At 71.1% G+C, this 115343-nt stretch carries 98 protein-coding genes and 3 tRNA genes (1 of these 101 running past the window's edge); 56 read left to right on the top strand and 45 right to left on the bottom strand.

The genetic code is table 11. The annotated features are described in order from the left end of the window. The first annotated feature begins 210 nt into the window (after positions 1-210). Entirely contained in the window at positions 211-936 is a 726-nt protein-coding gene (gene bcsS / locus BKE41_RS29805) for a cellulose biosynthesis protein BcsS (RefSeq protein ID WP_052516991.1), read from the top strand. Here bcsS and BKE41_RS29800 read toward each other — a convergent pair. After that, positions 903-2507, bottom strand: a complete 1605-nt coding sequence (locus BKE41_RS29800) for a cryptochrome/photolyase family protein (RefSeq protein ID WP_012322513.1) — start codon at positions 2505-2507, stop codon at positions 903-905. The two genes, bcsS and BKE41_RS29800, sit on opposite strands and share 34 nt — an antisense overlap. Positions 2508-2725: 218 nt before the next feature. On the opposite strand from BKE41_RS29800, the gene BKE41_RS29790 reads away from it, so the two are divergent. After that, positions 2726-3589: a formyltransferase family protein gene (locus BKE41_RS29790; protein WP_043075114.1), complete on the top strand. Its 864-nt coding sequence runs from the start codon at positions 2726-2728 to the stop codon at positions 3587-3589. Positions 3590-3672: 83 nt separating this feature from the next. Further along, a complete protein-coding gene (locus BKE41_RS29785) occupies positions 3673-4014 on the top strand; it encodes a hypothetical protein (RefSeq protein WP_024827988.1) in 342 nt (113 codons plus the stop codon). A 15-nt stretch (positions 4015-4029) separates the two neighbouring features. On the opposite strand, the gene BKE41_RS29780 is transcribed toward BKE41_RS29785, so the two are convergent. After that, complete coding sequence (locus tag BKE41_RS29780; protein WP_029360115.1) at positions 4030-5073, bottom strand: hypothetical protein; 1044 nt, start codon at positions 5071-5073, stop codon at positions 4030-4032. Positions 5074-5489: 416 nt separating this feature from the next. On the opposite strand from BKE41_RS29780, the gene BKE41_RS29775 reads away from it, so the two are divergent. Beyond that, the gene (locus tag BKE41_RS29775) at positions 5490-5780 is read left to right on the top strand and encodes a PilZ domain-containing protein (RefSeq protein ID WP_012322508.1); all 291 of its coding nucleotides are present in this window, start codon (positions 5490-5492) and stop codon (positions 5778-5780) included. Positions 5781-5798: 18 nt separating this feature from the next. On the opposite strand, the gene BKE41_RS29770 is transcribed toward BKE41_RS29775, so the two are convergent. Continuing rightward, positions 5799-5978: a hypothetical protein gene (locus BKE41_RS29770; RefSeq protein WP_024827990.1), complete on the bottom strand. Its 180-nt coding sequence runs from the start codon at positions 5976-5978 to the stop codon at positions 5799-5801. Positions 5979-6229: 251 nt separating this feature from the next. Here BKE41_RS29770 and BKE41_RS29765 point away from each other — a divergent pair, with 251 nt between their 5' ends. Beyond that, positions 6230-7168, top strand: coding sequence for a hypothetical protein (locus tag BKE41_RS29765; RefSeq protein ID WP_244413164.1), 939 nt, complete (start codon positions 6230-6232; stop codon positions 7166-7168). Between the two features lie 72 nt (positions 7169-7240). Here the strand turns inward: BKE41_RS29765 and BKE41_RS29760 are convergent, their stop codons facing one another. The 4 genes from BKE41_RS29760 to aroA all read right to left on the bottom strand — a co-directional run bounded on the left by BKE41_RS29760 (position 7241) and on the right by aroA (position 11045). Further along, positions 7241-7522, bottom strand: a complete 282-nt coding sequence (locus tag BKE41_RS29760; protein ID WP_071000606.1) for a hypothetical protein — start codon at positions 7520-7522, stop codon at positions 7241-7243. A 1361-nt stretch (positions 7523-8883) separates the two neighbouring features. After that, positions 8884-8959 (bottom strand) — tRNA-Lys (locus BKE41_RS29755). Between the two features lie 92 nt (positions 8960-9051). After that, on the bottom strand, positions 9052-9690 hold the full coding sequence (gene cmk / locus BKE41_RS29750) for a (d)CMP kinase (RefSeq protein WP_012322504.1): 639 nt from the start codon (positions 9688-9690) through the stop codon (positions 9052-9054). A 5-nt stretch (positions 9691-9695) separates the two neighbouring features. Then, positions 9696-11045 carry a 3-phosphoshikimate 1-carboxyvinyltransferase gene (aroA, locus tag BKE41_RS29745; RefSeq protein ID WP_053621804.1) on the bottom strand — a complete coding sequence of 450 codons (1350 nt, stop codon included), beginning with the start codon at positions 11043-11045 and terminating at the stop codon, positions 9696-9698. A gap of 268 nt (positions 11046-11313) precedes the next feature. On the opposite strand from aroA, the gene BKE41_RS29740 reads away from it, so the two are divergent. The 3 genes from BKE41_RS29740 to BKE41_RS29730 all read left to right on the top strand — a co-directional run bounded on the left by BKE41_RS29740 (position 11314) and on the right by BKE41_RS29730 (position 12069). Then, positions 11314-11700, top strand: a complete 387-nt coding sequence (locus tag BKE41_RS29740) for a TIGR02300 family protein (RefSeq protein ID WP_012322502.1) — start codon at positions 11314-11316, stop codon at positions 11698-11700. A gap of 162 nt (positions 11701-11862) precedes the next feature. Beyond that, positions 11863-11938: transfer RNA gene (locus BKE41_RS29735), tRNA-Ala, on the top strand. 55 nt (positions 11939-11993) lie between these two features. Further along, positions 11994-12069: transfer RNA gene (locus BKE41_RS29730), tRNA-Ala, on the top strand. Between the two features lie 98 nt (positions 12070-12167). Here BKE41_RS29730 and BKE41_RS29725 read toward each other — a convergent pair. Then, entirely contained in the window at positions 12168-12656 is a 489-nt protein-coding gene (locus tag BKE41_RS29725; protein WP_012322501.1) for an Lrp/AsnC family transcriptional regulator, read from the bottom strand. A gap of 198 nt (positions 12657-12854) precedes the next feature. Here BKE41_RS29725 and mdeB point away from each other — a divergent pair, with 198 nt between their 5' ends. From mdeB to BKE41_RS29695, 6 genes are all read left to right on the top strand, one after another. Next, positions 12855-15530 carry an alpha-ketoglutarate dehydrogenase gene (mdeB, locus tag BKE41_RS29720; protein ID WP_012322500.1) on the top strand — a complete coding sequence of 892 codons (2676 nt, stop codon included), beginning with the start codon at positions 12855-12857 and terminating at the stop codon, positions 15528-15530. Positions 15531-15605: 75 nt separating this feature from the next. Continuing rightward, positions 15606-16967 (top strand): 2-oxo acid dehydrogenase subunit E2, encoded by a 1362-nt coding sequence (locus tag BKE41_RS29715; RefSeq protein ID WP_071000605.1) that lies wholly within the window; start codon positions 15606-15608, stop codon positions 16965-16967. Between the two features lie 11 nt (positions 16968-16978). Further along, the gene (gene lpdA / locus BKE41_RS29710; RefSeq protein ID WP_071000800.1) at positions 16979-18700 is read left to right on the top strand and encodes a dihydrolipoyl dehydrogenase; all 1722 of its coding nucleotides are present in this window, start codon (positions 16979-16981) and stop codon (positions 18698-18700) included. Between the two features lie 190 nt (positions 18701-18890). Further along, entirely contained in the window at positions 18891-19637 is a 747-nt protein-coding gene (locus tag BKE41_RS29705) for a hypothetical protein (protein ID WP_059409162.1), read from the top strand. A gap of 35 nt (positions 19638-19672) precedes the next feature. Next, positions 19673-20083: a DUF2147 domain-containing protein gene (locus tag BKE41_RS29700; RefSeq protein WP_071000604.1), complete on the top strand. Its 411-nt coding sequence runs from the start codon at positions 19673-19675 to the stop codon at positions 20081-20083. Positions 20084-20187: 104 nt separating this feature from the next. Next, on the top strand, positions 20188-20457 hold the full coding sequence (locus BKE41_RS29695; RefSeq protein WP_012322495.1) for a hypothetical protein: 270 nt from the start codon (positions 20188-20190) through the stop codon (positions 20455-20457). Positions 20458-20627: 170 nt separating this feature from the next. Here BKE41_RS29695 and alaS read toward each other — a convergent pair whose 3' ends face one another. Beyond that, entirely contained in the window at positions 20628-23306 is a 2679-nt protein-coding gene (alaS, locus tag BKE41_RS29690; RefSeq protein WP_029359418.1) for an alanine--tRNA ligase, read from the bottom strand. 229 nt (positions 23307-23535) lie between these two features. Here alaS and BKE41_RS29685 point away from each other — a divergent pair, with 229 nt between their 5' ends. From BKE41_RS29685 to BKE41_RS29665, 5 genes are all read left to right on the top strand, one after another. Next, positions 23536-24702 carry a transglycosylase SLT domain-containing protein gene (locus tag BKE41_RS29685; RefSeq protein ID WP_012322493.1) on the top strand — a complete coding sequence of 389 codons (1167 nt, stop codon included), beginning with the start codon at positions 23536-23538 and terminating at the stop codon, positions 24700-24702. Between the two features lie 120 nt (positions 24703-24822). Then, positions 24823-25419, top strand: coding sequence for a response regulator (locus BKE41_RS29680; RefSeq protein ID WP_012322492.1), 597 nt, complete (start codon positions 24823-24825; stop codon positions 25417-25419). A 73-nt stretch (positions 25420-25492) separates the two neighbouring features. After that, complete coding sequence (locus BKE41_RS29675) at positions 25493-26422, top strand: transglutaminase family protein (RefSeq protein ID WP_071000603.1); 930 nt, start codon at positions 25493-25495, stop codon at positions 26420-26422. Between the two features lie 77 nt (positions 26423-26499). Next, positions 26500-27318, top strand: coding sequence for a transglutaminase family protein (locus BKE41_RS29670; protein WP_071000799.1), 819 nt, complete (start codon positions 26500-26502; stop codon positions 27316-27318). Between the two features lie 147 nt (positions 27319-27465). After that, on the top strand, positions 27466-28113 hold the full coding sequence (locus BKE41_RS29665; protein ID WP_012322489.1) for a L,D-transpeptidase: 648 nt from the start codon (positions 27466-27468) through the stop codon (positions 28111-28113). A 101-nt stretch (positions 28114-28214) separates the two neighbouring features. Here BKE41_RS29665 and BKE41_RS29660 read toward each other — a convergent pair whose 3' ends face one another. Both BKE41_RS29660 and BKE41_RS29655 read right to left on the bottom strand, forming a co-directional pair. After that, positions 28215-28550 carry a hypothetical protein gene (locus BKE41_RS29660; protein WP_012322488.1) on the bottom strand — a complete coding sequence of 112 codons (336 nt, stop codon included), beginning with the start codon at positions 28548-28550 and terminating at the stop codon, positions 28215-28217. A 130-nt stretch (positions 28551-28680) separates the two neighbouring features. After that, positions 28681-29169 (bottom strand): phasin, encoded by a 489-nt coding sequence (locus BKE41_RS29655; RefSeq protein ID WP_012322487.1) that lies wholly within the window; start codon positions 29167-29169, stop codon positions 28681-28683. Between the two features lie 259 nt (positions 29170-29428). Here BKE41_RS29655 and BKE41_RS29650 point away from each other — a divergent pair, with 259 nt between their 5' ends. The 5 genes from BKE41_RS29650 to BKE41_RS29630 all read left to right on the top strand — a co-directional run bounded on the left by BKE41_RS29650 (position 29429) and on the right by BKE41_RS29630 (position 38303). Further along, positions 29429-31969: a PAS domain-containing protein gene (locus BKE41_RS29650; RefSeq protein WP_083374473.1), complete on the top strand. Its 2541-nt coding sequence runs from the start codon at positions 29429-29431 to the stop codon at positions 31967-31969. Positions 31970-32240: 271 nt separating this feature from the next. Beyond that, a complete protein-coding gene (gene acs, locus BKE41_RS29645) occupies positions 32241-34187 on the top strand; it encodes an acetate--CoA ligase (RefSeq protein ID WP_024828003.1) in 1947 nt (648 codons plus the stop codon). Between the two features lie 136 nt (positions 34188-34323). Next, the gene (locus BKE41_RS29640) at positions 34324-34695 is read left to right on the top strand and encodes a DUF485 domain-containing protein (protein WP_024828004.1); all 372 of its coding nucleotides are present in this window, start codon (positions 34324-34326) and stop codon (positions 34693-34695) included. After that, on the top strand, positions 34692-36374 hold the full coding sequence (locus tag BKE41_RS29635) for a cation acetate symporter (protein WP_012322483.1): 1683 nt from the start codon (positions 34692-34694) through the stop codon (positions 36372-36374). The genes BKE41_RS29640 and BKE41_RS29635 overlap by 4 nt, the downstream gene beginning before the upstream one ends. Before the next feature lie 294 nt (positions 36375-36668). Then, the gene (locus tag BKE41_RS29630; RefSeq protein WP_024828005.1) at positions 36669-38303 is read left to right on the top strand and encodes an MFS transporter; all 1635 of its coding nucleotides are present in this window, start codon (positions 36669-36671) and stop codon (positions 38301-38303) included. Between the two features lie 603 nt (positions 38304-38906). Here BKE41_RS29630 and BKE41_RS29625 read toward each other — a convergent pair. From BKE41_RS29625 to BKE41_RS29610, 4 genes are all read right to left on the bottom strand, one after another. Then, entirely contained in the window at positions 38907-39146 is a 240-nt protein-coding gene (locus tag BKE41_RS29625; protein ID WP_071000601.1) for a hypothetical protein, read from the bottom strand. Between the two features lie 390 nt (positions 39147-39536). Further along, on the bottom strand, positions 39537-41135 hold the full coding sequence (gene purH, locus BKE41_RS29620; RefSeq protein WP_071000600.1) for a bifunctional phosphoribosylaminoimidazolecarboxamide formyltransferase/IMP cyclohydrolase: 1599 nt from the start codon (positions 41133-41135) through the stop codon (positions 39537-39539). Positions 41136-41218: 83 nt separating this feature from the next. Continuing rightward, positions 41219-42967: a heparinase II/III family protein gene (locus BKE41_RS29615; RefSeq protein ID WP_043075107.1), complete on the bottom strand. Its 1749-nt coding sequence runs from the start codon at positions 42965-42967 to the stop codon at positions 41219-41221. Positions 42968-43143: 176 nt separating this feature from the next. Further along, positions 43144-44082 (bottom strand): metal ABC transporter substrate-binding protein, encoded by a 939-nt coding sequence (locus tag BKE41_RS29610; protein ID WP_043075106.1) that lies wholly within the window; start codon positions 44080-44082, stop codon positions 43144-43146. Between the two features lie 156 nt (positions 44083-44238). Here BKE41_RS29610 and BKE41_RS29605 point away from each other — a divergent pair, with 156 nt between their 5' ends. The 7 genes from BKE41_RS29605 (at position 44239) to BKE41_RS29575 (ending at position 54006) form a co-directional block, all read left to right on the top strand. After that, complete coding sequence (locus tag BKE41_RS29605) at positions 44239-44772, top strand: Spy/CpxP family protein refolding chaperone (protein ID WP_012322477.1); 534 nt, start codon at positions 44239-44241, stop codon at positions 44770-44772. Positions 44773-44864: 92 nt separating this feature from the next. Further along, complete coding sequence (locus BKE41_RS29600) at positions 44865-46625, top strand: ABC transporter ATP-binding protein (protein WP_071000599.1); 1761 nt, start codon at positions 44865-44867, stop codon at positions 46623-46625. Positions 46626-46728: 103 nt separating this feature from the next. Then, positions 46729-47817: a branched-chain amino acid aminotransferase gene (locus tag BKE41_RS29595; RefSeq protein ID WP_071000598.1), complete on the top strand. Its 1089-nt coding sequence runs from the start codon at positions 46729-46731 to the stop codon at positions 47815-47817. Positions 47818-48000: 183 nt separating this feature from the next. Further along, positions 48001-49803: a hypothetical protein gene (locus tag BKE41_RS29590; protein WP_024828012.1), complete on the top strand. Its 1803-nt coding sequence runs from the start codon at positions 48001-48003 to the stop codon at positions 49801-49803. Between the two features lie 134 nt (positions 49804-49937). Next, complete coding sequence (oxlT, locus tag BKE41_RS29585) at positions 49938-51224, top strand: oxalate/formate MFS antiporter (protein WP_024828013.1); 1287 nt, start codon at positions 49938-49940, stop codon at positions 51222-51224. Positions 51225-51369: 145 nt separating this feature from the next. After that, positions 51370-53115 carry an oxalyl-CoA decarboxylase gene (gene oxc / locus BKE41_RS29580; RefSeq protein ID WP_012322472.1) on the top strand — a complete coding sequence of 582 codons (1746 nt, stop codon included), beginning with the start codon at positions 51370-51372 and terminating at the stop codon, positions 53113-53115. A gap of 195 nt (positions 53116-53310) precedes the next feature. Next, on the top strand, positions 53311-54006 hold the full coding sequence (locus BKE41_RS29575; protein ID WP_024828014.1) for an esterase: 696 nt from the start codon (positions 53311-53313) through the stop codon (positions 54004-54006). Between the two features lie 3 nt (positions 54007-54009). Here BKE41_RS29575 and BKE41_RS29570 read toward each other — a convergent pair whose 3' ends face one another. From BKE41_RS29570 to BKE41_RS29560, 3 genes are all read right to left on the bottom strand, one after another. After that, positions 54010-55188, bottom strand: coding sequence for an HPP family protein (locus tag BKE41_RS29570; protein WP_024828015.1), 1179 nt, complete (start codon positions 55186-55188; stop codon positions 54010-54012). An 83-nt stretch (positions 55189-55271) separates the two neighbouring features. Beyond that, on the bottom strand, positions 55272-56522 hold the full coding sequence (gene frc / locus BKE41_RS29565) for a formyl-CoA transferase (protein WP_012322469.1): 1251 nt from the start codon (positions 56520-56522) through the stop codon (positions 55272-55274). A 55-nt stretch (positions 56523-56577) separates the two neighbouring features. Next, positions 56578-57051 carry a PAS domain S-box protein gene (locus BKE41_RS29560; RefSeq protein ID WP_012322468.1) on the bottom strand — a complete coding sequence of 158 codons (474 nt, stop codon included), beginning with the start codon at positions 57049-57051 and terminating at the stop codon, positions 56578-56580. 395 nt (positions 57052-57446) lie between these two features. Between BKE41_RS29560 and BKE41_RS29555 the strand changes: the two genes are divergently transcribed. Both BKE41_RS29555 and BKE41_RS29550 read left to right on the top strand, forming a co-directional pair. After that, positions 57447-58100 (top strand): ABC transporter ATP-binding protein, encoded by a 654-nt coding sequence (locus tag BKE41_RS29555; protein WP_012322467.1) that lies wholly within the window; start codon positions 57447-57449, stop codon positions 58098-58100. A gap of 136 nt (positions 58101-58236) precedes the next feature. Next, positions 58237-59478: a capsule polysaccharide transporter gene (locus BKE41_RS29550; RefSeq protein WP_012322466.1), complete on the top strand. Its 1242-nt coding sequence runs from the start codon at positions 58237-58239 to the stop codon at positions 59476-59478. Between the two features lie 40 nt (positions 59479-59518). Here BKE41_RS29550 and BKE41_RS29545 read toward each other — a convergent pair whose 3' ends face one another. Continuing rightward, positions 59519-60115 (bottom strand): hypothetical protein, encoded by a 597-nt coding sequence (locus BKE41_RS29545; RefSeq protein ID WP_024828016.1) that lies wholly within the window; start codon positions 60113-60115, stop codon positions 59519-59521. Between the two features lie 237 nt (positions 60116-60352). On the opposite strand from BKE41_RS29545, the gene flhA reads away from it, so the two are divergent. Continuing rightward, positions 60353-62500: a flagellar biosynthesis protein FlhA gene (flhA, locus tag BKE41_RS29540; protein WP_012322464.1), complete on the top strand. Its 2148-nt coding sequence runs from the start codon at positions 60353-60355 to the stop codon at positions 62498-62500. A gap of 182 nt (positions 62501-62682) precedes the next feature. On the opposite strand, the gene BKE41_RS29535 is transcribed toward flhA, so the two are convergent. The 3 genes from BKE41_RS29535 to fliI all read right to left on the bottom strand — a co-directional run bounded on the left by BKE41_RS29535 (position 62683) and on the right by fliI (position 65802). Further along, on the bottom strand, positions 62683-63750 hold the full coding sequence (locus tag BKE41_RS29535) for a lysylphosphatidylglycerol synthase domain-containing protein (protein WP_053621323.1): 1068 nt from the start codon (positions 63748-63750) through the stop codon (positions 62683-62685). Positions 63751-63892: 142 nt separating this feature from the next. Further along, positions 63893-64300 (bottom strand): flagellar export protein FliJ, encoded by a 408-nt coding sequence (gene fliJ, locus BKE41_RS29530; protein ID WP_012322462.1) that lies wholly within the window; start codon positions 64298-64300, stop codon positions 63893-63895. Positions 64301-64449: 149 nt separating this feature from the next. Beyond that, on the bottom strand, positions 64450-65802 hold the full coding sequence (gene fliI, locus BKE41_RS29525) for a flagellar protein export ATPase FliI (RefSeq protein ID WP_012322461.1): 1353 nt from the start codon (positions 65800-65802) through the stop codon (positions 64450-64452). Between the two features lie 419 nt (positions 65803-66221). Here fliI and BKE41_RS29520 point away from each other — a divergent pair, with 419 nt between their 5' ends. Beyond that, positions 66222-66923, top strand: a complete 702-nt coding sequence (locus BKE41_RS29520) for a response regulator transcription factor CtrA (protein ID WP_010683835.1) — start codon at positions 66222-66224, stop codon at positions 66921-66923. Positions 66924-67005: 82 nt separating this feature from the next. Here BKE41_RS29520 and BKE41_RS29515 read toward each other — a convergent pair whose 3' ends face one another. Both BKE41_RS29515 and cysS read right to left on the bottom strand, forming a co-directional pair. Next, on the bottom strand, positions 67006-67785 hold the full coding sequence (locus BKE41_RS29515) for a trypsin-like serine protease (RefSeq protein WP_071000597.1): 780 nt from the start codon (positions 67783-67785) through the stop codon (positions 67006-67008). 119 nt (positions 67786-67904) lie between these two features. Continuing rightward, positions 67905-69302 (bottom strand): cysteine--tRNA ligase, encoded by a 1398-nt coding sequence (gene cysS, locus BKE41_RS29510; RefSeq protein WP_071000798.1) that lies wholly within the window; start codon positions 69300-69302, stop codon positions 67905-67907. Between the two features lie 310 nt (positions 69303-69612). On the opposite strand from cysS, the gene BKE41_RS29505 reads away from it, so the two are divergent. Beyond that, positions 69613-69960 carry a hypothetical protein gene (locus BKE41_RS29505; RefSeq protein WP_012322458.1) on the top strand — a complete coding sequence of 116 codons (348 nt, stop codon included), beginning with the start codon at positions 69613-69615 and terminating at the stop codon, positions 69958-69960. Positions 69961-70011: 51 nt separating this feature from the next. Here BKE41_RS29505 and BKE41_RS29500 read toward each other — a convergent pair whose 3' ends face one another. Continuing rightward, positions 70012-70524, bottom strand: coding sequence for a CreA family protein (locus BKE41_RS29500; RefSeq protein ID WP_012322457.1), 513 nt, complete (start codon positions 70522-70524; stop codon positions 70012-70014). A gap of 159 nt (positions 70525-70683) precedes the next feature. Between BKE41_RS29500 and BKE41_RS29495 the strand changes: the two genes are divergently transcribed. After that, complete coding sequence (locus tag BKE41_RS29495; RefSeq protein WP_024828019.1) at positions 70684-71757, top strand: DUF2865 domain-containing protein; 1074 nt, start codon at positions 70684-70686, stop codon at positions 71755-71757. Here the strand turns inward: BKE41_RS29495 and BKE41_RS32370 are convergent. After that, complete coding sequence (locus BKE41_RS32370; RefSeq protein WP_159392830.1) at positions 71747-71983, bottom strand: hypothetical protein; 237 nt, start codon at positions 71981-71983, stop codon at positions 71747-71749. The genes BKE41_RS29495 and BKE41_RS32370 overlap by 11 nt on opposite strands. A 919-nt stretch (positions 71984-72902) precedes the next feature. Between BKE41_RS32370 and BKE41_RS32365 the strand changes: the two genes are divergently transcribed. The 3 genes from BKE41_RS32365 (at position 72903) to BKE41_RS29480 (ending at position 76042) form a co-directional block, all read left to right on the top strand. Next, entirely contained in the window at positions 72903-73949 is a 1047-nt protein-coding gene (locus BKE41_RS32365) for an OmpA family protein (RefSeq protein WP_159392831.1), read from the top strand. A gap of 91 nt (positions 73950-74040) precedes the next feature. Next, positions 74041-75249, top strand: coding sequence for an MFS transporter (locus BKE41_RS29485; RefSeq protein WP_029359735.1), 1209 nt, complete (start codon positions 74041-74043; stop codon positions 75247-75249). A gap of 16 nt (positions 75250-75265) precedes the next feature. Then, complete coding sequence (locus BKE41_RS29480) at positions 75266-76042, top strand: methyltransferase domain-containing protein (RefSeq protein ID WP_024828022.1); 777 nt, start codon at positions 75266-75268, stop codon at positions 76040-76042. 58 nt (positions 76043-76100) lie between these two features. On the opposite strand, the gene BKE41_RS29475 is transcribed toward BKE41_RS29480, so the two are convergent. Beyond that, the gene (locus BKE41_RS29475; RefSeq protein ID WP_071000596.1) at positions 76101-77441 is read right to left on the bottom strand and encodes a glutamate--tRNA ligase; all 1341 of its coding nucleotides are present in this window, start codon (positions 77439-77441) and stop codon (positions 76101-76103) included. Positions 77442-77588: 147 nt separating this feature from the next. On the opposite strand from BKE41_RS29475, the gene BKE41_RS29470 reads away from it, so the two are divergent. Further along, entirely contained in the window at positions 77589-78866 is a 1278-nt protein-coding gene (locus BKE41_RS29470; RefSeq protein ID WP_071000595.1) for an FAD-binding oxidoreductase, read from the top strand. A gap of 12 nt (positions 78867-78878) precedes the next feature. On the opposite strand, the gene BKE41_RS29465 is transcribed toward BKE41_RS29470, so the two are convergent. Together BKE41_RS29465 and BKE41_RS32525 are read right to left on the bottom strand one after the other, a co-directional pair. Further along, on the bottom strand, positions 78879-79349 hold the full coding sequence (locus tag BKE41_RS29465; RefSeq protein ID WP_012322449.1) for a hypothetical protein: 471 nt from the start codon (positions 79347-79349) through the stop codon (positions 78879-78881). Then, on the bottom strand, positions 79346-79756 hold the full coding sequence (locus BKE41_RS32525) for a hypothetical protein (protein WP_071000594.1): 411 nt from the start codon (positions 79754-79756) through the stop codon (positions 79346-79348). Before BKE41_RS32525 ends, BKE41_RS29465 begins: the two co-directional genes overlap by 4 nt. Positions 79757-80050: 294 nt before the next feature. On the opposite strand from BKE41_RS32525, the gene BKE41_RS29455 reads away from it, so the two are divergent. The 3 genes from BKE41_RS29455 to BKE41_RS29445 are packed head-to-tail and all read left to right on the top strand — an operon-like array spanning position 80051 to position 82927. Next, on the top strand, positions 80051-80605 hold the full coding sequence (locus BKE41_RS29455; RefSeq protein ID WP_024828026.1) for a TadE family protein: 555 nt from the start codon (positions 80051-80053) through the stop codon (positions 80603-80605). Further along, positions 80584-81243, top strand: coding sequence for a TadE/TadG family type IV pilus assembly protein (locus tag BKE41_RS29450; protein WP_024828027.1), 660 nt, complete (start codon positions 80584-80586; stop codon positions 81241-81243). Before BKE41_RS29455 ends, BKE41_RS29450 begins: the two co-directional genes overlap by 22 nt. Continuing rightward, a complete protein-coding gene (locus tag BKE41_RS29445) occupies positions 81221-82927 on the top strand; it encodes a TadE/TadG family type IV pilus assembly protein (RefSeq protein WP_012322445.1) in 1707 nt (568 codons plus the stop codon). Before BKE41_RS29450 ends, BKE41_RS29445 begins: the two co-directional genes overlap by 23 nt. Positions 82928-82972: 45 nt before the next feature. Here BKE41_RS29445 and dksA read toward each other — a convergent pair whose 3' ends face one another. The 4 genes from dksA to BKE41_RS29425 all read right to left on the bottom strand — a co-directional run bounded on the left by dksA (position 82973) and on the right by BKE41_RS29425 (position 87394). Continuing rightward, a complete protein-coding gene (gene dksA, locus BKE41_RS29440) occupies positions 82973-83392 on the bottom strand; it encodes an RNA polymerase-binding protein DksA (protein ID WP_012322444.1) in 420 nt (139 codons plus the stop codon). A 182-nt stretch (positions 83393-83574) separates the two neighbouring features. After that, positions 83575-84582, bottom strand: coding sequence for a hypothetical protein (locus tag BKE41_RS29435; protein ID WP_058607457.1), 1008 nt, complete (start codon positions 84580-84582; stop codon positions 83575-83577). A 2-nt stretch (positions 84583-84584) separates the two neighbouring features. Then, a complete protein-coding gene (locus tag BKE41_RS29430; RefSeq protein ID WP_071000593.1) occupies positions 84585-85958 on the bottom strand; it encodes an MBOAT family O-acyltransferase in 1374 nt (457 codons plus the stop codon). A 188-nt stretch (positions 85959-86146) separates the two neighbouring features. Continuing rightward, the gene (locus BKE41_RS29425) at positions 86147-87394 is read right to left on the bottom strand and encodes an Hsp70 family protein (RefSeq protein WP_012322441.1); all 1248 of its coding nucleotides are present in this window, start codon (positions 87392-87394) and stop codon (positions 86147-86149) included. A gap of 245 nt (positions 87395-87639) precedes the next feature. Here BKE41_RS29425 and BKE41_RS29420 point away from each other — a divergent pair, with 245 nt between their 5' ends. Continuing rightward, entirely contained in the window at positions 87640-89136 is a 1497-nt protein-coding gene (locus tag BKE41_RS29420) for an ATP-binding protein (protein ID WP_012322440.1), read from the top strand. A gap of 62 nt (positions 89137-89198) precedes the next feature. Here the strand turns inward: BKE41_RS29420 and BKE41_RS29415 are convergent, their stop codons facing one another. Then, entirely contained in the window at positions 89199-89627 is a 429-nt protein-coding gene (locus BKE41_RS29415; protein WP_012322439.1) for a flagellar assembly protein FliX, read from the bottom strand. 241 nt (positions 89628-89868) lie between these two features. Here BKE41_RS29415 and BKE41_RS29410 point away from each other — a divergent pair, with 241 nt between their 5' ends. The 3 genes from BKE41_RS29410 to BKE41_RS29400 are packed head-to-tail and all read left to right on the top strand — an operon-like array spanning position 89869 to position 91850. Beyond that, complete coding sequence (locus tag BKE41_RS29410; protein ID WP_012322438.1) at positions 89869-91005, top strand: flagellar basal body P-ring protein FlgI; 1137 nt, start codon at positions 89869-89871, stop codon at positions 91003-91005. 25 nt (positions 91006-91030) lie between these two features. Continuing rightward, positions 91031-91390: a rod-binding protein gene (locus BKE41_RS29405; protein ID WP_012322437.1), complete on the top strand. Its 360-nt coding sequence runs from the start codon at positions 91031-91033 to the stop codon at positions 91388-91390. After that, positions 91377-91850 carry a hypothetical protein gene (locus BKE41_RS29400; RefSeq protein ID WP_024828031.1) on the top strand — a complete coding sequence of 158 codons (474 nt, stop codon included), beginning with the start codon at positions 91377-91379 and terminating at the stop codon, positions 91848-91850. Before BKE41_RS29405 ends, BKE41_RS29400 begins: the two co-directional genes overlap by 14 nt. On the opposite strand, the gene BKE41_RS29395 is transcribed toward BKE41_RS29400, so the two are convergent. The 5 genes from BKE41_RS29395 to BKE41_RS29375 all read right to left on the bottom strand — a co-directional run bounded on the left by BKE41_RS29395 (position 91847) and on the right by BKE41_RS29375 (position 97496). Beyond that, positions 91847-92182 (bottom strand): porin, encoded by a 336-nt coding sequence (locus BKE41_RS29395; RefSeq protein WP_043075088.1) that lies wholly within the window; start codon positions 92180-92182, stop codon positions 91847-91849. The two genes, BKE41_RS29400 and BKE41_RS29395, sit on opposite strands and share 4 nt — an antisense overlap. Before the next feature lies 1 nt (position 92183). Beyond that, positions 92184-92444, bottom strand: a complete 261-nt coding sequence (locus tag BKE41_RS29390; RefSeq protein WP_012322434.1) for a hypothetical protein — start codon at positions 92442-92444, stop codon at positions 92184-92186. 147 nt (positions 92445-92591) lie between these two features. After that, complete coding sequence (locus tag BKE41_RS29385) at positions 92592-94190, bottom strand: hypothetical protein (protein WP_029359726.1); 1599 nt, start codon at positions 94188-94190, stop codon at positions 92592-92594. A gap of 2 nt (positions 94191-94192) precedes the next feature. Next, positions 94193-96076, bottom strand: coding sequence for a flagellar hook-associated protein FlgK (gene flgK / locus BKE41_RS29380; RefSeq protein ID WP_071000592.1), 1884 nt, complete (start codon positions 96074-96076; stop codon positions 94193-94195). A gap of 34 nt (positions 96077-96110) precedes the next feature. Further along, the gene (locus tag BKE41_RS29375; protein WP_024828033.1) at positions 96111-97496 is read right to left on the bottom strand and encodes a flagellar hook-basal body complex protein; all 1386 of its coding nucleotides are present in this window, start codon (positions 97494-97496) and stop codon (positions 96111-96113) included. Between the two features lie 310 nt (positions 97497-97806). Between BKE41_RS29375 and BKE41_RS29370 the strand changes: the two genes are divergently transcribed. After that, positions 97807-98274, top strand: a complete 468-nt coding sequence (locus BKE41_RS29370) for a BLUF domain-containing protein (RefSeq protein ID WP_012322430.1) — start codon at positions 97807-97809, stop codon at positions 98272-98274. 7 nt (positions 98275-98281) lie between these two features. Beyond that, positions 98282-98740 carry a response regulator gene (locus BKE41_RS29365; protein WP_012322429.1) on the top strand — a complete coding sequence of 153 codons (459 nt, stop codon included), beginning with the start codon at positions 98282-98284 and terminating at the stop codon, positions 98738-98740. A gap of 118 nt (positions 98741-98858) precedes the next feature. Here the strand turns inward: BKE41_RS29365 and BKE41_RS29360 are convergent, their stop codons facing one another. Then, on the bottom strand, positions 98859-100472 hold the full coding sequence (locus BKE41_RS29360; protein WP_071000591.1) for a peptide chain release factor 3: 1614 nt from the start codon (positions 100470-100472) through the stop codon (positions 98859-98861). Between the two features lie 185 nt (positions 100473-100657). On the opposite strand from BKE41_RS29360, the gene BKE41_RS29355 reads away from it, so the two are divergent. After that, a complete protein-coding gene (locus BKE41_RS29355; protein ID WP_071000590.1) occupies positions 100658-102184 on the top strand; it encodes a DUF1800 domain-containing protein in 1527 nt (508 codons plus the stop codon). Next, positions 102181-103368, top strand: a complete 1188-nt coding sequence (locus BKE41_RS29350) for a DUF1501 domain-containing protein (RefSeq protein WP_029359720.1) — start codon at positions 102181-102183, stop codon at positions 103366-103368. Before BKE41_RS29355 ends, BKE41_RS29350 begins: the two co-directional genes overlap by 4 nt. A gap of 167 nt (positions 103369-103535) precedes the next feature. Here BKE41_RS29350 and BKE41_RS29345 read toward each other — a convergent pair whose 3' ends face one another. Beyond that, positions 103536-104582: a low specificity L-threonine aldolase gene (locus BKE41_RS29345; protein ID WP_012322425.1), complete on the bottom strand. Its 1047-nt coding sequence runs from the start codon at positions 104580-104582 to the stop codon at positions 103536-103538. Positions 104583-104804: 222 nt separating this feature from the next. Here BKE41_RS29345 and rpsU point away from each other — a divergent pair, with 222 nt between their 5' ends. After that, on the top strand, positions 104805-105140 hold the full coding sequence (gene rpsU / locus BKE41_RS29340; RefSeq protein WP_012322424.1) for a 30S ribosomal protein S21: 336 nt from the start codon (positions 104805-104807) through the stop codon (positions 105138-105140). A 322-nt stretch (positions 105141-105462) separates the two neighbouring features. Here the strand turns inward: rpsU and BKE41_RS29335 are convergent, their stop codons facing one another. Further along, a complete protein-coding gene (locus BKE41_RS29335; RefSeq protein WP_012322423.1) occupies positions 105463-105855 on the bottom strand; it encodes a response regulator in 393 nt (130 codons plus the stop codon). A gap of 321 nt (positions 105856-106176) precedes the next feature. Here BKE41_RS29335 and BKE41_RS29330 point away from each other — a divergent pair, with 321 nt between their 5' ends. Together BKE41_RS29330 and BKE41_RS29325 are read left to right on the top strand one after the other, a co-directional pair. Further along, a complete protein-coding gene (locus BKE41_RS29330; RefSeq protein WP_012322422.1) occupies positions 106177-106962 on the top strand; it encodes a class II glutamine amidotransferase in 786 nt (261 codons plus the stop codon). A 101-nt stretch (positions 106963-107063) separates the two neighbouring features. Then, on the top strand, positions 107064-108497 hold the full coding sequence (locus BKE41_RS29325) for an NAD-dependent succinate-semialdehyde dehydrogenase (RefSeq protein WP_071000589.1): 1434 nt from the start codon (positions 107064-107066) through the stop codon (positions 108495-108497). Between the two features lie 39 nt (positions 108498-108536). On the opposite strand, the gene BKE41_RS29320 is transcribed toward BKE41_RS29325, so the two are convergent. Continuing rightward, positions 108537-108743: a SlyX family protein gene (locus BKE41_RS29320; RefSeq protein ID WP_012322420.1), complete on the bottom strand. Its 207-nt coding sequence runs from the start codon at positions 108741-108743 to the stop codon at positions 108537-108539. Between the two features lie 367 nt (positions 108744-109110). Here BKE41_RS29320 and BKE41_RS29315 point away from each other — a divergent pair, with 367 nt between their 5' ends. Further along, positions 109111-110586, top strand: coding sequence for a PAS domain-containing methyl-accepting chemotaxis protein (locus tag BKE41_RS29315; protein ID WP_071000588.1), 1476 nt, complete (start codon positions 109111-109113; stop codon positions 110584-110586). Between the two features lie 16 nt (positions 110587-110602). Here BKE41_RS29315 and BKE41_RS29310 read toward each other — a convergent pair whose 3' ends face one another. Next, a complete protein-coding gene (locus tag BKE41_RS29310; protein ID WP_024828037.1) occupies positions 110603-111757 on the bottom strand; it encodes a GGDEF domain-containing protein in 1155 nt (384 codons plus the stop codon). Between the two features lie 367 nt (positions 111758-112124). Further along, a protein-coding gene (locus tag BKE41_RS29305; RefSeq protein ID WP_071000587.1) for a Pls/PosA family non-ribosomal peptide synthetase crosses the window boundary here: on the bottom strand, positions 112125-115343 show its 3' portion. Its footprint extends 852 nt past the window's final position; 3219 of the gene's 4071 nt are visible here — the last part of the coding sequence; its start codon lies off the right edge, out of view — the gene reads right to left on this strand; it ends in the stop codon at positions 112125-112127.

Genomic DNA, 115343 nt, shown 5'->3' with positions numbered 1-115343 from the left:
ATGGCGCCCGCCGGGCGGGCTAGCAGCCGCGTGCCCGCGAGGATCCGGCAAGCATCGCGCGACGCTTCGCGCGTTCTCTGACAGCATCGCTCAAGGTGACCGGCAGTCGATCGTGATCAGACAGGACAAAACCGGGGACAACGACGCGACGCCAGGTGCAACACAGTTAATTTTATCTTACCGCTATCCTTCGATGCCGGAGGATCGACTGTGTCGAGCCAGCGCCCCGCCCCGAAGCTTGCTCTTTGCGGCCCCGTCCTCGCGACGCTGCTCTCGGGCCTGGTCGGATCTACGAGCCCGGTCGGCGCCGGCGAGATCGACACGCTGCTGTTCGGGAGTCTCGACGCGGGCAGCGACACATTCCTCACCGTCGGCGCGAAAGCCGGCCTCACGTCCCTCGAACAGGACGGGTTCGCCGCGCTGGCGAGCGTCGGCGGCGGACGGCGCACCGAGCGCGGTCCGGACGGCCCGCGCGCGCGCTACACCGTCGCCGCCGCCGCCCTCGCCGGATACCAGTGGTTCTTCGACTGGGGCGCGGTCGCGGCCTTCGCCGGGCCCGAGACCGCGCGGGAGATGCTGATCGCGGGGCCGCAGTTCGATGCCTTGCCGACGCGCTACGGCCTCCGACTTCACGGCGAGGTCTGGGCACGCCCGACCGAGGCGACGCTGCTGCAGGCGAGTGCCGTCGCGGGATCGGCCCGCGACAGCCTGTGGGCGCGCCTCGCTTGGGGCTACCGGCTGTGGGAGACCTATCTGGGACCCGAGGCCGCGCTCTACGCGGACGGGAGCGGCTACGCGAAGTGGAGCCTCGGCCTGCACGGCACCGACTTCGCTCTCGGCCGGTACAACTTCCGGGCGTCGGCGGGCCTCCAGTCCGAGAGGGGCCGGGGCCGGGCCTGCCCCTACCTGACCCTGTCGGTCTGGTCGCCGCTCTGATCGGGTCCGGGGCGGGCCTGAAGTGAGTCGAGGAATGCGGCTGCGTCGCGGCGGATCTCGGCGCGGCGCCTGTCGCTCAGGCCGCGGAGCGTGCGGTACGGCATGGCCATGCGCTGATTGCCCGCCAGCCGTTCCTCGTTCTCGATGAGGAAGTTCCAGTAGAGATAATTGAACGGACAGGCCTCAGGCCCGGCTTTGACCTTCACGTCGTACGCGCACGACGCGCAGTAGTCGGACATCCGGTCGATGTAGGCGCCCGAGGCCGCGTAGGGCTTGGAGCCCATCACGCCGCCGTCGGCCCACAGCACCATACCGTGGACGTTGGGCAGCTCGACCCATTCGTAGGCGTCCGCGAACACGATCAGGTACCATTCCTCCACCTGCGCCGGATCGAGGCCGGCGATGAGGGCGAAGTTGCCGGTCACCATGAGGCGCTGGATATGGTGGGCGTAGGCGTGGGCGCGCGTCTCGCCGACGACCTGCGCGACGCAGTTCAGCGCCGTCTCGCCTGACCAGTAGAACCACGGCAGGTCGCGGCCCGCGCCGAGGGCGTTGCTGTCCCGGTACCCGGGCATCCGCGCCCAGTAGAGCCCGCGCACGTATTCCCGCCAGCCGAGGATCTGCCGGATGAAGCCCTCGACGCAGTGGAGCGGCGCCACACCGTCGCGGTAGGCGCGCTCGGCGGCCCAGCACACCTCCTCGGCGGTGAGCAGCCCGGCGTTGAGGGCGGGCGACAGGAGCGCGTGGTACAGGAACGGCGCGCCGGTCTTCATCGCGTCCTGATAGTCGCCGAAGGTCGGCAGGGCGTCGGCCAGGAAGTGCCGGAGCGCCGCGAGGGCATCGGCCCGGGTCACCGGCCAGGAGAAGCCGGTGAGATCTCCGAAATGGTCGCCGAACTCCGCCTCAACGAGGGCGATGACTTGGCGCGTCACGGCATCGGGCTGGAAGCCGATCCGGTCCGGCGGTTGCTGGCCCTTGGGCAGGCGCTTGCGGTTCTCGGGATCGTAGTTCCAGCGCCCCCCCGCGGGCTCGTCGTCGTCCATCAGGAGGCCGGTCCTGCGCCGCATGCCCCGGTAGAAGGTCTCCATCCGCAGATGATGCCGGCCCTCCGCCCAGCGAGAGAAATCCTCCCGCGGGCACAGGAAGCGGTTGTCGGCGCGGATCTCGACCGGGATTGCCAGGGTCTCGCGCCAGTCCTGCATCATCTCCCAGACCCGCCACTCGCCCGGCTCGGTGACCACGACTCGATCCGGCCGGTGGCGCGCCACGGCGCGCTCCAGCTCGCCGGTGAAGCTGCCGGTGTTGCCCGCGTCGGTCAGGCGGACGTAGTCGACCGCGAGGCCCTCCGCCTCGAGCTCGGCCGCGAAGTGGCGCATAGCGGCGAACAGGAAGGCGATCTTCTGCTTGTGATGGCGGACATAGGTCGCCTCGTCCCGGACCTCGACGATCAGGACCACGTCGCGCTCGGGATCGAGGTCGACGAGGCTCGACACCCGGCGGGTCAGCTGATCGCCGAGGACGAAGCGCAGCGTTCCGGCCGTTGCGGCACTGCCGCGGCGTTTCCCGGCCATGCTTCAGCCCGCGCCGTGAAGGGCGGAGCGGCAGCCATTCGCGGCGCGGGCGCGGGTCGCGGCGCGGCCGATCTCTCCGGTCGAGCCGTCGATGCTCACCCGAACCACGCTGTCCCCCCTTGCCACCGTCATCGGCCCAATCAAGGTAAGGCCGGGGACGCCGCCGGGCAGGCGGCGGATCCGCGCCCTCCACGTGCACAAGGTCGCAGGCGGCAAGCATGAAGTTCGCGTTCGCCGGCATCGACTTCCTCGGCGGGGTCTTCGAGGGGCTGCTCGACGCCGGCTGGACGCCGGTGAAGCTGTTCACGCGCCCCTGCGACGGGGTCTACGACCACAACGAGGTCATCGTCGCCCGCGCCCGGTCCCTGAAGCTGCCGATCCAGCTGTCGCGGATCCGCGAGCGGGACATCGAGGCGCTGCAGGCCGAGCACGGCCGGGACTGGGCGCTCGTGGTCGCGGGCTATCCCTGGCTCATCAAGGGCTGGAAGGGCCGCGCCGCCTACGGCCTCAACTTCCACCCCTCTCCCCTGCCCACGGGCCGGGGCCCCTACCCGCTGTTCCGGGCCGTGCTCGACCGCTACGAGACCTGGGGCGTCACCGCCCACGTGCTGGCCGACGGCTTCGACACCGGCGATATCCTGGCACAGGAGATCTTCGCCCTGAGCTCGCGCGAGAGCCACGAGACGCTGCTCGCAAAGTGCCAGATGGCGGCGCGCCGCCTCGCGGCCGGTCCCCTCGGCCGGGAGCTGCCCAACCGCTGGCGTCGCTCCGAGCCGCAGGGGGACGGCTCCTACTGGCCGCGCGCCACCGATACCGACCGGACGCTCGATTTCCGGCAGGACGTCGAGACGGTCCTGCGCCGGGTGCGGGCCTTCGGCACGGTCGAGACGATCGCGCGGCTCGGGGACGCCCGGGTCTTCGTGGCGGAGGCGCACGGGTGGCAGGAGCGCCACGCGCACACGCCAGGCGCGGTGGTGCACCGCCACCGCCGCCACGTCGTGGTGGCGGCCCTCGACGGGTACGTTCAGCTGACCCGCTGGTCGCCGGTCCCCCTCGCGGAGGCCGGGCAGATCGGCCGCTGACCGGCCGGGGCGGGAACCGAAGCGCGGACGCTGATGTTTCCGGCGGCCCGGCGATTCGCGCCCGGGCATCACGGGAGTCCGCCATGTCGACCCGCGCCAGCCTCGCCGCAGCCCTCGGGTTTGCCGCGCTGTTCACCGGCTCCGCCTTCGCGCAGGCGGTGATCGTCACACCCGACGAGTTCGGCCCCGACGACGACGTCGTGGTGCGCGACTACATCGTCCGCCGGCCAGTCGGGCCCGGACCGATCGTCGGATCGATCCCACTGCGGCCGGGCAGCATCGTGCCGCCCGACGTGCGGCTCGCGCCCTTCACGGACGCCCCGAATCCGCGCCTGCGCCGCTTCGGCTACTTCGTCGCGCCCGGCGACAAGATCGTGGTCGTCGACCCCGACACCCGCGCGGTGGTGCGCATCCTCGACCGCTGACGACGGGCGGGGTGCTCACCAGTCGCTGAGCGTCGCACGCTTCCAGCGGTCGGGCGCGACGCACCGGTACTCGTAGGCCTCGTCCCAGGCATGGTCTCCGGGGGTACAGGGCGCGCGGCTGCTCGCGGGCGGCAGCGGCAGGCTCTCGCGGAGGGAGGCGGCCTCGATCCGACCGCTATCGGTCACGCGCACGACCGGCCCCGCCCCCGTGCCGTAAACCAGATCGCGCCCGTCGAAGCCGAGGCTGCGGGAGAAGCCGCCCTCGCGATTGCCGTCGAGCCCGATCGCCTGTCCGGCCGCGAGCAGCATCGGGACACCGGTGAAGCGCGCGGCGGCGGCGTCGATCCCGATGCCGTAGGTGCCCTCTCCCTGGAACGAGATCGCCCGGTCGGTGATCGAGCCGGTGAGGTTGCCCATCAGGATCCCGTAGCCGGTATGGGCGCCGGGCACCCCGCCGGTGGAGATCTGCAGACCGACCCGCTGCCGATTGCGGTCCGTGGTCGGCGACTGCGCCGAGACGTCGATCTCGGCGCCGATGCAGGAGGCCACCGGATCGGCCTCGTCGGTCATGTCGACACAGTTGAAGTTTCCGGCCCACGACGGCCCGACCGGCCCCAGACCGTTGGGTTCCTTGAAGATCGTGCCGTTGACGGCGACGTTCTGCGCCCCGGTGCTGGCGAGGGCGCGGTTGTGCAGTTCGCCCGTGATCGTCCACTCGTAGCCGGCATTGTGCGGGCCGGTAGAGCCGAGCGCCCAGAGCGCCTTGTAGGTGTGGGTCGCCTCGCCCGACCCTTCCGGCACGTGCCGGTCGACCCGCAGGGTCGAGACCGGATCGAAGCCCTGCGGCCTGTTCCAGAGGAAGACGTGGCCGCCGTCCAGGCCGGGCACCCCGGTCCCTTGCACGCTGCGGGAGAAGTTCGGCGGCCAAGGCTGCGTCGCGGAAGCCGGATCGGTCGCGGGTGCGGCGCGGGGCGGTGGAACCGGCGCCTCCGCAGCGGCGAGCGTCGGCAGGCCGATCGCGACGGACGCCAGCAGGGCCGTGCCGGGGCGGTTGCGCATGATCGTCTCCGATGTCCTCTCAACGCGGCCCCGCCCGGGAACCCACTGGCAGAGGCCGCCCGCGGGACCAGATAGGTTTCAGGATCGCATCGGCGACGCCGGCCCCGGATGGTCGCGCACGGCCGCGGATGCGACACTCGCAACGCTGCCGGAGGGAGCCGATGACCACCCTGCGATTCCTGCGCACATGGTTCCTGGTGTCGATCCCGCTCGGCCTCCTGATCGGCCGGTTCATCAAGGCGGGCGAAGGGCCGCCGAGAGAAGACCGGCGGTGATTACCTGAGATCGATCTTATAAACCGGACGCGACTTGCCATCTCTCGGCGCTGCGACCGATTATCAATAACATGTTAGCGAATCCGGTGCATTTTTACTGATATCGCGCCATACCGGCCGACCTGGGCAGGAACCTCGGCCGTGTCCCGCAACGCCAGCCCCGCTGCCGCCTTCGTGGAACGCCGGGCTTCCGACCGGAAGCCCACCGCCCTGCTGGCCTTCGCGCAGAACCGGGACGGCGCGCGTTTTCCCTGCCAGGTCAAGAACATCTCCGATCGCGGCGCGATGCTCGAATTCCTCGGTTCCCAGGCGGTGCTGCTGGAGGACGTGTTCGACCTTGTGCTGGCGAGCGCGGAGATGCGCTACGCGGTCCAGCTCGTCTGGCGCAAGGAGCGGACGGTCGGCGTCCTGTTCTGCGGCGACGCGGTGTGAGACGGGAGTCCCGTGCGCTCAGACCGCGAGCGTCGCCATCAGCGTGAGCCCGACGGCCGGCAGTGCCAGGGCCAGAACCGCGAGGGTGTCGAGCGGCGCGGGCCGGCTCGCCGCGAGCCAGCGATGCTCGGCGAACTTCTCGGCTGCGAACCCCGCGAGAACGAGGCCGCAGCCGATGAACGTGACAAGCGCGGACATGGACCGGCCCTTTTTCGCGACGCCGCGCGGAGTGGTGCGCATGACGGAAGTACCCGCGGCGCGGCCATAAAGTTTCACCGGGAGGTCGGTCCGCGGGTGAAAAAGGCCGTGCGCCGCGGCGTGTCCGCCCCTCCCGCGGCGAAGGGGTTGCAATCCCGCGCGGATCCGTCGAGGCGGGACGTCCAGCGTCATCGACGGGGATTGTCGCGGGCAGTGGGAGGCCTGGAGCTTTGAGGACGAGCGGCAACGGCGTGGCCGTGGGACACGATGGCTGGCTCTACTGGGTCGGACGCGCCCGCGAGGTCGAAGCTTTCTACGGCGAGACTGCGAGGTCACGACGGATCCTGAAGCGCTGGACGCGGCTCATCGGGCGGCGGGCGCGCCGCCTGGACGCCCTCGGGATCCGGCACGTCCACACCGTCGTCCCCGACAAGCTCGCGATCTATCCGGACCTCCTCGGCCGCCCCTTCCCGGGGCTCGACGATCCGCCCGGGGTCCGGCTCGCCCGGCTGGTTGCCGGCGACAGCGGGGCACCGATGGTCGACCTGCAGACGCCGCTCCTGAAAACGCGGGGCGAGGAGCCGGTCTACTTGCGTACGGACACGCACTGGACCTACCGGGGCTACCTGACGGCGTACCGCGCGCTCTGCGAGGCGCTGGACGCGCCGGCGGCCGCGCACGTCTTCGCCGGAACCAGCGTGACCGAGCGCTTCACCTTCGACCTCGGCGAGAAGCTCGTTCCCCCGGTCGATGAGGCGTACGTCGCCTACGATTTCCCGCGCCGCGCGGCGCGGATCGAGGCGAACGCGCTTGTGGCGGTACGGGAATCGGGACGGGCCGCGCGTCCGCGCGGGCTGTTCGTCGGATCCCGCGTCGTCCTTCAGAACAAGGAAGCGCCGGATCCGCGGCGCGTGGTGCTGTTCGGCGATTCCTACATCTACAGCCCGGGGGCCCGCCTCACCGCGATGCTGGCCGAGACCTTCGGGGAAATCCACGCGATCTGGTCGGCGAACATCGATTGGGCCTACGTCGAGGAGGTCCGGCCGGACATCGTGATCTTCGAGATCGCTGAGCGGTTCCTGCGGCAGGTTCCGAATGACCGGATCCGGATCGATCGCTTCGCCGCGGCGCGGGCGCGGCGGGCGGTCCGCCCGACACTGCGGGAGCGGATCCGGCGCTGGCTGCGCTGAGCCAGGCTGCCCTCATAAAGGAGAGTCCCGCCGCGGTGGCGGCGGAACTCTGCTCCGTCAGACCGCGACGGCTCAGTAGCCGCGGCCGTAGTAGCCCGGGCCCCGATCGAAGGCGCCCGCCGCGGCAGCGCCGGCGGCCGCGCCCGCGATACCGAGGCCGATCGCGGCCCCGGTCGACAGGCCGCGGTGCCGGCGATAGCCGAAATCGCGCCGGTGGCCGTAACCGCGATCGTAGCCGCGGCCGTAGCCGTAGCCGTGATGGCCGCCGTAGCCATAGCCCTGCGCCTGGGCGCCGGTGGCGCCGAGCGCGCCGAGGGACAGGGTGACGGCTGAGATGAGAGCGAGCTTCCGCATCGGTGACTCCTTCGCAGTTGCGTTGGGAGCCCAACCCAAAGCGCAACCAGGGGTTCCGATCTTCGTGCGGGCGGAGGGGTGACCGCGCCGGCTGTCGGGAACGACGGTCGAGGATTTAGTGAGCGCGCCGGGACTGATACACGAGAGCTCGATATTAGCCGTCCGTGCGCCGTGACACTGCGGCACCCTTGTGCATCGGGCATGTCTGGACCGCCGCGTCGACGCGGACGCACGGGAAGCAGCACCGATGCACGCATTCATCCTCGCCACCTTCGCCCTCGTCGGGGCCCTGGCTGTCGCATCAACCCTCCTCACGCTCGTCCAAGCGATGGCATAGGTTTCGACCGCGAAGCGGCAGACTTCAGGCGGGCCTCGGCGAACTCCCGTGCGGCGCGCCAGGACGGCCTGCGCGCTGTCATCCTGCACAGTGCCGGGGCCGACTTCGATGACGGCGTGCGCCGCGCGATTGCCGACAGGCGTCGCGTGATCGAGCTGCGGTCGCGGGATCGCACGTCGCTGTGGCGTCAGCCAGCCGCTCGCAAGTCGCATCCGTGCGGGGCGGCAGGGTCTCCTCGGTGGACAGCGGTCACATCGGCCGGCAGCAGCCGGAGCCCGAGCCGGCGGTCCGAGTCCGCGGATCAGGGCGGCGGTCCGGGCAGAGACGCCATCTGCCCGCGCCCGCTGACGATCCCGGCAACGTGGTGGCGCTGAGGTCCTGCCCCACCATCATGCCTTCGTTCGAGCCCAGTCGAACTTCGCGACACCTCGGCCGTTCCAGTGCCGCAGCAGCAGCATGGACAATCGCATGAACCGCACCACGATGGCGCTCGCCGGCGCTCTCAGTCTCGTCCTGGCGGGCCCCGCCGCAGCCCAGGTAGTCACGGGAGGTGCCGGCAACACCGGGGTGAGACCCCCGACCAGCACTGGTGGGGCGCCTCCTGGCGCTCGAGATCTTGGCCCGAGACCGTTCACTCGCGGCAACGAGGCCAACTCTAGCAACACCCCCGTGCCCGGCACCACGCCGGGCGTGAACATCGGCGGCACGCCCACAAGCGGGCCGCCTGGGACTGGCGGCACCTCCGGTGGTCCGTCGCTCGGCAGGTGAAGCGCTCCGCCCCGGTCAGATCTCCTCACAAGCGGGCGAACCTGTTCTCACCCGCGCGAGACCCGAGCCGATACGCGACGCCGCCCATGAGTATGGTGGCGGGCTCTGTCAGGGGGCGATCATCGATGGCAGGCCGGCGCTGTCGCGGGCCAGGGCTGTCCTGTGCCGATCAGTGCTACCCGCGTGCACCCCAGGCTTCGCGCTGGGCAGCAGCGAATTGTCGGGCCACTCTGAGAAACAGATCGTGCTGGCAGAATGGTGAGCGCGCTGGGACTCGAACCCAGGACCTACAGATTAAAAGTCCGTTGCTCTACCAGCTGAGCTACGCGCTCGCGTCCCGGGCCGCGCGGCGGCCCGTCGGGGACGGCGCGTCCGCAATAGGTGAGCGGGCCCGGGGGGTCAACACGACGGAGGTGGACAACCCTCAGGCCGCGTCGCCGCGGGTCCGCTCGACGATGTCGCGGGCCTCGTTGAAAGCCGCGTCCGCGTCGAGCTCCGTGGTGTCGAGCCGGACCGCGTCGTCGGCCATGCGCAGGGGCGCGGCGCTGCGCGACGCGTCCCGAGCGTCGCGGGCCTCGATATCGGCCAGGATCGCCGCGAAGGTCGCGGCCTCGCCGCGGCCAGCCAGTTCCCGGTGGCGGCGGCGGGCGCGCTCCTCGGATGAGGCGGTGATGAACAGCTTCACCGAGGCCTCGGGGCAGACCACCGTGCCGATGTCGCGCCCATCGAGCACCGCCCCCTGCGGGTCGGCGGCGAAGCGGCGCTGCCACGCGAGCAGACCGGCGCGGACCTCGGGCACCGACGAGACGCGGGAGGCCGCCTCGCCCATCGCCCGCTCGCGCAGTCGCGGGTCTTCGAGCCGGCCGGCGTCGAGGGCCTGGGCAGCCCGCGCCGCGGCCGCGGCATCGTCCAGCGACAGGCCCGCATCGATGACCGCCAGCGCAACCGCCCGATAGAGGAGTCCGGTGTCGAGATGCGGCAGGCCGTAATGATCGGCCAGGCGCTTGGCGAGGGTGCCCTTGCCGGACGCGGCCGGTCCGTCGATAGCGATGACGAGCGGCATGGCGGTCACGCCCCGATCCGGCCGCCGAGGGCCTGCATGGTCGGAAGGAAGCTCGGGAAGCTCGTGGCGATCATCGCGCCGTCATCGACCGTGACCGGGTTCCGCGCCGCGAGTCCCATCACCAGGAACGCCATGGCGATGCGGTGATCGAGATGGGTCTCGACCGTCCCGCCGCCCGGCGCCGCGGCGCCGTCGCCCTCGACCACGAGGTCGTCGCCCTCGACCGTGTGGCGGACACCGTTGGCCGCCAGCCCGGCCGCCACGGCGGCGAGGCGGTCCGATTCCTTCACCCGCAGCTCGTGCAGGCCGCTCATCCGGGTCCGGCCCTCCGCGAAGCTCGCCGCCACCGCCAGCACCGGGTACTCGTCGATCATCGCGGGCGCCCGCTCGGCCGGCACGTCGACGCCGTTCAGGCGGCTCGCGCGCACGCGCAGGTCGGCCACGGTCTCGCCGCCCTCCTCCCGCTCGGCCACGCGCTCGATCTGCGCGCCCATCTCGAGGAGCGTCGTGATCAGCCCGATGCGCAGCGGGTTCATCATCACGCCCTCGATCACCACGTCGGAGCCGGGCGCGATCAGCGCCGCCACCAGCGGGAACGCCGCCGAGGACGGGTCGGCCGGCACCACCACGTCGGTGCCGCGCAGGGTCGGCTGACCGGTCAGCGCGACCTTGCGGCCGTGGCCGCCCGGACCGTGCGGCTCGACGCTGACCGCGGCGCCGAACAGGCGCAGCATCCGCTCGGTGTGGTCCCGGGTCGCGGCCGCCTCGATCACGGTGGTGACGCCGGGCGCGTTGAGCCCGGCGAGCAGCACCGCCGACTTGATCTGCGCCGAGGCCGCCGGGGTCTCGTAGGTGATCGGGATCGCCTCCCTGGGGCCCCGCAGGGTCAGGGGAACCCGGCCGCCCTCGGCCTCGGACAGGACCTGCGTGCCCATCCGGGTGAGGGGGTCGAGGATGCGGCGCATCGGCCGCGAGCGGAGGGAGGCGTCGCCGTCGAAGGTCGCGGTTACCGGCTGTCCGCCGACCACGCCCATCATCAGCCGGGAACCCGTGCCGGCATTGCCGAAATCGAGCACGTCGGCCGGATCGCCGAGGCCGCCGATACCGACGCCCTGGACCCGCCAGCGGCCCGGACCGAGGCGCTCGACACCCGCCCCGAGCGCCTTCGCGGCGGCGGCGGTGCGCAGGACGTCGTCGCCCTCCAGCAGACCTTCGACCCGCGTCTCGCCCTGGCTGAGCAGGCCGAGGATCATGGACCGGTGCGAGATCGACTTGTCGCCGGGCGGGCGCAGGCGTCCGCGCAGCGGAGCGCCCGGCGCGGCGGTGAGGGGCTGGGGACTCGAATCGTGCGACACGGGACGTCCGTTCGGGCTCTGAGACGTGGGCCTGGATCCGGCGCGTCGCGCGGGCGTGCCGCGGCGCTGCAATCGGACGGTGAAATCGCCGCGCGGTTAACACGGGCACCGCCCGCCGTCATCCACCCGTCGCCCGCGCCGATCCCAGGCCGCGGAGCGCCGGCGCGCGCCGCTCCGAGCGCCCTGCGCGGGGTCGATTGACAGGGGCCGCCACCGCGACTAACGGGGCCCCTCCCCCGAGACAGTACTGACGACGAGGTGTCCGCCCGTGGCCCGACCGGAACTTGGCTTGAAGCGCCAGTGCATGAGCTGCGGCGCGAAGTTCTACGACCTCGCCCGCGATCCCGCCGTCTGCCCGAAATGCGGCGCGGTCTACCAAGCGGTCGCCACGTCCAGCCGTGCGGCGCCCCCGGCACTGTCGCGGGGGCCGGCCAACAACGACGATGAGGACGAGACGGACGAGAAGGGGCCGGAGATGGTCTCCCTCGACGAAGTCGAAGCCGCAGAGGACGACGCGGATCCGACGCCCGAGGACGACTCGGTCGAGGACGGGGACTCTTCGGACGACGACACCTTCTTGGAGGAAGAGGACGCCGGCGACGACGACGTCTCCGACCTGATCGACGGCGATATCGAGAACGACGAGGAGGGTTGAGGCGGCCTCCATACCCCCGACCCAGCCCCCCGCAGAAACCTCGGGCGGCAGCGAAAAAGGGGGTTGAGTCCGCGAGGCGAGCCGCCTATAGAACCGGCCTCGCCGGCCGCGACCCGGAACGGCGAGACCCCGCGGGACCCAAACCGCGGCGGGTGTTAAAGTGGGGCCTTAGCTCAGCTGGGAGAGCGCTTCCATGGCATGGAAGAGGTCATCGGTTCGATCCCGTTAGGCTCCACCATTCCACCCTTGCGTGACGCAGCCCTGTCGGGGATGCGGACCGCTGTTGAAAATATGGGGCCTTAGCTCAGCTGGGAGAGCGCTTCCATGGCATGGAAGAGGTCATCGGTTCGATCCCGTTAGGCTCCACCATTCCTCTCGCGCGCGACGCGGCCCTCTCGGGCCTCCGCCCCCGAGATCCTTCGGTCCTCTAGATTCGACACCGGGAGCCCAGGCGGTCGCCGCGCTCGTCAGCGGGTCAGGTGCCCGAGCGGCAGGGCGGTCGTGTACTTCACCTGCCCGAGCGCGAAGCTCGAGCGGATGTTGGCCACGCCGGGGATCCGCGTGAGGTGATCGAGGACGAGCTTCTGGTACTGGCCGAGATCCTCGACCACGACCCGGAGCATGTAGTCGGCCTCGCCGCTCATCAGGTAGCACTCCATCACCTCCGGTCGGCCGCGCACCGCCTCGTCGAACGCCTGGAGCGCGGCCTGGGTCTGCTTCTCCAGCGACACGTGGACGAACACGTTGACCGCGAGCCCGAGACTGAGCGGGTCGACCACCGCCACGCAGCCGCGGATCACGCCCGCCTCCTTCAGGTCGTTGACGCGGCGCCAGCACGGCGACGTCGACAGACCCACCCGTTCGGCGAGGTCCGCGACGCTGATCTCGCTGTCCTGCTGCAAGCATTCGAGGATGCGCAAGCTCGCGGCGTCGAGGGCGGCCGGACGTGCGGGCATGGGTTCGATCTCCGGTCTCCGGCCGCTGTGCGCAGCCACGGGCGCCGGATCGGGAGCAATGACCGGCGCGGCATGATTTGCCGCCTATAACCGGCATCGCGAAATATCAATCCGCGCAACGCGGAAACACAGCAAATAATCGGCATGTCCCGCCGCGGCGATCCCCGTATGATCGCGCTGAACAGGGAGGCCGCGCCGATGAACGCCATACCGCCGAAAGCCACGATCGCGCGGTCCGCCGAGGTGGATCACGACCCGGCCGAGACCCAGGACTGGCTCGCCGCGCTGGAATCCGTCTTCCGCACCGAGGGCGCGGCCCGGGCCCGGTTCATCCTCGACCGCCTGGAGCGGCGCTCGAAGGAGATCGGCATCCTCGACGAGGCCCTGCCCTACTCGCCCTACCGGAACACGATCGCGCTGGAGAAGCAGCCGCGCTACCCCGGCGACCTCGACATCGAGGAGCGCCTGACCTCGATCATGCGCTGGAACGCCCTCGCCATGGTGGTGCGCGCCAATATGGCCTACGGCGAGCTCGGCGGCCACGTGGCGAGCTACGCCTCGGCGGCGGAGCTGTTCGAGGTCGGGTTCAACCACTTCTTCAAGGGCGGCACGGACGGCGACCTCGTCTATTTCCAGCCGCACTCGGCGCCGGGCGTCTACGCCCGGGCCTTCCTCGAGGGCCGGCTCTCCGAGGAGCAGCTGAAGCACTACCGCCAGGAGATCGCCGGCGACGGGCTGTGCTCCTACCCGCATCCCTGGCTGATGCCGGATTTCTGGCAGGTCCCCACCGGCTCGATGGGCATCGGGCCGATCCACGCGGTCTACCAGGCGCGATTCATGCGCTACCTCGGCGACCGGGGCCTCGCCGACACCGCCGGCCGCCACGTCTGGGGCGTGTTCGGCGACGGCGAGATGGACGAGCCCGAGTCGATCGGCGGCCTCGCGTTGGCGGCACGCGAGAATCTCGACAACCTGACCTTCGTCATCAACTGCAACCTGCAGCGGCTCGACGGGCCGGTGCGCGGCAACGGCCAGATCATCCAGGAGCTGGAGAGCCTGTTCCGCGGCGCCGGCTGGAACGTCATCAAGGTGCTGTGGGGCTCGGAGTGGGACGGGATCTTCGCCCGCGACACCAACCACGCCCTGCTGCGCCGCTTCGCCGAGACGGTGGACGGCAAGTACCAGACGCTCGGCGCCAAGGACGGCGCCTACAACCTCGCGCACTTCTTCGGCGAGGACCCGGAGGTGCGCGAGCTCGTCGCCCACATGTCGGACGCCGACGTCGACCGGCTGAAGCGCGGCGGCCACGACTTCCGCAAGCTCTACGCGGCCTTCGCGGCCGCCAAGGCCACCAAGGGCCGGCCGACGGTGATCCTGGCCAAGACCAAGAAGGGCTACGGCATGGGCGGCGCGGGCGAGTCGCGCATGACCGCCCACCAGGCCAAGAAGCTCGACGTCGACGCGCTGCGGGCGTTCCGCGACCGGTTCGCCCTGCCGCTGTCGGATGCCCAGGTGGAGGGTCTCGCCTTCTACAAGCCGGCCGAGGACGGCGCCGAGATGCGCTACCTGCGCGAGCGCCGGGAGACACTCGGCGGCGTCCTGCCGGCTCGCCGCCGCACCGCGCCGACCGTCGCGGTTCCGGCGCTCTCCACTTACGCGGGCTTCGCCCTGGAGGCCGGCGGCAAGGAGATGTCGACGACCACGGCGGTGGTGCGCCTGTTCGGCAACCTCCTGAAGCACAAGGATCTCGGGCCGCGCATCGTGCCGATCGTCGCCGACGAGGCGCGGACCTTCGGCATGGCCAACCTGTTCCGGCAGGTCGGGATCTACGCGCCGCAGGGGCAGCTCTACGAGCCGGAGGATGCCGGCTCCATGCTCTACTACCGCGAGGCCCGGGACGGGCAGCTATTGGAGGAGGGCATCACCGAGGCCGGGGCGATCTCGTCCTGGACCGCGGCGGCCACGTCCTACAGCGTCCACGGCCTGTCGATGCTGCCGTTCTACATCTACTACTCGATGTTCGGCTTCCAGCGAGTCGGCGACCTGATCTGGGCGGCGGCCGACCAGCGGGCCCGCGGCTTCCTGATCGGCGCCACGGCGGGCCGCACGACGCTCGGCGGCGAGGGCCTGCAGCATCAGGACGGATCGAGCCACATGCAGGCCGCCGCGATCCCGAACTGCCGGGCCTACGATCCGGCCTTCGCGTACGAGATGGCGGTGATCGTCGACCGGGGGGCCCGGGCGATGATGGAGGAGGGCGAGGACGCCTTCTACTACCTCACCGCGATGAACGAGAACTACGCCCAGCCCTCCATGCCGCAGGGAGCGGAGGCCGGGATCCTGAAGGGCATGTACCGCCTGTCGGGGCCTGAGGCGGGAAGCGCCGCCGTGCGCCTCCTCGGCTCCGGAGCGATCCTGCCGGAGGTGATCGCGGCGGCGGCGCTGCTCGCGCAGGATTTCGGCGTCGCGGCCGAGGTGTTCAGCGTGACGAGCTTCAGCGAGCTGGCCCGCGATGCCCGCGAGGCCGAGCGGCAGGCGATGCTCAACCCGGAGGCCGAGGCGCCGGTCAGCCACGTGGCGGCGCTGCTGCCGGGCCCGGCGCCCGTCGTCGCGGCGAGCGACTACGTCCGGGCCTACCCGCAGCTGATCGCCTCCTATGTCGGCGCGCGATTCGTCGCCCTCGGCACCGACGGGTTCGGGCGGAGCGACACCCGCAACGCGCTCCGCCGCTTCTTCGAGGTCGACCGGCAGCACGTCGTCGTCGCCGCCCTGCACGCCCTCGCCGAGGCCGGCACGGTGCCGCGTGCGACGGTGGCGGACGCGATCCGCCGCTACAGCATCGCGGCGGACGCGCCCGCGCCCTGGACGATCTGAGGCCGGGCGCCCCGCCGAGGGGCGCCGCCCGTCCCACCCCTTCTCCGAACGCCCGACCTACGGACATCCGACCGCATGAGCGCCGCGCTGCAGATCGCCCTTCCGGATATCGGCGACTACCGGGACGTGCCGGTCATCGAGCTTCTGGTGAAGCCCGGCGACCGTCTCGCGGTGGACGACCTGATCCTGAGCATCGAGTCCGACAAGGCCACCATGGAGGTCCCCTCCCCGGTCGCCGGCATCGTGCGCGAGTTGCTGGTCGCGGTGGGGTCGAAGGTGTCGGAGGGAACGCCGATCCTGACGGTGGAGCCCGCGGAGGGCGGCGGGGCCGCACCGGTGCCTGACACATCGCCCGCTGTCGCGGCCTCGGCGCCCCCCGACCGGAGCGCGGCGCCCCTCTCCCGTGCGGGAGAGGGACAGGGTGAGAGATCAGGGCATTCCGGAGACGGCGCCCCCCTCACCCCGCCCCTCTCCCGGACGGCAGACGGAGTCGGTCGCGCCTCGTCGGAGCCGATTCAGGCGACCCGCGGCGACGTGCATGCCAGCCCGTCCGTCCGCCAGCTCGCCCGCGAGCTCGGCGTGGGTCTCGACCGCGTCGCCGCCACCGGGCCGAAGGGGCGGATCCTGCGCGAGGACGTGCACGCCTTCGTCAAGGCGGCCCTCGGTGCGCCGGCCCAGGCGCCCGTCGCCGCGTCCGGGATCGGCGCCGGCCTACCGCCCTGGCCGGAGGTGGACTTCGCCAAGTACGGGCCGGTCCGGCGCGAACCGTTGTCGCGCATCCAGAGCCTCTCGGGGGCGAATCTCAGCCGCAACTGGCTGACGATCCCGCACGTGACCAATTTCGACCGTGCCGACGTCACCGAGATCGAGTCGTTCCGGCTCGGCCTGAACAAGGAGACGCGCACGCCGCCTGCCCGGGTCACCATGGTCGCCTTCCTGATCAAGGCGGCGGCCTCGGCGCTGCGCGCCTACCCGCGATTCAACGCCTCGCTCGAGGGCGGCGACCTCGTCCTGAAGGGCTACGTCCATGTCGGCTTCGCGGTGGATACGCCGAAGGGCCTGATGGTGCCGGTGGTGCGCGACTGCGACCGCAAGGGCCTCATCGAGATCGCCACCGAGATGGCCGCGATGGCCGAGAAGGCCCGGTCCGGAACCCTTCCGGGCTCCGACATGCAGGGCGGCTGCTTCTCGGTCTCGTCGCTCGGCGGCATCGGCGGCGACGGCTTCACCCCGATCATCAACGCCCCCGAGGTCGCCATCCTGGGCGCGGCGCGCTCCCGCACCGAGGCGGTGTGGGACGGCAAAGCCTTCCAGCCGCGCCTGATCCTGCCGCTCAGCCTCTCTTGGGACCATCGCGTCGTGGACGGCGTCGCCGCCGCCCGCTTCCTCGGCCACGTGGCGTCGGTCCTGTCGGACCTGCGCCGCGCCCTCCTGTGACGGCCGCCGCCATGCCCGAGACCTTCGACATCCGCGTCCCCGATCTCGGGGACTACGCCGACGTGCCCGTCATCGAGATCCCGGTGGCGCCCGGCCAGCCGGTCGACAAGGACCAGACCCTGCTGGTGGTCGAGTCCGACAAGGCGACGCTGGACATCCCTTCCCCAGCGGCTGGCCGCCTCGTGGAGATGCTGGTCGGCCTCGGCGACACGGTCTCGGCCGGCACCCTCGTCGCCCGCCTCGCGGTCGAGGCGCCCGGCGCGCGCGCCGAGCCGCTCACCGCTCCGGTCCCCGCGCCGCGCCCCGCCGCGCCGCCGCCGGAGCCCCGGGCGGAGGCGGGCTGCGACCTCCTGGTGATCGGCGGCGGACCGGGCGGCTACTCGGCCGCCTTCCGGGCCGCCGATCTCGGGCAGCGGGTGGTCCTGGTCGAGCGCCACGCGACCCTCGGCGGCGTCTGCCTCAACGTGGGCTGCATCCCGTCGAAAGCGCTGCTGCACGTGGCCGCGGTCACCGAGGAGGCCGTCCGGCTGGCCGCGCACGGGATCAGCTTCGGCGCGCCGACGGTCGATCTGGAGAAGCTGCGGACCTTCAAGGCCGGCACTGTCCGCCGCCTCACCGACGGGCTCGCCCAGATGGCGCGCCAGCGCAAGGTCGAGGTGGTCCGCGGGACCGCCCGCTTCACCGGGCCCGACACGGTCTCGGTGACGCTGCACGACGGCGGCACGCGCGACATCACCTTCACGGGCGCCGTCGTGGCGGCGGGCTCGGCGCCGGTGGCCCTGCCGATGCTCCCGGACGACCCGCGGATCGTGAATTCCACCGGGGCGCTGGAACTGCCCGCGGTGCCGCGCCGGCTTCTGGTGATCGGCGGCGGCATCATCGGCCTGGAGATGGCGACCGTCTACAGCGCGCTCGGCGCGCGGGTCGACGTGGTGGAGCGCCTGCCCAGCCTGCTCGAGGGCGTCGACCGGGATCTCGTGAGCGTCTGGACGAAGCGCAACGCGCACCGTTTCGACCGCGTCCTGACGGGGGTCGAGGTCGTCTCCGCCGAGGCGAGACCGGACGGGATCGCCGTGACCTTCTCGGGTGAGGCCGAGCCCGGAACCTACGACCTCGTGCTCCAGGCCGCAGGCCGCCGGCCCAACGGGGCGACGCTCGGTCTCGACGCGGCCGGCGTGGCGCTGGACGGCGGCTTCGTGCCGGTGGACGCCCAGATGCGCACGAACGTGCCGCACATCTTCGCCATCGGCGATTGCGTCGGCCAGCCGATGCTCGCCCACAAGGCGGTGCATCAGGGCCACGTCGCCGCCGAGGCGGCCGCCGGCCACAAGGCCGGGTTCGACGCGGCCGTCATCCCCTCGGTCGCCTACACCGACCCGGAGATCGCCTGGGCCGGACTCACCGAGACGGCCGCGAAGGCGGCCGGGCGGGCCGTCGAGGTGGCGCGCTTCCCCTGGGCCGCTTCGGGCCGGGCCATCGCCAACGGCGCCGATTACGGCCTGACCAAGCTGCTGTTCGACGCGCAGACCAGGCGCGTCGTTGGCGGCGCCATCGTCGGCCCAAGCGCCGGCGACATGATCGGCGAGGTCGCGCTGGCGATCGAGATGGGCGCCGACGCCACCGATATCGGCCGGACGATCCACCCCCACCCGACACTCGGCGAGACCATCGGACTCGCGGCGGAAGCCGGCCTCGGCCTCTGCACCGACCTGCCCCCGTTGGCCCGTCGGTAGGCGCGTCGACGGGCCCAAACTCGGCCGTCCCGACGCGCGGCCGGCTCGACGGATCGCCGCGTGTTGTCTAGATCTCGCCCTCCGTCGCCGGCTCGGCCGGGAAGCGGCCCGGCCGGCGCGTTCTGCCGGGCCTCGGCGCTGCGGCAGCTGGCGAAGATCTGGTGGTTCAGCTGCGAGGATATAGCCCGAGATGCTGTGGCACACCGGAAAGTCTTCCCGCCATGCCGTCCGCATTGTGCCGTCACGGGTGCGGGATCGATCGGCGTGCAGGGACCGTCGGCGCACCGGGCCCGCACCCGGCCTCCGGGTGCCGCCCCTCGCCCTCGCGGTGCTGCTGGGATCGGTCGCGGTGACCGTGTCACCGGGCTGGGCACGCGATGCCGCCGTCGCGCCGAAGCCGGCCGACGCGCCGTCACCGGCCGAGGGACCGCAGGCGCTCATCGCCTCGCTACGCAGCCGCATCCTGGCGGCGCACAGCGCGACCTTCGCCCTTGAGAGCTGGTGTGCCGACTACAAGCTCGCCGGAGACCCGCACCTCGTGGCGGAACGCGTGCCCGTGGCCGACAAGCCCCTGACGGCCGCGCAGCGCGCCCGTCTCGGGATCGGCCCGGACGAGCCGGTGCGCTACCGCCGCGTCCGCCTCGCCTGCGGCGACCGCGTGCTGTCCGAGGCGGATAACTGGTACGTGCCGGCCCGGCTCACGCCGGAGATGAACGCGACGCTGGACACCACCCGCACCCCCTTCGGCCGGGTCGTGCGCCCCCTCGCCCCGGTGCGCAGCACCGTCGAGGTACGCGCGCCGGTGCGGAGCGCCGCGCCCGGACCGGACGATCCGCTCTTCGAGATCGACGCCGTGCTGTCGACCGGGGCCGGGCAGCCGTTCTGCGAGGTCGTCGAGACGTATCTGGGCGGTGCGCTACCGCAGGCATCGCGGTAAGAACCCGACCGCGTTCTCGGTTGGGAGGAACAGGAATGGGTTCGAGGCTTCGTCGCACGATACTGGCTCTGCTCGCGACGGGAGCGGCGTGCGGACCGGCGCTGGCTGTCGACCCGGCCGGCGTCTGGCTGACGGAGACCGGCAGCTCGAAAGTCCGCATCGCGCCCTGCGGCGGCGGCTATTGCGGCACGATCCTCAGCGCGCCCGGGAAGGGGCTCGACGCGAAGAACCCGGATCCGGCCCTGCGCGGCCGCAGCGTCGTCGGCGTCCAGATCCTCGACGCGCGACAGCCCGAAGGCGGCGGCTTCTCGGGGTCTCTCTACAACCCGAATGACGGCAAGACCTATTCCGGTTCGCTGAAGCTCACGGGACCCGACTCGCTCGAGGTCTCCGGCTGCGTCATGAGCGTGTTCTGCAAGCGGCAGACCTGGACGCGCGTGAAGTGAGCGCGCGCGGCCGGTGCCGAAGCGAGACGGTGCCGCGTCGCAACATCGCGGGATCGATCGCGCGCGACCGAGGTTGCCAGGGTCTGGAATCAGCAAGGATTCTCATGACCCGGACATGTCTCGCCGCCCTTCTCGCCCTCGCCACCGTCGCTCCGGCCAGCGCCCAGGTCGAGGCCCGGCCCGTCGCGCCCGCTCCCGGCGCGCCGGGCGTGGTGAGCCAGCAGATCGACGCCACCGGGAACGAAGCCGCCGTGAGCTACTCGCCCACCGGCCGGCCGGCGGACACGATCTCCAACAACTCGGCGGCGGCGGGCAATGCCAACCAGCCGTCGCGGGTCGCGCCGCAGGGCGGTGGTGGCGGCGGCAGCCGGTGATGGCGCCTGCCCCCCGGTGACCCGCGCGGTGCAGGACCCGCGAGGGGGGCCGCGGTGTTCGCCCGGGGCCGGAGCGGGCGCGGGGCCCTCTCGGGGCGACCGCGCCGGTCTCGCGGAGGACGATCGGGCCGCGCCGGTGACGCTGCGGCCGTTCCGCGGGCCGTCGCGCCTCAGGCGGCCTCGGTGAGGGCCTGCGCGACGGCGTCGAGGGCGGCCTCGGCCCCGGCCCCGTTCGGGCCGCCGGCCTGCGCCATGTCGCGGCGGCCGCCGCCGCCCTTCCCGCCGAGCGCCCCGGCGCCGGCCCGGACCAGCCCGACCGCGTCGTAGCGCGCGGTCAGGTCGTCGGTGACGCCGACCACCAGCCCGGCCTTGCCGTCCGGTCCGATGCCGACCACCGCCACGATGCCGGAGCCCAGGCGCTTCTTCTCCTCGTCGACGATCGGCTTGAGGTCGCGCATGTCGAGCCCCTCGATGACGGAGCGGCGGAAGGCGACGCCGCCGATCTCGGTCTGCTGCGCGCCCGTGCCCGGGCCGCCCTCGCCGCCCATGGCGAGCTTGCGGCGGGTCTCGGCCAGCTCGCGCTCCAGGCGCCGCCGATCCTCCATCAGCGCGGTCAGGCGGTCGGGCGCCTCCGCGACCGGCGCCCTGAGGATGCCGGCGAGCGCCGCGAGCGTCCGGGCCTCCTCGGCCCGATGGCGGCGCGCCGCGTCGGCCGTCAGCGCCTCGATCCGGCGCACGCCCGCGCCCACCGCGCTCTCCGCCACGATGGTGATCGCCCCGATGTCGCCGGTGCGCGCGGCGTGGGTGCCGCCGCAGAGCTCCACGGAGAAGTTCCTGGCGCGCGGTTGCGCGGCCTCGCCGTCGACCGGCAGCCCCATCGAGACCACCCGCACCTCGTCGCCGTACTTCTCGCCGAACAGCGCGCGGGCGCCCGACGCGATCGCGTCGTCGACCGCCATCAGCTTCGTGACGACGGGCGCGTTCTGCAGCAGCACCGCGTTGGCGATGTCCTCGACCCGGGCGAGTTCGTCGGCCTCGATCGGCTTCGGGTGGCTGATGTCGAAGCGCAGGCGCTCGGGGCTGACCAGGGAGCCCTTCTGAGCGACGTGGTCGCCCAGAACCTGCCGCAGGGCCTCGTGCAGCAGGTGGGTGGCCGAGTGGTTGGCCCGGATCGCCTTCCGGCGGACGTTGTCGACCTTGAGCTCGACCGGCTGGTCGAGGCTCAGAGCCCCCTCCTCGACAGTGACGTGGTGGACGAACACGTCGCCGAGCTTCTTCTGTGTGTCGGTGACCCGCGCCCGCACGCCCGGAGCCAGGATCAGCCCGGTATCGCCGACCTGGCCGCCCGATTCTCCGTAGAACGGCGTCTGGTTGACGAGCACGAGGCCGGTCTGGCCCGCCGCGAGGGTGGTCACCTCGGCGCCGTCGCGCAGGAGCGCCGTGACGATGCCCTCGGCGTTCTCTGTCTCGTAGCCCAGGAACTCCGTGGCGCCGACGCGCTCGCGCAGGCCGAACCACACCGTCTCGGTGGCCGCTTCGCCGGAGCCCTTCCAGGCCTCGCGGGCCGCCTGCTTCTGGCGCTGCATCGCCGCCGCGAAGGCGTCGGTGTCCACGCCGATGCCGCGGGCCTTGAGGGCGTCCTGCGTCAGGTCGAGGGGGAAACCGTAGGTGTCGTAGAGGGTGAAGGCGGTCTCGCCGGAGAGCTTGTCGCCCTCCCGGAGGTCGCGGCTCTCGGCGTCGAGGATCGACAGGCCCCGCTCCAGAGTGCGGCGGAAGCGGGTCTCCTCGAGCTTCAGGGTCTCGGCGATCAGGCTCTCGGCCCGCATCAGCTCCGGGTAGGCCTGGCCCATCTCGCGCACGAGGGTCGGCACGAGGCGGAACATGGTGGGCTCGCGAGCGCCGAGGATCTCGGCGTGACGCATGGCCCGGCGCATGATCCGGCGCAGCACGTAGCCGCGGCCCTCGTTGCCCGGCAGCACGCCGTCGGCCACCAGGAAGGAGGACGCCCGCAGGTGGTCGGCGATCACCCGGTAGGACGCCATCGTGGCCGGCTCCGGCGCCCGCGAGACCGCGTGAGCGACGGCGTCGATCAGGGCGCGGAACAGGTCGGTGTCGTAGTTCGAGTGGACGCCCTGGAGGATCGCCGCCATGCGCTCCAGGCCCATGCCGGTGTCGATCGACGGCCGCGGCAGCGGGTTCCGGACGCCCGGCTCCAGCTGCTCGTACTGCATGAACACGAGGTTCCAGAACTCGAGGAAGCGGTCGCCGTCCTCGTCCGGCGAGCCGGGCGGGCCGCCCTGCAGCGCCGGGCCCTGGTCGATGAAGATCTCCGAGCAGGGGCCGCACGGGCCGGTATCGCCCATCTGCCAGAAATTGTCGGAGGTCCCGATCCGGATGATCTTGTCGTCGGAGAAGCCGGCGATCTTCTTCCACAGGCCTGCGGCCTCGTCGTCGTCGGCGTAGACGGTGACGAGGAGCTTGTCGGGCTTGAGGCCGAACTCCTTGGTGATCAGCGTCCAGGCCAGCTCGATCGCGCGGTCCTTGAAGTAGTCGCCGAATGAGAAGTTGCCGAGCATCTCGAAGAACGTGTGATGGCGCGCGGTGTACCCGACATTGTCGAGGTCGTTGTGCTTGCCGCCGGCCCGCACGCATTTCTGCGCCGTCGTCGCCCGGTCGTAGGCGCGCTTCTCCATCCCGGTGAAGACGTTCTTGAACTGCACCATGCCGGCATTCGTGAACATCAGCGTCGGGTCGTTCTTCGGCACGAGGCTCGAGGACGGCACGACCTCGTGGCCCGCCTTGGCGAAGTAGTCGAGGAAGGTCGACCGGATCTCGTTGACGCCGCTCATCGGGGCTGACTCTGGCAGGACGGACGGGAAAGGGCGGCCGCGCGTCATCCGCCCGGCGCCCGCATGGCGCCCTCTTAAGGAGGGATGCCGCGCGAGTCACGGGCGGCCTGCCCCGAAATCTCCTCGGGACGCCGCAACTCGGCCACAAGCACGGCCGTGTTGTCGCCACATCTGTCAAGCGATGGTGAGTCCGTCGCGCCACGACGGCGTGTGGAGAGTCGGGATAACGATGCAGGGCCGCACGGTCGGATCGCCGAGGACCATCGCCGGTAAGCAGGGCCATTTCGGCTCGGGCCGCGCCGACGTGATCGCCGCACAGCCCATGCTGGGCCGCGCCCATGGCAGCCGCCCCGCGCTATTCCGCTCGCTGCTCACCGTCTCGATGATCGCGGGCGGCCTCAGCGCCGCGCTGATCGGATCGGGCGTGGACCTCGCCAAAGTCGGCCTGTCGCCCGCCGTGTCGGTGGCGGAGGCCGCTACCGAGATCCCGATGCCGCGCCCGCGCATCCACACCGTCGCCCTCAGCACCCCGCTCGAGCAGACGCCGCTGCGCGCAGCCGCCAGCTTCGCCCCGGTTCACGACCTCGACACCGAGCTCGGCTCCAACACGGTCGACCGGGTGTCGTACGACTTCCTGCTCTCGGAGAGCGCCGTCGGCGACCCGAACGACATCCTCGAGTTCGGCCCGATGAAGATCCGGCGCCACCTCGTGCAGACGATCGTCCGGGCGGCCCAGGCGGTCCAGACCGATCCGGTGCTGCTGATGGCGGTGGCCGACAAGGAATCGAGTTTCGTCACGGCGGTCCAGGCCAAGACCTCCTCGGCGACGGGCCTCTACCAGTTCATCGAGCGGACCTGGCTCGGCGTGGTGCGCGACTTCGGCGCCAAGTACGGGCTGGAGAAGGAGGCCGCGCTGATCACATCCGACGCCAACGACCGGCCGGTGATCACCGATCCGGCGGAGCGCGCCCGGGTGCTGGAACTGCGCCGCGACCCGTACCTGTCGGCCCTCATGGCCGGCGAGATGCTGAAGCGCGACGCCGCCCGCATCGCCCTGCGCATCGGCCGCGAGCTGACCCTCGGCGAGGTCTACCTCGCTCACTTCCTCGGGCCGGACGATGCCGAGGAGTTCCTCGCCAACGTCGTGAACAAGCCGGCCGCCGCCGCGGCGGCGCTGCTCCCGGGTCCCGCCCGCGCCAACCGCTCGATCTTCTTCGCAGCCGGGCGCTTCGTCGGGCGCGGCCGCCACCGCAAGCCCCTGAGCCTGTCGGTCGCGCAGGTGCACGAGAAGTTCGAGGCGATGATGAGCACCCGCGGGACGCGCTATCAGAACGTCCGCCAGGTCTCCGGAATCATGGCGTATGCCGACGCCGACGCCGGCCTCGTCACGCAGTAACGGCCCTGTGACGCCGGGCGGGATTCCGAACCCCCGGCGCAACCAGCGGCGGATTGCCGACTTTCCTCCTGTGAGCGCCGAGTCCTCGAGCGGCGCGGAAGTCGACTTCGGGGGGAGTCCTTGAAAAAGCACCAGACGAGCGCACCCCTGCCGCTCACCGATACGCTGTCACCGGGTATTCCGCTCGACCAGATCGGTCAGACACTGGCGTCGTTCTACGATAAGCTCGTCACCGAGGGCGTGCCGGAGCACCTCGCCGCCCTGGTCCGCCGCGTCCGGCAGAGCGAGGACGACGAGACCGCCCGGAGCGGGCCAGACGTCGCGGTGCCCGAGGCCGATCCGCCGCGCCTCGCCCTCGTCGTCGAGGACGATCCTGAGATCCGCGCCCTGGCCGAAACCCTCCTGGAAGAGACCGAGCTCGACGTGGTCGGCTGCGACAGCGCCGAGGCCGCCCTGTCGGTCCTCCAGGCGCGCGGCGGCGACGTCGCGCTGGTCTTCGCCGATGTCCGGCTGGCCGGACAGATGGACGGCCTTCAGCTGGCGCGCGCCGTGGCGACGCTGTGGCCGCGGGCCCGGCTGGTGATCACCTCCGGCCATGGCCTGCCGCGCCCCGAGCTGCCGGCCGAGGCGGTCTTCATCGCGAAGCCCTGGCGCCCCCTCGACGTGCTCGTCGAGGCGGAGCGCGCCGCGGCCGATCCGGCTCCCCCGGTGGTCTGAGGCGCTCCGCGCGGACGGGCCCGGCCCTTGCATCGCCGGTGAGCGTGTCGGCGCGAGCCCGGAGCCTGCGACCTTGCCGATCCTCTCCGTCCGCCACCGCACGGTCTACCGGTACCGGCGTCCGGTCGCCTTCGGCGAGCACCGGATCATGTTCCGGCCGCGCGACAGCTACGACCAGCGGCTGATCGCGGCGACCCTCGACATCACCCCGGAGCCGGCCTCGCTGCGCTGGCTGTTCGACGTGTTCGGCAACTGCGTGGCGGTCGCGACCTTCGACACCCGGGCCGAGACCCTGACGTTCAACTGCGGCATCACCCTCGACCACGCACCGGAGCACGCGCCGGTCTTCCCGCTGGCGCCGCACGCGACCCACTACCCGTTCGGCTACGGGGCCGAGGACATGCCGGACCTCGCCCGATCCATCGAGCGGCAGTGGCCGGACCCGCGGCACGAGGTCGATGCCTGGGCGCGGAGCTTCCTGCCGCCCGAGGGCCGGATCCCGACGCAGGAGCTGCTCGCCGCGATGACGCGCAGCGTGCGGGCGAACTTCACCTACCTCGCCCGCTCCGAGAAAGGCGTGCAGGACCCGCTGACGACCCTGCGCACCAAGCTCGGCTCGTGCCGGGACTTCGCGGTGCTGATGATGGAGGGCGTCCGGGCACTCGGCATGGCCGCCCGCTTCGTCTCCGGATACCTCTACAACCCGCGCAACGACCGTGCGCGCCACGTCGGCGGCGGCTCCACCCACGCGTGGCTGCAGGTCTACCTGCCGGGCGCCGGCTGGGTCGAGTTCGACCCGACCAACGGCATCGTGGGCAATCGCGACCTGATCCGCGTGGCCGTGACCCGCGACCCCGCGCAGGCGGTGCCGCTGCACGGCTCCTTCTTCGGCCTCGCCAGCGACGATCTCGGCATGCGCGTCGACGTCGACGTGGTGGAGCTGCCCGCCGACGGGCCGGCGGCCCGAACCGTGCAGGGGCCGCACACGTCCCTGGCGCGTTGAGTCCCCTCGAGCACCGGGACCCGGAACGAGCGTGCGTGGCGACCCCGCGCGGAAGGCGACAGAGCAAGGTGGCCGCGATGAAGATCAGGACCGGTTTCGATATTGCCTTCACGCTGTCGCAGCCGACGCCGATGATCCTGATGCTGAGCGTCCATCCCGCGCGGACCGGGGACGTGCTGACCCCGCAGGCGATCCGGTTCGACCCGCCGGTCGAGGCGCGCGAGTACCGGGACGTCTTCGACAACATCTGCCACCGCATCGTCGCGCCGCCGGGCCAGCTGACGATCGCGGCCGATTTCACGGTTCAGGATTCGGGTCAGCCGGACCCGGTCGTGCCTGAGGCCCGGCAGATCCCCGTCCAAGACCTTCCTGACGACGTCCTGATCTTCCTCCTGGGCTCGCGCTACTGCGACACCGACAAGCTCTCGCAGACCGCGTGGTCCCTGTTCGGCGGCACCCCGGAGGGCTGGGCACGGGTCCAGGCGATCGTCGACTACACGCACGAGCGGATCCGCTTCGACTATCAGCGCGCCGACGCCACCCGGAGCGCGCACGATGCCTTCATGCAGCGCGAGGGCGTGTGCCGGGACTTCGCGCATCTGGCGATCACCCTGTGCCGGTGCATGAACATCCCGGCGCGCTACGCCACCGGCTACCTCGGCGATATCTGCGTCCCGAAGGACCCGGCGCCGATGGACTTCTCGGCGTGGTTCGAGGTCTTCCTCGAGGGGCCCGAGGGACCGCGCTGGTACACGTTCGACGCCCGCCACAACCGGCCCCGCATCGGCCGCATCGTCATGGCCCGCGGGCGCGACGCCACCGACTGCGCCATCTCGACGAACTTCGGTTACGCCCACCTCGCGCGCTTCGACGTCCACACGGACGAGATCCCCTGAGCCGAACACGCCTTCGTGATGAGGCGCACCGCACGGCCAAGCTGGCCTGCGTATTCCGCCGGAGAGCGAATTCTTGGCGGGTGTATGGAACTGCCTGCCTATGCTCACGCTTGTAATGGCAAAGGTTATTGCACAGGTAGGCCACTCATGAAGACCACGGTCACCGCACTCGCCGCGCTCCTCGGCGTGTCTGTTCTTGCCGCCACGCCCGTTCTCGCCGCCTCGTCGTACGATCCCTTCGGCACGGACAATGCCGATGAGTACTACTCCGATCAGGGACAGTACGGTTACCAGGGCACTTACGCCCCGGGCTACGGCCAGGGCGTGCAGGCCGCGCCGCAGGCGCAGGTCCAGCCGATCCCCCGTGAGATCGTGGCGTTCAACGGACCCTACGCGCCCGGCACGATCGTGGTCTCCACCGCCGAGCGGCGCCTGTACTACGTGCTCGGCAACGGCGAGGCGATCCGCTACGGCGTCGGCGTCGGCCGTCCGGGCTTCAGCTGGAGCGGCACCAACAAGATCACCGCCAAGCGCGAGTGGCCGTCGTGGACGCCCCCGAAGGCCATGATTGCCCGTCGTCCCGACCTGCCGCGCTACATGGCGGGCGGCATCGAGAACCCCCTCGGCGCCCGGGCCATGTATATCGGCAGCACTGAGTACCGCATTCACGGCTCCAACGAGCCGGACACGATCGGTCAGGCGGTGTCGTCGGGCTGCATCCGGATGACGAACGAGGACGTCACCGACCTGTACGACCGCGTGAAGGTCGGCGCCAAGGTCGTCGTCCTGAACTGAGGACGCGGCGCGGAAATACTCGCGCCCAGGTCCGCCTGCGCCGCACGGGCCGCGTCATCCGAAAGGGGGGCGCGGCCCGTCGCCGTCGAGACCGCGTGCAATCAGGGAACGACGTGGCCGACGGCCGTCTGCGGCGGGCTGAACGAGGCGATCGGCAGGTCGCAGAAGCAGCGCACGCCGAGGGGACGCGGCCCCGGCAGCGGGCACGAGAACGGCTTCGGGCCCGTGATCCCCTGCTGGACCGCGTCGCAATTGTAGCCGACGGGGGCGCGCTGCGCCCGGCGCGGGACCGGGCGGTATCCGCCGTCGTAGCCCGGATCGTCGTAGTACTGGGCCCAGGCCGCGCCGCTCGGAACGACGGCGGCGAGCGCCAGGGCGGCGACCGCCAGGCGGAGAGGTCCACGCAGGCCGGATCGGCCGGAAACAGTGAGGCGCATCCCTGAACCCTTCAGTCGGCGCGGACCCAACGCGTCCGCCCGGCGGCTCTCGGCGGCAATACCGGCGAAAACGAGACGGCCCGCCCCCCTGGACGGGAGCGGGCCGCGGCTCGTTTCGTCGATGTCTGCCTCAGTGCGAGGCGCGCTCGGCGGCGTCCTGGGCGTTCTGAGCCGTCTGCTTGGCGGCGTCCTGGCCCTGCTCCATAGCCTTGCGGGCCTCGTCGGCGCCCTGCTGCATCGCCGACTTGGCGCGTTCGGCGCCCTGCTGCATCGCGCTCTGCGCGAGGCCGCTGAACTCTTTCGCCTGCGCCTGGATGGCGGCGAACTGGCTGCGGACGAACTCGGCCTGATGCTGCATCGCCTCCTGCATGTCCCTGGAGCGGACCAGCTTCTGGGCGAGGTCGAAAGCCGCGTTCACGTTCTGCTCGGCATATTCGAAGCCGCGGGAGGAGGCGTCCAGCGCGTTCGAGCGGGCCAGTTCGGCCGAACCCTGCACCGTGTCGGCGGTGCGGCGGGCGGCGCCGATGAAGCTGTCGAACGCCTTGCGGGCCTGCTCGACGCTCTTCTCGGCGAAGTCGCGCATCTCGGCCGGAACTTCGTAGTTCGGGGGGTTGCTCATACGTCGTCTCCTCTCTTCGTTGGCCTGTGGATGGCGCTTTGTGCGGTGCACAATAACTGATTCGCCGCCATATGCCACCCGCGCTCACGGCGTTAAGGTTGACATAACGTAAACGTGTGACGGTTGCGCCGAGAGTCCAGCGTCGCGGCGCGAGGGAGTTTACAATAGGGCTACGGTCGCGGGCGTTTCTCGGGCAAAGCGGGACCGCGGAGCGTCTGGATCGCGTTGGGGTTCGAGGTCGCGGGCTTTGGAGACGACAGTGACACCGACGGCCACTGCAGTCCCGGCCGGGCTGGCGAATGCCTTCGCGACCTGGGAGCGGCTGCCCGCCCTGGCGGCCGCGCTGGCCGCGCGCGACGCCGTGCATCTCGTGATCGATTCGACGGACGCGCGGATCCTGTCCGCGTCCGAAGCGGCGGCCGGTCTCGCCGAGTCGCTGGCCGGCCCCGCCCTCGCCGGTCTGAACCGGCAGATCGCGGCGGCGGTGGCGGGCGACGCCGCGCCCCGCCTCGCGCGCCTGCGCCTCGATGCCCGCCGGATCGCGCCGCCTGTTCTGTGCTGGCTGGCGCGGGGCGCGCAGGCCGACGGCCGGCCCGCGATCCTCGTCGTCCCGACCGCGCCGGTGTCGGCGGGCCGCGCCCGTCCCGCCCGCCCGGTCGAGGCTCCGGTCGAACCGCGCGCCGCGCCTTCTGGGGCGGAGGGCGCGCCACCCCTTCAGCCGCAATCGCCCTCAACGGTGCCGCTGCGGCGCGACGACCGCTTCCTGTGGCGCCTCGATGCCGCGGGTGTCTTGACCACGCTCACCGGCCCGGAGGCCCTGTCCGGGCTGGTCGGGCAGCGCTGGCAGGATCTGGCCGCGAGCGGGCGACTCTCCGGCGCCGACGCCGTGCTGGCGGCCCTGCGCGACCGGCGCACCTTCCGCGGCGAACCGGCGGTACTCGATGCCGGCACCGGAGCGTTCCGGGTCGATCTGTCGGGCGCCCCGCTGGGGCGGGGCGACGCGGCCTTCTCGGGCTTCGGCGGCTTCGGTCTGATCCGGAGCGTCCCGGCCGCGCCTCCGGAGCCGACCCCCGAGGCAGTACGGGAGCCGACGCCGATTGCGACACCGGAGCCCGCAGCCTGTGAGGATGCGGGGGCCGCGATAGTCCCGGCCGAGCCCGGCGAGGTCGCTATCCCTGTCGGGGTGGACGCGGACCCCGTCGCCGCGCCGCTGTCGAACGACGAGCACGCCGCGTTCCGCGAGATCGCCCGGGCGCTGGGGGCCCGCTACGCCGGCGACGAGGCCGAATCCGGTTCGCCCAGGACCGAGAGCGGTTCGGTGATGCCGTTCCCCGCTCCACAGGCCGGTCCGGCGGAGACCCGCGCCGTCTCGGACGATGTCGGCGCGGACCCGGACACGGCGGAGATCGCACCGGTCGACGACGCGGCACCGGCGCCCGCGACCGATCTCCTCGGCGGATTGCCGCTGCCGATGCTGGTCCATCGAAACGGCACGATCGTCGCGGCGAACGGCGCCTTCCTGGACCTGACCGGCTATCCTGATCTGCCGAGCCTCGCGCGCGTCGGGTTCTCGGGATTGCTGCCCGGTCTTCCCGCGGCGGAAGCACCCGAGCCGTCCGCACGCCGCACGACCGTCACGACGGCCGACGGCGGCGCCCGCCCCGTGGAACTGCTGGGGGGTGCCCTGCCCTGGGCGGGCGCGACCGCCACGTGCCTGGTCGCGCGCCCCGTCGAGGAGGCCGACGTCGCGGACGCGCTCAGGGCCGAGCGCCTCGCCCGCGCCGCCCAGACCGAGCGGACGGCCAGCGCCGAGGCGACCCTCGACGCGCTGGAAACGGGCGTCGTCACGGTCGACGCGGCCGGGCGCATCGTCGCGCTGAACCGCGCCGCGACCGACCTGTTCGGCTGCGACCCGCGCGAGATCGTCGGCAGCACTTTTGTCACGCTGTTCGACGGGGACAGCGTCCTGACGGTCGCCGATGCCCTTCGCGGCGCGGCGCCCGGGCGGCGCGTCGTGCGCCTCGCCGGGGCGCCCGTGTCGCTGACCGTAGCGGCGGCGCAGGGCCGACGGGTGGTCCAGATCGGGCGGGCCGAGAGCGAGGCGGCGGAGCGGGCCGCCGAGGGCCGCCCGGATCCCGCGCCGGCTCGCGCCGACGCCCTCGGCCGGCTCGAGGGCGCCGTCCGCCAACCGCTGACCGGGATCATCGACCTCGCCGCCGCGATGCTGAAGGAGCCGTTCGGCCCCCTCGGGGACGCGCGCTACAGGGGCTGCCTCGCCGAGATCAAGGCCTCGGGCGAGGCGATGCGGGAGCGCGTCGGGAAGCTCCTGGACCTCGCCGCCGTCGAGGCCGGGTCGCTCCACCTGGAACCGCGCGCCCTCGATCTCAACGACGTGGTGGCGAGCTGCGTCGCCCGGCTCCAGGGCGAGGCGGCCCGGGGCCGCATCGTCATGCGGACGAGCTTCTCCACCGATATCGGCGACCTGGAGGCCGACGAGCGTTCGGTCAGCCGCGCGGCCAGCTTGGTGATCGAGAACGCGATCCGGCGGTCGACCGCCGGCAGCCAGATCATCGTGTCCACCGGTTCGACGGAGCGGGCGGGTATCGCCGTGCGGGTGCGCGACACCGGTGCCGGCCACGCCCCGCGGCCGGAGGCTCCGCAGGACGATGTCGAGGACGGGCTGGCGCTGCCGCGGGCGCTGGTGGAGGCCAATGGCGGGCGGCTGGAGCTCTCCGCCCGGCCGGAAGACGGCACGCTCGTGGAGATCATCATGCCCACGCGCCGGGCGGCCAACGGCTAGGGTCGATCGCGACCACGGGCGGTCTCCGGCGGCGGAAACAGAGGGCTGCCGGTGACAGCCGCCTCGTGCGGGCGCGCTTGACAGCGCAGCATCGAAGCCTCAAGCAGCTCTTACATTGTGCCCAATCTATTCACGGGGATTGTGCTGCGCAGGTGCGCGCCAAACTGCGATGATATCGCCATCGTAGATTGTCGGCTACGTTACTTTGGAAGTCCTGGCTGCGCGGCGGCGACCGCGATACGATCGGGCACCAAAACAGGGATGGGACGCCATGGAAGGCAAGGTGATCGAGGTCCAATCCGCGTGGCGCGAGGGTGCGCACGTGGACGATGCCAAGTACCGGGAGATGTACGCGGCTTCCGTCGCCGATCCCGACGCGTTCTGGGCCGAGCACGGCAAGCGCATCGACTGGATGAAGCCGTTCTCGACCGTGAAGAACACCAGCTTCGAGCCCGGCAAGGTCTCGATCAAGTGGTTCGAGGACGGCACGACCAACGTCGCCCACAACTGCATCGATCGCCATCTCGAGACCCGGGGCGACCAGACCGCGATCATCTGGGAGGGCGACAACCCCGACGAGGCCAAGCACATCAGCTACCGCGAGCTGCACGCGCAGGTCTGCCGGATGGCCAACGTGCTGCGCAACCGCGGCGTCGGTAAGGGCGACCGCGTCACACTCTACATGCCGATGATTCCGGAGGCCGCCTACGCGATGCTCGCCTGCGCGCGGCTCGGCGCGATCCACGCCATCGTGTTCGGCGGCTTCTCGCCGGACTCCCTCGCCTCGCGCATCCAGGGCTGCGGCTCGAAGGTGGTGATCACCGCCGACGAGGGCCTGCGCGGCGGCCGCAAGGTGCCGCTGAAGGCCAATGTCGACGAGGCGATCAAGCGCCTCGACGCGGACTTGGTCGACCACGTGATCGTCGTGCGCCGCACCGGCGGCAGCGTCGCCATGGAGGCGGGCCGCGACGTCTACTACGACGAGGCCGCCGAGCAGGTGACGGACGAGTGCCCCGCCGTGGCGGTGGAGGCCGAGCACCCGCTCTTCATCCTCTACACCTCGGGCTCGACCGGTCAGCCAAAGGGCGTGGTGCACACCACAGGCGGATACCTCGTCTACGCGTCGATGACGCACGAATACGTCTTCGATTACCGCGAGGGCGACGTTTACTGGTGCACGGCCGATGTCGGCTGGGTCACCGGCCACAGCTACATCGTCTACGGGCCGCTCGCGAACGGCGCCACGACGCTGATGTTCGAGGGCATCCCGACCTACCCGTCGACCTCCCGGTTCTGGGAAGTGGTCGACAAGCACAAGGTCAACATCTTCTACACGGCACCGACCGCGATCCGCTCGCTGATGGGCGGCGGCGAGGGCCCGGTCAAGAAGACCTCGCGGCAGTCGCTGCGGGTTCTGGGCTCCGTCGGCGAGCCGATCAACCCGGAAGCCTGGGAATGGTACTACAACGTCGTCGGCGACAGGCGCTGCTCGATCGTCGACACGTGGTGGCAGACCGAGACCGGCGGCATCCTGATCACGCCGCTGCCGGGCGCCACCGCGCTCAAGCCGGGCTCGGCCACACGCCCGTTCTTCGGCGTGAAGCCCCAGATGGTCGACGCCGAGGGCAAGGTGCTGGAAGGGCCGTGCGAGGGCAATCTCTGCATCGCCGATTCCTGGCCGGGCCAGATGCGCACGGTCTACGGCGACCACGAGCGCTTCGAGCAGACCTACTTCTCGACCTATCCGGGCAAGTACTTCACCGGCGACGGCGCCCGGCGGGACGCCGACGGCTACTACTGGATCACCGGCCGAGTGGACGACGTCATCAACGTCTCGGGTCACCGCATGGGCACCGCCGAGGTCGAGTCGTCGCTGGTCGCCCACCCGAAGGTCGCCGAGGCGGCGGTGGTGGGATACCCGCACAACGTGAAGGGCCAGGGCATCTACGCCTACGTGACCCTCAACGACGGCGAGGAGGGCGACGACGCCCTGCGCAAGGAACTCGTGACCTGGGTCCGCAAGGACATCGGGCCGATCGCCTCGCCGGACCTGATCCAGTTCGCCCCCGGCCTGCCCAAGACCCGTTCGGGCAAGATCATGCGCCGGATCCTGCGCAAGATCGCCGAGGACGATTTCAGCTCGCTCGGCGATACCTCGACGCTGGCCGAGCCGGCCGTCGTCGACGACCTGATCGAGAACCGGCAGAACCGGGGCTGATCGCATCCGCGCCGCCCCGGCGGCGCGGGTCCGGACCGGGGCGGGTGCCGGGGCGGCGCCCGCCTCCAACAAGAACCACGAATCCCAACGCGCAGAACCGGGGGGCCGCGAGCGTGCCCTCGCGGGAGGAACACCCATGAGCGGCACGACACTGAACACCCGAGGGCGCACGGCGCCCCCGGGAACACGCCCACGCGAGATCGCCGCCGATCCGCAGGTCGAGCGGATCGCCCGAACCCCCGAGTTCCAGCAACTCGTTCACGAGCGCACCCGCTTCGCCTGGATCCTGACGATCCTGATGCTGGTCGTCTATTTCGGCTTCATCGGCTTGATCGCCTTCGACAAGTCGCTCCTCGCCGTGAAGGTCGGCGGCACCGCCTCCCTCGGCCTGTTCGCGGGCGTGTTCGTGATCCTGTTCGCCTTCGCGCTCACGGGGGTCTACGTCGCCCGGGCCAACACGCGCTTCGACGCGCTGAGCGAAGCCCTGAAGCGGAGCGTGGCCCGATGAACCGCCTCCTTCTCGGCCTGACGCTCGCCACGATCGTCGCGAGCGCCGCCTACGCGGCCGGCCCGGATCTCGGCGCCGTCGCGCAATCGGCCACGAACTGGCCGGCCATCCTGATGTTCCTGTTCTTCGTGCTGCTGACGCTCGGCATCACCTACCGGGCCGCCAAGGGCACCAAGTCGGCCGCCGACTTCTACGCGGCGGGCGGCGGCATCTCGGCAGGGACGAACTCCCTGGCGATCGCCGGCGACTACATGTCGGCGGCCTCGTTCCTCGGCATCTCCGGCCTCGTCTACACCTCGGGCTTCGACGGGCTGATCTACTCGACGGGCTTCCTGGTCGGCTGGCCCATCGTGCTGTTCCTGATCGCGGAGCGCCTGCGCAACCTCGGCAAGTTCACCTTCGCCGACGTGGCGAGCTTCCGCCTCGACCAGACCGCGATCCGCATCATCTCGGCGGTGGGCACCCTGGTGGTGGTGGCCTTCTACCTGATCGCCCAGATGGTCGGCGCGGGGAAGTTGATCCAGCTCCTGTTCGGCCTGCCCTACCTCTACGCGGTGATCATCGTCGGCGTCCTGATGATCGTCTACGTCGCCTTCGGCGGCATGAAGGCGACCACCTGGGTGCAGGTGATCAAGGCCTGCCTGCTGCTCGGCGGCGCGACCTTCATGGCCGGCGCGGTGCTGCTGAAGTACGGCTTCAACCCGGAAATGCTGTTCGCCAGCGCCGTTCAGGTCCACCCGAAGGGCGACGCCATCATGGCGCCGGGCGGCCTCGTGTCGAACCCGGTCGAGGCGATCTCGCTCGGCGTCGGCCTGATGTTCGGCACCGCCGGCCTGCCGCACATCCTGATGCGGTTCTTCACGGTCTCGGACGCCCAGGCCGCCCGCAAGTCGGTGTTCTACGCCACCGGCCTGATCGGCTACTTCTACATCCTGACCTTCATCATCGGCTTCGGCGGCATCGCGCTGCTGATGTCGGACCCGGTCTACTTCAAGCTCGGTCCGGCCGGCGCGTTCGACAAGCTGAAGGACATGATCGGCGGCACCAACATGGTGGCGGTGAACCTCGCCAACGCGGTGGGCGGCCCGTACTTCCTGGGCTTCATCTCCGCCGTGGCCTTCGCCACGATCCTCGCGGTCGTCGCCGGCCTGACGCTCGCCGGCGCTTCGGCGATCAGTCACGACCTCTACGCCCAGGTGATCGCCCGCGGGCGGACCACCGAGAAGCACGAGGTCAACCTGTCAAAGATCTCGGCCGTGGTGATCGGCATCGTGGCGATCTACCTCGGCTACGTGTTCGAGAACCAGAACGTCGCCTTCATGGTCGGCCTCGCCTTCGCGGTGGCGGCGAGCTGCAATTTCCCGGTGCTCGCCATGTCGATCCTGTGGCGGGGCACCACCACCTGGGGCGCGCTCGCCGGCGGCCTCGTCGGCCTGCTCGCGGCGGTCATCATGGTGGTGCTGTCGAAGGCCGTGTGGGTGACGACGCTGGGCAACCCCGCCCCGCTCTTCCCCTACGACAACCCGGCGCTGTTCTCGATGCCGCTGGCCTTCGCGACGATCTGGGTCGTGTCCCTCTTGGACAAGACCCGGCGCGCGCAGCGCGAGCGGGCCGCCTTCGAGGCCCAGTACGTGCGTTCCGAGACGGGCATCGGGGCCGCCGGCGCGCACGCGCACTGACGGCGATCCGACGGGTCTGACAGGCGGAGGGCGCGGCGCGAGCCGCGCCCTTCGTCGTTCCGGTGACAACTCGGTACGCGCCCATGTTGATGAGGGTCTTCACAATCGCTTTACCGGTTGACCGCCCCACCACGTGCGATAACGCATAGGTGATCTGCGCCTCGCGCAGAACCGCCCGGGAAACGGGCCGGTGAGCGGGCGATCCGTGTCTCGGGCCGCCCATGTGCGTCTGGGAGGACCTGTTTCATGCCTGTGGCAACCGCGATCCCGCGAGCGGGAGACGCTGCGAGGCCGATGACGTCGGCCGAGAAGCGGGTGATCTTCGCATCCTCGCTCGGCACCGTGTTCGAGTGGTACGATTTCTATCTCTACGGGTCGCTGGCGGCGATCATCGGCGCGCAATTCTTCTCGGCCTACCCGCCGGCCACGCGCGACATCTTCGCTCTGCTGGCCTTCGCGGCCGGCTTCATCGTCCGGCCGTTCGGCGCGCTGGTGTTCGGCCGTGTCGGCGATCTCGTCGGTCGCAAGTACACCTTCCTGGTCACGATCCTGATCATGGGTCTGTCGACCTTCATCGTCGGCATCCTGCCCAACGCGGCGACCATCGGCATCGCGGCGCCGATCATCCTGATCGTCCTGCGCCTCGCCCAGGGCCTCGCGCTGGGCGGCGAGTACGGCGGCGCGGCGACCTATGTGGCGGAGCACGCCCCCAATGGCCGGCGCGGCTTCTACACGAGCTGGATCCAGACGACCGCGACGCTGGGCCTGTTCCTGTCGCTCCTGGTGATCCTGGCGACCCGGACCATCACGGGCGAGGCCGCCTTCGCCGAGTGGGGCTGGCGCATCCCGTTCCTGGTCTCGGTGCTGCTCCTCGGCATCTCGGTCTGGATCCGTCTCCAGCTCTCCGAATCCCCGGCCTTCAAGAAGATGAAGGAGGAGGGCAAGACCTCGAAGGCGCCGCTCACGGAGGCCTTCGGCGAGTGGCGGAACGCGAAGTTCGCGATCATCGCCCTGTTCGGACTCGTCGCCGGCCAGGGCGTGGTCTGGTACACGGGCCAGTTCTACGCGCTGTTCTTCCTGCAATCGATCCTGAAGGTCGACGGCTACACGGCCAACCTGCTGATTGCGTGGTCGCTGCTCCTCGGGACCGGCTTCTTCGTCGTGTTCGGCTGGCTGTCCGATAAGATCGGCCGCAAGGTCATCATCCTGGCGGGCTGCGCGATCGCTGCGGCGACGTTCTTCCCGATCTTCAAGGGGATCACCTCCACGGCGAACCCGAAGCTCGAGGCGGCGATCGAGAACGTGAAGGTGACGGTGACGGCCGATCCGGCCGCCTGCGGTACCCTGTTCAACCCGGTCGGAACGCGGGTCTTCACCCAGCCCTGCGACCTCGCCCGCGACTTCCTGTCGAAGTCGTCGGTCCGCTACACGACGGTGCCCGGCGCGGCCGGCCAGCCCACGGCGATCCGCGTCAACGACACCGAGATCCCGTACCCGCAGGGCGGCAACGTCGAGGCCAACAAGGCCACGACCGCCGCGCTGCAGGCCGCGGGCTATCCGAAGGCCGGCGATCCCGAGATCGTCAAGATGTCGAACCCGTTCGACATCTTCCGGGCTCAGCCCGCGCAGGTGATCGGCCTGCTGTTCATCCTCGTGCTCTTCGTCACGATGGTCTACGGCCCGATCGCCGCCATGCTGGTGGAGCTGTTCCCGACCCGGATCCGCTACACCTCGATGTCGCTGCCCTACCACATCGGCAACGGTTGGTTCGGCGGCCTCCTGCCGGCGACCGCCTTCGCCATGGTGGCACAGACCGGCGACATCTATTTCGGCCTCTGGTACCCGATCGTCATCGCGGTCGCGACGGTGATCATCGGCGTGTTCTTCGTGCCGGAAACCAAGGATCGCGACATCTTCGCCGACACCTGACCGGCGCGAGCCGACCGGACCCCGGTCAGACCCGCGGCAACGGCGCCCAGGCAGCACACGCTGCCTGGGCGTTCTCGTTCGGGACAGCGCCCCGCGTCAGTCGCGCTTGTGTCGACCCAGCAACGCCGCGGCGAAATTGCGATCCGTGCGGTTCGACACGGATTGCGTTTTGTCGGATCCTATACGGAGGTGACAAGTATCGAGGCCCGGCTGAAACGTCGCCCCATCGGACGATGGCCGTAACTCCGACTGTTTTCGAAAAGATTATTGACGTTGTAAGAGGATGTTTATTGCAACTGAAAGTAAATTATCGGGCAGCCCCGGACTTCCCTGGAGGCGCGCCGACCACATGAATCTGTACGAATTTTAATTCGCCGACAATCGGCCCGGCGGAACCCTATGCGGTACAAGTCCGTATGAGGTTTCCCTCCGCTCCAGGCCCTTGGGATCTCGAACGTGAACACCGTCCTGGCACATCTGCGCCGTCAACCCGGGTCGAAGCCGCCGCTTCTCCTTGTGATTACCTGGTCCCTCATCGCTGCGGGGTTGTGGATCCTGATCAACAGTCTCGCCGGACGCGTCGTCTGGTGGTGGTGATTTACCTCAACGCCCCCCGCTGTTCTCGGGGCAGCCGCTGAGATAGGCGCCGAGGAGATATCCCGCCTGGTGCGCGGTCAGATATCCGATCACGATCAGCACGCGCAGCAGGTCGATCCCGTAGACGGACATGAAGATCGTCATGGCCGCGAACAGGATAACCGACGAGGTCATGGCGACGACGACCACCGAGTAGGATCGGCCGATCAGCCATCCCACGAGGAACAACAGCGCTGCGACCACCATCTCGTCACCCGACCCGGACCTGTTCCAGGAAGTTCTTCACACGAGCTTCCGGCGCATATCCGTGTGATGATGGCGCGCGACCGAGAAAATTTCAACCCAGGCAGCAGACGCCGAACATATTCGCGAAGACCGAGATATTACACCGGTAATAATGCCCGAAAAATAGCATTTCTGGATGCCAGACATCCATTGCCGAGCTTCGAACCGACCCGCACCTGTTCACGGCAATGCTGGCCGGAATCGCGCGCCCGGCTCAAAATCGGTCCGGCCGATATGATCGCGGCAAATCGTTAACGGCGCGCAACAGGGAGACCTCCGCGGTAGCCGGACAGTTCCGGACACCGCGGAGGTCGCGCGCCTTCTCGGAGAACCGGGGAACGGCCTGCCGGCTCAGTGCCGGAAGTGGCGGTGCCCCGTCAGGACCATGGCGAGCCCGGCCTCATCGGCCGCCGCGATGACGTCCGCATCGCGCATCGAGCCGCCGGGCTGGATCACCGCGGTGGCGCCCGCCTCGGCGGCGGCCATCAGCCCGTCCGCGAACGGGAAGAACGCATCCGATGCCACGACCGAACCGACCGCGAGGCTCTCCGCGACCCCGAGACGCTTCGCCCCCTCGGCGGCCTTCCAGGCGGCGATGCGCGAGGAATCGACCCGCGACATCTGACCCGCGCCGATGCCGACCGTGGCGCCGGCCTTCGCGTACACGATGGCGTTCGACTTCACGTGCTTGGCCACCCGGTAGGCGAACCGGAGATCGGCCAGCTCGGCCTCGCTCGGCGCGCGCTTGGTCACGACCGTGAGCGGCATGTCGTCGACGACCGCCGCGTCCCGGGTCTGGACCAGCAGGCCGCCCGCGAGGGTCCGCACGGTCTCGCCGCCGGCCCGCGGATCGGGCACGCCACCGGCCAGCAGCAGGCGCAGGTTCTTCTTGCCGGCCACGATCGCCGCCGCCTCGGGCGTGGCGTCGGGGGCGATGATCACCTCGGTGAAGATCTCGACGATCCGGCGGGCCGCCTCGGCGTCGAGCGTCCGGTTCAGGGCGACGATGCCGCCGAAGGCCGAGGTCGGGTCGCAGCTCAGCGCCCGCTCATAGGCCTCGAGGAGGCTGGCCCCCTCGGCGACGCCGCAGGGGTTGGCGTGCTTGATGATCGCCACGGCGGCGGTCCGGGCCGGATCGAACTCGGCCACGCACTCGTAGGCGGCGTCCGTGTCGTTGAAGTTGTTGTAGGACAGCTCCTTGCCCTGGAGCTGGCGGGCGGTGGCCACGCCCGCACGGACCTGGCCGGGCGCGCGGTAGAAGGCCGCCGACTGGTGGGGGTTCTCGCCGTAGCGCAGCTCCTGGCCCAGAGCACCCCCGAAGGCGCGGAACCGGGCCGGCGCGTCGGCGCCGAAGCGGCCCGCCATCCAGTTGGCGATGGCGGCATCGTAGGACGCGGTGCGGGCGAACGCCTTCTGCGCCAGGCTCCGGCGCAGATCCGCGCCGAGCGACCCGTCCTGCGCCTCGAGGGCGGCGAGCACGCCGGCGTAGTCCGACACGTCGGTGACGACGGCGACGTCCGCGTGGTTCTTGGCCGCCGCGCGGATCATCGCCGGGCCGCCGATATCGATGTTCTCGATGCAGTCGGCGTCCGACCGGTCGGCCGCGATGGTGGCCTCGAACGGGTAGAGGTTGACCACGAGAAGATCGATGGCGCCGATCCCGTGGGCGGCGAGCGCGGCCTGATGCTCCGGGTTGTCGCGGATGGCGAGCAGGCCGCCGTGGACCGCAGGGTGCAGCGTCTTGACCCGACCGTCCATCATCTCCGGGAAGCCCGTCAGGTCGGCGACCTCGGTGACCGGCAGGCCGGCCTCCACCAGGGCGCGGTGGGTGCCCCCGGTCGAGACCAGCACGATGCCGCGGGCGTGGAGCGCCCGGGCGAAGTCGACGAGTCCGGTCTTGTCCGAGACCGAGAGGAGCGCGCGGGAGACCCGCACCTGATCGTGCGCCATAGCTTCGTGCCGAAAGTTCGAGATTTTCCGGCGCGGTAGCATGGAAACGGTGACCCCGGCCAGCCGCCCCCGTCGCGAACCTGTCAGGGCGCCACGCCGCGCAGGGGCGCGGAGGCCTGGCGCTCGAAGGTCCACCGGACCTCGACGTCGTCGGCGACCCGCAGGTGAAGGACGATCTGGTCGGTCCGGCGCGGCCCGGTCAGCCCCGAGAAGTAGACGCTCTCCTCGATGGCGATCGCGGCGTTCTCGGCGCGGAACGTCCAGATCTCCCCGAGCGCCGAGGCGAGTTCCAGCCCCTCGGGGATGCTGCGCACCGCGATCCCGGGATGGAGGTGGAAGCGGATCGCCACGTCCTGCGGGCGCAGCCGCCGCCCGCGGCTGAGCCCCTTGCCCTGGCGCAGGAAGGCGTCGCGGCCCTCCAGGCGGGCCGTCGCGTGGAAGAGCTGCCAGCGGCGCTCGTGCACGATGCCGAACTCGGGGCCGTAGCCGTTGTGCCGGGCCGCGAGGACGACGCTGTCGGTCTCCTCGGCGCGCTCGGCGGCCACCGCGGACGGACCGCTCAGCACCACCGGGCCGCGCCGGCGGATCAGCCAGTCGGCCAGGAGCCGCTCGCCCCACCAGCCGGTGCGGGTGAGGAACCGGCAGGACGAGGCGTGGGCCACCGCGGCCGTGGAATGGGCCGGCGTCGAGCGAGCCAGGAGGCGCAGATCCGCGCCGCTGGCCGGCAGACCGCAATTGACCACGATGCGCTGCGGTCCGCTCGACATCTCGAAGGCGAGGCAGCCGGCACCGGAATTGACCGAGTAGGGCAGCGGCGGGCTGGCGCCGACATCGGCCACGATCACGACCCGGCCGCCCTCAAGGCGCTCGTAGCCGGAATTCGGCGCGTGCATCAGCGGGCGGGCGAGCGCGCCGTCGTAGACCAGCAGGGTCGCGAGATGGTCCGCGTCCGTGGCGCCCATGCCGTTGAAGTGGCTCAGCGAGGCGTCCGGGTGCCGCAGGAGACGCAGCAGCGGCAGCATCCGGTCGATTGCGCGCAGGAGCGAGAGCGGCGGCTCGACGCTGCGGCTCAGATAACTCTGGCGCAGGGGCAGCAGGTCGAGGAGCAGCTCCATGGCGAAGCGCGGGTCGCGGGAGCGGTGGCCGCCATCGGTCAGGATCTGCCGGTCGAGTTCCCGCGTCAGGATCCGGGTCGCCCGTCGCAGGATCGGCTGGATGCCGTCGCAGCACAGGCCGGCGTAGCAGAGCGCCACCGCGGCGTTCAGGCGCCATTGCGGCGGCACGCCCCGCCGGAGGTCACGCTCGAGCTGCTGCGCGTTGCGCCCGATCGCCTTCAGGAAGTTCTGGTAGAAGCCGTGGTCGGCGCCCTCCAGCACGAGGGGCGACTGGCACAGGAACGAGATCAGCCGGCGCGCCGCCACCGGCGTCTGCCGGGCGAGCACCGCGTCGCCGCGGCCGGCGATGAAATCGGCCACGAAGGCGCGGGCATTGGCCCGGGCGAGCGCGGTGTCGGCGGCGCGCAGGTGACGCAGCCAGCCGAAGCCGTAGAGCTCGTCGGCCCATTCCGGTGACGGCGCCGCGTAATCGAAGGGCGAGCCGCCGCTCGCCGCGAGCGACCGGCCGGCGAAGACGAACAATCCGGCATAGATGTCGTCCGCGAAGGTCGCGTCGGAGGTGCGCAGGTCCTGCGGCGCGATCACGAGCCCGGCCACCCGCATCCGGGCGAGGATGTCGGGCGAGGCGGTGACGCTGGCGCCGGCGGCGCGCACCGCGCGCGCGGCCTCGCGCGCGACGAGCCGATAGAAGCGCCAGCGGTCAGGCCCCCAAGCCACGCGATCTCCGAGCTACGCGTTCTGACAAGGCCCCAAGGCCTTGAGCCCTCGCGTACGAGGATCGGCTGGCACCCGTTTCGTAAGGCTAGTGGGGGCCTCTTAACCGGCGGTTTACGCTATGTCATGTCCGACGCCGCCAAGGCGAACGGCGGCGGCGGGCCTTCTCCGCGGCGGGGCTAGCCCGGCATCAGCGCCGCGTCGAACGCCTTGAGGTTCGACCGCATCAGATCGAGATAGGTCGCGGCCGGACCGCCCGGCGCCGAGAGCGCGTCGGAATAGACCTTGCCGCCGACGCGGGCGCCGCTCTCGCGGGCGATCTGCTGCATCTGGCGCGGATCGCTGATGTTCTCGAGGAACACCGCCGGCACGCGCTCCTTCCGGATCTGGCGGATGATCGCCGCCACGTCCCGCGGGCTCGCCTCGCTGTCCGTCGACACGCCCTGCGGCGCGATGAAGCGCAGACCGTAGGCCGCCGCGAAGTAGCCGAAGGCGTCGTGGGTCGTGATGATCCGCCGCCGCTCCGGCGGAATGCGGGCGATCGCCGCCCGCACGTCCCGCTCCAGCGCGTCGAGCTCGGCGAGATAGGCGGTGGCCGCCGCCCGATAGGCGTCGGCATGGGCCGGATCGACCTTTGCGAGGCCGTCCCGGATGTTCGCCACGTAGATCCGCACGTTGGCGACATCCTGCCAGGCATGCGGGTCCACGGCGTGGTCGCCGTGCCCGTGGTCGCCGTCGCCGTGGGCGTGCTCGTCCTGCGCGGGGATCGGCTTCACGCCCGCGGAGGCCACCACGACGGGGGCGCGCGTTCCGGAAGCTCGGATCAGCCGGTCGAACCAGCCCTCCAGCCCGAGGCCGTTGACGAACACGATGTCGGCTTCGGCGAGCTTGCGCGCGTCGGCCGGGGACGGGCTCAGGCCGTGGGCATCGGAGTCCGGCCCGACCAGCGTCGCCACCGTCACGTGCGATCCACCGACCTGCCGGACGAGGTCGCCGAGGATCGAGAACGTCGCCACCGCCCGGACCGGCCCGTCCTGCCCGGCAGCCGAGGCCGGCCCCGCCGACCCGAACCACAGGGACAGGATCGCGAGCGCCGTGATCCGGAATGTTCTCGCCACGCGCCGCACCGCTCCACCTGCCCGATTCCCCGTCGCGCCTGCCACTAATGTAACATTGTTACATACACAAGCGGGATACACGGTCGGTGCCTCATGCGCGGCGTTGGGCGCCGCCGCGGGCCGCGACGACGTCCCGAGCGTAAGACGGAGATGTTCATGTCCCGACGTATGAGAGCGGCCATTCTCATCAGCGGCGCCCTCGGCCTGGGGCTCGCCGGCGCGGCCTTCGCGCACGATCACGGGCCCGGCGGATTCCGCGGGCACGGGCGCTGGAGCGCGCTGACGCCCGAGGACCGCGCGGCCTTCACGGATGCCCGCATCGCCGCCCTGCATGCGGGCCTGAAGCTGACGCCCGACCAGGAGAAGCTCTGGCCGCCGGTCGAGGCGGCGATCCGCGACATGGCCAAGCTGCGCCAGCAGCGCCGCGCGGCGATGCGCGACCGGCCGAAATTCAGCGACGACGCCCCGGCGGCGCTGCGGGCGATGGCGGACGCGGCGAGCGCGCGGGGCGACGCCCTGCGCAAGCTCGCCGACGCGTCGCAGCCGCTCTACGCCAGCCTCGACCCCGATCAGAAGCGGCGCGCCCTGATCCTCGCCCGGCCGATGGGCCCGATGGGCGGCCACGGCATGCGGGGCGGCTGGCAGCGCGAGCACGACGACGATCGCGGGCCGCGCGGCGAAGACCGCTGAGCAAAAGCCTTGATCCGCGGCGGCGGCGGCGGCAAACCGCTGCCGCCGCGCATCCTGACCGGGGGCGGCACTGATCCGACCCGGTAGGTCTCATGGCGCGCCTTCCCGGCGACACGGCTCCCCTCCTCGCCCGGCTCTGGCGCACCTGGCTGTACCCGCACCGGGCCACCCTGGCGGTGGTGCTGGTGCTCATCGCGCTGGTGGGCGCCTCGACGGGGCTCTACCCCGCGCTGATCAAGGCCGCCTTCGACGCCTTCGACCGCAAGGACGCCGCCGCCATCGCGTACGGACCGCTGGTGGTGATCGTGGTCACGGCCACGCGCGGCTTCGCCCTCTACGGCCAGACGATTCTGACCAACCGCGTGGTGACCCGGGTCGAGGCCGATATGCAGTCCGCGCTCTACGGCCACCTGATCGACTCGGACCTCGCCCAGCTCGGCCGCGAGAGCCCGGCGGCGCTGACACAGCGCTTCACCACCGACTTCGCCTTCATCAAGGAGGCGCTGACCCGCATCTCGACGGTCCTTCTCCGCGACATCGCGATGCTGATCGGGCTCGTGGCCGCGCTGATCTGGATGGATCCTGTGCTGACCCTGGTGGCCGGTGTCACGGTCCCGTTCGTCGCCGGGCCGATCGGGCGGATCGGCCGGAAGCTGCGGCGGGTCTCGACCTCGACCCAGGAGCAGATGGGCGCCACCGCCAGCCTGATCTCCGAGAGCCTGCAGGGGGCCCGGGTCGCCAAGACTTTCGCCATGGAGAGCTACCTTAAGGGCCGCGCCGCCGCCGCCCTCGACGAGGTGCGCCGCCTCAAGATGAAGGCCGCCAACGCCCGCGGCCGCCTCGACCCGCTGCTGGAGATCGGCGGCGGCATCGCGGTGGCGGGCGTGCTGGTGCTGGTCGGGCAGCGCGTGCTGGCCGGGGAGAAGACGGTCGGCGACTTCACCGGCTACGTGGCGGCGCTGCTGCTCGCGGCGCAGCCGGCCCGGGCGCTTGGCAACCTCAACGCCATCCTGCAGGAGGCCGCGGCCGCGCTGCGGCGCTACTTCGACGTGATGGACGAGGTTCCCACGATCCGCGAGGCGCCGGACGCCCGGCCGCTGGCGATCGCGGGCGGCGGCATCCGGTTCGCGGACGTGCATTTCCGCTACCGGCCGGACGCGCCGGCGCTGGAGGGCATCGACCTCGCGGTTCCCGCCGGCTCCGTGACGGCGCTGGTCGGGCGCTCGGGCTCCGGGAAGTCCTCGCTGCTCAACCTCGTTCCGCGCCTCTACGACGTCACCGGCGGCGCGGTGACCATCGACGGCCAGGACGTGCGGACCGTCACGCTGGCCTCGCTGCGCGCCGCGGTCGCGGTGGTGTCGCAGGAGGTCGTGCTCTTCGACGACACGATCGCCGCCAATATCGGCTTCGGCCGGCCCGGAGCGACGCGCGCGGAGATCGAGGCGGCGGCCGCGGCCGCCGCGGCCCACACCTTCGTCACGGCCCTGCCGGAGGGTTACGGCTTCCGGGTCGGATCGGGCGGCGGCCGGCTCTCCGGCGGCGAGCGGCAGCGTGTGGCCCTCGCCCGCGCCTTCCTCAAGGACGCGCCGATCCTGCTCCTCGACGAGGCGACCTCGGCCCTCGATTCCGAATCGGAGCGCCTCGTCCAGGAGGCGCTGACCCGGCTGATGCGCGGCCGGACCACCCTGGTGATCGCCCACCGGCTCTCGACGGTGCGCGAGGCCGATCAGATCGCCGTGATGGACGCCGGCCGCGTGATCGAGATCGGGCGGCATGACGACCTGCTCGCGGCCGGCGGCCCCTACGCGCGCCTCCACCGGTTGCAGCTGTCGGAACCGGCGACAGCGGAGTGACACGCAGGGTGACTCGCATGTGCGGCGACGCCGTCATGCGCCGGCTCCGTAGATTCGCGCGCCGGAGCGCGCCATAAGGGCCTCAGTCGATGAGGACCACACCGTGAGCGACCTGACGTTCGAGATCCAAAGTCATCCCACGCCGCGGACCGCCGAGGAGCGGGCCGCACTGATGGCGAATCCAGGCTTCGGCAAGGTGTTCACAGACCACATGGTGGTGGCGCGGTACACGGCCGGCCGCGGCTGGCACGACGCGCGGATCCAGGCCCGCGAGGCCATCCCGCTCGACCCCGCCGCCGCGGTGCTGCACTACGCGCAGGAGATCTTCGAAGGCCTCAAGGCCTACCGCACCGCTGACGGCGGCGCGGCCCTGTTTCGACCCGAGGCGAACGCCCTGCGGTTCCGCCGCTCGGCCGAGCGCATGGCGATGGCGCCGTTCCCCGAGGACGCCTTCGTGGAGGCGATGCGCAAGCTCGTCGAGATCGACCGCGCCTGGATCCCCGACACGGCGGACGGCAGCCTCTACCTGCGCCCGTTCATGATCGCCAGCGAGGCTTTTCTCGGGGTCAAGCCGGCCTCGGAATACCTGTTCGTGACGATCGCCTCGGCGGTGGGCTCCTACTTCAAGGATCCGACCGGGACGGTCACGGTGTGGATCTCGGAGCACTTCACCCGCGCGGCCCCGGGGGGAACGGGCGCGGCCAAGTGCGGCGGCAACTACGCCGCGAGCCTCGCGGCGCAGTCGGAAGCGGCGTCCCAGGGCTGCGAGCAGGTGGTGTTCCTAGACGCGGCCGAGCGCCGGTTCGTCGAGGAACTCGGCGGCATGAACGTGTTCTTCGTCTTCGAGGACGGCACGCTGGTGACGCCGCCGCTCTCGGACAGCATCCTGCCTGGCATCACCCGCGACTCGGTGATCACCCTGGCCCGGGAGGCCGGCCTGACGGTCAAGGAGGAGCCCTACACGATCGACGCGTGGCGCGCCGACGTGCGGGAGGGACGCCTCACCGAGGCCTTCGCCTGCGGCACCGCCGCGGTGATCACACCGATCGGCACCGTGAAGGGCCGGGAGGAGAGCTTCACGATCGGGAACGGCAAGGCCGGCCCGGTGGCCCAGCGGCTGCGGAGTCTGCTGGTGGACATCCAGCGGGGCAATTCCAATGACGCCCATGGCTGGTTCCAGAAGATCTTCTAGGAGCCGTCTCCCGTCCGCGGCGGTGCATTCATCGTCGGGACGGCCGGGTTCACCGCTCGGACCCGGAGGGCGCCTGTCCAGCTCCTATCCTGAGGTCCCGGACGCCTCCGGGGCCGCCGTGCGGCCCCGCGGCCCGCGGCCGGCCGACCGGAGCGTCCGCCTCAGGATACGGCGGCCGCGCGCGTGACAGACGCGGCGGTCCGCTCCCCCGAGGCAGCGATCGGCCCCTGGAATCCGGGCGTCCGGTCCGATCTGCCGTCCGCGTTCGTGCCGCTGGTCACCGTCTACCGGCCAGAGCACGTCGAGACGCCGCTCCGCGACGCCCTGGATCTGAGCGACCTCTGCGGGCTGCCCGCCCGCCAGCTCACCCGGTTCCGGGCCGGCCGCCTCGTCGTCCACGAAGTCCTGATCCGGGTCATGTCGGACCTGTCCGTGCCGGTCGGCGCGGTCTACGCCGATCTCGGCGTGAACTTCCGCGCCATCGTCGCCACGATCCTGCGCGAGGGGATCGAGCCGCGCCTCGGCGAGATCGAGACCGCCCTCGCGGGGATCCGCGCCGAGGCCGACGCGGTGCTCGCCCGCGAGGTCGCCGCCATCCTGGACGACCGGCCTCCCCCGCCGCCGGAGCCGCGCTGGCTCGACCGCCTCCTCGGACGCCGCCCTCCGGCGCTCGAGGCCCCGCGCGAGGATCTCGCGACCCGCGCCCTGCGCCATCTGGAGACCTGGCAGCGGCGCGCCGCCGAAGCCGGCGACGCCCTGGAGATCGCCGCCTGCGAGGCTCTGCGTGCCGTCGTGGCCGGCCTGATCGCCCGGCAGAACACGGTCATCCGCGACGCGGCCCTGCTGCGGACCATCGCGGGGACGCTGGTCTCGAACGGCTACGGCAGCCGGCGCATCGGCGAGCAGATCGAGCCCTGGATCGACGCGGTCGTGGAGGCGCAGCGCTACCGGCGGCTGGCGCCCCAGGATCATCCGGTGGTGATGAACGTGAAGGGTGCCTCGGCGTCCGGGAAGAGCACGATCCGCCCCTACCAGCTCGGCCTCGCCAGGCGCCTGGGCATGGCGTGGTCGGATTTCGCGGTGATCACCCCCGATGTCTGGCGCAAGTACCTCCTCGACTACGACAGCCTGGGCAAAGCCTCCCGCTACGCCGGGACGCTGACCGGCTACGAGGTCGAGATCATCGATATGAAGCTCGACCGCTACGTCACCCGCAAGGCGGCGGAGCGGCGGATCTCGAACCTGCTGATCGACCGGTTCCGGTTCGACAGCTTCCAGGCCGAGGCCGGCTCGGACGGTGGCGGCCAGCTGCTCACTCGGTTCGGCGATCGGGTCTACATGCAGTTCATGGTCACGCCCCCGGCCGATACCGTGGAGCGCGCCTGGAAGCGCGGCGAGCTGTTCGGCCGCTACAAGGCCGTGGAGGACCTGCTGGCCCACAACGTCGAGGCCTATACCGGGATGCCGCGCCTGTTCTTCAACTGGGCGCTCGCACGCGACAAGCAGGTGGTCTGCGAGTTCCTCGACAACAGCGTGCCGCTGGGCGAGCGCCCGCGCACCATCGCGTTCTGGGCGGACGGGATCCTCAACATCCTCGACGTGAAGGGGTTGATCGACATCGACCGCTTCCGGAAGGTCGACATCTTCGCCCGCGGCCCCGAGGCGGTGTTCAAGGGCGCCGACCTCTCTGCAGCCGCCAACACCACCTTCCTACGGGAATGCCTGCGCCGGATGGCCACCGTCCGATTCGTTCAGGCCGAGACCGGGCGGGCGATCCTGCGCCTCGACCGAGGTCGGATCACCGCGCTGGATCGGGACACCCTGGCGGCGGTGAAGGCGGGCCCGGACTGGGAGGCCGCCTGTGCGGCCATCGGCTTTCCGGCCGATCCGAGTTCCATCCCTACCCTGGAGGAGACGCTGCACCCGGCTGACGCGCCGACGCTCGGCGCGTGGGGCCCGATTCCTGCAGCGGGGCAAACGGAATAATATCGCCGCCCTGACAGTTCATCCGGTCCGTCTCACGCTGGTATATTGCATACCTAGAACGGATGTGCATGATCGTCGGTGCACCAGAGACGCCGCCACAGCAAGGCCGCGCCGCCCAAGAGAGAGGCTCAGGGATGGAACGCCAGGATTCGCCGTCGGCGAAATGGTGGCAGCTCGCCTTCGGCGTGATCTGCATGGCCATGATCGCCAACCTCCAATACGGTTGGACACTGTTCGTGGACCCGATCGATCAGCGTTACCACTGGGGCCGCGCGGCGATCCAGCTCGCATTCACGCTGTTCGTCGCCACCGAGACCTGGCTGGTTCCGGTCGAGGCTTGGTTCGTCGACCGCTACGGTCCGAAGATCGTGGTCGCCTTCGGCGGCGTGATGATCGCCCTCGCCTGGACCATCAACGCGTACGCCGACAGCCTGGCGATGCTCTATCTCGGCGCCGTCATCGCCGGCATCGGAGCGGGCTCGGTCTACGGCACCTGTGTGGGCAACGCGCTCAAGTGGTTCCCGGATCGCCGCGGCCTCGCCGCCGGTGCCACCGCGGCCGGCTTCGGCGCGGGTGCCGCCATCACGGTGGTGCCGATCGCCCGCATGATCGCGTCCAGCGGCTACCAGGACGCATTCCTGTATTTCGGCATCGGCCAGGGCGCCGTGGTCCTCGCCCTCGCCTTCCTGCTGCGCAAGCCGTCGACCAACACGCCGGTCCAGCGCAAGAAGACGCGCCTGCCGCAGACCAAGGTCGACCGCAGCCCGCGCGAGGCGGTGCGCACCCCGGTCTTCTGGGTGATGTACGTGATGTTCGTGATGGTCGCCTCCGGTGGCCTGATGGCGGCGGCGCAGATCGCCCCGATCGCCCACGACTTCCAGGTGGCCGGCGTCCCGGTGAGCCTGTTCGGCCTGCAGATGGCGGCGCTGACGCTGGCGATCTCGCTCGACCGGGTCTTCGACGGGTTCGGCCGGCCGTTCTTCGGCTACGTCTCCGACAACATCGGCCGCGAGAACACGATGTTCATCGCCTTCTCGACGGCGGCGCTCGCGGTGATCGTGCTGCTGACCTACGGGCACATCCCGATGGTCTTCGTCCTGGCCACCGCGGTCTATTTCGGGGTGTTCGGCGAGATTTACTCGCTGTTCCCGGCGACCTGCGGCGACACGTTCGGCTCCAAGTACGCCGCCAGCAACGCCGGCCTGCTCTACACCGCCAAGGGTACCGCGGCCTTCCTCGTCCCCTTCGCCAGCATCCTGTCGGCGGCCTACGGCTGGTCGGCGGTGTTCACGCTGATCATCGTCCTCAACGTGACGGCGGCGGCGCTGGCGATGTTCGTCCTGCGCCCGATGCGGGCCCGCTACCTCGCCTCGGAAGACCAGCCCGCGGCGCTCGGCGCCCAGCCGATCCGGGCGGCCTGACCGGCCTCCCACCCCACGGCGTCGCGGAAGCGACGCCCAACCTTCCCGGATCTCCCGCCCGCCCCGTCTTCGGGAGCGCGGGGGATCCCCAGCCAGCCGGCGCCGAGCGCCGCCCGTCCAAACCGATCTTCCGGGAGAAACCGTGATGACCGCAGTCGCCAAGATCGTCCACACCGCCCCCGAGGTCGAGGCCGAGCCCGATCTGACCGACGGCTTCCACCTCGTCATCGACGCGCTCAAGCTCAACGGCATCGACACCATCTACGGTGTCCCGGGCATCCCGATCACCGATCTCGGCCGCATGGCCCAGGCCGAGGGGATGCGGGTCATCTCGTTCCGCCACGAGCAGCACGCCGGTAACGCCGCGGCGATCGCGGGCTTCCTCACCCAGAAGCCGGGCATCTGCCTCACCGTCTCGGCGCCGGGCTTCCTGAACGGCCTGACCGCGCTCGCCAACGCCACGACCAACTGCTTCCCGATGATCCTGATCTCGGGCTCCTCCGAGCGCGAGATCGTCGACCTGCAGCAGGGCGACTACGAGGAGATGGATCAGCTCGCCATCGCCAAGCCCCTGTGCAAGGCGGCCTTCCGCGTCCTGCACGCCGCCGATATCGGCATCGGCGTCGCCCGCGCGATCCGCGCGGCCTGCTCGGGCCGGCCGGGCGGCGTCTACCTCGACCTGCCCGCCAAGCTGTTCTCCCAGGTGATGGACGCCGAGGCCGGCCAGAAGTCGCTGGTCAAGGTGATCGACCCGGCCCCGGCCCAGCACCCCGCTCCCGAGGCGATCGCCCGGGCGCTCGAGGTCCTGAAATCCGCCAAGCGGCCGCTGATCGTGCTCGGCAAGGGCGCCGCCTACGCCCAGGCCGACGAGGCGATCCGCGCCCTCGTGGAGACGAGCGGCATCCCCTACGTTCCGATGAGCATGGCCAAGGGCCTCCTGCCCGACACCCACCCGCTCTCGGCCGGCGCGGCGCGCTCGACGGCGCTGAAGGACTCGGACGTGGTGCTGCTGATCGGCGCCCGGCTGAACTGGCTGCTGTCGCACGGCAAGGGCAAGAGCTGGGGCGAGCCGGGCTCGACCAAGTTCATCCAGATCGACATCGAGCCCCGCGAGATGGACTCGAACGTCGAGATCGTCGCTCCGGTGGTCGGCGACATCGCCTCCTGCGTCCAGGCACTGCTCGACGGCATGGGCCAGGGCTGGCAGCAGCCCCCGTCCGACTGGATCGAGACGCTCAAGACCAAGCGCGAGGCGAACATCGCCAAGATGGCGCCGAAGCTCATGAGCAACGCCTCGCCCATGAATTTCCACGCCGCGCTCGGGGCGCTCCGCACCATCATCAAGGAGCGGCCGGACGCGATCCTGGTCAACGAGGGCGCCAACACCCTCGACCTCGCCCGCGGCATCATCGACATGTACCAGCCGCGCAAGCGCCTGGACGTCGGCACCTGGGGCATCATGGGCATCGGCATGGGCTTCGCCGTCGCGGCCGCGGTCGAGACCGGCAAGCCGGTCCTCTGCGTGGAAGGTGACAGCGCCTTCGGCTTCTCCGGCATGGAGGTCGAGACGATCTGCCGGTACGGCCTGCCGGTCTGCATCGTGGTGTTCAACAACAACGGCATCTATCGCGGCACCGACACCGACCCGACCGGTCGCGATCCGGCCACCACGGTGTTCGTGCCGGATTCCCGCTACGACCGGATGATCGAGGCCTTCGGCGGCGTCGGCTACCACGTCACCACGCCGGACGAGCTGACCCGCGCGGTCAACGAGGCGATGAACTCGGGCCGCCCAGCCCTGGTCAACGCCGTCATCGACCCGGCCGCCGGCAGCGAGAGCGGCAACATCGGCAGCCTCAACCCCCAGAGCGGGATCAAGAAGAAGAAGTGAGGGCCGCGGGCGTCCTCAGCCCGGTCCCCTGACATCGACAGACCGGCCGGATCGCTCAGCGGTCCGGCCGTTCGTGAATGAGCGGCATCCTCTCAGGCCGATCCGCAGGTCCCCTCGCCCCTGTGGGAGGGGCAGGCCTTCGCGGCGGCAAGCTACGTCGCGCGATCCCAGACACCGATCCGACGAGTCCCCGCGATGATCGATCCCGACCTCGCCGGCCGCCTGCACTTCCGACACCGTCTCCCGACTGAGGAGCCCCTTCCCCCAGGCCGGCACGATCTCGGCCTCTTCGCCGAGCGCGACGCGGTGCTGGTGGTTCCCGAGGGTCTCGATCCGCGCCGCCCCTGCCCGCTCGTGGTGCTGTTCCACGGCGGCGGCGGCAGCGCCGAGCGGATCCTGCCGATGCTGGAGGCGCATGCCCGGACCGAGCGCTTCCTGCTCCTCGTGCCGCAATCCCTGTTTCCGACGTGGGACCTCGTCATCGCCGGTCACGGGCCGGACCGGGAGCGGGTCGCGGCGGCGCTGGATCACGTCGCTGACCGGTTCCTGCTCGATCCGCAGCGGCTCTGCTTCGCGGGCCACTCGGACGGCGGCAGCTACACGCTCTCCCTTGGGCTCGCCAACGGCGACGTGGCGCGCCACCTGATCGTCTCGTCGGCCGGGTTCCTGTCGGTTCACCTGCAGGTCGGGGCGCCGCGCATCTTCCTGTCTCACGGGACGCAGGACGAGCAGATCCCGATCGACCGGAGCGCCCGGGTCCACGTGCCGGCCCTGCGCGAGGCCGGCTATCCGGTGACCTTCGTCGAGTATGACGGCCCGCACGCCCACCAGCCGGCCGTGGTGGCGCAGGCCGTCGCGTTCTTCCTGGCGGACCCGGCCGAACGCCCCTGAGGCTCAGGCCAGGGCGGCCCGCGCCGGCGCGCGGGCGCGGACCGGTGCCTCGCGCGCGTCGGTCTCGGACAGGAGCGCCGGGATCAGGTCCGTCTGCGAGACGATCCCGACCAGGCGGCCGTCGGTGTCGACCACCGGCAGGTGGTGAAGCCCCGCCTCCGACATCCGCGGCACCAGCGCGGCCACGGGCGTGTCGGGACCGACCGGCTCGACGGCGCTCATGATGTCGGCCGCGCAGCCGTGAGGGGCGCGGCCGCGCTCGGCGGTGAGGCGCAGGCGGCGGCCGAGGCCGAGACGCGGCCCGTTCCGGTCCCAGGCGGCCTTGTCGAGCAGATCGGTCTGCGTGACGATGCCGAGGACGCGCGCGCCCTCGTCGGTGACCGGGAGCGCCTTGATCCGGTGACGGCGCAGCAGCCGCATGGCCTCGGACAGCGGCGCGTCCGGCGCCACCGCGATCACGTCGCGCGACATGATCGCCGCGCAGGTGATCGGCCCCGAGCGGCGGCCGTAGACCCGCATCTGCACGCGCCGCAGGATCTGCTCCAGGTCGCTCCGGTCGACGTCGAGAAGCTGGTCGAAATCCTCCAGCGCGGCATCGAGGTCCGAGGCCCGGAAGCCCACGCGGGCGCCGGAGGGCGGATCGGCCGTTCGCGGCCCGGCGGGTCGCAGGTGCGGGTAGGCGCGCCCGGTCAGGTTGTTGAACAGCAGGGCGGTTGTCAGCAGGAGCAGCGAGTTGGCCGCCACCGGCCACAGCACGAAGCCGTAGCCCAGCTCCCGGATCGCCGGGCCGCCGAGGACCGCCGTCAGCGCCACGGCCCCGCTCGGCGGGTGCAGGCAGCGCAGGGCCATCATCAGCGCGATCGCCACGCCGATGGCGCAGGACGCGGCCACGAACGGGTCGCCGATCCAGGCCGCCGCCGTGACGCCCACGAGCGCCGCCACGGTGTTGCCGCCGAGGATCGACCAGGGCTGCGCCAGGGGGCTCGCTGGCACGGCGAAGAGCAGCACCGCCGAGGCCCCCATCGGGGCGATCAGCACCGGCAGCGCCTCGGCCGGGACGGAGACCCGACAGACGAAACCGGTCGTCAGGATGCCCACGAGGGCACCGGCCGCGGAGCGCAGGCGCTCGCGCTTGCTGACCGGGGTCAGCTCCGGCAGGAAACGGCTGAGGAATGCGCGCATCGGATCCGGGGCTCGCACATGAAAAGGACGGCGCCGGGGGAGCGCCGTCCTGTCTCAGGAACGCTGAGGTCGGGCGGTCTCTATCAGACCGCGCGGGCCTCGTGCATCGCCCGGATCTGCTCCGGCGTGTAACCCAGGTCTGCGAGCACCTCATCGGTGTGCTCGCCCAGCAGTGGCGACGCCTTCACCTCGACTTTCATGTCGGAGAACTTGATCGGGCTTCCGACGGTCAGGTACTTGCCGAGCTTCGGGTGCGCCACCTCGACGACGGTGCCGCTCTCGCGCAGGGACTTGTCCTCGGCGATCTCCTTCATCGACAGCACCGGCGCGCAGGGGATGTCGTAGGTGCGCAGGATGTCGACCGCCTCGAACTTGGTCTTGTCGGCGAGCCACTCCTCGATCGTCTTGAAAATGTCGAAGATCTTGTCCTGGCGGGCCCGCGGCGTGTTGTAGCCCGGGTCGGTGATCCACTCCTCCTTGCCGAGCGCCTTGCAGATCGGCGCCCAGGCGTGGCCCTGGATGGTGAAGTAGATGTAGGCGTTCGGGTCGGTCTCCCAGCCTTTGCACTTCAGCACCCAGCCCGGCTGGCCGCCGCCGCCCGCGTTGCCGCCGCGCGGCACCACGTCGGAGAACTCGCCGTGGGGGTACTGCGGGTACTCCTCGAGGTAGCCGAGGGCGTCGAGGCGCTGCTGGTCGCGCAGCTTCACGCGGCAGAGGTTGATCACCGAGTCCTGCATCGACACGGCGACCTTCTGGCCCTTGCCGGTCTTGTTCTTCTGGTGGAGCGCCGTGAGGATGCCGATGGCAAGGTGCATGCCGGTGTTGGAGTCGCCGAGCGCGGCGGCGCTGACGGTGGGCGGCCCGTCCCAGAAGCCCGTGGTCGAGGCGGCACCGCCCGCGCACTGGGCGACGTTCTCGTAGACCTTCAGGTCCTCGTAGTGGTGACCGTCCGAGAAGCCCTTCACCGAGGCGAGGATCATGCCCGGGTTCAGCTCCTGGATGCGGGCCCAGGAGAAGCCCATCCGGTCGAGGGCGCCGGGGCCGAAATTCTCGACCATGACGTCGGAGTCCTGGATGAGCTTCTCGAGGACTTCCTTGCCGGCCTGGGTCTTGGTGTCGAGGGTGAGCGAGCGCTTGTTGGAGTTCAGCATCGTGAAGTAGAGCGCGTCCGCGTCCTCGACGTGGCGCAGCTGGGTGCGGGTCACGTCGCCGGCGCCGGGACGCTCGACCTTGATCACGTCGGCGCCGAACCAAGCGAGCAGCTGCGTGCAGGCCGGGCCGGCCTGGACGTGCGTGAAGTCGATGATCTTGATGCCTTCCAGCGGCTTGCTCATTGGGCGTTCTCCCTGTGCGGTTTGGTGATCGGGACCTTCGGCACGTCCGGCGGGATCAAGGTGCCCGGCGGTTCGCATCCGAGGAAGCTTCGAGTTCGGCCACGCGCTGGCGCAGGCGCTTCTCCTCGGCCCAGCGATCGGTCTCGTCGCGGATCACGGCGACGATCCCGGTCACGTGGTCGGAGGCGTCCCGCACCATCCCCACCGTGAAGGCGATGGAGAGCTGGTGGCCGTCCTTGTGGAGCGCCGGCACCCTCAGGGTCTCTGCCCCGTACCGGGTGACGCCGGTGCGCATGGTCTTGGCGTAGCCGTCCCAGTGGCGGCGACGGTGCCGCTCGGGCGTGATGAGGTCGAGGCTCTGCCCCAGCGCCTCGGCGGCGGTGAAGCCGAAGATGCGCTCGGCGGCCGGGTTCCAGACGGTGATGGCGCCGTCCGGATCGGACACAACCACGGCGTCGCCGATGGCCTCGACCAGACCGTCAAGTTCGGAGGGACCGGGCGCGGCCAGGGTCGGCCCGGTCGTCCTCATGGACGCCACCCGGTCGGCGGCGCGGATGAGAGGTGAATCGCGGCAGTCCGGCGCCTTGTCATGGGGCGGCCCTTCCTGAACGTCACGCGCGAGAACGGCGGTAAATTTCCGGTCCCGCATCCCTGAAGGGCCGTCACCCGCCCTCGTCGGTTGGTATTTGGTATGCCAAATGGGAAATGGCGTCAACCGAGGGAGTGACAGGTGGAACTTTTCTTCAAGCGGCCGAATGAGATCTCCGGCGAGGCCGAGGAGCGGTCGCACCCTGCCCGACCGAGTCGGCGTGTCTCGGCAAGGCGCTCATGTTGTTCTCAGATTCGCCGCTTTCGGCGAGCAGGAGATCGTGCGTCAGGCCGCTCGTACCGGCGGTTCGGCGAGCCGCCCGGGAGACCATTTCGGTGATCCGTTTCGAGAAAGTCAGCAAGGTCTACCGCACGGAGGGCCACCGGCGGACCATCTTGGAGCAGGTGTCGTTCACCCTGAAGCCGGGCGTCTCCTACGGCATCCTCGGCATCAACGGCGCCGGAAAATCGACCACGATGCGGCTGATCGCCGGCACCGAGGACGCGACGCGGGGCCGGATCCACCGCGGCCTCAGAGTGTCGTGGCCCCTCGGCTTCGCCGGCGGTTTCCATCCCAAGATGACCGGGCGCGACAACGTCACGTTCGTGGCGCGCATCTACGGCGAGGACCCGCGCAAGGTCCTCGATTTCGTCGAGGACTTCTCTGAGCTCGGAAGCTACCTCGACGTTCCGATCTACACGTACTCATCCGGCATGGGCGCGCGGCTCGCCTTCGGTATGAGCATGGCGATCCCGTTCGACTGCTATCTGATCGACGAGATCACCTCGGTCGGCGACGCGCGGTTCTCGAAGCGCTGCGACGAGGTCTTCTCGCAGCGTCGGAAGAACGCCGACATCATCATGGTCTCGCACTCGATGGAGACGATCCGCCAGTGGTGCACGCAGGGGCTCGTCCTGCTCAACGGCCGCGCGATCATCTACGAGGACGTGAACGACGCCATCGAGGTGTACCGGCGCCTCAACGCCTGACCGCGCCGGCGGCCGGCCGTGACGACATGCTTTTGCCGCCTCGCCGTGCGAGAGACGATCGCGGCGCCGCGTGCGGCGCGGTCGGGATCCCGGTGACGGATCGACCTTCGAGGCCGGGGAGGCCGGGAATCAGACCATGAACATGGAGATCCGGAAGGCCGAGGGGCAGCCGGTCACGCCCGCGGACCGCCAGCAGGCTGTCAGCGAGTCGCTGCGGCAGATCGCGCGCATGTCGCGCTTCGCCGACCGCAAGAAGGGAATCCGATCTTACCAGGCCGATGCCAAGAATGATCCCTGGATCCCGATCCTGTTCGTCGTCTGCTTCCTGCTGCCGACCCTCGCCGGCGCGGTCTATTACGGCCTGATCGCCTCGGATCGCTACGTCACCGAGGCGCGGTTCGCGATCCGGCCGGCCCTCGGCTCCGCCGAGAAGACGTCCTCGGAGACCGGGGGCACGAATTCCGGCATGGCGAACCAGATGGTGGCGCAGGACACGCTGATCACGCGCGAGTTCATCCTGAGCCGGCCGATGCTGGAGCTCCTCGAGGCGCAGCTGCCGCTGCGCCAGTGGTACAGCAACGATTCGATCGACTACTTCTCGCGGTTCGATCCGGAGAAGCCGATCGAGAAGTTCCTCCGCTACTGGAAGCGGCGCGTCGGCGTCGAGGTCGAGTCCGGATCCGGCATCCTGTCGGTGGAGGTCGAGGCCTTCGATCCCGAGGAATCCCTCGCCATCGCCAAGGCCGTCATGAAGGAGGCCGAGCGCAAGGTGAACGACCTCACCGTCAAGTCGCGCGAGGATGCGGTCGCCGAGAGCACGCGCGAGCTGCGGCTCGCCGAGGAGCGGATGACCAAGATCCGCCTCGCGACCCGCGACCTGCGCAATCGCGAGGGCGTGCTCGACGCTCAGAAGACGAACGACATCAACGTCAAGATGATCGCCGAACTGCGGGCCTCCCGAATCAACCTCGCATTGCAGCTCGCCATCGGACAGCGCGACCTCGGGCCCGACGCGCGCCGGATCATCGACATCAAGCAGCAGATCAAGGACATCGACGAGAACATCGCCCGGATCGAGCGGCAATCCGCCAGCCAGGATCCGGAGCAGAAGCGCCTGCTCTCGGACGCGTTGACCAAGTTCGAGGTCCTGGAGAACGACCGCAAGAACGCCGAGAAATACTATCAGCAGGTGCTGACCGCGCACGAGCGCGCGCGCATCATCGCGGCCCGGCAGATCGAGTTCTTCAGCCCGATCGTCGAGCCGGTGAAGGCGGAATCCTCCACCGAGCCGCGGCGGCTCCTGATGATCGGGCTGATCACCGCGGGCGCGGGCGTCCTGTTCGGCGCCGCGATGTTCGCCCGGAAGATGATGACCTGACCACCGCCCGGCCGGGCTTCCCGGGGACGGTCCGAGATCATCAGCGGCCGGACCCGGTGCCCCGGTCGTCGGCCGCCGGGCCGATCGTGCCGCCGGTCCAGCCCTGCGCCCGCCAGCCCTCGGCACGCTCGTCGAGATCGATCGACCCCGCATGGTCGAGAATGGACAGGACGCGCTCGGCCCGGGACTCGTCGGCGCGCACCGTCACCAGGGTGCCGCCCCGGCGCACGCCCTCGGCGTAGGTCTCGGCCTCGTCCGCGCTGAGACCCGCCGCCGTCAGGCCGCCGATCAGGCCGCCGGCCGCGGCCCCCACGCCCGCCCCCGTCACGGTGGCGACGAGCCAGCCCGCCGCCACCACCGGGCCGAGTCCCGGTATCGCCAGCAGCCCCAGGCCCGCGAGCAGCCCGGCGCCGCCGCCCAGCACCGTGCCGACCGTAGCGCCGGTGCCGGCGGAGTCGGCCGCATCCACCGGTCGGGGAACGGCGGCCCCCGGCGCCCGCGGCGGGGCCGCGGGCTCGTCGCGGTTCGCGATGATGCTGATGTCCGCGTGGGGAATGCCGGCGGCCTCCAGCCGGTCCACCGCACCTGCGGCGGCGTCGTAATCGTCGAACAGGGCGGTCAGGGCGCGCAGGGCCATCGAACTCTCCCGGGATTCGCGGGCCTGGGCCCGGAGACGTGGCGGCGGCGCGGGCGGCCCGGACGCGGGCTCGGTCGGATGCCGGATCGACGCTCTCGCCGTCCGATCAAGCGATCGCGGCGGCCCCGGTTCCCGTCACCGTCGGCCGTATCTTAACGCCGCGCTAACCATCCGGTCGGCAGATCTTGCCGGGTACGTCCCGGTCGCGTCCCGGGTGAGCGGCAGCGGGTGGCATCGATGGCAGAGACGGCGAGCGCGCCGGCACAGACAGGGGCGGCGGCCGTCCTCGGCCAGCTGACGCTGCCGACGCGCGGCGACCTCCAGGCACTGTCGAAGCGGTCGGACCTCCTCTTTGCCACCGGCGTGCTGGGGATCCTGGCGGTCCTCATCTTCCCGCTGCCGGCGATCCTGCTCGACCTGCTGCTGGCCGTGTCGATCATCATGTCGGTCCTGATCATGATGACCGGCCTGTCGATCGATAATCCGCTGGAATTCACCGTCTTCCCGACGCTGCTGCTCATCGCCACGATGCTGCGGCTCGCCCTGAACCTCGCCTCGACGCGCCTCATCCTCGGCCACGGCCACGAGGGCACGGCGGCGGCCGGCCACGTCATCGAGGCCTTCGGCCACTTCGTGATGGGGGGCAACTTCGTCATCGGGATCATCGTGTTCGCGATCCTGATCATCGTGAACTTCGTGGTCATCACGAAGGGCTCGGGCCGGATCGCCGAGGTCGCGGCCCGCTTCACCCTCGACGCGATGCCCGGCAAGCAGATGGCGATCGACGCCGACCTGTCGGCCGGCCTGATCGACGAGAAGGCCGCGAAGGCTCGGCGCGCGGCCCTGGAGGAGGAGTCCTCCTTCTTCGGCGCCATGGACGGTGCCTCGAAATTCGTGCGCGGCGACGCGGTGGCGGCCCTGCTGATCACCTTCATCAACGTGGTCGGCGGCATCATCATCGGCGTGGCGCAGCAGGGCCTGAGCTTCGGCGAGGCCGCCAAGAGCTACACCCTGCTGACCATCGGCGACGGCCTGGCGAGCCAGGTCCCCGCGCTGATCGTGTCGACGGCGGCGGGCCTGCTGGTCTCGAAGGCCGGCGTGCGCGGGGCCGCCGACAAGGCGCTCGGCAAGCAGCTCGCGCATTATCCCAAGGCGCTGGGCATGTCGGCGGCGGTGATGCTGCTGATCGCCCTCCTGCCCGGCATGCCGATGCTGCCCTTCGTCCTGCTGGGCGGCGGGGCCGGCTACGCGGCGTGGCGCATCAACAAGACCGCCAAGCTGGCGCCGCCCCTGGACGCTCAGGGCGTCCCGATGGATGCGGCCGCGGTCGCGGCGGCCAGCGCCGCCAAGGAGGAGACGGTCACCGACCTGCTGAAGCTCGACGACCTCAAGCTCGAGATGGGCTACGCGCTCCTCGCCCTGGTCAACGGCGAGGGCCAGGACCGGCTCACCGACCAGATCAAGGCCCTGCGCCGCCAGCTCGCCGCGGAACTGGGCTTCGTGATGCCGTCGGTGCGCATCCTCGACAACGTCCAGCTCGACGCCAACGCCTACGTGGTCCGGGTCAAGGAGATCGAGGCGGGCACCGGCCGGATCTTCCCGGGCCAGTTCATGGCGATGGACCCGATGGGCGGTCAGGTTCAGCTGCCCGGGCAGCACATGCTGGAGCCGACCTTCGGCCTGCCGGCGACCTGGATCGACGCGGCCCTGCGCGACCAGGCCCAGCTCAAGGGCTACACCGTGGTCGATGCCGCCACCGTCGTGTCGACGCATCTCACCGAAGTCATCAAGGCTCACGTCTCCGAGCTCCTCAACCACGTCGAGGTCTCGAAGCTGCTCCGCGAGCTGCCCAAGGAGCACGCCGAGCTGCTCAAGGAGATCGTGCCGTCGCAGATCTCCACCACCGGCATCCAGCGCGTGCTGCAGTTCCTGCTCGCCGAGCGGGTCTCGATCCGCGATCTCGGGGCGATCGTGGAGGCGGTCGCCGAGGTGGCGGGCGCCGTGAAGAACCCCCGCGACGTCGTCGAGCACGTCCGGGCACGCCTGGGCCGGCAGATCTGCGCGCAGTACCAGGATCCGAACGGCATGCTGCCGATCATCACCCTGTCGCCGGCCTGGGAGCAGGCGTTCATGGAATCGATCGTGGGCGAGCGCGAGGAGCGCTACCTCGCGATGCAGCCTTCGAAGCTCAGCGAGTTCGTCAACACCGTGCGCGACCGCTTCGAGACGGCGGCGCGCCAGGGCGAGATGCCGGTGCTGGTCACCTCGGCCCAGACGCGCCCCTTCGTGCGCTCGATCATCGAGCGCTTCCGCCGCGAGACGCCGGTGATGAGCCAGGCGGAGATCCACCCGCGGGCGCGGCTGCGGACGGTGAACTCGATTTGAGGATCGACCGGCCGCGGCGCCGGCGCTCTGCCGGGGCCGCCGCAGCCGCCACGTGGGCCCTCAGAGGCATCGGCGCGAACCGCGCACGCACGCGGCAAGACGATCCGGAGTGGTGTGCGGTGTGACGCTTGAGGGCCGACGTGACGGCGTGATGGCGCTCGTGGAGACGGCGTCCAGTCCTGTCAGATCGCCTTCTGCTTGAGCTCCCGCTCCATCTCGTGCGCGTCGAGGCCGGGAACGACGACGGGCGGCTCCGGCACGGCGGCCGCCTTGGGCCCGTGCGCGGCCGAGCCGATCGCCGCGGCCAGCCGCGAGCGCTCGAAGGCGATCACCACGATCACCGAGACCAGCGCCGGCAGCCAGAAATAGAAGATCCGGAAGATGATCACCGCCGCGATGATCGCGTCCTTCTGCGCCTCGTCGGTGATGTGCATCGCGGTGATGAACACGATCTCGAACACGCCGAGGCCGCCCGGCGCGTGCGAGGCCAGTGCCACCGAGAACGAGGCCAGGAAGATCGCCAGGACCGGGATGAAGCCGGGATTCATCGCCTCCGGCAGGGCGAAGTAGATGATGCCCGCCGCGCCCAGGAGCTCCAGCGGTGCCGCCAGAAGCTGGCGTCCCATGATGCCGGGCCGGGGATACTCGAGCTTGAACGAGCGGATGTGGAGCGGGCGCAGGTGCAGGATCGAGCCAAGCACGTACAGGCCGACGAAGCCCAGCATGCCGATGCCGACGATCAGCGCGGTCTTGGAATCGGTGAGGAAGCCCGGCAGCTTGCCCTCGAGCCGCGTCAGCAGGTGCGGATCGACCACCAGCGTGAAGCCGCCGAGGAGGACGGTCCCGAGGAAGAAGGTGAACGAGCAGAGCGCCACCAGCACGGCGACCTGCGCCGCCGTCAGGCCCTTGGCCGTGTAGGCCCGGTAGCGGACGAGCGCGCCCGAGAAGACCGAGGCGCCGATATTGTGCGACAGCGCGTAGGTCGTGAACGAGCAGAGCGAGACGAAGAGCCACGAGATGTGGCGGACGCCCAGATGCAGCAGGGCGATCCGGTCGTACCAGGCGAGTGCCGCGTAGGCGACCAGGGTCGAGAGGGCCGCCAGCAGGATCCGGTGCGGCGGGATCGCCAGAATCGCGGCCCAGATCGCCGAGAGCGAGGTCGTCTTCAATTCCTGGTAGAGGAAGTAGCCCGATATCACGACGGCCGCGAGGCCGATCAAGGGCCAGATGAACTCGCTGATCTTCTTCATGAACACCGACGCCCTGGGGAGAGCCCCTGATGCGCCGGCACGCGACGCGCTGCAAGCGGCATGAGACCGCCGCGATCCCCCTTGTCAGGTGATCGTGACGGTTTCGTGCCGCGGGAGCCGGTCAGCGGCCCGCCGGACCGCGTCAGCCCCGGGCGCGGTTGAGGCCGATCCCGTCCATGGCGGCCTGGTCGCGGGCCGATTCGGCAGCGCGCTCGGCGGTCCGCTCGCGATCGTTCAGGATCTCGACCTTCTTGAGCTCCTCGAACGCCTCGCCCAGTTCGGCCTTCGCCTCGGCGAGCTGGCCCTCGAGCGCCTGGGCGGACTGAATCATGTTGTCCCGGCGCGTCGCCGCCGCGCGGGCGTAGGTCGGGTAGGCGAAGTGACCGACGTCGGTGATGCCGGCCCGGGCCTCCTCGACGGCGACCTCGCGATCGAGCTCCACCGCCATGCGCTGGAAGTCGGCCATCATCATCTCGATCTGGGTCACGCGCCGGCGCTTCTCGTCGACCTGGAAGCGGCGCAGGCGGATCAGCGTGTCACGCGATTTCATCAGGACGCTCACTCCACGCAACGCTTGAGGCCGCGTCCGGGATCGTGCCCGGACCGAGCCTGTGCGCGAGCCTGCCCACGGCAGACCCGCCCGAATCCCCCACGTGCACCATGATCGCGCCGAAGCGTTAACGCCCCGGCCCACAGTGCCTAGGCCCCGCCGACGATCTCGGAGAGCCGTGCGTAACCATCGCCGATGGACGTTGCTTCTTCCTTACCCTGCCCCAGAAAAGCCTCAAGATGCGGCATGAGCGCGACCGCCTCGTCGACCTCCTGGGAGGAGCCGGCCCGGTAGGCGCCGAGGCGGATCAGCTCCTCCATGTCGGCGTAGGTCGACAGCAGCCGCCGCGCGCGCCGCACGACCGGGAGATAGGCTGGATCGCAGGAGCGCGGCATGGTGCGCGAGACCGAGCGCAACACGTTGATCGCCGGGTAGCGCCCGCGCTCCGCGATGGCGCGCTCCATGACGATGTGGCCGTCGAGGATGCCACGCACCGCGTCCGCCACGGGCTCGTTGTGGTCGTCGCCCTCGACCAGGACGGTGAACAGGGCCGAGATCGTCCCCTGCCCCACCCCGGGGCCGGCGCGCTCGAGCAGGCGCGGCAGCTCCGAGAAGACGGTCGGCGTGTAGCCCTTGGCGGTCGGCGGCTCGCCGGCGGCGAGGCCGATATCGCGCTGGGCCATGGCGAAGCGCGTGATCGAGTCGATCATGCACAGGACCTTGGCGCCCTGATCGCGGAAGTGCTCGGCGACCGACAGGGTCACGTAGGCCGCGTTCCGGCGCATCAGGGCCGGCTCGTCGGAGGTCGCCACCACGACCACCGAACGCGCGAGGCCGGCGGCGCCCAGATCGTCCTGGAGGAATTCCTGCACCTCGCGGCCGCGCTCGCCCACGAGGCCGATCACCGCCACGTCGGCGGCTGTGTAGCGGGCGAGCATCGACAGCAGCACGGACTTGCCGACGCCCGACCCGGCGAAGATGCCCATCCGCTGGCCCGCGCACATCGTCAGGAAGGTGTTGATGCATCGGACGCCGAGATCGAGCGGACCGCCGACCCGGGTGCGGGCATGGGCCGGGGGCGGATCCGCGCGCAGGGGGTAGACGTCGGGCCCCTGCGCCAGGGGGCCGAGCCCGTCGACCGGCCGCCCGAGGGCGTCGATCACCCGGCCCAGCCACGCGCCGGAGGGCCGGATCGCGCCGGCCGATTCGTCGCGGACATAGGCCGGGCAGCCGCGCCGCACGCCCTCGAGCGAGCCGAAGGGCATCGCGAGTGCCCGATCGCCCTGGAAGCCGATGACCTCGCACGGGACCAGCCCGTGGCCGTTGGCGCCCTCGACGTCGACCCGGCCGCCGAGTCGCATCGCGGCCACGGGTCCGGCGACCTCGACCAGCAGGCCGCGGATCGCCACGACCCGCCCGAACGTCTCCAGCACCTCGATCCGCTCCAGGGCGGCCCGCGCCGACGCGAGGGAAGCAACGGATCTTGCCGGATCCTGTGTCATCGGCCTGGCTCTCAACGCTTCGTTTACCGGCCTCCTTAACACTGCGGGTCACGGGCTCGTAGCGGCTCGATCCGGGTCGCGGCCGTGGTCGCGCCCGACGAAGTCGTACCGGTGTGTCCGACGGACAACACCGGGGATCGGATCGTTGCGGAGGAAGTACTTACGCCGAAGGGGGCGAGCGGCCTGGACGCGGACGGAACGGAATCGGGACCGTGGGCGTGACCGGAGAGGCGATGTTTCTCCTGTCAAGCTCGCGGAACTGCGAACGAGACGCTTGCGGGCAGGAATCAGGTTTTGTTAACGATTAATCCATAGCGTTCCACGTCAAGAGCGACGGAGCGCCCGTCCACAGGCCGGTGGCGGGCGAAGGCTGGGACGTGTCTGCGCGCTGATGCGGCCGGCGGGGCTGGGGACCGACGATGCGGGTACTTTTGATCGAGGACGACAGCGCGACCGCGCAGAGCATCGAGCTGATGCTCAAGTCCGAGAACTTCAACACCTACACCACCGACCTCGGGGAAGAGGGTGTCGATCTCGGCAAGCTGTACGACTACGACATCATCCTCCTCGATCTGAACCTGCCCGATATGTCGGGCTACGAGGTGCTCCGCTCGCTGCGCGTGGCGAAGGTGAAGACGCCGATCCTGATCCTGTCCGGCATGGCCGGCATCGAGGACAAGGTGAAGGGCCTCGGCTTCGGCGCCGACGACTACCTCACCAAGCCGTTCCACAAGGACGAGCTGGTGGCGCGCATCCACGCCATCGTGCGCCGCTCGAAGGGCCACGCCCAGTCGGTCATCACCACCGGCGACCTGATCGTGAACCTCGATCAGAAGACCGTCGAGGTCGGCGGCGCCCGGGTGCACCTCACCGGCAAGGAGTACCAGATGCTGGAACTCCTCTCGCTCCGGAAGGGCACGACCCTCACCAAGGAGATGTTCCTCAACCATCTCTACGGCGGCATGGACGAGCCCGAGTTGAAGATCATCGACGTCTTCATCTGCAAGCTGCGCAAGAAGCTCGCGAACGCCAGCCAGGGCAAGAACTACATCGAGACCGTCTGGGGCCGCGGCTACGTGCTGCGCGAGCCGATGGACGGCGAGGAGCGCATGGCGGTCTGATCCGCCGGTCGCACCGTCCCGTGAAAAACCCCGCGCGGTCCGGCCGCGCGGGGTTTTCGCGTTCCGGCGGTGTCCGAAGCCCTCACCGCGTCCCGGTGGCGGAGAAGACCTGCGCGGCCGGCGCGATCACCACGTAGCCGCCGCAGGGCGCGGCCCGGCTGATCACCGCGCTGGCCACGCCCCAGATGTAGGTGCCGCGGCGATCCTGCGCGACGACCGGGCCGCCCGAATCGCCGAAGCAGACCCGGGCGCCGTTGGCCCGGGCGATGGTCAGCCCGGTGCTGCTCGCCGCGACCGGCGTCAGCGTGGCGGTGCGCAGGCGTCCGACGGTCCGGCCGGAGAGGCCGGCTCCGGCGATGCGCAGACTCTTCGGAACGCGGCCGGGATCCGCCGCCAGCGGCACGGGCCGCCGGTCGCGCACCGGGTCGGTCAGGCGCAGGACCGCGAGGTCGAGGGAGAGATCGGAGAGGCTGACGCCCGACGCCTCGTTCGGCAGCATCTCCCCCGGATCGGGGCTGTAGCGGGCGGCGACCCGCGCGCCGTAGACCGGCCGCGCCGGCTCGCTGCCCCGGAAGAACACCACCAGCGCGCCCAGCGGATCGCCGTTCACGCAGTGGGCCGCCGTGAGCACGAGATCCGGCGCGATGAGCACGCCGGTGCAGCGGGTCAGCTTCAGCGCCTCCTCGGGCTGGGTGATCGTGCCGATCGCCACGGTGGCCTGCGCCAGGGCATCACGGCCGGCGGCCGACCCGCCGTCGATCGCGGCGGCCGGGCCTGACAGGCCCAGACCGAGGGCCAGGGCCGACGCGGCGGCGGCGCGCCGCGCCCCGACGGTCCGGAAGGTGGTCCCGAAGCTGGTCACGTGCTGCTCTTCTCCGCCGCGAGTCCCCGGACCACAGATGCCGCCCGCGCCGCGCCGCGCAAGCGGGCGCGAGGACGCGGCCCCCGTCACATCCGTGTCATCGGCCGCCGGCTCCGCGATCAGCGCGCCACCGTCCAGGTCGTGGTGCCGTCCTTGTTGTCCTTCACGGCGACGCCCATCGCCGCGAGGGCGTCGCGCGCCCGGTCGGAGGCGGCCCAGTCCTTGGCGGCGCGCGCCGCGCGGCGCTCGGCGATCAGCGCCTCGACCGCCGCGACGTCGACCCCCGAGGCCGCGACCTGATCCTGCTCGCGGTCGCTGCGGGTGCGCGCGAGGAAGCCGAGGAGGTTCGCGCCGGCGCGCAGCGCACCGGGCTGCGCCTCCGCGCCGCCCGCGAGCCGGTGCAGCTCGTTGATCGCCGCCGGCGTGTTGAGGTCGTCGCAGAGCGCCTCGACAACGCCGACGGGGATGTCGGGTGCGGCGGGCGCGTCGCCGGCGGCGTTGTACCAGCGGTCGAGCACGCGGGCCGATTCCTCCAGGCCGCGCAGGGTCCAGTCGATCGGCTGCCGGTACTGGGTCTTGAGCATGGTGAGGCGCACGACCTCGCCCGGCCAGTCGTTCAGCACGTCGCGGATGGTGATGAAGTTGCCGAGCGACTTCGACATCTTCTCCCCCTCCACCTGGAGGAAGCCGTTGTGCAGCCAGACATTGGCCATCACCGGCGTGCCGAAGCAGCAGCGCGACTGCGCCACCTCGTTCTCGTGGTGCGGGAAGATCAGGTCGATGCCGCCGGCGTGGATGTCGAAGGTCCGGCCGAGATGCTTGGCCGACATGGCCGAGCACTCGATGTGCCAGCCCGGCCGCCCGGCGACCGCGATCCCGGCGGGCGACGGCCAGGACGGCTCGCCGGGCTTCGCGGGCTTCCACAGGACGAAGTCGAGGGGCGAGCGCTTGTAGGGGGCGACCTCGACCCGGGCCCCCGCCTCCATCTCGTCGAGGGGCCGCTTCGACAGGCCGCCGTAATCCGGCATCGAGGGGACGTCGAACAGCACGTGATCCGCCGCCACGTAGGCGTGGCCGGCCCGGACCAGGGCCTCGATCATCGTCACCATCTCGGCGATGTGGTCGGTGGCGCGGGGCTCGACGAAGCGGGGCCGCGCGCCCGTGAGGTTCACGTCCTCCGGCATGAGCACGCCGAGGTCGCGCACGTCGCGGTGGAACTGCGCGAGCGTGCCGTCGGTCAGTTCGCGGATGCTGACGCCGCGCTCGGCCGCCCGGGCGTTGATCTTGTCGTCCACGTCCGTGACGTTGCGGGCGTAAGTGACGTGCTCCGGCCCGTAGAGGTGGCGCAGCAGCCGGAACAGCAGGTCGAAGACGATGATCGGTCGGGCGTTGCCGATATGGGCGGCGTCGTAGACCGTCGGGCCGCAGGCGTAGACGCGGACATGCTGCGGGTCGATCGGCGCGAAGGCCTCCTTGGCGCCGGTCAGCGTGTTGTAGAGCCGCAACATCGGCGCCATGAAACCCATCCCTTTTCCGGCGCCCGGGATGACGTCCGGACCGGAGCCGTGGCCGGAAATCCGGCCCTGCCTTCAACGACCTGAGGGCCCCGCGCGGCGAAGAGCGGCCGAAACGTGGCGGATCCGCCAGCCCCGGCACAGCATCCTGTTGCATCGCGGCGACGGCGCGGCCCGCGCGATGGGGCTAACTCAAAAGCGTGAGGAATTCGAGATGGCCTGCGCGCCATGCGGGTAAGGCTTCCTTAACCGCGCCGTCGGACCGTCCGGGCCACGATCCTCACGCCACAGATCCTGTGCCCAAGGACAATCCATGCGACGCTCGGCCGCCGGTTCCCTCGCTCTCGCCACCGTTCTCGCCTGTGCGGGCCTGACCCACGTCGCGCTGGCCGGCACCGACGGCGAGACGCCCGCGAAGGCGCCGGCCCACGTCGAGAAGACCTTCCTGATCCCGTCGAGCGACGGCTACGGCGTCGGCGAGTGCCTGACGACGCCGGGCAGCGCCTGCGGGCAGGTGGTCGCCAACGCGTGGTGCGAGGCCCAGGGCTACGCCGCGGCGAACTCCTACGGGGTTGCCGCCGCCGACGAGTACACCGGTGCGATCAGCCAGCCGGTCCCGGCGCCCTCCGAGCGCCCGATCCGGATCACCTGCCAGGACTGAGGGAGCCGCGGACGCCCCGGTCCCCGGGACGCCCTGTCGACCCCGCGCGGCTCACTTCATGAAGTCGGCGCATTTCTGCGCCGGTTCGGTGCCCCAGGGCGCCAGAGGGACGGCCGAAGTCGAGTTCTTGGGCGAACCCTGGATGACCTTGTCCGAGTAGACCATGTAGATCAGCGTGTTGCGCTTCGCGTCGCAGCCGCGGACGATCTGCATCGACTTGAAGATCAGCGACCGGCGCTCGCTGAACACCACCTCGCCCTGGCTCATCTTGCCCTTGAAGGCGATCGGCCCGGTCTGCCGGCAGGCCAGCGAGATGTCCGAGACGTCCTCGGCCAAGCCCAGCGTGCCCTTGATCCCGCCCTTCTCGGGCTGGGTGTACCAGCAGGCCACGCCGGAGACCGCCGGATCGTCGACGCCGTAGACCACGAGCTTGTCGTTGGGCGTCAGCGGGCGCCAGACCGTCGACTTGTCGAAGATCCGGTCCGGCTCCTGCGCCGAGGCCGTACCGGCCGCTGTCAGGCCCAGTGCGAGAAGCCCAACATAGGTGAGACTCCGAAACAACATCGCCGGTCAATTCCCCCTCACGCTTGCCGGCCGGATGTAGGAGGGGTGTCGCGGTCTTGCGAGGGGGCGTAGAATGGCCCCGCTTCCGTTCCGAAGCGCGGATGCGCGCGGGCCCGGGTTCTCCGGATCGCCGCGCACCCGATCAACGCGATGCAGCCTATGCCTCACCGCCCGATCGTCCGTACGCTCGGCCGCCTCGTCCTGAGCGCGGCCATAGCCCTCGGACTGTCCCACTCGCTCGCCGTCTCCGCCAGCGCGCAGGAGGCCGCGTCCGGACCGCCGCCCGCCGAGGCGCGGCCGGCGCCGCAACTGCCGTCGCCCCAGTGCCGGCGCTACCGGGCGGAGCTGGCCTCGATCCAGAGCGGCGCCAGCACGACGCGCGCCCTGAACGACGAGATCGGGCGCCTCGAAGCCTATTTCCGCGGCCTGAACTGCGAGGGCGGCAAGTTCCTGTTCTTCGACACGCGGCCGCCGCAGTGCGGCGCGGTGGAGCAGCGGATCCGCGCCCTCAAGGCCACCTACGGCGGCGCCGTGATAGACGACAGCGGCGCCCGCAAGCGCGAACTCCAGGGGCTGGTCGCCTCCACCTGCCCCCCGCGCGAAACCTCCGCGGGCTCCGGCGAGGCCTACGGCCGGGGCGGGCCGCAGATGGTCTGCGTGCGCACCTGCGACGGCGGCTTCTTCCCGATGAAGAACCTGCCCGAGGGCCGCGGCGGCGCCGACGAGATGTGCCAGGCCCTCTGCCCCGGGACCGAGGCGCAGGCCTATTCCATGCCGTACGGCGACGATGCCCTGAAGCACGCCGCCTCGGTGAAGGGCAGCCGGGCCTACGCGAACCTCGCCAACGCCTTCAAATTCCGCAAGGAATTCGTTCCGAACTGCTCCTGCAAACCGGAGGGCAAGTCCTGGGCGCAGTCGCTGGTCAAGGCCGAGAGCATGCTGGTCCGGCACAAGGGCGACATCTTCGTGACGCCGATGCAGGCCGAGGCGCTGTCCCGGCCGAAGGTGCGCCTGACCCTCGTCGGCCGGGCCGACCGGACCGCGGCAGAACTCGCCGCCGACGCCGCCGGCCGTGCGGGCGTCGACACGAAGGGCGGCCCCGGCCGCGACGACGCGAAGGTCGAGCCCGCCGCGGCCGACGGCGCGAAAGCCGCGGAGGCGAAGCCGGATCACGTTGCCGTGCGCATCATCGCGCCCGACGTGATCGCGGTGCCCCAGCGCCTCACGCCCTGAAGCCGGTTCCGCTTCCCGGGACGCGGAACCAATCGCGGCGTCCGGTGTTCGGCTCGGCCTGAACCGAGACGAGACCGCGATGCGCCTGCTCCGCCTGATCCTCCTCACCGGCACGGTGCTGCCGGCCCTCACGCTCGTGCAGCTCGCCGATGCCGCGCCGGGCCGGATCCAAGTGGCGCAGGGCGGACCGGACGAGCGCGGTCCCCGCGGCGGCGAGCCCCCGCACGGCGGTCCGCGCCCCGAGCGGCCGCCGCAGGAGCGTCCCGGCCCGCCGGCCGAGCGCGAGCGGCCGGAGCCTCGGCCGGAGCGTGCGCCGCCGCGCGAGCGTCCCGAGCCGCCCGCCAGCGCCAGCGCAGGCCGAACCGCCCAGCGGAGCGCGCGCCCGAGCGCCGCGCGAGCCGCCTGCGGCCCGTCCGCCGGCGCCGGATCGGCCGGACCGCCATTCGGATCGACAGCAGGAGCGGCAGCAGGAGCGGCGGGATCAGCAGCCGGATCGTCCGGATCGCGGGCCGCAGGAGCGGCCGACCCCCGGACGGCCCGCGCCCGAGCGCCAGCAGGCTCCGGATCGCGATCAGGCCCCGCCGCCCCAGGGACGCCCTGCGCCCGAGCGTCCGCCGGCGCCGCAGCAGCGCCAGGCACCGGACCGGGACCGCCCCGGCCCGGATGACCAGCCGAACCGTCCCGCGCAGCGCGACGCGGCTCCCGACCGATCCGTGCCGGATCGCGGTGCTCCGGGCCAGCGTCCGGGCGGTCCGGGTGCGCCCGGCGAGCGGCCCCAGCCGCCGAACGCGCCCCCCGGCGCACCCGGTCGGCCGGCCCAGCGCCTCGACGCGCAGCCCGAGAACCGCCAGCCAGAGAACCGCCAGCCAGAGAACCGCGCCCAGCCGAACGGCGGTCCCGGCGCCGAGCCCGGCCGGCCGCAGGCGCCCAACGCGGCCCCGGGCGTTCCGGGGCGGCCGTTCCAGCCGCAGGGGGCCCAGCCCGATGGACGGGCGCCGGCCCAGCCCAACGGCGCCCCCGCGGCGGAGCCCGCGCGGCCAGTGCCGCCCAACATGGCCCCCGGGATCCCGGGACGGCCATTCGTGCCGCCAAGCCAGGCGCCCGCTCCCGGACAGGCCCCGCCGCCCGGCGCACCGCAGCCCGGGATGGCGCCGGGCCAGCCGCCCGCGGGCGGTCCGGGCGGTCCGACCGACCCGAGCGCCTTCAACCGGTCGGGACAGCCGGGCTACGTGCCCGGCGGCTTCCGCCAGAACGACGCCGTGCGCGATTTCGAGCAGGTCCGCACCGACCGCCGCGAGTTCCGGGAGGACGGCCGGACCTATTACCGGGAGCCGGGCCGCATCATCGTGCAGGACCGCGACGGCTACCTGATCCGACACGACGAGAACGAGCGCTTCCGCACCCTGGACCCGCGCGGCTACAGGTTCGAGCGGCGGGGCGCCGACTTCTACAGCTACGTTGACCGGCCCGGCGGCGAGCAGATCGTCACCGTCACCAACGACGACGGGCGGATGCTGCGCCGCTACCTCCGCTATCGCGACGGTCGCGAGCTCATCCTGATCGACAACAGCTATGCCGGCCCGCTCCGCCCGATCTACGAGGACGTGGTGGTGCTGCCGCCCCCGGAGATCCGCATCCCGCGGGACCGCTACGTGGTGGATTACGCCCAGGCCGACGAGGCGGAAGTCTACGAGGCGCTGACGGCGCCGCCGGTGGTGCAGGTCGATCGCCGGTACACGCTCGATCAGATCCGCTACAGCCCGGACCTCCGCGCCCGGCTGCGCTCGGTCGACATCAACACGATCACCTTCGACACCGGCTCATTCACCGTCACGCCCGATCAGGCGGCCAAGCTGTCGGGGATCGCCGGCGCGATGAACCGCGCCATCCAGGCCAACCCGCGGGAGGTGTTCCTGATCGAAGGCTTCACCGACGCCGTCGGCTCAGCCCTCGACAACCTGTCCCTGTCGGACCGGCGTGCCCAGGCGGTGGCGACCGTGCTGACCGAACAGTTCCGCGTGCCGCCGGAGAACCTGACCACCCAGGGCTACGGCGAGCAGTACCTCAAGGTGAACACGCAGGGCCCGTCGCGGGAGAATCGCCGCGTCGTCGTCCAGCGGATCACGCCGCTGCTGCAGCAGGGGCCGGATCAGGGTCAGGGCCAGGCGGCACCGCCGCCGCCGCCTCGGTGAAACGGCCGCCGCGCGGGCATGTCCCGCGCGGCAGTTGACCGTCGAGCCTCCGCGCCTCACCACCGGTTGAGGACAGCGGTGCGGGACGACGATGGACAGCGAGGCGGATGGCGGGCTCATCCGGTCGGGCACACCGGTCTTCCGCCGCACGGCTCTGGCGCTGGCGGCGGCCGGCTTCTCGACCTTCGCGGTGCTCTACGCGGTCCAGCCGCTCCTGCCGATCTACGCGGACGATTTCGGCGTCTCGCCGGCCGCGAGCAGCCTCGCCCTGTCGCTGCCCTGCGGGCTGCTGGCGGTGGCGCTGCTGGTCGTCAGCCCGCTCTCGGAGATCTGGGGCCGCAAGCCGGTGATGCTGGCCTCGCTGGTCGCCTCGGCGCTGCTCACGGTCGTGGCCGCCCTGGTCCCCGGCTGGTACGGCTTCCTGGCACTGCGCGCGCTCACGGGGCTGACGGCCAGCGGCCTCCCGGCCGTCGCCATGGCCTATCTCGCCGAGGAGATGGACGCCAAGGCCATCGGCCTGTCGATGGGCCTGCTCGTCGGCGGCAACGCGCTGGGCGGCATGTCGGGCCGCCTGATCAGCGGCGTGATGGCGGATTTCGTGAGCTGGCGCGCCGGGCTCGCGGTGATCGGCGGCCTCGCGCTCGCCGCCGCGCTGGCGTTCTGGCGGTGGCTCCCGCCCTCGCGCCGCTTCGTGCCGCGCCGGCTCGCCTGGGCAGAGGTGCCGGGCAGCTTCACCCACCATTTCCGCGACGCCGGCCTGCCCTGGCTCTTCGCCGAGGCGTTCCTGCTGATGGGCGGCTTCGTCTGCATCTACAATTACATCGGCTTCCGCCTGCTCGAGCCGCCCTACGCGCTGAGCCAGGCGGTGATCGGACTGATCTTCTCCGTCTACCTCGCCGGCATGGTCAGCAGCCCGGTCACCGGCGAGCTGGCGAGCCGCTTCGGCCGCCGCCGCGTCCTCTGGGTCGCCACGGCCGTCGGCCTGGCGGGCATCGTGATGACGCTCTCGGATCACCTGCTGCTGATCCTCGCCGGCATCGTGGTGACGACGGTGGGCTTCTTCGGCGCCCACGCGGTCGCGAGCAGCTGGGTCGGGCGGCGGGCCCTGCGCGACCGGGCCCAGGCCTCGGCGATCTATCTCGGCCTCTACTATCTGGGCTCGTCGGTCCTGGGGACCGCGGGCGGCTGGTTCTTCGCCCATTCCGGGTGGAACGGCGTGGTTCTGTTCGTGGGCGGGCTGTACGGTCTGGCGCTGACGATCGCCCTGCGGCTGTCCCGCCTGCCGCCGCTCGCGACCTGAACCGGGAGATCCGCCGATGAACGCCCGCAGCCACACCCGACACGTCGTCGACCAGTTCGGCGCGCAGGCCTCCGCCTACGTGACCAGCGCCGTGCACGCGGCGGGCGCCGACCTCGACCGGATCGGCGAGCGGGTCCGCGCGCGGCCCGGCCTGCGGGTGCTCGACCTCGGCTGCGGCGGCGGCCACGTCGCCTTCGCGGCGGCGGCGGCCGGGGCCTGCGTCACGGCCTACGACCTGTCGGCCGAGATGCTGGCGGCGGTCGCCGCCGAGGCGTCGCGGCGGGGGCTCGACCGGATCGAGACCCGGCAGGGCGGCGCGGAGGCCCTGCCGTTCCCGGACGCGCGTTTCGACGCGGTCCTGACCCGCTACAGCGCCCACCACTGGCGCGACGTGCCTGCGGCCCTGGCGGAGGCGCGTCGGGTGCTGAAGCCGGACGGATTCCTCGTCGTCAGCGACATCGTCGCGCCCGAGGATCCGCTGCTCGACACGCACCTTCAGGCGGTGGAGCTGCTGCGCGACCCCTCGCACGTGCGCGACTACAGGGTCTCGGAATGGCGGGCCCTGCTGGAGGCGGCCGGCTTCGAGCCCGGCGACGCGACGCCGAGCCGGCCGCGCATGGAGTTCGCGAGCTGGATCGCCCGGATGCGGACGCCGGAGACCCACGTCGCGGCGATCCGGGCGCTGCAGGTCGCGGCGCCCGCGGAGGTCGCGGCGCATTTCGGCATCGAGGCCGACGGCAGCTTCCTGCTCGATGCCGCGCTGATCGAGGCGCGCCCCCGACCCGGCCGCTGAACCGCCGCCGAACGGCCCAGGATTACGAACGCCGGCGGGGCTGTCCGGGCCGGGTCGCTCAGGCGGCCGCGCCGGAGAGCCGGCGCGCCGCCCGCTCCCGCCCGATCAGCGGCAGCAGGCCGGCGAGGTCCGGCCCGTGCTCGAGGCCGGTCAGCGCGAGCCGGAGCGGCATGAACAGGCCGCGGCCCTTGGCGCCGGTGCGAGTCCGGATCTCGGTCGTCCACGCCTTCCAGGTCTCCGGGCCGAACGGCCCGGGGGGCAGGGTCTCGATGGCGGCCGCGATCACGGCAGGCTCGGTGAGCACCGGCTCGACCGGACCGGTCACGACCCGCCACCACGGCGCCGCCTCCGGAACCCGGCTCAGGTTGGCGCGCACCGCGAGCCAGAAGGCCTCGGCCCGGTCCTCAGGGATCCCGAGATCCGCGAGGCGCGCGGCCGCCTCCCGGTACGGCATGGCGTGGATCAGGCGGGCGTTGAGGCCGTCGAGCTCCGCCGGGTCGAACCGGGCCGGCGCCCGCGAGATCTCCCCGAGATCGACGAGGCCCGCGAGGGTGTCGAGGTCGGGCACCGCCCGGACCGATTCGGCCGAGCCGGTCAGCACCGCCAGCGAGCGCACCGCCGCGGGCTCGTAGCCGGCCTCGCGCAGGCCGCGCAGCGACAGGTGGCCGAGGCGCTTCGACAGGCCCTCCCCGTCGGCGGTCGTCAGCAGGTTGTGGTGGCCGAAGACCGGAACGGCCGCGCCCAGGGCCTCGAAGATCTGCACCTGCACGCCGGTGTTCGTGACGTGGTCCTCGCCGCGGATCACGTGGGTGATGCCGAGATCGGCGTCGTCCACCACCGACGGCAGCGTGTAGAGGTAGCTGCCGTCGGCGCGGATCAGCACCGGATCCGACAGGGACGCGCAGTCGACGTGGGCCGGGCCGCGGACGAGATCGTCCCAGCCGACGGTCCGCGCCTCCAGCAGGAACCGCCAGTGCGGCCGCCGGCCCTCGGCCTCGAGCGCCGCCCGCTCGTCGCCGGTGAGCCGCAGCGCCGCCCGGTCGTAGATCGGCGGTTGGCCGCGCCCGAGCTGGCGCCTGCGGCGGCGCTCCAGCTCCTCCGGGGTCTCGTAGCAGGGGTAGAGCCGGCCCGCTGCGCGCAGGCGGTCGGCGGCGGCGTCGTGCTGCGCCGTGCGGGCGCTCTGCCGGGCGAACAGGTCGGGCACGATGCCGAGCCACGCGAGATCCTCGCCGATCGCCTCGGCGAAGGCCTCGGTGGAGCGCTCCGCGTCGGTATCGTCGAGGCGGAGCAGGAAGCGGCCGCCGGTCCGGCGGGCGAACAGGGCGTTGAGCAGGGCCGGCCGGGCGTTGCCGATATGGAGATACCCGGTCGGCGAGGGTGCGAAGCGGACGAGAGTCATGGTCCGCTCTCTAGCCGATCTCCGCGGGAATGTGCGCGGGACTTCACGATCACACCGGCCCGATGCGTGACGCCGCGGAGCCCGCTACCCAGGACGCCGGAAACCCGTCAGAAGGGCGCGCGTGGTGCGGTGCAGGATGTGAGCGGCATGGCGACGGACGAGACGGCCGACATCGTGGTGGTCGGCGGCGGGATGGTCGGCCTCGCCAGCGCCGTCGCGCTGAGGGATCGCGGGCTCGACGTGGTCCTGCTGGATCCCGGCGAGGCGCGAGCCCGGACCTCCTACGGCAATGCCGGCGTGGTCAGCCGCGGCTCGATCCTGCCGATGTCGAGCCCGGCCCTGTGGGGCAAGCTCCCGGCCTACCTGCGCAACGCCGATCGCGGCCTGAGGCTGCACTACGCGCATCTCCCGCGAATCTTGCCCTACACGGCGCATTTTCTCGCGGCTGCGCGCGTATCCCGCTGGCACCGCGCGGCCGCGGCGCTGCTGCCGCTGACCAGCGCCGCCTATCCGGCCCACGAGCGGCTGGCGGCCCGGGCCGGCACCGGCGACCGGCTGCAGCGGACGGGCTGGATCAAGGCCTACCGCACCGAGGCGGCCTTCGCGGCCGCCGCCCTGGAGCGCGAGATCCTGGCCGCGCACGGGGTCGCGTTCGACATCCTCGACAGGGCGGCGCTGCAGGCCGTCGAGCCGGCGCTGGTGCGGCCCTACGCGCGGGCCATGCTGCTCACCGAGACGGGATCGGTGCGCGAGCCCGGCCGGCTGATCGAGGCGTGCGAGGCCCTGTTCACCGACCTCGGCGGCCGCCGCCTGCGTGGCAGCGTCGCCCGGTTGGAGCCCGAGGCCGGTGGCTGGCGCGTCGATCACGACGGCGGCGCCGTGCGGGGCCGGCAGGTCGTCCTCGCGGCCGGCGCCGCCTCCGGGGCGATCGCCCGGACTCTCGGCTACCGCTTCGCGGTGGCGGCCGAGCGCGGCTACCATCGCCACTACGCCCTGCATCCGGATAGCCCGCCGCTGACCCGGCCTGTCCTCGACACCGGCGCGGGCTCGATCCTGTCGCCGATGGGCGAGCACCGGGTCCGTGTCCTGTCCGGTGTCGAACTCAACGCCCGCGCCGCCGCCCCCGACCACACGCAGATCGAGGCGGCGTCCCGCGAGGCGGCCGGCACCCTGCGGCTCGGCGGGCCGCTGGACAACGCGCCGTGGCTCGGCTCCCGCCCGTCGACGCCCGACGGGATGCCGGTGATCGGCCGCGCCCCGCGGCACGACGGCCTGCTCTTCGCCTTCGGCCACGGTCATATCGGCCTGTCCACCGGCCCGATCACCGGCGAGATCGTCGCCGACCTCGCCACCGGCCGGAACCCGGCGGTGCCGGTCGCGGCCTTCGCGCCGGAACGGCTCCTGCGCTGGCCGCGGCTGCTCTGAGGGCGTCCGCGATCAGCGCCAGTCGTAGGGGTTGTAGGGCTCGAGCGCGGCCTCGACCTTCCGCAGGAAGTCCGGCTGGCGCTGCAGATCGGCCTCCCGAGCGAGCGCCCGGAGGAACGCCTGGGGCCCGTGCTCGAGGTCGCGCGTCAGACCGTCGTAGCGGTCGGCCGGCTCGACATGGGCGGGGTTGACCGCGACGCGGTAAGCGAGGCCGCAGGTCGGCGGATCGATCCCCAGGCGATAGCAGATCCGCACCCGGGCGAACGGCGCGTCCGGGCGATAATCGACCCGGTAGCCGCCGAGTCGGAAAGCGCCGCCGGTCGCGCGCTCGGCATAGGCCAGCGTGCGCGCCACGGTGGTGAAGCCGGCGGTGCGCCGGTCGCGCACGAGGTCGATCGCCGCCCGCTCCGTCGGCACGAAGGATTGGGCACAGGCGGGGCCGGACACCAGCGCGATCAGGAGTGCGGGGGCGGCGAATCTCATGGCTTCTTCATGCAGACCGCGACGGGCTGGGCATCCTTGGCGGCCTTGGCGGTCATGTCGAGGCAGCCGACCGTGGACACGCCGTCCGTGACGGTCACGGACGGCAGAACCGCCATGCCTCGGCAGTAGGCGCCAATCAATTCCTCGTCACGGCGGCAGGCCACGTCGAGACGCACCTGGCTGTTCAGGGCCGGTCCGGGCGGACCGGCCGGCCCGGCCGGACCCGGGTCGCCCGCGGGACCGCGAGCCCCCGTCGCGCCGTTGACCCCGGCCGGCCCGGCCGGCCCCGGCGGTCCCCGATCACCCTTCGCACCGGGAGGCCCGGCCGGCCCCGGCTTGGGCGCGTTGCAGGCGGCGAGCGCGAGCGCCGTCGCGCCGACCACGAGCGCGATCAGAGGGGATCTCATGCGGTTCTCCGGCCACGCCTGCGCGCGTGGAAGTGGTGCGCACCGGCGGGGCGTCAACCGCGCATCGCCGACTACCGCGCTCGACACAACCAAAAGTAGCAGGAACTCGATAAGCCTGTTGTAGTCGATCGAATTAAGAGTTTTGCAAAATCTTGGCGTCACATCGAACGCGATGGCTATTTTCGACTGATCTGCTCGCTCATGAACCGTCGAGGACTTTCACACGCGCAGGTCAGAGTTACGTCGGGTTGTCTCCTGAGGCGCCTCGCGCGCGACAGCGGCGGCGCGGCCGCGGTGGAGTTCGCCCTCGTGGCCCTGCCGTTCCTGGCGCTGTGCGGCGCGATCCTCCAGATCATGTTTCAGATGTGGGCGACGCAAAATTTCGATCGCGCCCTCCAGAACGCGGTCCGGACGATCTTCACCGGCCAGTTCCAGCTCGACACCGCGGGTCAGACCAATCCCGCGACCGTGCTCGCGACCCTCAAGACACGGATGTGCGGACCGAGCAGCAGCCCCGTCCCCACCGTGTTCAACTGTCAGAACGTCAAGATCGACGTCTCGACCTCGAGCAGCTTCGCGAGCGCGACCGCGGCCAAGCCGATCGACACGGCCACAGGCACGTGGAGCACGAGTTTCGGCTCCAACTACAAATGCGCCTCGCCCGGGACGATCGTGATCGTCACGGCGGCGGTGCCGTTCCCGACCTTCTTCAACCTGATGGGCCTGAACACGAAGCAGTTCACCAGCGGGCCCGCGGAGGGATCGAGCCTGCTGACGTCCACCGCGGTGTTCCGCACCGAGCCCTATCAGATCGTCGGAGCGAGCCCGTGCCCGTCCTCGCCGTCCTGACCCGGCGGGCGGCCCGGCTCGGGCAGGATCGGCGGGGCGGCGCGGCGGTCGAGTTCGCCGTCATCCTGCCGATCCTGCTCGCGATCTGGGCCGGGATGACCGAGGTGGGGCACGCCATCGACGAGTGGCGCAAGCTGACCCAGCTCGGCCGGACCGTGGCGGACCTGACGGCGCAGGGCGACACGCAGAACCCGATCAGCCGCACCGTGATGAACGACATCCTCGCCTCCGCCACGGCGGTGATGCGCCCGTTCGACACGTCGAAGGTCAAGATCGTGGTCAGCGCCATGGGCATCGACGCGAAGAACCCGGTCGGTCCCCCGGTGGTCTGCTCCAGCGTCGCCAACGCGAACGGGACCGCGCGGAGCCTGGGATCCGCGGCCGGCCTGACCGTGCCGGACGGCTACCGGATGCCGGGCATGCGGTACGTCCTGGCGGAAGTCAGCATCAGCTACACCCCGATGATCGGGAGCGCCCTGGTGAAGCTCGCCAAGGGCGTGAGCAACACGATCACGTTCACCAGCAGCGCGCCGTGGCCGACCCGCGGCGGCCAGGCCTACGGCACCAGCACCTACACGGAAGTCGTCCTGCCGGACGACGAACACGCGAACTGCGATGGCACGAAGATCGACCGCTAGTCCTGACGACCGCCCCGAGCGGCGCCGCGGCCTCCTGCGCGACCGCGGCGGCAACGTCGCCCTGCTGTTCGCGTTCCTGAGCGTGCCGATGGTGATGATCGGCGGCGCGGCGATCGATTACGGCTTCGCTACGCGGCTGGAGACGAAGCTCCAGACCGCGACCGACGCCACGGCGCTGCTGCTCTGCCAGACGCCGCTGACGACGTCGGAGGCCGAACTCAACACCCTCGCCCAGACGACGATGACCGGCGCCATGGGTGCCGCGAACCTCGTGGTCGACCGGCTGGCGATCACCAGCAGCCCGCGCAAGATCACGCTGACCGCGCACAAGCAGTCCACGACCTTCTTCGGGGGGCTGACCGGCACCCAGCGCATCAACCCGGGCGCCGTCTCGCAATGCGCCACGCCGCTGCCCAAGACCTTCGAGATCGCGCTGGTCCTCGACAACACGGGCTCGATGGCCGCGTCGAGCGGGGGACAGTCGAAGCTTCGGGCCGTCCAGACGGCCGCGACCGATTTCGTCAACTACGTCTACACGAGCCCGGCCTTCTCCAGCGCGACCAAGGTCGCGATCGTTCCCTTCGCCGCCGCCGTGGCGGTCGACCCGTCCGCGTACCGCTACGCGAGTTGGATCGATCAGAACGGCCTCTCCAGCTACCACTGGACGAACATCGTCCAGTCGAATCCGGCACCGTTCAAGAACCGCTTCGAGGTCTTCGCGAAGCTGCAGGCGGCGAACCGGAACTGGGGCTGGGCCGGGTGCCTCGAGTCGCTTCCCTACCCGTTCAACGTCCAGGACGGCGCGCCCACGACCAAGGATTCCTTCTACGTGCCGCTGCTCGCGCCCGACGAGCCAGGCGACGGGACGTCGGGCGGCGCGTCCTTCCCGGTCGGCAACCAGAGGTCGACGGCCTACAGCTACAACAGCTATATCGACGACGAGACCGGCCCCGACTGCCGGAACAGCAACACCTACAACACCGCGCTCGGCCAGGCCTGCAAGTACGTCAATCCGAAGGATCCGGCGTCCGGCTCGCCCCTCGGGATCCCGAACGGTCCGAATTTCGGCTGCACCACCCAGCCGCTTCAGCGGCTGACCAACAACACGAACGCGCTGAAGACCCTGATCAACAACATGGCGCCTTCCGGATCGACCAACATCCACGAGGGATTCATGTGGGGTTGGCGCACCCTCTCGCCGAACAGCGTCTTCGCGGACGGTCAACCCTACGCGTCCAGCGCGAACAGCTCGAACGCCACGAACATCAACAAGATCATCATCCTGATGACCGACGGCACGAACAGTTGGGGCACCAATTCGAGCGCGCCGACCGGCTCGCTCTACTTCGCGGCCGGCTATTTCCGGAACGCCAACGGCACGACGCCGAACCCGCGCCTGACGACGGCGTACCAGAACACCAACATCGCCGACGGCAACACCGCGCGGAAGGCGCTCGACGCGCTCACCGCCGAGGCGTGCGCCAACACGAAGGCGGTCAACATCTCGATCTACACGATCGGCTTCAGCGTCCCGACGGATCCGATCGATTCGGCGGGGCAGACGCTGCTGCGGAACTGCGCCTCGTCGCCCGACCAGTTCTACCTCGCCAACTCGTCCGACGACCTGATCAAGGCGTTCAAGTCGATCCAGGCGAGCATCGGCGCGCTGCGGCTCACGCAGTAGTCGCGCCGGGTCGGCCGCCGGATCCGGCGCGCGGCCGGATCCGGATCAGTCGTCGCGGTAGACGCGCTCGCGGCGCTCGTGCCGCTCCTGGGCCTCGAGCGACAGGGTCGCGATCGGCCGTGCGTCGAGGCGGCGGAGGGAGATCGGCTCGCCGGTCTCCTCGCAGAACCCGTAGGACCCGTCCTCGATCCGGGCCAGCGCCGCGTCGATCTTGCCCGTCAGCTTGCGCTGGCGGTCCCGGGCCCGCAGCTCGATCGCCCGGTCCGTCTCGGACGACGCGCGGTCGGCGAGGTCGGGATGATTCTCGTTCTCGCTCTGCAGCGCCACCAGCGTATCCTGCGCCTCGCGCAGGATGTCGTTCTTCCAGCTCAGCAGCTTGCGCCGGAAATATTCGCGCTGCCGGTCATTCATGAAGGGCTCGTCGTCGGACGGGACGTAGCCGTCCTCCAGCTGCACCTTCGCCATGCGTCACCCTCGCTGGATGGTAAACCGCCCACCAGGGGATGGCCGGTGTGCGGCGATAACGTGAGGTGCCGTATAGTCGAGGTGCCTCAGCGCCACAACGCACACGGATGCAGGGGCTGTAACTGGCTGTCACTGCATCGCCGCGTGCGGCAAACAGGCCACGGTACAGATGTTTTACGCTGTCATCTGGTCCGCAACCGTACGATCGCCTCGGCGATCTCGGTTGTCAGACTTCGGGCGATCGGCAGCCTGTAGTGGGTCTGGTCGAAGAACTGGTCGGGATCGGCCGCCGCGGGACGGCCGTCGCGCCAGTCGACCACCGTGCTCAGGGCGTGAGTCGCCAGCACGGCGCGCACCTCGGCCCGGCAGGTCGCCTCGGCCCGCGCCCGGGGGCTGCCGGGCGGCGGCTCGCCGCGGGCGTAGACCGGCGGGAAGACCACCACGACCGGGGTCCCCGCCGGGATCCGGGTCAGCTCGGCGCGCAGGCGCGCCGCGATCGGGAACGGGCCGCCGTGACGCGCCTCCGGCTCGGGCCCGACCGGCTTCTCCAGGGCCGCCTTCTTGGCGGGATCGACGCCGAAGCCCTGGCTCAGGTAGTTGCGCTCGTAGTCCCACCAGCCGTCGGCCGCGGCGGTCTTGCGGCGCGGGTTCAGGAGCCAGCCGAGGCGGTTGACCGTCTCCTGGGCGGCCGAGAAGCGGATCAGCCCCCGCAGGTAGGCGGGCCAGTCACCGACGAGCCAGTAGGGAAAGCCGTGCTCGCTCGGGAAGGCGGGGTCGTCGGCGCACCAGAACGCGTCGGCCGAGAGCACGATCGCGGCGGGGCGGGCATGGTGCTGCAGGTACCAGCCGAGCAGGGCGAACTGCTCGGAAGGGCCGGTGGCCGGCACGGAGAGCTGGAGGAAGGGGATGCCGGTGAGCCGCGTCAGGGCCGCCGGCTCGATGAGCTGGATGTGCGAGTTGCCGATCACCACGCCCGCGTAGGCCGGGTCGCGGCCGCGGACGGCCGAGGCGGTGCGGGGTCCCTGCGGCCGCACCGCGCCCCGGGACAGCAGCGTCGAGCGGCCGGTATCGTAGGGATCGATCAGCACGGCGAGCGCCACGTAGCCCGCGAACAGGGCGACCATCGACAGGAACAGGGTGCGGGCGAAGCCGCGCCAGTCTCGATCGGTCGTGCGGGGTGCGGGCGCCATCCTCAGAACTGGAAGTAGATGAACTCGTAGTTCGCATCGTCGCCGATCTTGAGCAGGACGAGCACGAACAGCAGCGCGAAGCCGAAGGCGAGGAGCCGCCGGGGCGGCAGGCGGTGCACCGCGTTCCACGCGGTGGGCCCGACCGTCGCGACCAGGGCGGCGATGGCGATGGTGCGCCACTTGAAGCCGGAGCCCCTGGGCGCCAGCCCGAACAGGCCCTTGAAGATCACGAGGGCCGCCTCGAAGCTCGTCGCCCGGAACAGCACCCAGGTCAGCACGACGAACAGGCTGGTCAGCGCCCAGCCGAGGGGCGCGGGCACCACGATCCGGGCACGGCGCGCCAGGACCCCGGCGCCGAGGCCGATCCCGTGGAGCGCGCCCCAGGCGAGGAAGGTCAGGCCCGCCCCGTGCCAGAGGCCGCCGAGCGTCATCGTCGCGACGAGCGCCCCGACCTGCCGCGGCAGCCCGCGGCGGTTACCGCCCATCGGGACGTAGAGGTAGTCGCGCAGGAAGCGCGACAGGGTCATGTGCCAGCGCCGCCAGAACTCGCGCAGGGAGGTGGCGCGGTACGGCACGTCGAAGTTCTGCGGCAGGACGAGGCCGAACAGCAGCGCGATGCCCAGCGCCATGTCGGTGTAGCCGGAGAAGTCGAAGTAGATCTGGAAGGTGAAGCCGAGCGTCGCCTGCCACGCCTCCACCACCGTGACGGCCTTGCCGGCGGCGGCGGCCTGGAACACCGGGTTCACGTACTCGGCGAGCGGGTCGCCGAGGAACACCTTCTTGGCGAGGCCGACGGTGAGCAGCATCAGCCCGCGGGCGAAGCGCTCGGCGGCGTCGGGCCGCGCGTAGGGCGACTCGTCGAACTGGTGCATGATCTCGCTCCAGCGCACGAGCGGGCCGGCGAGAACCTGCGGGAAGAAGGCGATGTAGAGGGCGTATTTCACGAGCCCGAAGCCCGGCGCCCGGCCGGCCCGCAGGTCGGCGAGATACATGATGTGGTGGAAGGTGAAGAACGAGATGCCGAGCGGCAGGGCGAGGCCGAGGCGCTGCGCTTCCAGGCCGGGGATCAGGTTGGCGAGGTCGGCCGCGAAGTCGAGGTACTTGAACACGCCGAGCAGCGCGAGGTTGGCGGCGATCGCCGCCGGGATCAGCCAGCGGCCCGGCCAGAGGCGATAGGCCCGGGCCACGCACCAGTTCGCGAGGATCGACCCGGCCAGCAGCGGCACGAACCGGATGTCCCACCAGCCGTAGAACACGAAGGACAGGGCGACGAGGAGCGGCAACCGCCACGCGGGCGCGGCGCGCGCCACCAGCCCGTGCAGGATCAGCGCGGTCGGCAGGAAGGCGAGGAGGAAGACGAAGGAGTTGAACAGCATCGGGCGGGGCGGCGCGGAGGAGCCCGGATGGGCCGCCGTAGTCTCCGAGCGGGAGGGACGGCCTTGTCGGGGATCGGGGCCGGCCCGTCAATCGGCGCTCGGCGTGCGGGGCGCTTCCGCGGCGGCCCCGGAGGGCTCCGCGGCGCCCGCGACGAAGCGGGCGCGGGAACGCCCGACTGGCGGCGGGCTCAGGCCCCGCGCCGGACCGCCTCGATGGTCAGGCCCAGCCCGACCGAGCCGAACGTGTCGCCCTCCACCACCCGGGCGGCGGGCAGCGCGGCCGTCAGCGCGGCGCGCAGGTGCGGCAGGCCGGTGGAACCGCCGGTGAGGAACAGGGCGTCGACCCGGTCGGCCGTCAGTTCCGCCTGCGCGAGGCAGCGCGCGATCCGCGCCGCGACGGCGCGGGCGAGGTCGCCGGTCTGGGCGGACAGGGTCGCGCGATCCACCGGCACCGCGAGCCCCGGCTCCAGGAGGCCGAGATCGAGCACGGTCGCGTCCCGCTCGGAGGCCGCGATCTTGGCGCCCTCCACCGCCCCGGCCAGGGCGTGCCCGCGCTCGCCCTCCACGGCCTCGCGCAGCCGCGCGAGCAGGTCGGGCCGGGCGCCGTCGCGGATGACCTCGTCGATCTCGCGCAGGGTCTTCGGGTTGTAGAGGCGGTTGATCGCCGACCACGTAGCGAGATCGTGATAGTAGGCGTTCGGCACCGCGAGGTCGCCGCGACGCATCGGGCTTCCGAGGCCCAGGAGCGGCATCACCGTGCCGAGGCTGAGCTGGCGGTCGAAATCGGTGCCGCCGATCCGCACGCCGTCGTTGGCCAGGATGTCGCCGGCGCGGTCCGGCCGCCCCCGGCGCTCGGGCGCGAGGCGCACGATCGAGAAATCCGAGGTGCCGCCGCCGATATCGGCGACGAGGGCGATCTCCTCCGCGCGGACCTGCCGCTCGTAGTCGAGCGCCGCGGCGATCGGCTCGTACTGGAACGAGACCTCCCGGAAGCCGACGTCGCGGGCGATGTCGCGCAGCGTGTCCTCCGCGCGGCGGTCCGCCTCCGGGTCGCCGTCGACGAAGTGGACGGGGCGGCCGTGGACCACGCTGTCGAGGCTCTGGCCGCTGGCGGCCTCGGCCCGCGCCTTCACGGCGGTGAGGTAGCGGGCGATGACGTCGCGCAGGCGCAGCCGCTGGCGCCCGACCGGGGTCGCCTCCTCCATGAGCGGCGTGCCAAGGACCGATTTCAGCCCCCGCATCAGCCGGCCGGACCGGCCCTCGACGTAGGCCGCCGTGGCGGCCCGGCCGATGATCGGCTCCCGGCCGAGCTCGAAGAAGATCGCGCTCGGGATCGTCCGGTGCGCGCCCTCCAGGGGCAGCAGCGTCGGACCGTCCGGGCCGTCATGCCCGAGGGTGGTGTTCGACGTGCCGAAATCGAGGCCGCAGGCCGCCATCGTGTCGTGGGTCCGGGAGTTGGGAGAAGGGCCGTGGGCCTACAGGGCCGACAGGCCGGGGTCCAGGCCGGAGGAGCGGGGCCCGGGGAGCCCGGGCGGGGGTTGACGGCGCGACCGCGCAGCGGCGGCGTCGCGGGACGGCGCGGGGCGATGCGACAGTCCACCGCCCGGGCGTTCCCATGCGGGAAGCGTGGACAGCGCGCCGGCGGCACACCCGGACCGGCCGGGCCGTGCTATGAGGCGCCATGCGTTCCGACATCGATCTCGGCCTGACGGGCGAGCGCCCCGCGCTCCTCGACCTCACCGAACTGCTCGCCACGCGGCTCTTGGTCCAGGGCAATTCCGGGTCCGGCAAATCGCACCTGCTGCGGCGGCTGCTCGAGCAGAGCGCCGGCCTCGTGCAGCAGGCGATCATCGACCCGGAGGGCGACTTCGCCAGCCTCGCCGACCGCTACGGCCACGTCGTGGTCGAGGCCGACGGCGACGACGTCGCCCTGCAGCGCATCGCCGCAAGGGTGCGGACGCACCGGGTCTCGGTGGTGCTGTCGCTGGAGAACCTCGACGCCGACGGCCAGATGCGGGCCGCCGCGGCCTTCCTGGGCGGTTTGTTCGACGCCGACCGCGACCACTGGTACCCGATGCTGGTGGCGGTGGACGAGGCGCAGCTCTTCGCGCCGGCTGCCGCCGGCGAGGTCTCGGACGAGGCCAGGCGCCTGTCGCTCGGCGCGATGACCAACCTCATGTGCCGCGGCCGCAAGCGCGGGCTCGCCGGCATCATCGCGACGCAGCGCCTCGCCAAGCTCGCCAAGAACGTCGCGGCCGAGGCCTCGAACTTCCTGATGGGCCGGACCTTCCTCGACATCGACATGGCGCGCGCCGCCGACCTCCTCGGGCTGGAACGCCGGCAGGCCGAGACGTTCCGCGACCTGCCGCGCGGGCATTTCGTGGCCCTGGGGCCGGCCCTGTCCCGGCGCCCGCTCACCATCGCGGTCGGGCCGACCCAGACCGTGAGCCGGAGTTCCTCGCCGGTCCTCGTTCCGCTGCCCGACGCCCTGGAGGATGCCCGCGCGCTGATCCTCACGGCGAGCCCCGCGGAGACCGTCGCGCCGCTGGCGCCGCGGCCGAAGCCGCGCCCGACCCCGGCACCCGACGTGCTCGTCCAGCTCGCCAATTACCGCCCGCCGGCGCCGGCCGAGGAGCCGGAGGAGGAGCCGATGGACCCGGAGGCCCGCGAGGCGGCGCTCGCCGAGGTCCTGGCCTCCGTGCTGGCGGATGCCGACGCCGCCGCCTGCACCCCCGCGACGCTCTACCAGGACTTCACGGTCCGCTGCCGCATCCGGCGCCTGCGCGGCGACACGATGGGCCTGCCCGAGTTCAAGCGGCGGCTCGCGGTCGCGCGGGCCGAGGCCGGGGGCGCGGTCGCGGACAATTCCGGCTGGGAGCAGGCCCAGGCCATCGCGGCCGGCCTGCCGGACGACCTCGCTGGGCTCTTCCTCGTGGTCGCGCGGGCCGCCATCGAGGGCGCCCCCTGCCCGACCGACACCATGCTGGCCGAGGCCTACGGCACCAGCTCGGGCGGCCGGGCGCGGCGGATGCTGGCCTATCTCGAGGAGCGCGGCGCCATCGTCACCCGCAAGGACCTGCGCGGCGCGCCGATCATCGCGGTGCCGGATCTCGGCGTCGAGACCGGACCGGGCGAGCCGCAGATGCTGCCGACCGGGCCGAAGCGGCGGGTCGTGTAACCGGATCGGGCGCCGGTCCGTCCAGGCGCTGGGAATCGCCCAGGCTCGGTCGCGGCTGCCCGTCAGACGCGCCGGGCCATCTCCAGCTTGGCGAGCTCCACCGCGGCCCGCAGCTCGATCTCGGCCATCAGACCGTCGAGCCGCGGATCTCCCGAGAGGCCGGCGCGCTCGTTCAGGCGACCGGCGATGGCGCGCAGATCCTGCGGCGCGACGCGGCCGCCGAGCAGCGCCGCCTTCAGCCGGTCGAGGCCGTCGAGAAGGTCCTGGCCGCGCTGGGCGGAGCGCCGGCGCCGCTCCTGGGGCGTGTCGGCCTCGGCCTGGAGAAGCAGGACCGCGTCGAGCCCGGCGAGGGTCGCGGCGGCGGCCGGCGCGCCGGCCGACGTCGGCGACGACGGGGTCGCGCCGAGGCTGAAGGCCGCGCCGCCCTCGGGCTTCCGGGCGGACGCGACACCGCCGGCGCTCTGGATCGGCTGGCGAGTCTCGACACGCATGATCCGGTTCGCGTTGCTCCAAGCGCCCCCGCGCAGACCCGGAAATTCGGCCGCCAGGGTTAAGCGCGGGTAAACAAGCCGGCAGAAGCTGCCGGGTCGGCAGGTTCGGTGCCGGTGCCGCGGGACGCGGACGCGGAGTGGGCGGAAGAAAACCCCCTCTTTTTCAACGCCTTGCGCGAAGCCGGCGGCTGGCACGACCCTGGCAGGATGGCGTCAGGTCCGTCACGGTCGAAAACACGGCATGCGCCCGCGTCACGCGTTCAGTCCTCTCCGGTCTCTCCTGGCGGCCCTCGCGGGCGCCCTGCTGCTCGCCGCCCTGTCCGTGCCGGCGCTCGCCCTGTCGCGCGTCAAGGATCTCGCTTCCATCGAGGGTGTCCGCCAGAACCAGCTCGTCGGCTACGGCATCGTGGTCGGCCTCAACGGCACCGGCGACACGCTGAACAACATCCCGTTCACCAAGCAGTCCCTCCAGGCCATGCTGGAGCGCCTCGGCGTCAACACCCGCGGCGCCACGATGCGCACGCAGAACCTCGCGGCCGTGATGGTGACCGCGAGCCTGCCGCCCTTCGCCGCGCAGGGCACCCGGATCGACGTCACGGTCTCGTCGCTGGGCGACGCCAAGTCCCTCCAGGGCGGCACCCTGCTGGTGACGCCGCTGCTGGGCGCCGACGGCGAGGTCTACGCCCTGGCACAGGGTTCGGTGGCGATCGCCGGCTTCGCCGCCGAGGGCGACGCCGCCAAGATCACCCGGGGCGTGCCGACCAACGGCCGGATCTCCAACGGCGCCAACATCGAGCGCGAGATCGCCTTCAAGCTGAACGACGCGCGCTCGCTCCGGCTGTCGCTGCGCAACCCGGACTTCACCACCTCGAAGCGGATCGCCGCCGCGATCAACGACTTCATGGGCGCCGACACCGCCGAGCCCACCGACCCGGCCACCGTCACGATCCAGATCCCGGCCCGCTACAACGGCAACATGATCCGCCTCATCACCGAGGTTGAGCAGCTGAAGGTGGAGCCCGACCAGACCGCCCGGGTCGTGGTCGACGAGCGCTCCGGCATCATCGTCATGGGCCGGGACGTGCGCGTGTCGACGGTGGCGATCGCGCAGGGCAACCTCACCGTGACCATCACCGAGCAGCCGCAGGTCAGCCAGCCGGCGCCGCTCTCCAACGGGCGCACCGTCGTGGTTCCGCGCACCGGGGTGAAGGTCGATACCGGCGACGGCAACAAGCTCGCCCTGGTGAAGGAGGGCGTCAGCCTGCGCGAGCTGGTCGACGGCCTCAACGCGCTGGGCGTCGGCCCGCGGGACCTCATCTCGATCCTCCAGGCGATCAAGGCCGCGGGCGCGCTCCAGGCCGATATCGAGCTGATGTGACCGAGCGGACGCGAAGGAACGATCCATGCTGCAACTCGCCAGTCTCGCGGCCAGCGCCGCCGCCAGCGTCGGGACCTCGGTGGCCGGGAGCGCCGTCGACGGGATCATCAAGACCGCCAACAAGGCCAAGGCCCTGAAGACGGCGACCGAGTTCGAATCGATGTTCCTGGAGAACAGCCTCGATCGGCTGACCCAGTCGGAGGGCACCGACGGACCGCTGGGCGAGAACGGCACCGGCGGCGGCGTCTACCGCTCGATGCTGACCAAGGAATACGCGAAGCAGATCGTGAAGAGCGGCGGCGTCGGCATCGCCGACTCGGTCTTCCGTGAGATCATGAAGATGCAGGGTGCGGCGAGCGATGGAGCGATCGATGCAAAGGGCTGAACCGCTGCGCGTCGGGGACCGGGTCACCGCCGAGGCGCTGGTGGCGGGCGTGCTCGGCAACATGGCCGCCCTTGAGGCCGTCCTCGCCGAGGAGGCGGCCTACGTCCGGGAAGGGCGGCTGCAGGAGGGCGTCGCCGCGGCCGAGCCGAAGGCCGCACTGGCGGCCGCCTACATGCAGGGGCTCGAGGTCGCGAAGGCGAACGCCGTCGCGCTGAAGCGCTTCCATCCCGAGGGAGTCGAGGCCCTGCGCACGGCGCACCGGCGGTTCACCGCGGCCGTGGAGGCGAACCAGACGGTGCTCGCCAGCGCCAGGACCGTCTCGGAGGGCTTGATCAAGACCCTGGCGGAGGAGATCGGCAAGGCGCAGCTCCCCTCCGGCTACGGGCGGCAGGCGCCGGCGCCCTCCCCGTACGGCCGCGGCGTGCGCAGCGGGCCGCTGGTCCTGTCGCGCAACCTCTAGGGCCCGCCCGGTCGGCGACCGGCGCCGATCCGGACGTAGGTGCGCACCTCGCCGAGATCGGTGTCGGCGCGGTTGTCGACCGCGATGCGTCCGGCGACGGCCGGCGACGCCGCGACGCCGCGGCCCGCCGCGAGATCCGCCCCCGCGACGACGCGGCCCGAGACGCGGATGCAGCTGTCGCTCCCCGGCAGGCGCACGAAGCCCTGGCCCTTGGACGGGCACGGCACCGGCCCCGGGATCGCCGGCAGATCCCGCAGGTCGAGGGCCGCGACCGGTCCCGCGCAGGTCAGGATCGCCGCGAGGGCGGCGCAGCTCCGGAGCCGGCCGCGCATCTCAGGCGGCTCGGCGGGCGAGATCCCGGTGAAGGAGGTCGATGTAGAGCTCGACCTCGCCGATGAACCCGTCGAGATCGGGCTCGTGGATGCGCAGGCGGGCGAGGTCGCGCAGCAGGATGTCGAGGGCGATCGCCCGCTCGTCGGGATGCGCGTAGCCGGCGAGATAGGTGTCGACGGCCTGCTCCACCAGCACGATCGCGCCGATGCGCGGGGCAATTCCCAGGCGGAGAACGAGTTCGATGGGTCCGGACAGCGCCATGCCGACCTCTCCTCAATCGAAGGACGGCGCGTGGGCGCGGCCGCAGGCTGCGCTTCATTCCCGGAAAGCGGCAAGACTATGGTGAACGAGACACGTCTCGTCATTTTTCGACCGTCAGGCGCTCGCTGACCGGTCCCGGCGATCAACTCAGCTGATGTAGTTCACCAGGGAGAGCTTCGAGAGCGTCGCGGTGACCTGATAGCTGGCCTGGAGCCGGTTCTGCACGTCGAGGAGCTTGGTGATGACCTCCTCGGGGGAGATCTGCTCGATCCCGTCCAGGGTGTTCTGGACGGTGTTCTGCAGAGCCTTGTTGGTCGTGCCGGCATTCGAGAGCCGCGTCGACGCGATGGTCAGCTGCGTGACGGTGTCCTGGACGCTGGGTGTCTGGTTGGCGGAAGAGAGGAGGTTGCCGGCCTTCGTCGCCACCGTCTGGTAGGTGTTGTACGTGTTGGCGTCGTTCGTGGTGGGGAGGCCGAAGGCCATCGTCGCCAGGCCGGCGAGCACGTTCTGGACCGTGGGGTCGTTGGCGCGGGCGCCGGTACCGACGCTCCCGGTCGCGCTCACCTGGACGGACTGCGTGTCGATCGCCGGGGTCGGCTTCCCGGTCGCGGGATCGTAGCTGTTCTCGCCCTGGTACCACAGCACCGTGTTCTGGGCCGTTGCCGGCGTGTAGCCGATCGGGTTCTTGTTCCCGTCATACGCGATGCGCTGCGGCATCACGCCGGTCCCCGACGGACCACCATTCGCCGCGCCCGAGAAGAAGTTCGACGCGGTCGCCGCGGTGGCGTTCACCGCCAGCGTGCTGTTGGCCGCGCCGGTCAGCGCGTTGCTCAGCGTCGTCGACAGGTTCGCCATCGTCTGGGCGGGCGTCGAGCCGATGGCGAAGCTGGTGATCGATTTCGGGTCCGCGCTCGTCGCGGCCGTGAGGGTGATCGTCGTGGAGGTGCCGTCCGCCATCTTCAGCGCGAACGACACGGTGTCGCCGGCACTCGGCTGCGTCGTCATACTGAGGGTGAAGTTGCCCGGGCTCGTGGCCGTGCCCGCCGCGTAGGTCGCGCCGATCGCCGTGCCGGTCGTGGTCGGCGCGCCCGCCAGGGTGAAGCCGAACTTCCCGCGCGTCGCGTCGTTCGTCTCCTCGGTGATCTGCACGGACGTGGTCGGATTGGCCGGCGTCTGCGTCAGGCGGCCGTTGCCCCCTGCGCCCAGCTCGGCGGTCACCCGCTGCGAGATCAGGGTCGAGAGTCCGTCGAGCTTGTTGCCGCTCGCGTCGGTCGTGCCGTCGAGGATCTTGCTCGAGTCGACCACGGGCTGGGTCGTGGTGTTGCTGCCGCCGAACAGGTAGTTGCCCGCCGCCGATTCGTTGAGCGTGTCGAGCGCCGTCTGCAGGTTGGCCAGCGCCGTCGACCGGCCGGAGACCGAGTTCGCCGCCACGCTCTGCAGGCCGTTCTGCAGCATCGTCCCGGTGGAGGTCCCGAGGGTCGCCACCTGCGTCAGGCTCGTTACCGCGAGGTTGGTCCGGGTCTGCGCGGCGGTGATGCCGGCGGCGTAGCCGGTGAGCGCGCTCAGGGTGGCCTGCGCGGACAGGGCCGTCGACCGGCCGGAGCCGAGGCCGCCGTAGGTCTGCGAGACCTGACCGCTGGAGAGCTGGTTGGTCAGGTCGTTGAGCTGGCCCTTCAGCGCCTGGAGCTGCGAGGCGTTGCGGGTGGTCAGGTACGAGCCGGCCGCGAAGGGGGTGATCGTCGTCATGATCAGATCTGCAGCAGCTGGGTGAGCATGTCGCGGGCCGCGGTGAGCACCCGGGCGTTGGCGCCGTACGCGGTCTGCAGGGCGATCAGGTTCGACATCTCCTGGTCGATGTTGACGCCCGCCCCGGCGGAGAACCGGCTCTGCGCGGTGGAGAGCGCCGTCTGCTGCGTGGCGTCGAGCGCCGACGCGTTCGACGCGTTGGCGCCCTGCGTGGAGACGATGTCCTGCGCGAAGCCGATCACGGACGTGCTGTAGGGCGCCGAGACGCCGCCGATGCCGCTCGACGACGAGAAGGTCTGCGGGGTCGCGGTCAGCGCCGTGAACAGCTTCTGGGCGCGGGCGCCGGACGCGCTCGTGTCCGTGGCGCTCGTCGCCGTCAGCGCGGCGGTATTGCCCGACAGGGCGCCGTTGACCGTGATGCGCTGGGCGAAGCCGGTGAGCTGCGAGCCGCCGTCGAACGAGCCGGTGTAGAGCTTGTTGCCCGAGCCGTCGACGAACATCGCCAGCGACGGGTTGCCGGTGTTCAGGTCCGACGCCGAGACGGCCGAGACGCTGGCGCTCGCCGCGCCCGCGACCTTGCCGGCCGCACCCAGCGTCAGCGTCGCGCTGGTGCCGGTCGAGGAGACGGGGGTCGCCGACAGGGTCGGCAATTTGTAGGCGCTGCCGGACGCGTTGAACGTGCTGAACGCCGACTGGATCGCCGCCGCGTAGGTGCTGGGACCGCCGCTGGCGTTGAAGGTCAGGGTGAGGCCGCTCGAATCCGTGGTCTGCGCGGCGGGCACGATCGTGCCGCTGGAGGTCGCCGACGCCACGAGCGTCACGTTGCGCACCGCACCGGTGTTGTCGGTGACCGGGAAGGTGATGGTGTTGCCGGGCTTCATGGTCGACACGCTGATCTGCGTATCGGTCCCGCTATACGTCCCGGTGGTCGCGGTGTTCGTGAGCGCGGTCGAGAGGCCGGCCGCGAGGTCGTCGAGCTGGCGCTGCGCCTGCGGCAGGGTCTGGTCGCGCATCTCGATCTCGGCGGCCAGGCTGCCGGACCGCAGCACGCCGGGAGCTCCGAGGTCGATCTTGCCGCCGCCCGGCAGCGTCGCCGTGATGGTCCCGACCGTCCGCTGCGCCGGATCGGTCGAGTAGGTCGCGTTGGGGCCGAGCACGCCGCGGCCGTCGAAGCTCAGGGTCGCGGCGTTCCCGCGATCCACCAGCGTCACGCCCGACTGGGTCATGACCGAGACCGTCCCGTCGCGCTGCGGGACCGTCTGAACGTCCATGTAGCTCGACAGGCTGTTGATCGCCTGGTCGCGCTGGTCCTGAAGGTCGGTCAGCGCGGTGCTGTCGGTGGTGTTCTGGATCTTGCCGTTGAGCGTCGCGATGTTGGACAGGATCGTGCTGGCCGCGCTCGTGTCGGTGCCCAGCTGCGCCTCGAGGCCGGTGCGCAAGTTCTGAACCGTGCCGGCGGCGCTGTTGATGAGGCTCGCGACGGCCGAGGCATTGCCCAGCACCGTCGTGCGGGCGGCCGCCGAGGTCGGGTTCGCGGCGAGCTCCTGGAGAGATTCGGTGAAGGTGTTCAGCGTCCCGTCGAGGGACGTGGAACTCCCGGGCACGCCGTAGAGGGCGTCGAGCTGGGTGGCGATGCCGGACTTGGTGCTCGTGTAGGCGGCGCCCGAGGTCTCCAGCCGGAGCTGGTTCAGCGCCGCGGCGTCGAAGCTGCGGGTGATCTGCCCGATGGCGACACCGGAATTGTTCGGGCCGTTGGCGACCGTCGAGAGCGTGCGCTTGACGTAGCCGGCCGTGCCCGCATTGGCGACGTTCTGCGAGACGATGTTGATCGCCGCCTGCGTGGCGGCGAGGCCTGCGGCCGAGGTGGAGATCGCATTCAGCGACATGTCACGGCCTCCGCGGCTCGATTCGCACCCTCACTCAGCGGATCACGTTCAGCAGATCAGACATCATCGTCTGGGCCGTCGACATGACGCGCGTGTTCGCAGAGTAAGCCTGCTGGGTTACGATCATCTTAGAGAATTCCGACGCAATGTCGGTGTTCGATTGCTCGTTGCTGGCACCCGAGATCGTGCTGCCGTTGAGCCCCGAGAGCGGCGGCCCCGAATCGACGGTCTGAAGATAGTTCCCGTTCGTATCGGCCTTCAGCCCGTCCGCATTGGCGAACTGGACCACACCGACCGAGGCGAGTGCCACGACCGAACCGTTGGAGAAGGTGCCGTTGACCTTGCCGTCCGGACCGACGGCCACGCTCGTCAGCGTGCCGGAGCTGTTGCCGTTCTGCGTCAGCGCGTTGGTCGTCGCCGCGCCGGTGGTGTCGGCGTACTGCGTCAGGCCGGACGAGCCGAGATTCATGGTGAGGCTGGGGAACGTGTAGTCGCCCATGGTGACGGGCCCGAGCGCGATCGGGTTCGTCGAGGGCGAGGTGAGCTTGCCGGTCGAGTCGAAGGTGAAGGCCGTGCCCACGTTGTTCCAGTCGGACGTGCTGAGCGCGCTCGGATTCGTGGAGTAGTAGAGGTTCCACACGGCCGGCTGAGCCGGCGTCGTCGTCGCGTCCTGGACCTTGGCCCAGCGGGTCGTCAGCGTGAGCGGCGCGCCGGTCGACGTGTAGACCGGCAGCGACGGGCCGGCGATGCTGTTGCTCATGAAGGTCGAGACCGCGCCGGTCTGGGTCGAGTCGACCTTGACGCCGGTCTGCCCCGATCCGGAGGTCACGACGGCCGCGGTGTTCTGATTGTAGAGATCGGAGCCCGACGTCGCCGACGCCGACGTGCTCGGTGTCGAGGGCAGGTTGGCGGCGTAGGTGATCGTCGTGGTGGCCTGCGCCGGCAGCGTCGCGTTGCCGATCTTGATCGGACCGATGCTGGTCGTCTGTCCGGTGATGGGATCGAGGTTGGAGCCGGTCAGGTATCCGCCTGCGCCGTTGACGAGGTAGCCGTCCTTGTCCTGGGCAAAATCGCCCCGGCGCGTGTACAGGTCCGTGCCGCCGAAGGTCGTGGCGCCGTTCGCGTCGCCGGTCTTCTGCACGACGGTGAAGAAACCCTGGCCGTTGATCGCCATGTTGGTGGGCACGCTCGACGAGACGATGTTGCCGGCCAGCGTGTTGGTGAGCTGCGACTTGGCCAACACCGAACCCGCGATTTCCCGGTCGGGCGTCTTCTCGGACATCAGGTCGACGAAGCTGGTGTCGATGCGCTTGTAGCCGGTCGTCTGCGAGTTCGCGATGTTCCCGGAGATGTTGCTGATGGCGTAGGACTGCGACTGGAGTCCGGAGACCGAGGTCTGCAGCGCGGAGAAAAGATCCATGGCGAACGATCCCGATGCGCGCCGCTTCGGCCCGCAGGCCGGGGCTGCCGCAACCGGCGTGCCAGGGCTAAGCCTTTGATAGATCGAGCGTGTGCTGCCGCCGGCCCGGCAGGGTTCGCCGGTCTCGACGGCGCGCCCGGCAGATCCTGCCGGGTCACGTCCACACCCCGTGCGATCCCGCCCGGCAGATCCGCCCGTCGCGTTTACGCGGTGTTATTCGGCGCGCGCGATGATGCCGCCGGGCCGGGGCCACGCGCGGTGAGTCCTGTCCGGAAGCGCTGAACGGGTACGGATTTCGGATCTCGGGATCATGCGGGCGAAACGGACGAGCCTCGTCCACATCATCTACTTCTCGCGCCTTAACCTGTCGTCGGACGCGGCGAAGCGGTCCGAGCAGATCAGCGAGATCGGACGCACCGCCCAGAAGAAGAACGAGTTCGCGGTGATCACGAGCTTCCTGGTCATCGAGGGCAACTTCGCCTGCCAAGTGATCGAGGGCGAGCGCACGTCGGTGCACGAGACCTTCGATCGCGTGAGCGCTGACAGCCGCCACCGCGACGTCCAGATCAGCGAGTGGCGGGAGATCGCCAAGCGCGAGTTCGTCCACTCGTTCAAGAGCGCGCAGCGCACGGTCGGGAACGACACGCTGTTCGCCAAGGCCAACCTTCTCCCGATGCTCCAGCGCGGAACGCCGAAGGCGTCCGCGATCCACGGGCTGTGCCTGTCGCTCCAATCCGACGCGATGTCCCGTCAGGGCATCGACCACCTCTTCATCTGAGCCGCCGATGTCCGAGAGCGATACGCCCCCGATTCTCATCGTCGACGATCAGGAGAAGCTCCTGCGGCTGATCGTGATGCTGATGACCCGCATCGGCTTCCCGGATGTCGAGGGCGTCACCAGCGCCCCCGAGGCGCTGGAGCGGATGCGGCAGCGCCGCTACGCCCTGGTGATCTCCGATCTGGACATGGAGCCGATGGACGGGATCAGCCTGCTGCGCGAGATCCGCGCCGACGACACGCTGATGAACACGCCCTTCATGCTCACCGAGTCGTCCTTCGACTTCGAGGACATCAACCTCGCCCACCAGGCGGGCGCGGACGCCTTCATCCTCAAGCCGTTCGACATGGCGGTGCTGAAGACCAAGCTGAAGCAGGTGCTCAACCGCAAGCCGCGCAAGCGCGAGGCGCCGATCGCGTCCGAATCGACCCTGAGCGTCGAATTTCCGATGCTCGGGAAGTTCTGAGGCCGCGCCGCCCCCGCGAGGGCCGCGAAGAGACCCAGGGCGGCGGGGCCTCACCGAAGGTCGGGATCCCCCGGATCGCTACGCGGCGCCCGCGAAGACGAGCCGGCGCCGCAACGCGTCACCCCGCCCGCTTCTGGTAATCCTTCACGTCGGTGAAGCGCACGGCCGGGTAGCGCTCCTCCTCGTAGCGGAGCGAGAAGGCCGTGGTCGCCATGAAGACCGGGGCGCCGTCGAGGTCCTTGGCCATGGCCGAGCCGTGCGAGTCGATGAACTTGTCGAGCTCGGCCTCTGAATCGGACGACACCCAGCGGCAGACCGAGAAGCGCGAGGTCTCGTAATCGACCGGCAGGCCGTACTCGGCCTGGAGACGCTCCTTCAGCACGTCGAGCTGCAGAGCGCCGACAACGCCGACGATCGCCTGGCTGCCGTCCTGCGGCACGAAGACCTGGACGACGCCCTCCTCGCCCATCTGCTGGAGCGCCTCGCGCAGCTTCTTGGCCTTCATGGCGTCGGTGAGCTTGATCCGGCGCAGGATCTCCGGCGCGAAGCTCGGCACACCGCGGAACACGATGTCCTCGCCCTCGGTGAGCGTGTCGCCGATGCGCAAGGTACCGTGGTTCGGGATGCCGACCACGTCGCCGGCATAGGCCTCGTCGGCGATGGCCCTGTCCTGCGCGAAGAAGAACTGCGGCGCCGAGAGCGAGATCGGCTTGCCGGTGCGCACCAGCCGGGCCTTCATGCCCCGGTTGAGCTTGCCCGAGCAGACCCGCATGAAGGCGATGCGGTCCCGGTGGTTCGGGTCCATGTTCGCCTGGATCTTGAACACGAAGCCGGTCATGCGCGGCTCGGTCGGCTCGACGAGCCGCTTGTCCGCGTCCTGGCCGCGGGGCGGCGGCGCAACCTTGGCGAGACCGTCGATCAGGTCGCGCACGCCGAAATTGCGCAGTGCCGAGCCGAAAAAGACCGGCGTCAGGTGACCCTCGCGGAACGCGTCGAGGTCGAACGGCTTCAGCCCGCCCTCGGCGAGTTCCACCTCTCCGCGCCACGCGTCGGCCGCGCCGTCCTCGGTGAGCAGTTCGTCGAACAGCGTGTCGCCGGGGCCCGAGACCGGGACCATCCCGGCATCCTCGGCCGCGTCGAGCCGGCGCACGCGGTTGCCGCCGAGCTCGTAGGTCCCGGAGAAGTTGCGACCGGTACCGATCGGCCACGTGACCGGGGCGACGTCGAGCGCCAGCGTATTCTCGATCTCGTCGAGCAGCTCGAACGGGTCGCGGGCCTCGCGGTCGAGCTTGTTGATGAAGGTGACGATCGGGATGTCGCGCAGGCGGCAGACCTCGAACAGTTTCCGCGTGCGCGCCTCGATGCCCTTCGCGGCGTCGATGACCATGACGGCCGAATCGACCGCCGTCAGCGTCCGGTAGGTGTCCTCCGAGAAATCCTCGTGGCCGGGCGTGTCGAGCAGGTTGAAGACGCAGTCGCCGTACTCGAAGGTCATCACCGAGGTGACCACCGAGATGCCGCGCTCCTTCTCGATGCCCATCCAGTCGGAGCGGGTCGAGACCCGGTTGCGCTTGGCCTTCACCTCGCCGGCGAGCTGGATCGCGCCCCCGAACAGCAGCAGCTTCTCGGTGAGCGTGGTCTTGCCCGCGTCGGGGTGGGAGATGATCGCGAAGGTGCGCCGCCGCGACACCGGATCGGCCGGCCTCGCCTCGGTCTTGGTCTGCATCAGCATGGAGCGAACGCCCTGGGTCGGCGGAACGTGGTGGTGCGCGGCGCGGCACTCGCGCGGTCTCAGGATCGTGTAGCGGCAAGCCCCGATATTGGCAAAGACGGCGGCAGAATCGGGCCGCCTTTCAGGCACCGTACAGGGGGGCGGCACCACGCTTCCCCGGCCGATCCCCGCTCCGCGAGGCCCCGATGTCGCGCGCCGCACCACGCTGCTGTCTGGTCACCGCCCTGCTGCTCGCCGCGGCGGGCCCTGCGCCCCGCGCGGCCGAGGCGCCGCAGCGCGCCGCGGCCGACGCCGCCTTCCTGGATGCCCTGACCTGGGGCGCCACGCCGTCGGCCTTCGCGCGGCTCACCGCGGAGGGGCGGGCCCGCTGGCTCACCGCGCAGCTCCACCCGCCGGCCGAATCGCGCCTGCCGCCCGCCGCCCAGGCGCAGGTCGACGCGCTGACCCCGCCGGGGAGCCTGTTCGAGCGGGCCCAGGCCCTCAACGCGCAGGCCAAGGCCGCCAAGGACATCGCCGATCCCGAGGCCAGGAAGGCCGCGCAGCAGGCTTTCCAGGCGGCGCTCAACACGGCCGCGCGGAACGCCGCCTCCGTCTGGGTGCTGCGGGCGCTCTACAGCCCCGACCAGTTGCGCGAGCGGCTGACGTGGTTCTGGTTCAACCGGTTCAACGTTCACCAGGGGAAGTCGACCCTGCGTGCCGCCGTGGGCGACTACCTCGACACGGCGATCCGCCCGCACGTGCTCGGGCACTTCCGCGACCTGCTGATGGCGAGCCTGCGCCACCCGGCGATGCTCCGCTACCTCGACAACGACTCCAACGCGGCGGGCCGCCCGAACGAGAACTACGCCCGGGAGATCATGGAGCTGCACACGATGGGCGTGGGCTCCGGCTACACGCAGGGCGACGTCGAGGCGCTGGCGCGGATCCTGAGCGGCGTCGGCCTCGACATGAAGCCCGAGACCCCGAAGCTCCGCCCCGAGCACGCCGCCGATTTCCGCCGGGACGGCCTGTTCGCGTTCAACCCGGACCGGCACGATTACGGCGACAAGGTCTTCCTCGGCACGCGCATCCGGGGCCGCGGCTGGGCCGAGGTCGAGGAGGCGGTCGACCTGATCGCCCGCAACCCCGCCACCGCGACCAACGTCTCCCGGGCGCTGGCGACCTACTTCCTCGGTCAGCCGCCCGACGACGCGCTCGTCGCCCGGCTCGCCGCCGTCTTCACGCGGACCGACGGCGACATCGCCGCCGTGATGGAGGCGCTGGTGCGCGAGCCGGCCCTCGCGGCCGGGCGCGCCGGCGCCTTCAAGGACCCGGTCCGCTACGTCTTCTCGGCCCTGCGCATGGCCTACGACGAGCGCGTCATCCGCAACGCCGGCCCGGTGCTCGGCTGGCTGAACCGCCTCGGCGAGGGCCTGTTCAACCGCTCAACGCCGGACGGCTACCCCCTCGATGCGGCCGCCTGGACCGGGCCGGGACAGCTCGCGACGCGGTTCGAGGTCGCCCGGCAGATCGGGTCCGGCTCGGCCGGCCTGTTCAAGCCGGCGCTGCCCGATCAGCCCGAGGAGCCGGCCTTCCCGGTGCTCGCGAACGGGCTCTACTTCGCGGCGTTGTCCGGCACCCTGTCGGCGGCGACGCGGGCGGCCCTCGCACAGGCCGTCTCGCCGCAGGACTGGAACACCCTCTACCTCGCCTCGCCGGAGTTCATGCGATGACCCGTCGCGACCTGATCCGCGCCGCCGCGGCCCTCGGCCTGTCGACGGTGGCCGGCCGCGTCTGGGCCGCCCCGAAGGCCGACGCGCGCCTCCTCGTGGTGTTCCTGCGCGGCGCCTACGACGCCGCCAACGTGGTGATCCCGACCGGCAGCGACTTCTACTACCGGTCGCGGCCGAACCTCGCGATCGCCAAGCCCGACGCGTCGGACCCGAGGGCGGCGCTGGCGCTCGACGCCGACTGGAGCCTGCACCCGGCGCTGCGCGAGACGCTCCTGCCGCTCTACGCCAGGGGCCAGGCCGCCTTCGTGCCGTTCGCCGGCACCGACGACCTGACCCGGAGCCATTTCGAGACGCAGGACACGATCGAGATGGGCCAGACGGTCGGGGCCGCCCGCGACTACAATTCCGGCTTCATGGCCCGGCTCGCCGCGGAGCTGACGCGGGTCCGGCCGATCGCCTTCACCGACCAGATGCCGCTGATCTTCCGGGGCGGCGAGACGGTGCCCAACATCGCCATCAACGGCGTCGGCAAGCCCGGCATCGACGACCGGCAGGCCCGCCTGATCGCCGCCATGTACAGCGACACCAAGCTGGCCGCCGCCGTGACCGAGGGGTTCCGGGTGCGCGACGCGGTCTACCACACGATCTCGGACCATGCCGGCCAGGCCGACCGCGGGGCGGTCTCGCCCAAGGGCTTCGAGCTGTCGGCCCGGCGGATCGGCCGCCTGATGCGCGAGAATTTCAACCTCGGCTTCGTGGATGTCGGCGGCTGGGACACCCACGTGAACCAGGGCGCCGGCACCGGCTACCTCGCCGACCGGCTCGGCGAGCTGGGGCGCGGCCTCGCGGGCTTCGCCGAGGAGATCGGGCCGGGCTGGTCCGACACGGTGGTGGTCGTGCTGTCGGAGTTCGGGCGCACCTTCCGGGAGAACGGCAGCCGCGGCACCGACCACGGGCACGGCAGCGTCTACTGGATCCTCGGCGGCGGGGTGCGCGGCGGCCGGATCGCGGGGCCGCAGGTGCGGACCGACGAGGCGCACCTGTTCCAGAACCGGGACTATCCCGTACTCACCGACTATCGCGGGCTGCTGGGCGGCCTGATCCGGCGGCTCTACGGGCTCGACCCGGCGAGCCTGCGGCGGGTCTTCCCGAGCGCGGACCCGGCGGATCTGGCGCTGCTGTAGGGGGCGAACCGCGGCCTCGCGCGGTTCCATTCCTCTCGAGCCCGGGTTTCCGATCCCTCCGTCATCGCGAGCGCACGTCGCGCCAGCGTACTCACACCGCTGAGGGAAACCCGGCACCGGCGCGCGAAACACCTCCGGTGCGGCTCCGAACCGCTGTGTCCAGCGGCTCAGGCCGCCGCGGCCGCCAGCGCGCGCAGGTCGCCGACCAGCTCGTCGACCCGCTCGGGCCGGGCATCCCAGGCGAACATGAAGCGCGCGCCTCCGCCGATGAAGGTGTAGAATCGCCAGCCCCGGGCGCGCAGGCCCTCCATCGTGGCCGCGGGCATCGTCAGGAAGACCGCGTTCGCCTCGACGGGAAACAGCGCCCGCACGCCCGGCAGCCCGGCGACCGCCTCGGCGAAGCGCCGGGCGCAGGCGTTGCCGTGGGCCGCGTTCCTGAGCCACGCGCCGCTCTCCAGCATGCCGACCCAGGGCGCCGCGAGGAAGCGCATCTTCGAGGCCAGCTGTCCGGCCTGCTTGCAGCGGTAGCCGAAATCCTCGGCGAGCGCGGCGTCGAAGAACACCACCGCCTCGCCGGCATGCATGCCGTTCTTGGTCCCGCCGAAGCACAGCACGTCGATGCCCGACCGCCACGTCATGTCGGCCGGGCTGCAGCCGAGACTCGCGCAGGCGTTGGCGAAGCGCGACCCGTCCATGTGCAGGGCGAGGCCCAGCTCCCGGCAGGTCGCCGACAGGGCCCGCAGCTCGGCGAGGCTGTAGACCTGCCCGGTCTCGGTGGGCTGCGTGATCGTCACCACGCGCGGCCGCGGGAAGTGGATGTCGCTGCGGTTCTGGGCGAGCCCGCGGATCGCCTCCGGCGTGAGCTTGCCGCCCTCCGTCCGGACGGTCAGCAGCTTCGAGCCGTTCGAGAAGAATTCCGGCGCGCCGCACTCGTCGGTCTCGACATGGGCCGAGTCGGCGCAGATCACGCTGTGGTAGGACTGGCACAACGCCGCCAGGGCCAGCGCGTTGGCGGCCGTGCCGTTGAAGGCGAAGAACACCTCGCACGGGGTCTCGAACAGGTCCCGGAACGCGTCGGCCGCCCGGGCAGTCCAGGCGTCCTCGCCGTAGGCCGGGGCGTGGCCGCGATTGGCCGCCTCCATCGCCGTCCAGGCCTCCGGGCAGATGCCGGAATAGTTGTCGCTGGCGAATTGCTGCGAGTCGTCGTGTCTCATCCGCGCAACCTAGCACGGCGCAGGCGCAGATGGATCGCGCGGACAGGTTGGAACTGGTGCGCGCTTGGTGTAATAGCCCCGTCAAGGCGTGAGCTCCACGCCGATTCGGAAACCGACGTTCCCGTCCCTCCCGGGTTCTCACCGGGCGAGGGACGTTGCCGGTTTCCAGATCGGCGGCGGGCCACGTGAACCCAGATATCCAGGTCCAGAGGATCAAGTCCGTTGCAGGTACTCGTTCGCGACAACAACGTCGATCAAGCGCTCCGCGTCCTCAAGAAGAAGATGCAGCGCGAGGGCATCTTCCGCGAGATGAAGCAGCGCAAGGCTTATGAGAAGCCGTCCGTGCGCAAGGCTCGCGAGAAGGCCGAGGCCGTCCGCCGCGCCCGCAAGCAGGCCCGCAAGACCGCGATCCGCGAGGGCCTGATCGCCGCGCCGAAGCCGAAGCCCCGCTTCCCCGCCGGCGGCCGCCGTCCCGGCTTCCCGTCGCCGTCCGCCGCGCAGGGCCAGGGTGGCAACGCCGCCGGCCAGACCCCGGTCAGCCCGGCCCCCGCCGCCTGAGCGACATCTCTCCGGTCACGAGAAAGCCCGGCCTGCGCGCGCAGGCCGGGCTTTTTCTTTGGGTTGCGTCGCGGCCGGATGGAGGCGCCCGGTCACGCGAGCCGCGTGTGGCGCGGGGTCCCCTCTCCCGCACGGGAGAGGGGGCATGGCGCGGCTGTCTCGAACCGGGTCACCCTTCCGACCCGCGGCGACACGAGCCGGAACAGCTCGAGGTCCCGGCGCCGCAGCCGGGCGGCGATCGGGTCGCAGCGCTCGCGATGACGTGAAGGGGGTCGGCCGGCGCGCGCTCGGGCCGCCAGCTCAGGCCGCCTTGGCCGCCAGCTCAGGCCGCCTTGGCCGCCATGGTGGCGTGCTCGGCCTGGACCAGCACGTCGAGGGCCCGCCAGGGCTTCTGCATGTAGACCGCCTGGTCCGGGAGCCGCGCGTCCCGGCTCGCGCCGGAGGTGACGACCACGCGCACGTCCGGCCAGCGCCGCTTCACCGCCTGGGCGAGCGACACTCCGTCCATGGCACCGGGCAGGCGCACGTCGGCGAAGAGAAGCGCCACCGTCACGTCCGCGCGCTCCAGCACCGAGAGCGCCGCCTCCGCGCTCTCGCAGGCGATCACGCCGAGGTCGGTCTCCTCGAGCACCGCCGTCGCGAGATCGCGCACAGCCGCGTCGTCCTCCACGACGAGCGCCACGGGGGCGGAACTATCGGGCGTTGCGCGATCCATTAAAGTCTCCTGATGCCGGTGCCTTGCCCCGCGTCGGGCGGTCGCCTGTAGGGCGAACTTCTGATTCCCCGATTCGGCCATGCTGATCCTTCATGAGGCGGCTCACAAGAGTCGCCTCGCTCGGACGGCGAATGCCTGCCCTGCGGACAGACGGCCCCAATTTCATGCGGAACGCACGAAAATGGCGCAGTTTCCGGGCGGTTAAGAAACTGTTCACCGGAGTGGACCGACTGTTAACGTCCTGCGACCGAACGTCCCCACCCGCGCGGGGGCGTCTCGCCGGACCGAACGCGGCCCAGAGCTGAAGGATCATCGTCCGACATGTGCCGTTTCCTCGCCTACAGCGGTGAGCCGGTCTTCCTCTCCGACCTCGTCTGCGCGCCGACCCACTCGCTGGTGCACCAGTCGCTGCACGCCGACGAAGGGAAGACCGAGACCAACGGCGACGGCTTCGGCATCGGATGGTACGCGGAGCGGCCCGAGCCGGGTGTCTATCGCGATATCTCCCCGGCCTGGTCCGACGAGAACTTGGTGAACCTCTGCGGGCAGGTGCGGGCGCGGACCTTCTTCGCCCACGTGCGCGCCTCGACCGGGACGGCCACCGCCCGGGCCAACTGCCATCCCTTCGTGTACGGACGCCACCTGTTCATGCACAACGGCCAGATCGGCGGCTACCACCGGATCAAGCGGCGCCTGGAGGCGCTGATCCCGGATTCCTACTACGACCACCGCCGCGGCAGCACCGACTCGGAGGCGATCTTCCTCCTGGCCCTCGCCAACGGCCTGGAGGCGGATCCCGTCGGCGCGATGGCGCGGACGCTGAAGACCGTCCGTGAGCTGATGGAGGCGGCGAATGTCTGCGAGCCGCTGCGCTTCACCGCGCTGCTCACGGACGGCGAGACGCTGACCGCCTATCGCTGGGCCTGCGACGGCCGTCCGCCGAGCCTGTACTACCGCGAGGGGCCGGGCGGCATCGTGGTGGTCTCGGAGCCGATCGACGGCTGCCGCGAGGGCTGGCGGGTGGTCCCCAAGGGCGCGACCCTGCGCGCCCGCCACGGCACCGCGACCCTCGTCGAGGCGCCGGAGCCCGCCCGCGCCGCCGCCTGAATACAGTCGGCGCCAGCCATGCCGCCGCGGGGATTGCCGGGGCGCGCCACATCGCCACATTCCGCCTGCGGCCGATGGTGCGGCCGAGCGGGAATCGACCGATGTATCCGGATACCGAGCTTCACATCGCCGGGCGCTGGCGCGCGGGTGCCGACCGGGACACCCTGGGGGTCCTGAACCCCGCCACGGGCGAGACGATCGGCCAGTGCGCGGTCGCCACCACGGCGGATCTCGACGAGGCCCTGGCGGCGGCCGCACGCGCCTTCCCGGCCTGGCGCAAAGTCGCCCCCTTCGAGCGCGCCAAGGTGATGCGCAAGGCGGCCGACCTGCTGCGCGCCCGCGTCGAGGAGATCGCCCGGATCATGACCCTGGAACAGGGCAAGCCCCTGGCCGAGTCGCGGATCGAGACCCTGGCCGCGGCGGACATCATCGACTGGTTCGCCGAGGAGGGTAAGCGCGCCTACGGCCGCGTCATCCCGGGCCGCGCCGACGGCGTGCTGCAGGCCGTGGTGCGCGAGGCGGTCGGCCCCGTGGCCTGCTTCACGCCCTGGAACTTCCCGATCAATCAGGCGGTCCGCAAGATCTCGGCGGCGCTCTGCACCGGCTGCACGGTGATCCTGAAGGGTCCCGAGGACACGCCGGCGAGCTGCGCTGCCCTGGTCCGCGCCTTCCTGGATGCCGGCATTCCGGGCGACGCGCTCTCGCTGGTCTACGGGGATCCCGAGGCCATCTCGACCTACCTGATCCCGCACCCGGTGATCCGGAAGATCTCGTTCACCGGCTCGACGGTCGTCGGCAAGAAGCTCGCGGCGCTCGCGGGCGAGCACATGAAGCGCGCCACGATGGAGCTCGGCGGCCACGCCCCCGCGATCGTGTTCGGCGACGCCGATGTGGAGAAGGCGGTGGCCGTCCTGGCCCCCTCGAAGTTCCGCAATGCCGGCCAGGTCTGCGTCTCGCCGACCCGGTTCCTCGTGCACGACTCGGTCTTCGACCGCTTCGTCGAGGGCTTCACCACCTTCGCCAAGTCGGTGAAGGTCGGCGACGGGCTCGATCCCGAGACCAAGATGGGCCCGCTGGTCCATGGGCGGCGCCTCGACGCCGTCACGGCGCTGGCGGCGGACGCCGAGTCGAGCGGCGCGACGCTGCGCGCCGGCGGCAAGCGCATCGGCAACCAGGGCAACTTCTTCGAGCCGACGGTCTTCACCGAGGTGCCGCTGACCGCCCGGATCATGAACGAGGAGCCCTTCGGTCCCCTGGCGATGATCAACCGGTTCTCCGACGACGAGGAGGCGCTCACCGAGGCGAACCGCCTGCCCTACGGGCTCGCGGCCTACGCCTACACCCGGTCCGCCGAGCGGGCGGCGCGGGTGTCGAACGCGGTCGACAGCGGCATGATCTCGATCAACCACCACGGCCTCGCCCTGCCGGAGACCCCGTTCGGCGGCGTCAAGGATTCGGGCTACGGCAGCGAGGGCGGCCCGGAGGCCCTCGACGCCTACCTGGTCACCAAGTTCGTCACGCAGGCGAATTTCTGACGTCTCGGCCGGTGCGCCGCGGCGCACCGGCCCCTCCCCTCAGTAGTGCGGCGGCGGCGGCTCCGGCCCCCGCGGCGCCGCCCGGGCAGCCGCCTCCTCCACCTGCTCCCGCAGCAGGTCCAGCTGCCGGACGAGCCGGTCGATCACGCGCCACTGCTCGGTCACGGTCCGGTTCAGATCCTCGATCGTCGCGTCCTGCTCGGTGAGGCGCATCTCCAGACGATCGATCCGTGTGGCCTCGTCCATGTCGGGTCTCCCGTCAGTGCCGTGCCGCGAATCGGCCTCGATCGCGTCGTGCCGCCGGCTCTCGGCCCCCTCCTAGCGCAGGCCGCGAGCCGGGCAACCGGGGCGGCAGCGCCCAGGCATGACCGGCCGCACAATCCCGGCCACGCGACAGAGAGCTGCAATATCCCGCGATCGACCGGGCATGATATATACGTCGACACGGATCGACGCCCGCGAAAATACATTTCTCTACAATCGATATAGGCTAGACAGACTTCCACGGTCGCGCGACCGCTCGCACCCCGGCGAGAACATGCCATTGACGGATTTTTAAGCGCGTCCCCCTATGATCGTCACCACTCTACAGATCAGGCGGGCACAGGCTCCGATGGCGATGTTTGGTTCACGCGACGACGCCCTGCTCGCGGCGATCGACCGGACGATGGCGCGGGTCGAGTTCGACCTCGACGGCACCGTCACCGACGCGAACGCGCTGTTCCTCGACCTTCTGGGCTACACGCTCGACGAGGTGCGCGGCCAGCACCACCGGGTGTTCGTTCCGGAGGACGACCGCGCGGGCCAGGACTACGCCGCGTTCTGGGACCGGCTGCGCGCCGGCCAGCACGAGGCCCGCGCCTTCCGCCGCGTCGCGAAGTCCGGCGAGGTCGTCTGGATCCAGGGCTCGTACAACCCGATCCTCGACCGGCGCGGCCGGCCGACCAAGGTCGTCAAGCTCGCCACCGACATCACCGAGGAGCGCGCCCGCAACGCCCGCCACGCCGGTCAGATCGCGGCGCTCGACCGCTCACAGGCGGTGATCACCTTCGCCCTCGACGGGACGATCACGGACGCCAACGCCAACTTCCTGTCCACCATGGGTTACACCCTCGAGGAGATCTGCGGGCGGCATCACCGGATGTTCCTGCCGCAGGCCGAGGCGGCGAGCGCCGGCTACGCGGCGTTCTGGGCCGCCCTCGGCAACGGCGAGTATCAGGCCGGCGAGTTCCGGCGGATCGGGAAGGGCGGCCGCACCGTCTGGATCTTCGGCGCCTACAACCCGATCCTCGACGCCGACGGCAGGCCCTGCGCCGTCGTCAAGTTCGCCACCGACGTCACCCGTCAGGTCGAGGATCGGCAGCGCCGGGCCGAGGGCCAGCGCGCCATCGACGCCGACATCGCGGCGATCCGCGACTCGATGAGCCGGGTTGTCAGGCAGGCCGACGACACCGCCGAGTCTTCGAGCCAGACCGCGCGGAACGTCGAGGCGGTCGCCGCCGGCTCCGAGGAATTCGCCGCCTCCATCGAGGAGCTGAGCCGCCACGCCCTGCAGGCGAAATCGTCGGTGGACCTCGTCGTCACCCGCGCCGAGGAGGCGGGGGCGATCGTCGTGGGCCTGACCGGTGCCGCCGACCGGATCGGGGCGGCGGTGAGCCTGATCCGCTCCATCGCCGACCAGACGAATCTCCTCGCGCTGAACGCCACCATCGAGGCGGCCCGCGCCGGGGTCGCCGGCAAGGGCTTCGCCGTCGTCGCCGCCGAGGTGAAGGCGCTCGCCGAGCAGACCGCCAAGGCGACCGGCGAGATCGGCACCCAGATCGCCGCCGTGCAGGCCGAGACCTCCCGGGCCGTGGCGGCGATCGACGGGATCGGCGCCACGATCGAGCAGCTCAGCGCGATCTCCCTGAGCGTGTCGTCCGCCGTCACCGAGCAGGCCGCGGTGACCCGCGACATGACCGAGAACATGCAGTCCGCCGCGCAGAGCGTCGCCGCCGTCCACGCCGCCATGGCGGAGATCGCGGCCTCGGCGGGCGTGGTCGACGCCTCGGTCCGCAAGGTCTCGGAAGCCGCCCGCGCCCTCGCGTGAGCGGCCCGCGCCCGCCTCAGGCGGCGCGGGTCGCGGCGGGCTCCGCCACGGCGACCCGGTCGCGCCCGCCGTTCTTGGCGACGTAGAGGGCGGTGTCGGCCCGCCGCATCAGCGCGTCGAACGCGATGCCGGCGCGGGCCTGCGCGATCCCGATGCTGACGCTGACGCGCAGAGCCGGAAGCTCGGGGATGCTGAGCTGCGCGAAGGTCTGGCGCAGCTCCTCGGCCCGGGCCAGGGCCTCGGCGGGCGACACGTCCGGCAGCAGGCAGGCGAATTCCTCCCCGCCCAGGCGGCCCAGCAGAGCCTCGCGGGGCAGCAGGGTCATCGCCATGGTGCAGAAGCCGACGAGGACCGCGTCGCCGACCCCGTGACCGAAGCGGTCGTTGACGGCCTTGAACCGGTCGAGATCGAACAGCAGCAGGGCGGCGTCGCCGTGCCGCGCGATCGCGGCCTCGGCGGCCTGCGCGAAGGCCCGGCGGTTGCGCACGCCCGTGAGCGCGTCCGTGGAGGCGGCGATGCGCTGCTCGCGCTCGGCCCGCTCCTTGACCAGCGCCATGAAGGTGAAGGCCGAGGCGATCGAGAACATGAGGGTGACGAAGCACAGGATCGCCACCCAGGGCGACGCGAGCGGGCTGAGACCCGGCTGCGGCGGCGCCACCAGCGTCGCGGGGATCCGCACGACGTAGAAGGTGCCGTGCAGCCCCAGGATGGCGGCGGCGGCGAACCGGGAGGCGAGCCGCTCGGCGCGACCGCGCCAGATCTCCGCGGTCGCCGCGCAGCAGTAGAGCGCCGCCACCGCCGAGGCGTAGATGATGCGGGCCTCGATCGACGCGTAGAAGGTCGGGATCAGGCACAGGACGCACCAGCCCAGGGCGCCGGCCGTCGCGATACCCAGCCGCGGCTCGCGGTGCTCGAACGAGCGGACGCCGCTCCAGATGAGACCGTAGGCGGCGAGCACCACGGCGTTGGCCAAGCCCACAGAGATCAGGTCGGGGATCTGATTGCGCAGCGCGAGGCCGGCCGATCCGGCCGCGCCCACGAGATGCGCCGCACCCCAGTAGGCGAGCACGCGCGACTCGGGCGCCTGCCGCCACGAGGCCATGAACAGCGTGCCGACCAGGAAGGTCGTCGCCGCGCTGACGACCAGCAGGGTGGCGGGATCAAGCTGCACGGACGACTGTCAATCCTCGACCCGGACGTCGGCGCCGTCCCCGCCCCGCATCGCAGTCTGGCCGAGCAACGATCCGGGCCTCGGCACGATAACACTCTATCCAAGAGGAAGCCACAATAAGCTAGATTAGAATTCCAACACGGGACAAAGGTGCTAGTACACCGGCATATTCGTCCCAGAGTCTAGCGGGGCTCTTGCGCAGATTTCGGCGACGCCGCCCGGCTCTGACCTTGGCCTGCCCCCTCCCCGCACGGTCCTGAGACGCCGGGGTCGGACAGGCCATCACCGTGCCGGCGTCTCCCGCAGATCGAGCCGCGGCGCTCCGACACGCCGCCAGCGAGCCGGAACCTTAGACGTGTTCCGTCGGTCAGGCGCGGTGGACCACCGGGACCGCGGGCGCGCCCTCCCACTCGGTGTTGGCGGGGATCGACTCGCCCTTCATGACGATGGTGAGCGGCCGCAGGCGGGCGTAATCCCCGACCTTCGTGTCGTACAGCACGGTCGAGAACGCGCCGACCGAGACGCCGCGCCCGACGACGACGCGGCCGATCTTCATGATCCGGTCCTCGTAGAGGTGGGTCTGCAGCGCGGAGACGCGGTTGATCGTGGCGTAGTCGCCGATGGTGACGCAGTCGAACTCGGTGATGTCGGTCGTGAGCATGCACACGCCCTTGCCGACCTTCACGCCGAACAGCCGCAGCACCCAGGGGAGGAAGGGCGTGCCCTGGAGGTGTTCGAGCAGCACCTTGCCGGCGAGGCCCCAGTAGGCCACCGCGATCGCCTCGGTGCGCATCGCCCACCACGACCACATCGGCTGCATGCCGGGCTTGTAGACGCCCATCAGCAGCCACTTCATGGCGATGACCGCCGAGGACTGGATCAGCGCGATGGCGACGCTCGCCCCGACGAAGCTGTAGGCCAGCCCCCACCAGTCCTGCTCCAGGATGGCCGGGTAGAAATACCAGTCGATCGCCGTGATCGCGAGGGTGATGTAGAGCATCGGCGAGAACGAGGTCGCGAAGGCCTCGAAGACGCCGCGCCGGATCTTCGGCCACGCGCCGGGCTCGTAGGTCTGGGCAGTCGAGCCGAGATCGACCTTCTGGCGGGCCGGCAGCCGGATCGGCGGCGAGCCGAACCACGTCTCGCCCGGGCTCATCGCGGCGTTCTCGGGCGGCTTCGACTTGATCCCGATGAGCACGTCGTCGGGGATGACGGCGCCCGGCGGCACCACCGCGTCGTTGCCGACGAAGACCCGCGCCCCGGTGCGGGTCGGCTCCAGGTGCATCCAGCCGCGCCGGATCTCCTCCTCGCCGTACACCACCTCGTCGGCGACGAAGTTCTTCGCGCCGACCTCGGCGAGGTCGTAGCGGCCCGCGAGGTTGGTCGAGATCTCGGCACCGTGGCCCATATTGGCGCCCATCAGCCGGTACCACGCCCGCATGTAGACGGTCGCGAACAGCGACGAGAGCGTCTCCAGCGTCACCTCGACCGCGAGGGCCAGCGACCATTTCCGCAGGTAGAACAGCGAGTGGACCGAGTAGGTGCCGGACCGCGTCCGCGGCAGCACGATCCAGCGGATGCCGGCGATCAGCAGCACCGTGCCGGCGGTCATCAGCATGGCGGTGGGCCACGTGAGGATCGGCAGGTACCAGTGGTAGTCGACGTCGGTGATGTCGGAGAGCGAGTCCGAGATCTGGTCGAAGATGAAGAAGGCCGGGAAGATCGGCAGCAGGCCGACCGCCGGGATGGCGCCGAGCAGCACGACGTAGGCCGCCAGGAAGGCCGCGCGGCGCGCGAAAGACGCCTCGGCGGGCGCGGGCAGGTCCGACGGCTCGGCCATGCCGACCTTGCGGCCGGGCGAGCCGTCCCAGCGCTCGGCCGCGCCGACCCGCGAGCCCGCCGGGATCGTGGTCAGGTCGGCGATCTCCGCCTGCGGGCCGATCACCGTGTCGTGGCTGATCACGCAGGAGGTCCCGACCGCCGCGTCCGCGCCGATCTCGGCCGTGCCGATGACCAGCTCGTTGCCGACGATCTCGGCGTTGGCGATGACGAGGCGGCCGCCCAGGGACGCGCCGTCGCCGATGGTCAGGAGGTCGGGCGCGCCGATCTCGATGTCGGAGATCAGGGTGTCGCGGCCGACATTGGCGCCCATGAGCCGCAGGTAGATCGCGATGGCCGGCGAGCCCTGCAGCCACTTCACGTGGACGAGGGGCGCCAGCCGCTGCGCGAGCCACCAGCGGTAGTAGTAGGTGCCCCAGAGCGGGTAACGGCCCGGCCTGGTCCGGCCGAGGATCAGCCACTTGCCGGCCACCGCCGCCACCGCGGTCACGCCGTTGATCGCCACGTAGACGAGGAGAAGCACCCCGAGCTCGGCGAAGAAGCTCAATCCCCCGCCGGTGAGCAGCAGGTAGGTCACGAACATGCCGAGCCACTGCGCGGTGGCCAGCGCGATCACGAAGGGTAGCGCGACGAGCTGCGCGAGGCCGCAGAGCGCCCGGCGCAGCAGCGGCGGCGGCTCGAAACTCAGGTCGCGCGTCGCGGCCCCGGCCCCCATCCCGCCCGTGCGGGCGATGAGCGCGTCGGCCATCGCCCGCACGGTGCGCAGGGCGTAGACGTCGGGCAGGGTGATACCGGCGAGCGGCGGATTCTCGCGCACCGCCGAGACGAAGCGGGCGGCCAGGAGCGAGTGGCCGCCGAGATCGGAGAAGAAGTCGCCCTCGAGAGCGATCGGCTGGTTGCCGAAGATCTGCTTGGCGGCCGCGACGAGGGCCGCCTCGGTCTCGTTGGCGGGCGGCTCCTGCTCGCCGTCCGCGGCGACCACGGTGAGCGGGGCGATCTTCAGCGCCTTGCGGTCGACCTTGCCGGAGGTCAGGCGCGGGAGCGTCTCGGCCACCTCGAAATGGCCGGGCACCATGTAGGGCGGCATCTGCCCGGCGAGCGTCCGGCGCAGGGCGGCGGCGTCGATGGACCGGCCCCGCTCCGGGATCAGGAAGGCCACGAGGCGGTCGACGCCGTCGTCCTGCCGGAGCACGACGGCGGCCTGGTTGATGTCGGGCACCGCGCGGATCCGGGACTCGATCTCGCCCAGCTCCACGCGGAAGCCGCGGATCTTCACCTGGTCGTCGATCCGGCCGTGGAACACGATCCGGCCCGCGGCATCGAGGGAGACCGCGTCGCCCGAACGGTACAGGACGGGGTCGGTCCCGTCCGACGCGAAGGGGTTGGCGATGAACTTCTCCGCCGTCAGCTCGGGACGGGCGAGGTAGCCCCGCGCGACGCCGGGACCGCCGATCAGCAGCTCGCCCTGCTGGTCGCGGCCGAGCAGGGAAAGGTCCTCGCCGGCGACGTAGACGGAGTAGTTCGGGATCGGGCCGCCGATCGTCACCGGCTCGCCGGGGCGCATCTCGGCCGCGGTCGCCACCACGGTGGCCTCCGTGGGCCCGTAGGTGTTGAACAGCTGGCGCCCGCCCGTCGCCCAGCGGGCGATCAGCGGCTCGGGCAGCGCCTCGCCGCCGAGCAGGACGAGGCGGACCCGCGGCAGGTCGCCGGAGATCATCGCCAGCAGCGTCGGGACGGTGTCGAGCAC

This window comes from Methylobacterium sp. C1, from assembly GCF_001854385.1.
Taxonomy (GTDB): domain Bacteria; phylum Pseudomonadota; class Alphaproteobacteria; order Rhizobiales; family Beijerinckiaceae; genus Methylobacterium; species Methylobacterium radiotolerans.
The sequence above is the reverse complement of the archived record's forward strand: the minus strand, read 5'-3'. Positions and strand labels throughout refer to the sequence as shown.

Coding starts and splice junctions, on each gene's coding strand:
- BKE41_RS29430 (WP_071000593.1), bottom strand. CDS start 85,958: ATGCTGTTCAACTCCTTCGTCTTCCTCCTCGCCTTCCTGCCGACCGCG.
- dksA (WP_012322444.1), bottom strand. CDS start 83,392: ATGGCGAAGGTGCAGCTGGAGGACGGCTACGTCCCGTCCGACGACGAG.
- BKE41_RS29365 (WP_012322429.1), top strand. CDS start 98,282: ATGTCCGAGAGCGATACGCCCCCGATTCTCATCGTCGACGATCAGGAG.
- BKE41_RS29325 (WP_071000589.1), top strand. CDS start 107,064: ATGTATCCGGATACCGAGCTTCACATCGCCGGGCGCTGGCGCGCGGGT.
- BKE41_RS29500 (WP_012322457.1), bottom strand. CDS start 70,524: ATGTTGTTTCGGAGTCTCACCTATGTTGGGCTTCTCGCACTGGGCCTG.
- BKE41_RS29545 (WP_024828016.1), bottom strand. CDS start 60,115: ATGGCCCTGCGCGCCCTGACCGCCCTGTTCGACGATTACGACGCCGCC.
- oxc (WP_012322472.1), top strand. CDS start 51,370: ATGACCGCAGTCGCCAAGATCGTCCACACCGCCCCCGAGGTCGAGGCC.
- BKE41_RS29605 (WP_012322477.1), top strand. CDS start 44,239: ATGTCCCGACGTATGAGAGCGGCCATTCTCATCAGCGGCGCCCTCGGC.
- BKE41_RS29665 (WP_012322489.1), top strand. CDS start 27,466: ATGAAGACCACGGTCACCGCACTCGCCGCGCTCCTCGGCGTGTCTGTT.
- BKE41_RS29520 (WP_010683835.1), top strand. CDS start 66,222: ATGCGGGTACTTTTGATCGAGGACGACAGCGCGACCGCGCAGAGCATC.
- flhA (WP_012322464.1), top strand. CDS start 60,353: ATGGCAGAGACGGCGAGCGCGCCGGCACAGACAGGGGCGGCGGCCGTC.
- BKE41_RS29415 (WP_012322439.1), bottom strand. CDS start 89,627: ATGCGTGTCGAGACTCGCCAGCCGATCCAGAGCGCCGGCGGTGTCGCG.
- BKE41_RS29315 (WP_071000588.1), top strand. CDS start 109,111: ATGGCGATGTTTGGTTCACGCGACGACGCCCTGCTCGCGGCGATCGAC.
- BKE41_RS29475 (WP_071000596.1), bottom strand. CDS start 77,441: ATGACTCTCGTCCGCTTCGCACCCTCGCCGACCGGGTATCTCCATATC.
- BKE41_RS29560 (WP_012322468.1), bottom strand. CDS start 57,051: ATGAGGACGACCGGGCCGACCCTGGCCGCGCCCGGTCCCTCCGAACTT.
- BKE41_RS29635 (WP_012322483.1), top strand. CDS start 34,692: ATGAACCGCCTCCTTCTCGGCCTGACGCTCGCCACGATCGTCGCGAGC.
- lpdA (WP_071000800.1), top strand. CDS start 16,979: ATGCCCGAGACCTTCGACATCCGCGTCCCCGATCTCGGGGACTACGCC.
- BKE41_RS29420 (WP_012322440.1), top strand. CDS start 87,640: ATGCGTTCCGACATCGATCTCGGCCTGACGGGCGAGCGCCCCGCGCTC.
- flgK (WP_071000592.1), bottom strand. CDS start 96,076: ATGTCGCTGAATGCGATCTCCACCTCGGCCGCAGGCCTCGCCGCCACG.
- BKE41_RS29445 (WP_012322445.1), top strand. CDS start 81,221: ATGGCACGAAGATCGACCGCTAGTCCTGACGACCGCCCCGAGCGGCGC.
- BKE41_RS29700 (WP_071000604.1), top strand. CDS start 19,673: ATGGGTTCGAGGCTTCGTCGCACGATACTGGCTCTGCTCGCGACGGGA.
- BKE41_RS29410 (WP_012322438.1), top strand. CDS start 89,869: ATGCGCCCGCGTCACGCGTTCAGTCCTCTCCGGTCTCTCCTGGCGGCC.
- BKE41_RS29600 (WP_071000599.1), top strand. CDS start 44,865: ATGGCGCGCCTTCCCGGCGACACGGCTCCCCTCCTCGCCCGGCTCTGG.
- cmk (WP_012322504.1), bottom strand. CDS start 9,690: ATGCCGCTCGTCATCGCTATCGACGGACCGGCCGCGTCCGGCAAGGGC.
- BKE41_RS29715 (WP_071000605.1), top strand. CDS start 15,606: ATGAGCGCCGCGCTGCAGATCGCCCTTCCGGATATCGGCGACTACCGG.
- purH (WP_071000600.1), bottom strand. CDS start 41,135: ATGGCGCACGATCAGGTGCGGGTCTCCCGCGCGCTCCTCTCGGTCTCG.
- BKE41_RS29480 (WP_024828022.1), top strand. CDS start 75,266: ATGAACGCCCGCAGCCACACCCGACACGTCGTCGACCAGTTCGGCGCG.
- BKE41_RS29630 (WP_024828005.1), top strand. CDS start 36,669: ATGACGTCGGCCGAGAAGCGGGTGATCTTCGCATCCTCGCTCGGCACC.
- BKE41_RS29670 (WP_071000799.1), top strand. CDS start 26,500: ATGAAGATCAGGACCGGTTTCGATATTGCCTTCACGCTGTCGCAGCCG.
- BKE41_RS32525 (WP_071000594.1), bottom strand. CDS start 79,756: ATGAGATCCCCTCTGATCGCGCTCGTGGTCGGCGCGACGGCGCTCGCG.
- fliJ (WP_012322462.1), bottom strand. CDS start 64,300: ATGAAATCGCGTGACACGCTGATCCGCCTGCGCCGCTTCCAGGTCGAC.
- BKE41_RS29780 (WP_029360115.1), bottom strand. CDS start 5,073: ATGCGCAACCGCCCCGGCACGGCCCTGCTGGCGTCCGTCGCGATCGGC.
- BKE41_RS29705 (WP_059409162.1), top strand. CDS start 18,891: ATGCTGTGGCACACCGGAAAGTCTTCCCGCCATGCCGTCCGCATTGTG.
- oxlT (WP_024828013.1), top strand. CDS start 49,938: ATGGAACGCCAGGATTCGCCGTCGGCGAAATGGTGGCAGCTCGCCTTC.
- BKE41_RS29570 (WP_024828015.1), bottom strand. CDS start 55,188: ATGCGCGCATTCCTCAGCCGTTTCCTGCCGGAGCTGACCCCGGTCAGC.
- BKE41_RS29360 (WP_071000591.1), bottom strand. CDS start 100,472: ATGCTGATGCAGACCAAGACCGAGGCGAGGCCGGCCGATCCGGTGTCG.
- BKE41_RS29770 (WP_024827990.1), bottom strand. CDS start 5,978: ATGTCCGCGCTTGTCACGTTCATCGGCTGCGGCCTCGTTCTCGCGGGG.
- cysS (WP_071000798.1), bottom strand. CDS start 69,302: ATGGCGCCGATGTTGCGGCTCTACAACACGCTGACCGGCGCCAAGGAG.
- BKE41_RS29725 (WP_012322501.1), bottom strand. CDS start 12,656: ATGCCCGCACGTCCGGCCGCCCTCGACGCCGCGAGCTTGCGCATCCTC.
- BKE41_RS29405 (WP_012322437.1), top strand. CDS start 91,031: ATGCTGCAACTCGCCAGTCTCGCGGCCAGCGCCGCCGCCAGCGTCGGG.
- BKE41_RS29550 (WP_012322466.1), top strand. CDS start 58,237: ATGAACATGGAGATCCGGAAGGCCGAGGGGCAGCCGGTCACGCCCGCG.
- BKE41_RS29655 (WP_012322487.1), bottom strand. CDS start 29,169: ATGAGCAACCCCCCGAACTACGAAGTTCCGGCCGAGATGCGCGACTTC.
- BKE41_RS29470 (WP_071000595.1), top strand. CDS start 77,589: ATGGCGACGGACGAGACGGCCGACATCGTGGTGGTCGGCGGCGGGATG.
- BKE41_RS29355 (WP_071000590.1), top strand. CDS start 100,658: ATGTCGCGCGCCGCACCACGCTGCTGTCTGGTCACCGCCCTGCTGCTC.
- BKE41_RS29320 (WP_012322420.1), bottom strand. CDS start 108,743: ATGGACGAGGCCACACGGATCGATCGTCTGGAGATGCGCCTCACCGAG.
- BKE41_RS29370 (WP_012322430.1), top strand. CDS start 97,807: ATGCGGGCGAAACGGACGAGCCTCGTCCACATCATCTACTTCTCGCGC.
- BKE41_RS29535 (WP_053621323.1), bottom strand. CDS start 63,750: ATGAAGAAGATCAGCGAGTTCATCTGGCCCTTGATCGGCCTCGCGGCC.
- BKE41_RS29505 (WP_012322458.1), top strand. CDS start 69,613: ATGCGACGCTCGGCCGCCGGTTCCCTCGCTCTCGCCACCGTTCTCGCC.
- BKE41_RS29465 (WP_012322449.1), bottom strand. CDS start 79,349: ATGAGATTCGCCGCCCCCGCACTCCTGATCGCGCTGGTGTCCGGCCCC.
- BKE41_RS29390 (WP_012322434.1), bottom strand. CDS start 92,444: ATGGCGCTGTCCGGACCCATCGAACTCGTTCTCCGCCTGGGAATTGCC.
- BKE41_RS29800 (WP_012322513.1), bottom strand. CDS start 2,507: ATGGCCGGGAAACGCCGCGGCAGTGCCGCAACGGCCGGAACGCTGCGC.
- BKE41_RS29335 (WP_012322423.1), bottom strand. CDS start 105,855: ATGGATCGCGCAACGCCCGATAGTTCCGCCCCCGTGGCGCTCGTCGTG.
- BKE41_RS29790 (WP_043075114.1), top strand. CDS start 2,726: ATGAAGTTCGCGTTCGCCGGCATCGACTTCCTCGGCGGGGTCTTCGAG.
- BKE41_RS29685 (WP_012322493.1), top strand. CDS start 23,536: ATGCAGGGCCGCACGGTCGGATCGCCGAGGACCATCGCCGGTAAGCAG.
- BKE41_RS32365 (WP_159392831.1), top strand. CDS start 72,903: ATGGCGCCGGGCCAGCCGCCCGCGGGCGGTCCGGGCGGTCCGACCGAC.
- BKE41_RS29350 (WP_029359720.1), top strand. CDS start 102,181: ATGACCCGTCGCGACCTGATCCGCGCCGCCGCGGCCCTCGGCCTGTCG.
- BKE41_RS29375 (WP_024828033.1), bottom strand. CDS start 97,496: ATGGATCTTTTCTCCGCGCTGCAGACCTCGGTCTCCGGACTCCAGTCG.
- fliI (WP_012322461.1), bottom strand. CDS start 65,802: ATGACACAGGATCCGGCAAGATCCGTTGCTTCCCTCGCGTCGGCGCGG.
- BKE41_RS29425 (WP_012322441.1), bottom strand. CDS start 87,394: ATGGCGGCCTGCGGCCTCGATTTCGGCACGTCGAACACCACCCTCGGG.
- acs (WP_024828003.1), top strand. CDS start 32,241: ATGGAAGGCAAGGTGATCGAGGTCCAATCCGCGTGGCGCGAGGGTGCG.
- BKE41_RS29695 (WP_012322495.1), top strand. CDS start 20,188: ATGACCCGGACATGTCTCGCCGCCCTTCTCGCCCTCGCCACCGTCGCT.
- BKE41_RS29400 (WP_024828031.1), top strand. CDS start 91,377: ATGCAAAGGGCTGAACCGCTGCGCGTCGGGGACCGGGTCACCGCCGAG.
- BKE41_RS29495 (WP_024828019.1), top strand. CDS start 70,684: ATGCCTCACCGCCCGATCGTCCGTACGCTCGGCCGCCTCGTCCTGAGC.
- BKE41_RS29385 (WP_029359726.1), bottom strand. CDS start 94,190: ATGACGACGATCACCCCCTTCGCGGCCGGCTCGTACCTGACCACCCGC.
- BKE41_RS29660 (WP_012322488.1), bottom strand. CDS start 28,550: ATGCGCCTCACTGTTTCCGGCCGATCCGGCCTGCGTGGACCTCTCCGC.
- BKE41_RS29760 (WP_071000606.1), bottom strand. CDS start 7,522: ATGCGGAAGCTCGCTCTCATCTCAGCCGTCACCCTGTCCCTCGGCGCG.
- BKE41_RS29625 (WP_071000601.1), bottom strand. CDS start 39,146: ATGGTGGTCGCAGCGCTGTTGTTCCTCGTGGGATGGCTGATCGGCCGA.
- mdeB (WP_012322500.1), top strand. CDS start 12,855: ATGAACGCCATACCGCCGAAAGCCACGATCGCGCGGTCCGCCGAGGTG.
- BKE41_RS29785 (WP_024827988.1), top strand. CDS start 3,673: ATGTCGACCCGCGCCAGCCTCGCCGCAGCCCTCGGGTTTGCCGCGCTG.
- frc (WP_012322469.1), bottom strand. CDS start 56,522: ATGAGCAAGCCGCTGGAAGGCATCAAGATCATCGACTTCACGCACGTC.
- BKE41_RS29485 (WP_029359735.1), top strand. CDS start 74,041: ATGGACAGCGAGGCGGATGGCGGGCTCATCCGGTCGGGCACACCGGTC.
- BKE41_RS29330 (WP_012322422.1), top strand. CDS start 106,177: ATGTGCCGTTTCCTCGCCTACAGCGGTGAGCCGGTCTTCCTCTCCGAC.
- BKE41_RS29345 (WP_012322425.1), bottom strand. CDS start 104,582: ATGAGACACGACGACTCGCAGCAATTCGCCAGCGACAACTATTCCGGC.
- BKE41_RS29395 (WP_043075088.1), bottom strand. CDS start 92,182: ATGCGCGGCCGGCTCCGGAGCTGCGCCGCCCTCGCGGCGATCCTGACC.
- alaS (WP_029359418.1), bottom strand. CDS start 23,306: ATGAGCGGCGTCAACGAGATCCGGTCGACCTTCCTCGACTACTTCGCC.
- BKE41_RS29575 (WP_024828014.1), top strand. CDS start 53,311: ATGATCGATCCCGACCTCGCCGGCCGCCTGCACTTCCGACACCGTCTC.
- BKE41_RS29640 (WP_024828004.1), top strand. CDS start 34,324: ATGAGCGGCACGACACTGAACACCCGAGGGCGCACGGCGCCCCCGGGA.
- BKE41_RS29435 (WP_058607457.1), bottom strand. CDS start 84,582: ATGGCGCCCGCACCCCGCACGACCGATCGAGACTGGCGCGGCTTCGCC.